Here is a 108,527-nt window from a genome sequence, read left to right on the forward strand (position 1 = left end):
CAGGGCGGGCCGTGCAAAGAGGGCTTTTCTCCAACCCAAGGGAGGACGGACAGAACCCGGGTGGTCTGTCCGTCCTTTTCCGGCGCTCGTCTGATCGAGAGCCCGGTGCCCTCAGCTCCGCCCTTCTTCCTCGTCGAAGTATTCGAAGCGGTGTGGGCCGATCTCCACCGTGTCGCCCTCGCGGGCGCCGGCACGCTTCAGGGCGTTGTACAGGCCCTGGCGCTTGAAGACGCCGCCCAGGTACTCCGAGGCGTCCTCCAGGTAGCGCGAGAAGCGCACGATGCGTTCCTCGAAGCCGCCCCCGTGGACTTCCCACACGCGCTCGTTCTGCCCGGTGGTGACGATGCCCACGCCGCGGGCCGGCGGGTCTTCGCGGAACACCACCGTCAGCGGCGCCTCCACGACGATGTTGGGCTCGATTTCCAGGGCGTTGCGCTGTGCCCAGAGTTCCCGGTCGGGCATCATCTGGAAGATGGTCTCGCGCAGTTCGTCCAGGCCGAGGCCCTCCTTGGCACTCACCTTCAGCACCGGCAGGCCCAGGGTCGCCAGTTCGTCCTCGACCATGGTCGCCAGATCCGCCTCGACCAGTTCGACCTTGTTCAGGGCGACCAGCGCGACGTTCTCCAGCAGGGTCGGGTCGTAGGCCGTGAGCTCGGCCTGCAGGGCGCGCAGTTCGCCCACCGGGTCACGGGTCACGTCCAGCACATAGACCAGCAGGCGGGTGCGGCTGATGTGGCGCAGGAACTCCAGCCCCAGCCCCTTGCCCTCGGAGGCGCCCTCGATGATGCCGGGGATGTCGGCCATCGTGAAGCGTTCGTCCTGGTTGTCCCGCGTGACCACGCCCAGGATCGGCGAGAGGGTCGTGAAGGGGTAGTCCGCGATCATCGGGTTGGCGCGCGAGGTGGCGGCCAGCAGGCTGCTCTTGCCGGCGTTCGGGTAGCCGACCAGCCCCACGTCGGCGATCAGCCTCAGCTCCAGGCGCACGCGGCGTTTCTGGCCGGGCACCCCCAGTTCCGCGAAGCGCGGGGCCTGCCGGGTGCTGCTCGTGAAGGTCGAGTTCCCTCGCCCGCCGGGGCCGCCCCGCGCGATGACCTTCTCCTGGCCGACCTTCACGAGATCGGCGATCACCTTGCCGCTGTCCTCGTCGAAGGCGGTGGTGCCCACCGGCACCTCGATGTACACGTCCAGCCCGTCGGAGCCCTGACGCAGCCGGCCCTCGCCGTAGGCGCCGTTCTCGGCCTTGAACTTGCGCCGGCCCACCAGCCGCTCCAGCGACTCCACACCCTCGATGGCGCGCAGGATGATGTCGCCACCCTTGCCGCCGTGCCCACCGTCGGGGCCACCTTTTTCCATGTACTTGGCCCGGTGGAAGCTCATGGAACCGTCGCCGCCATTGCCGGCCGCCACTTCTATGTTTAAGACATCTCGAAAAGCCATGCAGGCACCTCTTTTATGTGTCGTGCGCTCAATTCAATCTTCAAAAAAGCGCCCCACCCTTCATGCGGGCAGGGCGCATCAGAACCGCGCTCGGTTCAGTCGGCGGCGACTTCGGTCTGCTCGACTTCGATGGAGATGAAGCGGCCGGTGCGGCCACGGTTGGTGAACACGACCTTGCCGTGCTCCAGGGCGAACAGCGTGTGGTCGCGGCCCATGCCCACGTTCGGGCCGGCCTTGAACTTGGTGCCGCGCTGGCGAACCAGGATGTTGCCGGCCAGCACCTTCTCGCCGCCGAACTTCTTGACGCCCAGCATCTTGGGCTGGCTGTCACGTCCGTTCTTGGAGGAACCTACGCCTTTCTTGTGTGCCATGTCGTCAGCCTCCCCTTAACCCTGAATGCCCAGGATCTTGATGGTCGTGTAGTCCTGGCGGTGACCGGTGCGGCGGCGGTACTGCACGCCGCTCTTGTACTTACGGATGTAGATCTTGGGGCCGCGGCCGTGCTCGACCACTTCGGCACTGACCACGAAGTTGCTCACGGCGTCGCCGAAAAGAGCCTTCTCGCCGCCCACGAACAGGGGCTTGAGTTCCATCTTCTCGCCCGCTTCGCCCCTCAGGCTCTCCACGTACAGAACGTCGCCTTCCTGAACGCGGTACTGTTTCCCGCCCGTCTGAATGATTGCAAACATGCTTCCTCCCGCTCTGCCGCGCCCCGGAACGCTGCCAGGAGACGCAAGACCACGCACTGCTCGAACCGACCTCGCCCACAGGCGGATCACCAAGCAAAAACTGTACCACATCCGGGCGGGACTTGAAACGACGAGAACACGCCCGGAACCGGAGAGCAAAGGTCACCAGCAGCGGGGCAAGGCAGGCAGCACACACCCCGGACGATAGGGGTGAGGGTCGTGTTGCGTGCGTGTTCCCGTTCTGCTGGACGTGTCCTCGCGGTACACGTGGACTCGCGTGGGCGAGCCGCTGCTGCCTGAAACCTCCGGGCGCACCCCGCTGGAGGGCACGCTGCGAAACGGCAGCATAGCAGGGTGGGGCAGAGGTATCCAGAGTCCGGTCGGGTCTGACAGGGCGGGCGTGCAGGAGGGGGGGCGGCGCTGGAGGCGATCCCACGGCCATGCAGCGTTCGACACGGCCGTCCCCTTCTGTGGCCAGCCACTCCAGGCCGGCCCGCAACTCTGCCCACCCGCCCCTCGTATCCGGGCCTGTGATCACCCGTCTCCGGTTTGTCTGGCGCGACGCCCTGGCCCTGCTCTACGCCCTGACGGATCGCCGCACGCCCGACAGGGCCCGCTGGGTGGCGGTGCTGGCGCTCCTCTATGCCCTGAGTCCGGTCGATCTGCTGCCCGATATCACGCCCCTGCTGGGCTACGGCGACGACGTGGTGGTCGTGCCGACCCTTCTGGCGCTCGCGGCCCGCGGCCTGCCGCTGCCCGTGCTCAACGACGCCCGTGCCCGCAGCGCGCGGCTGCAGCGCCGACTGCCCTGGCTGCTGCCGGCACTGGGGGGAGTGCTGGTGCTGGGGGCCGTGCTGAGCGTGTGGGGCCTGATCCGGCTGGTGGGGGGCTGAGCGCCCTGGGGATGAACCGCCGGAGCCGACCGTGACGCTGCAGACCTGAATGCCCGGCGGGGCGCGCTATCCTGAAGAAGAATGATTGACGCGGCCACCACCTGGCACCAGGCTTCTGCGGCGCTCGCCGGGGGCGATTACGACACGGCCTTTGAAGTGATGGAACACGCCATGAACGAGGCCAGCAAGGGCGAGCGTGCCCGCATGGCGCTCTATCTGGCCTCCATCCACACGCTCTACGGCGACACGGCCACCGAACAGATGGCGGCCAGCCTGCAGGAGGCCCGCACCCTGAGCCCGGCGCTGCGAACCGGGGGGCTGTACCAGGCGCTCTCGGCCGAGCTGGACGCCCGCACCCGGGGCCCGGACGCGGCGGCCGTTCCGGTGGCGGCTCGCACCGACGCCGACCCCCTGGCCCGCTACCACGCCCTGTGCGCGCTGGCGCTCTCCGAACGGCACCAGGAGGCGCTGGACGTGCAGGTCGCCAGTACCGAGCTGCCCGAGCACCTGCGCTGGCGGCTGCGCTCCTGGCAGGCCGACGCCCAGGAGCAGCTGGGCCACACCGCCGACGCCGTGCTGCTGTACGCCGAGGCCGCCCACCTGGCGCAGGGGCTCGACCGGGCCACCATGCTGCAGGAACAGGCCGCGCTGCTCATCCAGCAGGGCCAGCCGGAGAACGCCAAGACCGTGCTCGATCAGGCCCGGCTGCTGTACCCCGCCCGGGGGCACGGCGAGGAGGAGGCGCTGGGGCTGGCGACCTGGCACTACCTGCGCGCCCAGGCCCTGCTCAACCTGGGGCAGCCCGACGCCGCCTACGAGATGATCCGCGAGGCCGACCGGCTGGAGAGGGCGCACGGCGACCCCAGCTACGGCGTCTCGCTGGTGCGCGGCCAGGTGCTGACCCAGCTGGGCCGCCAGGAGGAGGCGCTGGACGCCTTCGGGGACGCCCTGAAACTGGCGGGCGAGGCCGACCGCCCCTACGCCAACCACGAGCTGGGCGTGGCGCTGCTGGACCTCGACCGGCCGGTCGAGGCGCGCGAGAAGCTGGAGACCGTGCTGGCCGAGGCCGAGTACCCCTACCTGCCCGAAGTGCTGGCCGATATCGCCGAGTGCGATTACCGCCTGGGCCGCCTGCAGGAAGCGCAGCAGACCGCCGAGCAGGCGCTGGCCCAGGGCGCGGTGGTGCCCGCCAGCCTGGTGCTGGGCTCCGTGGCCATGGAATACTTCCAGCTCGACGACGCCCTGGAGCACTACGAGCGCGTGATCCGCGAGGCCGCCCCCGACAGCCGCGACTGGATCACCGGGCACCAGATGGCCGCCGACGTGATGGCCCAGCAGGGCTTCCCCGACCCCTCGGCCGCCTATGCCCACGCCCAGCAGGCGCTGGCGTCCACCCCCGAGAGCGACGACTGGCACGTGACCCTGCAGGAGCACCTCCGCAAAGCCGAGGCCATGCTGGAGCAGCGCGGCGCCCAGGGCGGCCGGATGCTGAACTGAGGGGCGCGGGCAGGCCGGATGGAGGAGACTGGACGGGCCGTGCCGGATGAACTGAACCCCTGTCCCCGCCTGGCCGGTTCCCAGGAAAGCCGGGCGGTGGACGTGATCCAGACCCCCGCGCCGCGCCTCTTCCTCCTGCCGGAGCCCGCGTGAGGCCGCCCGCCACCCGGCAGGCGCTGCTGGACATGCTGGCCCTGTCGCTGGGCGGAGCGGTCGCGCTGGGCTTCGCGCGCTTCGCCTACGCGCTGCTGCTGCCGGTCATGCGCGCCGACCTGGGCTGGTCGTTCACGCTCTCGGGGGCCATGAACGCCGCCAACGCCCTGGGCTACCTGCTGGGCGCCCTGAGCGCCACCACGCTGATCGGCCGCGCGGGGCTGCGGCGGGTCTTCCAGGCGGGAATGGGGCTCACGGCCCTGTCGCTGCTGGCCTGCGCGGCCACGCCCTCCAGCGTGCCCCTGCTCTTGCTGCGGCTGCTGGCGGGGGTGGGCGGCGCGCTGGTGTTCATCAGCGGGGGCGGGCTGGCGGCCCTGGCGGCGCGGGCACACCCCCAGCGCAGCGCCACGTTGCTGGGCGTGTTCTACGGCGGCTCGGGCATCGGCATCCTGCTCACGGCCGCGCTGCTGCCCCCGCTGCTGGAGGTGGGCTGGCGGGGCGCCTGGGTGGCGCTGGGGCTGGCGTCTGTGGCCTGTCTGCTGCTCACGCTCCGAACCCTCGGGCGCCTGCCGGAGCGCGGTCAGGCGGCGCCCGCCGGCCACACCCGCGAGTCCCTGCGGCCCCTTCGCTGGGCCTTCGCCGCCTACGCCTGCTTCGGCGTGGGGTACATCGCCTACATGACCTTCATCGTGGCCTTTCTGCGCGCCGCCGGGGCGGGCGGGCTGGTCACGGTGTTCTGGGCGCTGCTGGGCGCCTGCGTGGTGCTGAGTGCCTTCGTGTGGGGGCCGCTGGCGGCGCGGGCTCCCGGCGCGCGGGCCATGAGCGCGCAGATGCTCACGCTGGCGCTGGGCGCGGTTCTGCCGCTGCTGAGCACCCACCCCGCCGCGCTGCTGCTCTCCGGCACGCTGTTCGGCCTGAGCTTCCTGGCGGTCGTGACCTTCACGACCATCCTGACCCGGCGGGCCCTGCCCGAGCACGCCTGGGCACGCGGAATCGCGGCGTTTACCATCATCTTCGCGCTGGGGCAGGTGGGCGGCCCGCTGCTGACCGGCCTGCTGGCCGACAGCGCGGGCGGCCTGCGGCTGGGCCTGGGGGTCAGCGCCGGGGTACTCCTGCTGGGCGCCGGGCTGGCGCTGGCGCAGCGCAGTGCCGCCCCGTCTCTCAGCGCAGCACGTTGAAAATGGTCGTGCTGCCGGCCTGGCCCAGCAGCCCGGCGCCGACCATGAGCTGCTTCCCGCCCGGCGCCCAGGCCAGCAGGCTGGTGGTGGTGTTGAATCGCCCGGTCTGCGCGAGGCGGGCGCCACTGGCGGCGTCGTAGACCTGCAGGGCGTTCTCGCTGGCGTCAGTCAGCAGCGCGATCAGTTTGCCGTCGGGACTGAAGCGCACCTGACGCACCCGGCCGTCCAGCGCCACGGTCTTGAAGGGGGTGGCGCTGCCGGGCCGGATCAGCGACAGGCTGCTGACCGAATCGTCGTCCGAGGAGATGGCGGCCAGCGTGCCCCCGGCGCCGACCTGCACGGACAGCACCTCGTCGCCCGAGGGCAGCCTGAAGGCAGTGGTCTGTTTGCCGCTGCCCAGGTCGACGCGCAGGACGTGGCCCTCGTGCGGCACGACCAGCAGGCTGCGGCCGTCCGGGCTCAGCGCCGCGCCGTGGATGTCTTCCACCTTGAGGGCCTTGGAGGTCAGCTTCTTGACCACCTTGCCCGTTCTGGCACTGAGCACCGCGAGGCCGTCATAGCCGCTGGCGACCGCCAGGCTGCCGTCCGGCGAGGCGACGAGGGTGTCGTATCCGGCGTCCTCGTCCAGGGTGGCCAGGGTGCTGACCTTGCCGCCCCGGTACACGCTGACCGCCGTGCCGTTCAGTGTCCAGATGGCGCCGGCCTGGGCGTCGTAGTCGTAGAGGTCGTCCAGCGCCCCGACCTTCTGCGCCTGGCCCGTGCCCAGGTTCACGAACTCGTCCACCCCGGCGAGCGGGCGGCCGTCGCTCAGGAAGGCGCCCAGCCAGGTGTTGCCGGAGGGCAGCCCCACCCGGCCCTGTTCCGTGCGCTTCACGGGGTCGAAGCGGGCCACGCCGCGTCCCAGCGCCAGGAACGGCGCGCTGTCCCCCGGCCCGCCCTTTCCCCGCGCAACCGGCCCGAAGGTCGAGAGGGCCAGGGTGTCGCCCAGCGCCTCGCCGGTCTGCGCGTCGTAGCGCTGGCCCTCACCGAAGGAGGCGTACACGAACTCGCGCTCGCTGGGGAAGTACACGCTGCCGCTGCGGACGTCCATGTCCTCACCGCCGTCCAGCTCCACCACGTCCTCACCCGCGCGCAGCAGCAGCCCCTCGGCGCCCGTGCGGACGACCACGCTCTGGCCGTCGGGGCTGAAGGTCGCGCCCAGGCCGGAGCCGTCGCCGGACAGCTCCGCCTCTGCCAGCACCTGCTGATCCTCCAGGCGCACGAGCCGAACCAGATCGGCGTTCCCGAGCACCGCGGTCTGGCCGTCCGGGGAAGCGACAAAGTCCTCCCAGCCGGTGCCCACGTCGATGGCCCGGAAGCGGGCCGGGTCGGTGCCCAGCGCGTTGCTCAGCAGGCCCCCCCGGTACATCACCAGCAGGGTGCCGTCGGCGCCGAACCCCAGGCTGCTCGAGAACGCCTCGCCGCTGTCCAGCCTCTCGCCCGTGTCGGCGGCCCAGACCGTCCAGCGGCTGCGGGTCATGGCGGCGATCCGGGCGCCGTCCGGGCTGACCGCCAGCGCCACGACCGGGCCCTGCAGCGTGTGCCAGGCGCGTTGCACCCTGAGCCCCGCGTCCAGCACCATCACCGCGTTGTCAGCCGAGACGGCCCAGCGCCCGCCCGGCAGCGGCGCGGCGTGGGTCACGTCGGCGCCGGGGGCGGTGTAGACCTTCGCGGTCTGCAGGGTCAGGGCGGAGGCCGGAGCGGGCAGGCCAGATCCGAGGAGGCCCAGCGTGAGGCCGAAGAGCAGCGCGGCAGGTTTCATGAGACCACTCTAAGGCAACGATCCTCAGAAGGTCGCTGAGATCGAACCGCCCGGCTCAGCCCTTCAGGGCCGCTCCCAGCGCCTCGGCCACCTTCCCCGGCTCGGCCTTCCCGCCCGTGGCCCGCATCACCTGGCCAGTGAAGAAGCCCATCAGCGCGGTCTTACCGGCGCGGAAAGCCTCCACCTTGTCGGGGTTGGCCGCCAGGACGGTCTGCACGGCGGCGGCCAGCTCCTCCGCGCTCAGTCCCGCCCCCAGCCCCTCGCGCTCGATGATGCCAGCGGGCGCTTCACCCGACGCCGCGGCGCGCGCCAGGACGTCGCGGGCCACACGGGTGGTCACGCTCCCGGCGGCCAGCAGGGCGGCCAGCGGTGCCAGATCGGCCGCCGAGACCCTCACCTCCCCGCTCCGTAAACCCGGCGCCAGGTCGTTGACCGACCACGACACCACCTGAGCGAAGGTGCCGTCCGTCTGCGCCCCGGCCAGGAAGGCCAGCAGCGCCGGGTCACGCGCCACCGTGCGCGCGTCGGCCTCGGCCGCGCCCAGGCCGGTGAGCCGGCCCACCTCCGCCTCCTGCTCGGGGCTCAGGCTCTGCACTCTGGTCTCGGCCTTCTGTTCCCCACCCCCCACCCTGGGCTCCTTACCTTCCGCCTTTGGCCGTCCGCCCTCTGCCCTCTGCCCCCTGCCCTCCGCCTTCTGCGCGCCCGCCCAGGCGTCCTTCAGCGTGATGATCCGCCCGAACACCAGCGCGTCCTCGCGGCTGTCCACCGGGTCGCGCCAGAAGTAGCCCTGGCGTTCGAACTGGTAGCGCGTGTCCTGTGGGTCGCGGGCCACGCTGGGCTCCACGTACCCGCGCGTGATCCGCAGGCTGTCCGGGTTCAGGTAGCGCAGGAAGTCGGCGTCCATCCCCCTGGTCTCGTCCTCATGACCGATCCCTTCGGGGTCGAAGTCGGGTTCCAGGTCTCCTGGCCGCTCGCCCTCGGGGTTGGGCACCCGGAAGAGGCGGTCGTAGAGGCGGAATTCGGCCGCCAGGGCGCGCTCGGCACTCACCCAGTGGATCACCCCGCCGGCCCTGGCGTCCTCGCCCAGCAGCGTGGCCCGGATGCCCGTGACCACTCCGTTTTCGTCCGTCTCAAAGGAGTCGGCCCGGATGATGCCCGCCCCGCGCAGGCGCACCGTCCCCCCCGGCGTGAGGCGCTTGTAGCCCCGGGGCGGCTCGGGGTTGAAGTCCTCGCGCTCGATGTACAGCTCGCGGGTCAGGGGCACCGCGCGCACGGCCTGTTCAGGCGCAACCCGCTCGCCGTCCGGTCGCCCCACCCGCCCGTCGGGCGAGCCCGCCACGACGTCGAAGGGCCAGTAGGGGAGGCTCAGGGTCTGCCCGGCGTCCAGATTGCCCAGCGTGACCCTCAGCGGGTCGAGCACCGCCATGACGCGCGGCGAGCGGTGATTCAGGTCGTCGCGCACGGCGTTCTCGTACACGGCGATGTCCACCGTGCGGTTGGTGCGGCTCACCCCGATCTGGGCGGCGAAGTTCCGCACGGCCTCCGGGGTCACGCCCAGGCGGCGCTGGGCCCGCAGGGTGGGCATCCGGGGGTCGTCCCAGCCGTTCACCACGCCCTCGGCGATCAGGCGGCGCAGCTTGCGCTTACTGGTCATGGTGTATTCCAGCCCCCGGCGGCCGAACTCGTACTGGTGGGGGCGCGGCTCGAAGCCCAGGCGTTCCATCAGCCAGTCGTAGATGGCGCGGTTGTCCACGAACTCCAGCGAGCACATCGAGTGCGTCACGCCCTCCAGCGCGTCCTGCAGCGGGTGCTGGAAGTCGTACATGGGATAGATGCACCACTTCGTGCCCTGCCGGTAGTGGTTGCCGCGCAGGATGCGGTAGAGCACCGGGTCGCGCAGTTTCATGTTCGGGCTGGCCAGGTCGATCTTGCCGCGCAGCACGTGCGAGCCGTCCGGGAACTCGCCGGCCTTCATGCGCCGCAGCATGTCCAGGTTCTCCTCCGGCGTGCGCTCCCGGTACTCGCTGGGCGTGCCGGGCGTGCGGGGATCGCCGCGCAGGCGGGCCATCTCGTCAGCGCTCACAGAGTCCACGTAGGCGTCGCCCTGCAGCACCAGCTGTTCGGCGTACTCGTAGTAGCGGTCGAAATAGTCGCTGGCGTAGTAGAAGTGCTCCCCCCAGTCCCAGCCCAGCCAGCGCAGATCCTCGGCGATCACGTCCACGAATTCCTGGGTGGCGAGATCCGGGTTGGTGTCGTCCATCCGCAGGTGGTAGCGCCCGCCGTACTGGGCGGCGGTCTGGAAGTCCAGGAACGAGGCGAACACGTGCCCCAGGTGCGCGTAGCCGCTGGGCTCGGGCGGGAAGCGGGTCACGACCTGGGCGTACTTGCCGCTGGCCAGGTCGCGCTCGATGATCTCGGTGATGAAATTGGGCGCCACACGGGGCGCATCCGATACGGCGGAAGCCGTGGGAATGGAGGCAGGGTCGGGAGCAGTCATCCCTGTCAGGATACGCGCGCTGCCGGGGGCGCCGCAGGACGCGGGCCGCCCGGACTCCGGTGGACGGCGACCCCCCAGCGCCTCTCCGTTTGCTTTTTCTGCCCGGCCGCGCCGCGTGGCCCGCTGCTCTGGCTCGCCTCCCAGACAGACGGAAGGAGGGGCTGGAACCCGTGTCAGGAGCCGTGTCGGGTGCCCGTTATCTCAGTCCGGCCAGCGTGGCCCGCGCCCCGGCCTGGAGATCGCGATCCTGCGCGTCCTGGGGGCTCAGCGCCAGGCTGCGTTCCAGCAGGGTGCGGGCGGCCGAGGTGGCCCGGAGTTCCAGGTAGGCCGTGGCGACCTGCACCACCACGCGCACATTCTGGGGGGCCTCCCTCAGCGCCTGCGCGGCCAGTCGGCGGGCGGTGGCCGGGTCGCCGCCGCCGATCAGCCCCGCCCGCGCCCAGGCGCCCGAATGCCAGCGGGCCAGCGCGGCGCGGGCCTCGCTCAGGCCGGCGTCCAGGGCCAGACTGCGCTCGTACTCGGCGCGGCACGCCCGCGAGAGCCGGTAGGCCCCCAGCGTGAAGCCGCCCCGCCCCGCCTGCAGGCACAGCGCCGTGCCCAGTTCCAGATGCGCGCGGGCACTCTGCGGCGCCGCCTGCACGGCGGCACGGCCAGACGAGACGGCCCGTTCCAGCCAGAGACCCTGGTCGGCGCTGCCAGACGCCGAGTTTCCCGATGTCGCCCCGTAGAGCGCGGCGGCCACGGCGGCCTGGGTCGCGGTCAGCGGGTCTCCGGCCGTCGTGGCGCTCTCGAACGCCCGTGCATAGTCCCCGGCGGCGAGCAGTTCCGGGGCCGCCGCCCCCGCCGAGGGCCACAGCACCGCCGACATCAGCACCGTAAAGATCAGCGCGGTGAGGCTCGGCGGGGTCAGGCGGCGCATGGGCTTCAGTAGAGCATCCGGTTCGGGGGCAGACGTGAAGCCAGCCAGACCAGCGCACCAGGGGGATCACCGGCAAAGGAAGCCAGCGTCCTGACATGGTCTCAGGACGCCGGTTCAGGGACGCGTTCGCTCAGGCTGCGGGCTGATCCGTGGTCTCGCCCTCGGGTGCGCGGCGGGTGCGGGTCGGGCGCTCGGCCGCCGGGTCGGAGGGGGCCGCGGGGGAGGCGCTGGCCGCCGCTGGAGCCGCCGCTGAAGTTGGGGCCGCGCTGGGCGCCGCCGAGATGCGGGTCAGCGTGTCCGAGAAGGCGCGCAGGGCGTCGCTCGACTCCAGGTCGGCCACGGCGCGGGTGTTCAGGGCCGAGAGTTCCTCGCGGGTCACGGCGTACTCGGGCGCCTCGTGGCCCTTCAGGCCCTGCAGCACCCGGTAGGCGGTGCCCGCCTGGATGCTGGCGCCCTTGCTGGTGGTGACCTGGGCGTCGCTGCTCATCTCCTGGCCCACCAGCGTGATCACCTCCTGGCTGATCAGGGTCACCCGGTCGCCGCGCTCCTCCATGTGGGCCGCGAGCTGCAACAGGCTGCGAAGGTTCAGCATGTGCTGGAACAGGTCGAGGTGGGCCAGCATCGCTCCTGCTTTTTTCAGGGTATCCATAGCTGCATTATTCTGTTTAAAGCGTAATTGTCAAGTGGGCTTCTTCAATCATCTCACATCGAATGTGTGCGGTACGGCGAACGGGGCGGCGCCTGCTGGCAACCGCCCCCTCTTGTCGCTGATTCCCCGGTCGATCCCGGTGGCCGGTCTCGGCTCCCCGTCTCAGTTGCCGATCTTGGTGCTGCCGGTCAGGGTGACCGGAATCTTGAGGGTCTTGCCGTCGCGCAGCACCGTCAGGGTCACCGTGTCGCCGACCTTGAGGGCCCGCACCGCGTACTGGAACTCGCTGAAGTTGACGATGCGCTTGCCGTTCACCTCGGTCACGATGTCGCCCGCGATGCGCTCCGAATTCTCGTTGAGCTTGAGCGGGATCAGGCCGGCTTTGGCCGCGGGGCTGTCTTTGGTCACGTTGGTGAAAAAGGCGCCCGGAGTCTTGCCCAGTTTCAGGATCTCGCTGAGCGAGGCGAAATCCTCGGCCGAAAGGGTGAAGGCGCCGTTGAACACCGGGCTGAGGCCGATCCCGATCACCGGGGCGTCGCGTTTGGTGCCCGCCTTCAGGTCGGCCAGCCGGGCATCGGAGGCCGTGACCGGCACAGCGTAGGCCCGGTAGTCACGCGGGCTGCGGGCCGAGGCGCTCAGGCTGATATAGCTCACCACGCCGGTCAGCTCGCCCCTGGCGTTCACGATGGGGCCGCCGCTGTCGCCAGGAATCAGGGGGGCGTTCAGCTCCAGCGTGCCGGGCGGGAAGTCGGCGCGTCCGGCGTCCGAATCCAGGCCGGTCAGTCGCCCGGTCTTCAGCTGCAGGAACGCGCCGTTGCCGTTGCCGACCGCCAGCGCCGTGTCCCCGATACTGGGCCGCGCCCCGGCCAGGGTCAGGAAGGGCGTGCCGCTGGGAACGGCGACCCGCAACAGGGCGATGTCGTTCTGCTGGTCGAAGCCCACGACCTCGACCTTGTAGCGTTTCCTGTCCACGGTCTGGGCGCTGAGGCTTTTGGCCTTCTCGATGACGTGGTAGGCGGTCAGCGCCAGGCCGTCGGCCGAGATCAGCACGCCCGAGCCGACGCCATCGGGTTCCTTGCAGTCGTTCGGCGGGCACTGCTCGATCCGCAGGGTGGCGGGGCGCACCTTGGTGAACAGCGTCTGCAGCGTCTTGAGTTCGGCCGCGGTCAGCGGCGCGACCGTGTTGATGGCGCGCCGTTGGGCAGGGGTGGAGGGCGCTGCTGGGGTCGCCGTCTGGGCTGCGGGCGAAGGCCCGGCCAGCAGGAGGGCGGCGCCCAGCAGAACCAGCCGGGACAGGCGACGGTGGGGGGCAGGCTGCCCGGGCTGAGCTGACTCCGCGTTCATGCCTCATTCTGCTCGGTGCATAGCGCCCGGTCTGTGGGCGGTGTTTCCTTCGTGGTCAGGCCGGTGCGCCGCTCCCTTCAGGGTTGCTCGCGGTGGCCCTCATCCAGTGGGTTGCTGGGCACCGGGAGACCCAGGCGGCGCTCGACGAGCTGTCCCAGCCGGGCCAGGATGCCGGGGCCGCTCCAGCCCGTGATACACGCGGCGGCGAGCAGCAGGGCCGGCGTGGCGCCCGCCGGGGCACTCGCGCTCAGCAGGGCTACCACCGTCAGCGCGGCGATGCCGGCCGCCACGCCCAGGGCCAGCGTCGCGCGCAGGCCGGGCGGCCGGGGGCAGGCCAGTTGCCGGGCCAGCTGGGTGATGGTGCCCGCAGCGAAGGCGGCGCCCAGTGTGGGCAACCAGAGCAGCAGCGAGGAGGGGAGGGGAGCGGAGTCGGGCATGATGTCCTCCTGAGATGTGAGAGGCGTAATTTGGGATATGATTACGCCAGTAGCGTATTCACTCCTCTACCCTAATATGTCTGGAGGCATAAATCAAGTGTCGAGTATTCATTTTCTCTTCGTTCCGCCCGGTACACTGCCGGACATGCCGCCTGCCACGGATTCCCTGTCTGCCTGGCTGCGTGAGCGCCGCCGTCACCTGGAGCTGCAGCAGGGCGACGTCAGTGCCCTGACCGAGGAACTCGGTGGCCCGGCCGGGCGCGTCACTCAGCCTTACCTGAGCCGCCTGGAGAGCGGTTCCCGGTCGCTGGACGCCCTGACCCCGGCCCGCCAGGACGCCCTGCGCCGCGCCCTGCAGGTCAGCGCCAGCGAATGGATCGCCCGCACCGGCCTGCCCCTGCTGAGCCCGGTGCCCGACGACGACCTGCTGGAGACCCTGGAACTGGTGCGCGTGCCCGTCCATGCGCTCGCCACCGCCGGCCTGCCGGTCACTGAGGACGTCGCCAGCATCATCGACCACGAGTTCGTGCCGCTCAGCGACCACCGCCCCGGGATGCTGGTGCTGGAGGTGCACGGCGAGTCCATGACCACCGAGGCCGGCGGCATCCGCCCCGGCGACCGGATCTACGTCGATCCGGGAGACCTTGATCTGCGCGAGGGCCGGGTGTACGTGCTGCACGTGTCCGGGCTGGGGCTGACCGTCAAGAGGTTGCGCCGTTACGGCCCGGCCCTGTGGCTGACCAGCGACAACCCGGATCACCCGCCGGTCAAGCCCGAGGAGGTCACGGTGGTCGGCCGGGTGTATTACCACCAGCCCCGGGGCCAGCGGCTATAACGGCAGGCAGATGACCGACGCCACCCACCCGCCGCGCCTCCTCACCACCGTGTTCGTCTACGGCACCCTGATGCCCGGTGAGCGCAACGACCACGTCGCCCGCCAGGGGGGCGCCTTCACGGTGCGCCCCGCCACGCTGCGCGGGTTCCGGCTGCTCCACCTGCGCCCCGAGGCCTACCCCGGCATCGTGCCGGCCGGCCCGGAACAGGTGGTGCGGGGCCACGCCCTCACCTACGCCCCCCACGACTGGCCGCGTGCCCTGCCCTTCCTGGACGCGCTGGAGGGAACCGACGACACGCCGCCGCTGTACACCCGCGAGCAGGTCGTGTTGACCGTCGAGGATGCCCCGGAGATCCCCGCCTGGGTCTACATCTACGCCCGTGCGGATCGTCTGGCGCGTCCGGGCGTGGAACCCGTGCCCAGCGGCGACTGGCGCGACGCGGCGGAGCGGCGGCTGCCGCCAGGGGGCGACAGATAGGGTCTGTCTGACTGAAACGAACTCCGGATGCCATCCGGTCTATGTTCGGAATCAATCCGGGGCGGAGGGACTTGCAGAGCTGCGAGGCAGAGAGGGGAAAAGGACGGAGCTCGCCGGATGGAGCAAAATCCGTATGAACAATGGTGCGGACACTTTCCTAATCGGGGTGTTCCTCTGGCGATGAACACGCCGTTTTTGCCCCTCCCCCTTGATGCGGGAGGTTGGGACTCGCAGAGCTGTGCAACAGAGGGGGTGAACAGGCAGAGCGTCCCAGACGGCGAAACTCTACTTCCCAAAACATCGTGTTATGAAAGTGTTCGCACCATTGATGAATCGGGCACACCGGACTGTGGGGCGCACCGATCTGACGGCGGCGTACGGGAACAAGCTTGCCCCACTGCTGCATTCCGGCCGCCCAGGGCCCTGGACTGATACCAATTGCGGCCCAGTCGCTCGAACTTTAGCGATTGGGCCCGACCGAAGGGAGGAGCAACGCGTATGAGTGCAACCTGACCACAACTTCTGAATGAGCAGCGTCAGGGGTCTCGACTGGATCAAGACCGCCTGGCAAGTTCTGACGATCCCTGAACTTCGATTATTTGTCAGCCAGGAGCTGCGACAGGAACTCCTCATCACTCCAGGCGCCACCTTCGCCGAACCGGACGACCACGATCCGCTCCGACGGCAGGAGATAAAGCCGTTGGTTCAGCGCGCCTGCAGCCATGACCAGATCCCCGGGCGCACTTGGGGCGATCTGATTGGCCGTGAGGCCGCCCAGCGCCTGAAGAGGAAGGTCGTCGGTGGCTGGAAGGGGGCCCGCAAGGGGCCGGTTGAGCCAGAACGTGAGGCCGTAGATGTTGAGTGTGGCGCTGCCCCGCAGACATTCCCGGAGACCGGCCGCCGAGAGGACGGTCTGGCCTTTCCAGCGGCCATCCTGCAAGATCAGTTGGCCATAGCTTCCCCAGTCCTGAGCCGTCATCCGGGCGCTGGCCGCGAGATCGGGCTGACCTGCCTGGTCGCGGCCCCACCACACCCTGGCCCCAATTCGATCCAGCACCTGACGTTGGAGGAGGGCGGCCGGATCCTGTCCCGTCTTGCGCTGAACCAGCGCACCGAACGCGGCCAGGTGGGCGTTGCCATAGGAGAAGCGTTCACCCGGCGTGGCGACCAGCCCAGTGGCCAGCGCCTGAACATACAGATTCACGTTGGTGCCGGTGCGCTTACTCCCCACATCCCCTGGCAGGCCACTCGTGAAGCTCAGCAACTGGCGCACCGTAACGGCCGCTTTGGCTGGATCACTGCGCCACTCGGTGAGGGTCTGGCTCACCGGCTCGTCCAGATCCAGCCGCCCCTGATCCATCAGGGTCACGGCGAGCGCGCATGAAAAGCTTTTGCTGCCGCTCGCCAGCAGGTGAGGCGTCTGCAGGTCAAACCCATTCTGGGCCTGGGTGAACAGGAGCTGTCCGTCCCTCCAGATCATCACCGCGCTGCCGCGGTGGGCCCGGGAGTAGGCCGCCGCTGATTGCATGCTCCGCACACTGAGGGCGGAGGCGGGCGCCCAGAGCCCAGCCAGGGCGAGGGCCAACGACACCCTGACCAGGGCATTCGGGGCACGGCTCCAGTGGACAGCAGGGACACGGTTCATGCCGTTACCTTACGCAGCCAGGATGAGATTGAAATTGCGATACGTCGGTGGCAGGTCAGTCTGGGTTGGGGGCTTGCCCTTCAAAGGCGACGGTCAGCCCAGGGGTGAGTGGCGGCGTTGACGTTTGGAGAAGATTTCAATCTATTGGAATGCTTCTGTTCTCGTGTGGGCCCGATTTCTACGCGTCCTGCTCGATGCCAGCTCCGTCTTGAGCGTCCCGGACGATGTTCCGGGAGTCCAGGTTCACAACCGTCGCCAGATAGGGCCAGTCGTCCGTACACGGCAGACAGGTGATGTCCGTGACCCATTTCCAGTTCGGCGACAGGCCAGCGCCTCTTTCGGAATGTCACGCTCCTGACGGGGCACGTCCAGCGCTCGTGCGTGCGCTCTGAGGCGGGTGTTCTGAGCAGTGGGCCGCCCGCTCCTGTCTGTCCTGCGGCTCTCGGCAGCGAACGACGGCATGAGGGGAGAGTCCGAGGACACGCGCGACCCCGGCACAGCTTTCGCCCGTCGTTGCGACGAGCTGGACAGCCTCCCGCTTAAGTTCAGATGTTTCGATTGCTCCGGCCCTGGACATGATGGCTTCCAGTGAGGGTCATCTATCACTCACCCTTTACCAAACCGGAACGACTTCGCGTCGGCGGCCACGTCGTGGGACGTGGGTTCAGCGGATTCAAGGATTTCCGCGCGATTGCCCCCCGCCATGACAAGCGCGAACGGCAGGTTTTGGTCGCTGCCCACGTCGTTTCCGTCCTCGTGCAGCTCTCAACCGTTCCGTCGGACGGATGCTGGGCGGGATTCATACGGGGCCCGGTCAGCAGAAACCGCCGCCCGGTGAGGGGCGGCGGTCTGTCCGTCTGAAGGAGACTTAGCGGACGATGCGCTGGCCACGGCGGATCTTGAGCTGATCCGTCAGGGCGATGTACTCGTCGTAGTTGGTGCGCTCGAGGTACTTCAGCAGACGGCGGCGCTGGCCGTTCATCAGCTGCAGGCCGCGCTGGCCGTGCTTGTCCTTCTTGTTGGCGGCCAGGTGGGCGGCCAGGTTGGTGATGCGCTCGGTCAGCAGGGCGATCTGCACGTGCGTGCCGCCCGTGTCCTTGTCGTGCTTGGCGTGGGTCTGAACAACGGTCTGTTTGTCGATCATGCTGTACCTCTCGTGTTATGAAGTCCCGGACGCGGCAGCCGGAGCAAAATCCACCTCATCGGCGGGCCCCAACCGCTTGCGGCGGCAAACGCGAAGATACCACGCCGCACGGGTCACGGGTCAAGCCGGGCCGGAGGTCGCCGCGCGGCCGGACACCCTCCGGTAACGCGAACCGCTGCCGCGGCGGCACCGACCCTGCCGGGTGAGCAGCCTGAACGCCGGGATCGACAGCGGAGCTTGACAGTGGGAAGGGCCACCCATAGTATTGCTTTCGCCTCTTATTTCCCCCTGTGCTCGGGTGGCGAAATTGGTAGACGCGCACGCTTGAGGGGCGTGTGGGCAACCGTGTGGGTTCAAGTCCCATCCCGAGCACCAATAGCGCCGGACTCCGCAGGGGGTTCCGGCGTTTTCCATATGCCTTCCGTATGGCGTGCCTTCCGTACCGCCCCGTGTCCGGTTTCCCCCTGCGCTCTGCTGTGCTATGTTCATCCACGCATTGCTGGCGCAGCGCAGCGTGAACGCCTGAACCTGGTCAGGGCCGGAAGGCAGCAGCCATAAGGGATGATTCGCGGGTGCCGCTGCTCACCGGCAATGCTTTTTTCATGCCTGTTTTCGTGCCTGTGGACTGGTCGGCGTCTCTGAGCCTGTGTAGCCGTGCCCGGATCGTGCCTCAGCGCGTCAGCCGCTCGACCGTCGACTGTGCCGCCTGCTGCCGGGCGTCCCGCACTTCGCGCTCGGTACGGACGTGGGCCGTCGGCGTGATGAATTCCCCTGACCACCACCAGCGCACCTTGCCATAGCGCTCGGCCATGTCCGGGTACCCGCCTGGCGCCGCAGCATTTCCACTGTCCCTCGTGAGGTCGGTCATAGCCGAAGGGTACGTCCCCGCTGTCACCGGCGAGTCTGCTGCGGGTCAGGCCGGGGTCACGTCAGGCGCAGGCGGACGTCCTGTGGCTCAGCGCGTTTTGGCCTGGAGCACCAGCGCCTGCGTCTCCTTCACGACCGCCAGGGCGCGCAACTGCTCGGCGTCCAGATCACCGGCCTGGGCCAGCGCCTCGGCCTTCTTGCGGTCGACCGTGGCGACCTCCAGCGCGGCGGCGTCGCCGAAGACCTCGCGGAAGCGCTCCAGGGGGTACTCGACGCGCCTGGACACCTTGAGGCTGGCCCGGTACAGGTCGGTTTCAGCCTGTTCGCCGGCGCCCAGCGCAGCCTTGATCTGCGCGCCCAGCTCGTCCCGCTCGGTTTCCAGGCCCTGGATGGTGTCGCGCAGCATGGCGTAGCGCTCCAGCAGGTCACTCAGGGAGATGTCGCCCGTGTCCGTCATGCCCGCAGGATACCGGCCGACCGCAACCGGGCCCCCTCCGCTACCATGCTCGCTATGGAAGAACCCGCCGCACAGATCGCCGCCGACCTCGAACGGCGCATCCTGGACGCCATCCGCCGGGGCGCCAGCATGGAGGACATCGCGGACCTGAAAGACGCCGACGTGCAGACCCCCGAGGCGGCCATCCGGGCGCTCAAGGACGGCAACGCGCGCTTTTTCAGCGGCCAGTCGGTGCGGCCGGACACCGGGGCCAACGAGCGCCGGGCCCACATCATGGGTCAGACGCCGTACGCCGCCGTGCTGGCCTGCAGCGACAGCCGCGTGCCGGTGGAACTGGTCTTCGATCAGGGGCTGGGGCAGCTGTTCGTGGTGAGGGTGGCGGGCAACGTGGTCGGCGAGTCCGGTCTGGGCACGCTGGAATACGCGCTCAACCACCTCGACGTCCACCTGCTCATGGTGCTCGGCCACGAGGGCTGCGGGGCCGTGGCGGCCGCCATGCTGCCCGAGGAGAAGATCGCGCAGGAGCCCGAACACCTGCAGGGCCTCATCCGGCTCATCCAGCCCAGCGTGGCGGGCCTGCCCGTGATCCGCGACAAGAAGGCCCGGATGCGCGAGGCGGTGCTGAACAACATCCGCTATCAGGTACACGTCCTGCGCCAGCAGCCCATCATCCGCGAGGCCGAGGCCGAGGGCCGCATCCGCATCGTCGGCGGCTTCTACGAGATCGGCTCCGGCGCCGTGGACTTCCTGGTGGAGGAAGAGGATCTGAGCCTGTAGGGATGCGGAAGGCTCAACGCAGAAGGCCAAAGGCAGATGGCAGATGGCTCAAGATGTTTGGCCATCTGCCATCTGCCATCCGCCATCCGCCCTGCAGCTAGATCACGAATTCGCCCGCGCGCATCACGGCCTCGCGGGTGCCGTCCTTCGCCACGCCGTCCACGTCCATCTCACCCGAGCCGATCATCCAGTCCACGTGGGTCAGGGAGTCGTTGCCGCCGCGGGCCAGGAAGTCCTCCAGACTCATCTCCACGCCGCCCGCCACGTTGAAGCGATAGGCGCTGCCGATGGCGATGTGGGAGGCCGCGTTCTCGTCGTACAGGGTATTGAAGAAGAACAGGCCCGAACGGCTGATGGGGCTGGAGTGCGGCACCAGCGCGACCTCGCCCAGGCGGTGGCTGCCCTCGTCGGAGTCGATCATGCGGCGCAGGGCTTCCTCGCCCTGCCGCGCGCTGGACGACGTGATCCGCCCGCCCGCGAACTCGATGCGGATCCCGTCGATCAGCACGCCCTGGTACGACAGCGGCTTGGTACTCACGACCACGCCGTCCACCCGCTCTCTGTGCGGGGCCGTCCAGACCTCCTCGGTGGGAATGTTGGCCGTGAAGGTGACGCCGCCGGGCGTGTCGGCCGCGCCGCCGCCCCAGACGTGGCCGTCGGCCAGGCCCACCGTGAGGTCGGTCTCGCCGCCCCGGAAGTGCAGGGCGTGGTACGCCTTCCCGGTCAGCAGGTCGCGGCGGCGCTTGAGGTGGGCCAGGTGCTCCTTCCACAGCGCCACCGGATCCGGCTGATCGGCGCGGGTGGCGGCGAAGATGGCGTCCCACTGCTGCGCCACGGCCTGCTCGGCACTGGCGTCCGGGTACATCAGGGCGGCCCAGGCGGGAATGGGCGCGCTGATCAGGTTCCAGTTCAGGCGGTTGGTCATGACCTGCTGGGTGTAGGGCCGGCGGTAGGTCGCCAGCGCCTTCTGGTAGGCGGCCACGCGCGCCTGATCCACGCCGCCCAGCAGGTTGGGGTCGGTGGCCCGGATGGCGATGACCGCGCCGCCCGAGTTCGCCACTTCCAGTTCGGCGTCCACCCGCCACTGGCTGATGGTGTCGAAGGTGCCGTCCGGGGCCAGCTCGAAGCGCGCGAGCTGCACGTCGTCGTCGTCCCAGCGGACGTCGGCGAAACTGGCGCCGGCGGCGTAGGCCTCGCGTACGATCAGGCGGGCCAGCGGGGCCGTGTCGACCGGCGCCTGCACCAGCACGCGCTGTCCCGGCTGCACGCCCAGGCCGACCTGCACTGCCAGCCGCGCGTAGTTGCGCAGCTTCTCGTCAAAACTTAAAGTCATGCCGCCGAGGATAGCGCCGGTTTCGGGCGCACTGTCCAGCCCAGCGGAACTGGGACACTGAACCCGACACAACAAAAAAAGCCCCCACGCAGGGGGCTCTGGAGGGTGGAGACCTTAAACGGCCAGCACCTGACGGCCATCGTAATAGCCGCAGCTGGGGCAGATGTGGTGCGAGAGCTTCTTGGCGTGGCAGTGGGGGCACTCGGACAGGTTGGGGGCGACCAGGGCGTGGTGGCTGCGGCGCATATCGCGCTTGCTCTTGCTGGTCTTCTTCTTGGGAACGGGGTGCTTGGCCATGATTTCACTCCTCGGGTGGCCACTCGGCGCGTCTGGCCGGGGCAACTGCTCAACCTGTTCCCTGCTCCAGGGGGGCGAGACAACAGCGGGGAGTATAGCACACGGCCGGAAGGGTGGAAGGGGCGGGCGTGGGAAGGCCGAAGGGTTCGCTGCCATGGGCCTGGGGACGAGCCTTCCACTCCACAGCTCCCCAGGCTACTCGAAGGGCGGATCGAGGGGAAGGCTGACTGACACGCCAGTTTGCCCTTCATCAAACCCGCCGGGCTATGGGCCTGAGAGATTCCCTCCACCGTCTCCGATGCCAGCCCCTCCCTCTGATCACGCCCCCCGTCTGGCCCGCTCTATGCTGCCCCTCATGCGGGTCGTTCTGAAACTGGGCACAAGCGTTCTCACGGCAGGCACCGACCGACTTCACCGGCCCCGGATGGTCGATCTGATGCGCGGGCTGGCCGGAGTGCGGGCCGCCGGACACGAGGCCGTGCTGGTCACCAGCGGCGCCGTGGTGGCCGGCTGGGAGGCGCTGGACTTCCCGCCGCGCGACCGCACGCTGGCCGAAAAGCAGCTGCTGGCGGCGGTGGGGCAGGGCCGCCTGATGCACCTGTACGCGCAGCTGGCCGACCTGTACGGCGTGAACGTGGCCCAGGTGCTGCTGACCGCCGACGACTTCCGCGACCGCACGCGCTACCTGAACGCCCGCACCACCCTGGACGCCTGCCTGACGCGTGGGGTGATGCCGATCATCAACGAGAACGACGCCGTGGCCCTGGAGCAGATCAAGGTCGGGGACAACGACACCCTCTCGGCCTTCGTGGCGAATCTGGTGGAGGCCGACCTGCTGGTGATCCTGACCGACGCGCCGGGGCTGTACACCGCCGACCCGCGCCTGGACACGGCCGCCACCCTGATTCCGCTGGTCGAGCGGGTCACGCCCGAGGTCTGGGCGCTGGCGGGCGGTGCGGGCAGCCACCGGGGCACCGGGGGGATGCACACCAAGATCCAGGCCGCCGAGATCGCCACGCGCGCCGGCACACCAGTCGTGATCGCGCCCGGCGACGCCCCCGATGCCCTGGCCCGCATCGTGGCCGGCGAGGCGCTGGGCACCCGTTTCGTGGCGGCCGGCTCGCGGCTGGAGGCCCGCAAGCGCTGGATTCTGGCCGAGATCGCGGCCGGAAAGGTGCTGCTCGACGACGGCGCCGCCCAGGCGGTGCGCGAGCGGGGCGGGAGCCTGCTGCCCGCCGGAATCCGGCAGGTCGAGGGCAGCTTCGGGCGCGGCCACACCATCCGGCTGGTGGCGCCCGACGGCCGCGAGATCGCCCGGGGGCTCACCCGCTACTCGTCGGCCGATCTGGGCCGCATCCTGGGCCGCCACTCGCGGGAGATCGAGGACGTGCTGGGCTTCACCTATGGCCCGGAAGCCGTGCACCGCGACGATCTGGTGCGGCTGTAGACCGGCCCCAGGAAACGCAGGCGGCCGCCTGAAGGCCCCAGTGGCCGGCATGTTCCGGGGCCCCGCGTCGCGCCTATACTGGCGCGCGTGTTGTCCCTGCTCACGGCCGCCCTGCTCACCATCCCCGACCCGGCGGGCGACGCCCGGGGCGACGGCGGCTACCTCCTGCCACAGCGCCCGGCACTGACCCAGGACGCCCTCGATCTGCGTTCCTTCAGCGCCCAGCCGCAGGGCAGCGGGATGCGCTTCACCGTCAGCTTCGGGCAGCTCGGCAATCCCTGGAATGCTCCCTCGGGCTTTTCGGCCGGCGTGACCGACATCTTCATCAAGACCGGGCTGGGCGGGCAGACGCGGCTGGACGACACCGGCCTGCGGGTACGCGGCCCCGGCGGCTGGCAGTATCACCTGCGGATCACGGGCTTCGGCAGCACGCTGACCCAGGTGCGGGAATTCCAGGGCCAGACCCCATCGGCTCAGAATCAACCAGCCCAGACGCCGGCAGCTCAGACGACGTCAGCCCAGACACCGTCAGACCAGACAACACCGGCAGACGCCCCCGGCCTCCGCACCCTGGCCGAGCCGGATGTGCGGGTGGAGGGCACCCGCCTGGTCATTGACGCCGCCGTTCCTCCCGGCACCTACGCCTACTGGGTCACCAACAGCGTCTACACCCCGCTGTCGAGGGACGGCCTGCTGCGTCCGACCCAGACCGGCGGCCCCACTGCCCTGAAGGCGGGACAGGCCGACGCCCCCACGCCAGTGGATGTGCTGGCCGCGCCCGGTGACACGCGCGCCTTCACCGACCGCACCCTGGCGGCGCAGGGCCAGACCCGCGACCTCTCCACGCTGATCCTGGCGGGCACCGGCCTGCTGGGCCTGCTGGTCACCCTGGGCGCGACCCTCGCCGTGTGGCGCCGCACGGGCCACCGGTGAGTGCCGCCCGGCCCACCATCCCGGCCCCGCTGCTGATCCTGTGCGCCGCGTTCCTGTGGGGCCTGCTGGGTATCCTGGGCAAGCAGGCTCAGCAGGCCGGCGTGGCGCCGCTGGAGGTCGCCTTCTGGCGGGCGGTGCTGGCGGGCGGGCTGTACGCCCTGCACGCGGCGGTGATCCGCAGCCCCCTGCCCCGGGGGCGCGACCTGTGGATCACGGCGGCCTTCGGGGTGGCCGGGGTCGGTGTGTTCTACGGCTCGTACCAGCTGGCGGTGCGCTCAGGCGGCGCCAGCCTGGCCTCGGTGCTGCTGTACACCGCGCCGGCCTTCGTGGCCCTGATGGGCTGGCTGTTCCTGCGCGAGCGTCTGGGCGCCCGGGAACTGCTGGCCGTGGCCGGCACGCTGCTGGGCATCGGCCTGATCAGCCTGGGCGGCGGGCAGGGGGTCACCGTCACGGGCGCCGCGCTGGCCTGGGGACTGGTCGCCGGCTTCACGTACAGTCTGTATTACCTGTACGGAAAGGCATTTTTCAATCGCTACCACCCCACCGCGCTCCTGTCGGTCGCGCTGCCGGTAGGGGCCGTGTGCCTGCTGCCCTTCGTGGAGTTCTCGGCCAAGACGCCCGCCGCCTGGGGCAGCCTGGGCGCCATCGCGGTGTTCTCCACCTATCTGGCCTACCTAGCGTACAGCGCGGGGTTGCGGCACCTGAACGCCACGCGCGCCTCGGTGATCGCCAGCCTGGAGCCGGTGGTCGCCACCGTGCTCGCCGCCCTGATCTTCGCGGAGCGGCCCGCCGCGCTGGCCCTGCTGGGCGCGGCGCTGGTCATCGGCGCGGCGCTGAGCCTCAGCCTGAAGCCCAGCGAGGCGCGTCCAGCGGTGGAATGACGGTCGGTACGGCGTTGTTTCTGGCTCCCCGTTGACTGGCTGGGGTGCAAAAGATAGTTGGTGTCGCCAGCGCGTGCTCGGGGAAAGGCGCGTTGAAGGTGGGCGCCGGCGGCGGGCTACCCCACCCCCAGCCCCTACCCCAAAGGGGCAGGGGAGCGAAGCGCTGCGCTCGGCATGTGGTCGCCACTGTTCCTGGGCTGGCCCTGCCTAGTGGTCTCGGTGGCGTGGGCGCCATAGCTGCTGGTTGCAGAAACGCGTCGTTGCCCGCGCGCTGCGCGCACGACGGCTTTCGGTAGAGATGTGGGGTGGGACGGTTCAGTTTAACAACAAGGCCAGTGGCTTTGTCTTATTGCCAGCCCACCACCGAATCTGTCCTCACTCCTGCTCACTTCGGTTGCAGGTTGAAATCCCATTCGAAGGAGCGGCCCCAGGGCAGGAAGGCGCCCTTCAGGCTGTACTCGTTGCCGATCCGCAGGGGGAAGAATTCTTTGGCGAGCTGCAGGAGCTGGGCCTGGGCGTCCGGCGATCCCAGCGCCGATTCGGGCAACTGGCGGCGCAGCAGGGCGCGCACGGAGGCCGAATAGATCACGTCGTTGGCATATTCGCGGGCCAGCAGGGCGTCCTGGCGCTGGGGGCTCACGCCGTCCAGGGCCAGCTTGGCGTGGGCCAGGGCGCTGCCCAGGTTGTTGCCGGGGGTGCCCCAGGCGGCGAGCGCACTCAGGTTGGCAGTCTGGCGCAGGGTGCTCAGGTCGGCCCAGAAGCGCGGGTTGCCCAGGTTGACCTTCTCCACGTCGGCCACGGCCAGCGGCCCGGCGCGCAGCAGGGAGCTGGCCTGTACGGCGGCCCAGCGCGGATTGCCGCCGTTGAACACGTAGAGGGTCAGGTCGGCCGGGCCGCGCTGTACCACCCGGAAGCCGCTGGCCTGGGCGTGGTTGGCGGCGCTCTGTTCCAGCGAAATGCCCTCGTAGCGGATTACGGCCTTCGCCGCCTGCGGGTCGGAATACTCCACGCGCAGGGTGCGTTCTCTGGCCGAGAGGGCGCGGGCCGCCAGCATGGACAGCACCTCGTCGGCGCCGGGATAGACGCGCACGTTGGCCGGGGCATCTTTCGCCAGCGTGGCGCCCTCCTGGGGGGCGGGGCTGCCGGGCAGGGCGTCGTCCCAAGTGACGTGCAGCTCTCTGAACACGCCCTCGCGTGCCCAGCCGATCATGGCGCGCACGACCTCCAGGTTACGCTCCCGGTCGGTGGCGTCCGGTTCGCGCGGCAGGGTGATGAAGGCGTAGATCGGCTGGCCGGTGCGCTGGCCCCAGGCACGGAGGGGGGCCAGCCGGGCCAGCGCCTCCCCGGCACTCAGCGGGCTCGTGCGCGACTGCACCAGGCCGCCGTAGGCCAGCGCGTCCAGCGCGGCGATCAGTGGGCCGCTCGCCGGCTGGGCGTTCAGCCAGGCGGCCAGCGCCGCCGGATCGGCCCCCCGCTGCGCGTTGCCGAGCAGGTCGGCGGGGGGCACAGCCGGTGTCCCGCCACTCAGGCCCGCGATCAGGGCGGGCAGCACCCGTGTGGCCGGGCGGGAATCCAGGGGCAGCAGCGTCTGGGCGCCGGCCGTACCCAGCAGGGCACAGGTCAGTAGGGCACAGGGCAGCAGGAGGGAAGGGCGCGGAACCATGCGCCCCAGCCTAGGGGCGGTTCGTGAGCCCGCCCACTGAGCGGGATGTATGGGGACTGTGGCTGGGCGCTGTGTCCAGGGACTGTGGTTGAGGGTCTGTGTAAGCGGCCATGCACACGAGTCCCGGCCCCCGGGGCGTAGCTTAGAGGGCGTGAATCCGACCGACCTCTGGAAACTCGCCTGGCGCGGCCTGACCCGGCGGCGCGTCCGTACCCTGCTCACAGCCCTGGGCATCACGGTGGCCGTGGCCTCGATGGTGATCTTCCTGTCGCTGGGCGAGGGCATCCGCAAGGTGTTCGTGGAGCAGCTGGGCGGCATCGGCCCCGACATCCAGGTGTCGCTGAGCGGCTTCACGCAGGGGCTGGCTCCGGCGCCCAACCTCGACCAGAAGGCGGTCAGGGACATTCAGGGCCTGGCCTCCGAGCTGGGCATCCGCACGGTGACCCCGGTGGTCATGACCGTGCGCGGCAGCCTGGACGTCTCGCAGAGCGCCGTGCTGTACGGCCTGCCCGCCGCGCAGGGGGTGGGCGCCGTGTTTCCCAACACGCGGGTCACGCTGGGCCGCCTGCTGACCGCGGCCGACGAGGGCCAGGGCGTGGCCGTGATCGGTGCGAAGGCCGCGCAGAACCTGAACCTGAAGCTGGGCAGCCAGCTCAACCTCAACCGCCGCAACCGCGTGAAGGTGGTGGGCGTGCTGGCGCCGGAATCGGGGCTGGTGGACTCCTTCATCTTCCTGCCGATCAGCACCCTGCAACGCGCCGAGGGCGCCGAGGGCCGCGTCTCGCTGGTCGCCGTGAAGCTGGACGACCCCCGGCAGGCCAGGAGCGTCGCCACGACCATCGGCGAGCGGCTGAACCTGGAAGCCTCGACCCAGTCGGATTTCCTGAGCTTCGTGGAACGCGCGTTGCGGATCAGCGACGCCGTGCGCTTCGGTATCTCGCTGATCGCGCTGATCGTGGGCGGGCTGGCCGTGGCGAACACGGTCATGATGGGCGTCTTCGAGCGCACCCGTGAATTCGGCACCCTGCGGGCCATCGGGGCGCGGCCGGCCTTCGTGCGTACCCTGGTGCTCAGCGAGTCGCTGCTGCTGTCGCTGGCGGGCGGGGTCGGCGGGGTGATCCTGGGGCTGGCGGGCATCTGGGCCGTGAACGTGTACACCCAGCAGCTCGCCGGCATCGACGCCGCCGCCCTGACCCCCCGGCTGGTGCTGCTGGCGCTGGGGATCTCGCTGCTGCTGGGGCTGCTCTCGGGCCTGCTGCCGGCCCGCAGCGCGAGCAGACTCAATATCACCGACGCCCTGGGGAGACTCTGATGACCACGGCCGCTCCTTCTCCGGTGACCTCCGCCAGCACCGCCCAGCCCGCGCTGCACGCCCTGAACCTGTCGCGCGTGTATCCCAGCGGCGAGGGGCAGGTGCAGGCCCTGGCGCCCTTCACCCACACCTTCCCGCCGGGTCTGACCGCCGTGGTCGGCCCCTCGGGCAGTGGCAAGAGCACGCTGCTGAACCTGCTGGCGGGTTTCGACCAGCCCACGACCGGGCAGGTGCTGATCGGTGACACCAACCTGACGCTGCTGGACGAGTCCGCCCGCGCCGACTTCCGCCTGAAGCACTACGGCTTCGTGTTCCAGAACCACAACCTCGTGAGCATCCTGACCGCGCTGGAAAATGTGGAGTTTCCCCTGACGCTGGCCGGGTTACCCCCCCGCGAGCGCATGGCGCGGGCACGTGAGCTGCTGGCGCTGGTCGGCCTGGAGGCGCGCGGCCGGCACTTTCCCGCTCAACTCTCGGGCGGAGAGGCCCAGCGCGTGGCGATTGCCCGCGCCCTGGCCGGTGATCCCGGCATCCTGCTGGCCGACGAGCCCACCGGAAACCTGGACAGCAAGACGGGCGAACTGGTGCTCTCGCAGCTCCAGACCATCGCCCGGCAGGGGCGAACCGTCGTGCTGATCACCCACGACCGCGACATCGCCGCGCTGGCCGACCACCATCTGCAGGTGCGCGACGGGGTCGTGGGCGTGGTGGACTGAAGCGTTTCTTGAACCTTCCCGGTGTCCCGGCCCGGCTGCGGCACACTGCCCCCATGACTGCCCCTCTCAATCTGCAAGACGCCCTGGCTGCCCTGACCCCTGCCCTGGGGGAGCTGCACCGCGACGACGTGACCATGACGCCCAGCACCCGTGAAGGCGAGCTGCGCGTCGAGGTGCGCTCGACCGACGTGGACGCCCTGCGCGGCTTCGATGTGGTCGCCATGCCGCTGCCGACCGAGCACAAGACGCCGGACGAGCTGGCCCGGAACATCACCGAAGTCATCCACCGCGAACTGATGTACGGCCAGCTCGCGGCGAAGGATGAGGACGGCGAATTCAAGCGGATCGTGGTGTAGGACGGATCACCCGCGTCAGGGGCTGCCTCCAGCGTCCCGGACGAATTCGACGATGCGCTGCAGCGTGGGTCGATAGCCGTTTTCCGTGTTGACACGCAGGGTGGGCATACCTACCTCGACAGGCTCCTCGAAGTGGCTCCAGCGGCCGGGATCACGCCTGAATCCCGCAATAAGCTGGGCGTCGAGGTGGGCAGGATGCCGGTCGGGGGTGGCCCGGCGTTCGAAGCGGGAATGAATGGTAGGACGACTGGCGCAGGGCGTCCAGCGCCGCGTGATAGGCGCCCCAGTGCGCGCCCGGCACCTGTGCCCGAAGCTCGGGCTGCCCGGCCCAGGCGTCCCAGAGCCGTTCCTTGACATCGTCGCGCGCCAGCCGCACGAAGCCCAGCGCAGAGGCGAGCTGCGGGCTCAGTGTGGTCTTGCCGCTGCCGGGGGCACCCGAGACGAGGACGAGGATGGGCAGCCGCTGCACTTCAACCCCGCACCGCGCTCAGCAGGGCCATCCGTTTCGAGACCCGCCAGGGGCCGTCCCGGAATCTCCCTTCCAGGAGCGGGCGCAGAACCGCATGCCCCCGCTCCCGCTCCGGCGCCTCCAGCCGCTGCCACGCCATCAGCGATTCGACGTAGGTCAGGACGAGTTCGGCGGTCGGGAACACCAGCGCCGCGTCGGTGAAGCTGACCTCCACGTTCCCGAAGGCCGCCCGCACCCAGTTCGCTCCATTGACCTCCGAAAAGGCGGCGGCGAATCCGCCCCGGCTGTCGCGCAGGCCCGTCAGCGCGGGTTCGGCCTCGGCCGCCTCGGTGAGCACCTCCCACAGCTCGGCCATGTAGCCGACCGGGTTGGTCACGGCCAGAAAGCGTCCCCCCGGCCTCAGCACGCGCCGGAACTCGCTCAGGGCGGCCGGCACGTCCGGCACGTGGTAGAGCATGTGCCGCGCCGTGAGGACGTCGAAAGTCTGATCGGCGAACGGTAGAGCGTCCGCGCTGGCCTGGACGTATTCGACCCCCGGATGATTCGCCTGCGCCGTGGCCACCATGCCCGCCGACAGATCGGCGCCGACCAGCCGCCCCCGGTGCCCGGCCGCCCGCAATCGGCCCGGAAAGTCGCCGGGGCCGGTGCCCACGTCCAGCAGCGCCTCGTCGCCGTGCAGGACCAGCCGCGCGTCCACCGCGTCCTCCAGATCCGGCCCCACGGTGTAGCGCCGGTGGGTCTCGATGCGCGTGCGGAGGTGCTGCTCGGTGGCGTACTGGGCGGCCACGTCGGCGGGGCGGTGGGTGGTCATGGCCGGAGTATAGGAAGACGGAGCCGTGGTGGCCCCGTCAAATCGTCCGGTGCTCGGTGCTCAGGCCTGTGCGGTCGAGGCGGGCGGCTTCCCCGTGCGGATGCCCTCGATGGTCGCGTTCACGAGTTCCTCGAAGCCGCCCCGGTACATGGCGCTCAGCAGTTCCAGGGTCTTGGCGGCGCCGCCCTCGAAGCCGAACCCCGTGTTGTGGATGGTGCAGTCGCTCAGGCTGGTGCCGCCGGTGCCGGAGTAGATCAGCACGCAGCCGTCGAAGGTGCAGCCCACGAACTGGGTATCGTCCAGCTCGATGCGCTGGTTGCTGAAGGTCTGGTTCTCGATGGTCTGCATGGGGAAGAGTCTAAAGGTCTAAAAGTCTAAGGGTCTGAAGGGGCTGGTTGGATGCCTGGACGGGAAGGGGCGAGTGATCTGGAGGAGTTCACGCCTCCAAAACATTGAGGGCAACCACGCCCACTCTGCGGTTGCCCTGTCTGTTCGACTGTTCGACCTTTAGACCTTTAGACCCTTAGACCCATCTCACTTCCCGACGAACACCGCCGTCGTCAGGCCCGGCACCGTCACGCCGTTGCCCGCATACTTGCTGGTCTTGACGATGGGATCGGTGCTGGCGGCCAAGGCAGGGTGCAGCGTCAGGTTCAGGCCCGCGAGGCTGGCGTCCGAGACGGTCACGCCGGCGCCGCTGCCATTGAACACCACGACAATGGTTTTGTATGGATTGGTGGGACTGACCGCGCCGCTGAGCTTCATGGCGATCACTCCAGGCGTCTGATTCGGGCCGACGTTCAGGAAGGTCAGGCCCTGCTGCACCTGGGCCGCCGTGTCCAGGCGGAACAGCGTGGAGGAGTAGCGCACGCGCAGCATCTCGCGGTAGTGGTCAAAGGCGCGGGCGATGTCGGCGGGGCTGGGCTTCAGGGCCGGGTTGCCGAGCAGCGGGCGGTACAGCGCCCAGTTGCCACCGTTCTTCTCGGCAGGCGGCAGCCCCTTGCCGAAGCCGTTGGTCTGCAGCGTGAAGTCCAGCGTGTTGAACCAGTCGCCCGAGTTGTAGGAGTCGGTGTCGAAGGACTTCGAGCGCAGGATCTCGTCGCCGGCGTAGGAGAAGGGCAGGCCCTGGCCGAGCAGCACCACCGAGTTGCCCAGGTTCTGCATCCGCGTGCGCTGGGCGCCCGTGGCGCCCGCCGGGGCCTTGAGCAGCACGGCGTCGAACAGCGTCTGGTTGTCGTGGGCCGAGGCGTAGGTGATCGCCTCGCGCGGGCTGGCCGCGTAGCCGGCGGGCGCGTCGCCGTACCTCAGATCCTTGCCCGCGACCGTCTGGCCGGCGGCGTTCGTGAAGCGGTAGTCGCGCAGGTTGCCCGTCAGGCCGATGCGTACCTGATCGGCCAGAGTCAGTGCCTTCGCCTTGTCGGTGTTCTGGGGCTGGCCGTTGGGCAGCGTGACCAGGCCGGTGGCGAAGCCCTGATCCTGCAGGCCGCCGAAGGGGTTGCCGCCTCGCACCGCGTCGCGCAGGCGGTCGTTGAAGGTGCCGATGCCCTGGCCGAACAGGTTCAGCTGCGTCGCGTTCGGGCCCCGCTTGCCGCCCTGCACCTCGCCGAAGTCCCAGCCCTCGCCGTACAGGTAGATGGCCTTGCCGTCCACACCGTCCTTCTGCGGGGTCAGCGCGTCCAGGGCCCTCCGCGCCGCCTGCATGTCGGCCACGAGGTGGTGGCCCATCAGGTCGAAGCGGAAGCCGTCGATCCTGTACGCCTTCGCCATGGTGACCAGCGTGTCCACCATGAGTTTGCGCATCATGGTGTGTTCGGTGGCGGTGTTCGAGCAGCAGGTCGAGTTCTCCACGCCGCCGTTCGCGTTCAGGCGGTGATAGTAGCCCGGCACGATCCTGTCGAGCACGCTTCTTTCAGCCTGCCCGCTGGCGGCGGTGTGGTTGAACACCACGTCCTGCACCACGCGCAGCCCCGCCCCGTTCAGGGCCATGACCATCTGTCGGTATTCCTTCGTGCGCTCGGCCGGGTTCACGGCGTAGGAGCCCTCGGGCACCATGTAGTGGTAGGGGTCGTAGCCCCAGTTGTAGGGGTCGGCGTCCTTGACGGCGGTCACGGCCTTCTGCTGCTCCTCGGAGTTGCCGGGGAACTGGCTCAGGTCGGGCGTGGCCTTCCACTTGGTCTTGTCTTCCTCGATGGTGGCGATATCGAAGGTGGGCAGCAGGTGGACGGCCTTGAGGCCCGCGTCGGCCAGGGCCCTCAGGTGCTTCATGCCGGCGCTGCCCGACTGCGTGAAGGCCAGGTAGGTGCCGCGCTGCGCGGCGGGCACGCTGGCGTCGGCGGCGCTGAAGTCGCGCAGGTGCAGCTCGTAGAAGCTCAGGTCGGAGGCACTTCTCAGGGCCGGCTTCTTCAGCGCCTCCCAGCCGGCGGGTTTCTGCGCGGCGTCGTTCAGGTCGATCAGCAGGGAGTGCGTGGAGTTGCGGGTCAGCGCGACCGAGTAGGGGTCGGTCACCAGATTGGTCTCGATCTTGCCGGTGGAGGGCGCGAAGACCTTGACCTCGTAGCGGTAGGTGGCGCCTCGCCATCCCGCGGCGCCCCTGACCGACCACACGCCCTTGGCGTCGCGGGTCATGGGGACGACCGTCTCCGCCCCTGGCCCGGAGGTGCTGAAGCGCAGTTTGACCTCCTGCGCGGTGGGGGCCCACAGGCGCACCGTCGGGACGTTGCCCTGCCAGGCCACGCCCAGCGGGCCGTCGTAGGCGTACAGCTCGTCCAGCGCGCGGGCCGCCTGCACGCCGGTCGCATCGATCAGCGTGCCGTCGGGCAGCACGGACGACACCGCCAGCTGGCCCTGCAGCGCCGCGCCCAGCTTGGCCCGGTCTTCGGCGCGCACCTGCAGCAGTTTGTAGTTCGCCAGATAGGGGTCACGCGCCTTCTGCGCCGCGCTCAGGCCCGCCTCGAGCTCTTCCAGGGTCAGCGCCTCGCCGCCCGTCACGCCGGTCGGGGTCAGCTTCAGTGAGGCATCCTTGGCCGCGTGCAGGGTCAGGAAGGCGCCGGGCTGCGCCAGCTCGGGCTTCACGGCCACCTGATAGGCGCCCAGCATGATCGCCTGCTGCTGCGCCAGGTTGCCCACCAGCTTCACCGAGGTGTCGGGGCGCGTGGTGAAGATGGTCTGGTTGCCGCTGATGATCCACGCCTGGTTGCCCTGCGCCGGGGTCAGCGTGCCGTCCGGCCCCGGATCCTTCTCGTCGCCCTTGTGCACGATAAACCCCAGTTTCTTCCAGTCCGTCTTCATGGGAACGTCCCAGTACGCGCCGTACGAGTTGGTGCCGGTCTGGTTCAGCGGCGCCGTCCACTCGGTGGGTTTGGCGGCGTCCTCCCAGACGTGCAGGCCCCAACCCTCGTATTTGCCGTCGGGGCGGAAGTAGTTGATCCGCACGGTTCCTGCAGGCACCGGGGCGTCGCTCAGCGCGGCGGGGGCGCCGTACGCGAACTCGGCCTTGCCGCTGGTCACGGTGACCTCGCGGCCCTTGCTCAGGTCGGCCGACATGTCCGGCCCCGGATCCTTCTCGTCGCTCCTATGCACGATGAAATTCACCTTGGCGGCGCCGGCCTTGAGCGGCACGTCCCAGTAGGCCCCGCCCGCGTCCACGCCGGTCTGCGGCAGGGGTTTGGCCCACTCGACGACCGCCGTGGTGTCCTCCCAGACGTGCAGGCCCCAGCCCTCGTACTTGCCGTCCGGGCGCACGTAACGCACGCGCAGCACGTTGGCGGGGATGGCCTGGGCTGTTGCGGCGGCGGGTGTCGCGGCGGGGGCGGCTGGCGTGGTGGCTGGAGCCGCCTGGGCCACGGGCGCCTTCGTCGCGTCCACGTTCAGCGCGGCGCCCTTCGCGTAGGCCACGTTGGCGCTGCCCGACTTCAGGAACAGCTCCTTGCCCCTGCTCAGATCGAGGAACATGTCGGGGCCCGGGTCTTTCTCGTCGCCCTTGTGGACGATGAACGCGACCTTCTGTGCGCCGGCCTTCAGCGGAATGTCGAAGTAGGCGCCCCAGTCGTCCTTGCCGGTCTGGGCCAGGGGCCTGTCCCAGGTCACGGTGGCGCTGGTGTCCTCCCAGGCGTGCAGGCCCCAGCCCGTATAGACGCCGTCGGCGCGCTGGTAATGCACTCGGGCGGTGTTCGCGGGCAGGGCGGTCTGCGCCGCAGCCGAGGCCGCCAGCGCGAGCGTCAATAACGTCGCTAGTCGTTTCATTTGTGGACAGATTGTACCCGCTCGGGCGCGGACGTATTTGTCTCGTGGCTCCTTGCTGAAGCCCCCTTGAGGCCCGGCACACCCGCGCTTCCCGCCCGGCGCCCACCATGCACCCCATGACCGGACACCGCAGCGACGAGACCCACGACGCCCCCCAGGAGAACCACTCCGACGCCGAGAGCCTGCGCCACATCCCCGCCGGTTACATGGATCGCGGGGTCGTGCAGGACAGCCCCGGCACGCGGGACACCGGCTTCGAGAAGATCGGTGATGCCAACCGCCAGATGGACGAGTCGGATGACGACACGAACGGCGCCACCCTGGACGATGACCTGACGGCGAAGGGTTGACCCGCCCTACACTGCTCCCCATGACACAGCCCATGACGGACAAGACCATCGCCCCTGACGACCGTGCGCGGCTCGATCAGGTCTTCATGCAGGTCGTGCTGGACGTGCAGGCGCAGATCCAGCAGACGCAGCCCGCCCAGCCGGGGAATCTGGCGGCCATGTTCCACAAGGAAACGGTCACCGAGGGCCTGCAGGGCTGCGCCATGCTGATCGCCGGCTGGAACGAGGGCCGGGTGGACGAGGCGGGCGTGACCCGCGCCGCCAAATCGCTGCGGGCACTCGAACTGCCCGAGCTGGCCGAGCGGGTGGAGAAGCTGCCCGGCATCGCCGAACTCTGAGAGCCCCACCGTGAGACCGCTCCGAACGTAAAGGGGCGGTCTCCGCCCTTTCATCTAAATCCTCCCGACTTCTGCGACGCTGAGCCTCAGTCCGGGGGAGTAACCGCCTCATTCGTGGGGAGCGCGCCACCGTCAGTTCGGGAGCCATCGGCTTCCCGGTGACGCGCACAGAGGGCCAGACCCGGGTGGAACGCTGCGGAGCGGGCCACCTGTGGAGTTGTCGTTTCCCAGAGCCCGCCACGCCGCGCCCCTCCGGGAGACGACGTGATGGAAGTGCTGAGTGTTGGGCTGTCTGCTTTAGGGCTGGATGAACTGTGGCTGGGCAAACCCGCCTGGATGTGGGTGATGTTCCTCGTGATGGTCGTGGCGCTCCTGGCCTTCGACCTGGGCGTGCTGGGGCGCCGCCGTGCCCGCAGGGCGCAGGCGGCGGGCAACCCGGCCCAGGTCGAGGAGGCCCAGAGCATCGGCGTGGGCACCTCGCTGAAGCTGAGCGCGTTCTATATCGCGGTGGCGCTGGCCTTCGGCGTCTGGGTGTGGGTCACGCTGGGCGCCGAGAGCGGCCTGAGCTACTTCACCGGCTTCGCGGTCGAGAAGGCCCTGGCGCTGGACAACGTGTTCGTGATCTCGGTGATCTTCGGCGCGCTGATGATCCCGAGACACCTGCAGCACCGCGTGCTGTTCTGGGGCATCCTGGGCGTGATCGTGCTGCGCGGGATCATGATCGGTCTGGGGGCCGCGCTGGTCACGCGCTTCGACTGGATCATGTGGGTCTTCGGCGCCTTCCTGCTGCTGACCGGTCTCAAACTCCTCTTCAACCGCGCCGCGCACGACCACGCCCCGGATCTGGAGCGGCACCCGGCCCTGCGGCTGCTGCGGCGCGTCCTGCCGGTCAGCCCGAAGCTCGACGGCCAGAAGTTCCTGACCCGCCTGCCCGACGCCGCCGGCCGCCTGCGCCTGCACGCCACGCCGCTGCTGCTCGCGCTGGTGCTGGTCGAGGCGGCCGATCTGGTCTTCGCGGTCGACTCGATTCCCGCCATCTTCGCCATCACGCAGGATCCGTTTATCGTGTACACCAGCAACATCTTCGCCATCCTGGGCCTGCGCGCCCTGTACTTCGCGCTGGACGCCATGATCCACCGCTTCGCGGCGCTGAAGCCCGCGCTGGCGCTGGTGCTGGTCTTCATCGGCGGCAAGATCTTCTACAACCAGTTCTTCGGCAAGCTCGATCCGGCCATCAGCCTGAGCGTGACTGTGGCGATCCTGCTGGGCGGCGTGCTGGTCAGCCTGTGGCAGACGCGCGGCGCGGGGGGCGCCCCGACCGCCCGCTGAGGCGGGGACTCAGGGCACGGCATCTCAGGGCACGGGAGGTCAGGCCCCGGCCCCCACCACATGCTCCTCGAAAAAGCCCATGACGCGGTTCCAGGCATCCTCGCTGGCAACCGCGTCGAAATTCGGGCCCCGGTTGGCGAAGGAGTGCTTCGCGCCGGGATAGATCTTGATGTCGTTGGGGATGCCGGCGGCGCTCAGTTCACCGCGCAGCCGCTCGCCCTGCTTCTTCGTGAAGTCCTTCTCCGGGAAGCTCCCCACCACCGGACAGGCCCGCCGCACGGCCTCCAGCGGGCGCGGATTGAAGCCATAGTAGGGCGCGACCGCCTTCACGCGGTCGTCGGTGCAGGCCATCGCCACGGCGAGCGAGCCGCCCATACAGAAGCCCACCGCGCCCAGCCGGGAGGCGTCCACGCCGTCCAGGGCGCCCAGCACCTCCAGGGCCTTGCGGGTGCCCTGCACGCCCTGGTGTTCCAGCGAGTTCAGGAAGAGGCCGCCCATCATGCGGGTCATGCAGACCACGCGGTTCTGATCCCCGAACAGGTCGACCGCCAGCGCCACGTAGCCCGCGCGGGCGAAGCGCGAGGCGATGGCCCGGATGTCGTCGTTCAGGCCGAAGGCCTCGTGGATGACCAGCACGCCGGGCGCCTGTGGGGCGGGCGCGGCGGGGCGGAACACCTCGGCCTTCAGGGTGTGGCCGCCCGACTCGAAGCTGATGGTCTGATCGGGCGCCGCCGGAGTCGCTGGGGTCATGCCCCACCCTACGCCCCGGGCACGCCCCTGGCCCCCCTGTCGCCGTGCTTTCCTGTTCCCATGAGCGCCCCCAATGCAACCCTCACGGCCGTTCCCGGCTTCCGCGTGGGCCACTGGACAGACCCCGTGGGCCAGACCGGCTGCACCGTGATCCTGTGCCCGGACTCGGGCGCGGTGGCCTCGGCGTCGTTCCTCGGCCCCAGTCCGGGCACGCGCGAGGGCGTCCTGCTCTCTCCCGAGAAGAAGGTCGAGCGCGTCCATGCCCTGCTGTTCACGGGCGGCAGCGCCTTCGGGCTGGCGGCGGCGGCCGGAGTGGTGAAGGTGCTCGAAGAGCGCGGGATCGGCCACGAGACCCCCTGGGCGCGGGTGCCCATCGTGCCGGCGGCGGTGATCTACGACCTGGGGGTGGGCAGTGCGCTGGCCCGGCCCGGCGAGCGGGAGGGCGAACTCGCCGCACGGGCGGCCTCCCCAGAGCCCGTGGCGCGTGGGCGGGTGGGCGCGGGCACAGGAGCCACGGCCGGCAAGTACCTGGGCACCGGCGGCGTGCCGGGCGGCCTGGGCAGCGTGATGCTGGAACGCCACGGCGTCCGGGTGGGCGCGCTGGCGGTCGTCAATTCCATCGGGGACGTGCTGGACGAGCGCGGAGATGTGCTGGCGGGGCCGGGGGTCGGGCCGGGGGCCGTGGCCTTCACGCCCGGCGAGGTCGAGAGCACCACGCTGGTCGCGGTCGTCACCGAGCACCTGCTGACCAAGAACGACTGCCGCCGCCTCGCCGACGCCGCCCAGGCCGCCCTCGGACGGGTCATCCACCCCAGCCACACCTTCTGGGACGGCGACAGCGCCTTCGTGCTCAGCGCGGGCACGCAGCCCCCCGCCGACCCCATGCTGCTGGGCGCGCTGCTGCAGGAGGCGGTGTGCGCGGCGGTACGGGACGCCGTGCGGAGTCTTGCTCCCTAGTGTCGAATGTGTAAGATACTCCTATGAGTACACAGTCCTACATCCACGATCTGCGTCAGGCGGTCGGCCCCCGGCCCATCAATCTGGTCGGCGCGGCGGGACTGGTGCTGAGCGAGGCTGGAGACGTGCTCCTGCTGCGGCGGGTGGGTGGCCGGACGTGGGGCGTGGTGACGGGCATCAGTGAGCTGGGGGAGGCGCTGGAAGAGACCCTGCGCCGCGAACTGCACGAGGAAACGGGCCTGACGCTGACGGCCGCCATCCTGCTGGACGTGATCAGCGGACCGGAGACCTACCGCGAGATCGGCAACGGTGACCGGTTCTCCGCCTACACCGCCCTGTACCGCGCGACTGGCTGGCATGGCGTCCCGGTGCCCGACGGCATGGAAATCGAGGAACTGCGTTTCTTCCCCCCGGACGCGCTGCCGGAGCTGGCTGGCCCCGTCTCGCGGCGGGCTGTCCAGTTCCTGGCAGCACAGGTTCCCGCATGACCGCCACCGACTACGTTCATGCGCTGCGCTCGCAGATCGGCCACGCGCCCGTGAACTGGGCGGGCGTCTGCGCGCTGGTGGTGAATGCCGACTGGCAGGTGCTCCTGCAACGGCGCACGGACACCGGGGGCTGGGGCACGCTGGGCGGCATTGCGGAACTGGGCGAGGCGCTGGAGGACACCCTGCGCCGCGAACTGCAGGAGGAAGCCGGCCTCGTGCCCCACGATCCGCTGCTGCTGACCGTGGTCAGCGGCCCCGAGACCTTCGTGCGGCTGCCGAACGGCGACGAGTTCTATCAGGTGGTGGCTGTGTATGTGATCCGCGAGTGCGGGGGCGCCCCCTGCCCGGACGGCGTGGAGGGCACCGAGCTGAGCTTCTTCGCGCTGGACGCGCTGCCGGCCGGCCTGGGCCCGGTCGACCGGCTGGCGCTGGAACGGCTGCGCGTGTGCCTGGGCATGGACTGAACTCAGACCCTGGTGAAGGTCAGCCGCATCCCGCTCAGCACGAAACCGGCCCGGACGATGTTGCGTTCGCTGCCGGTGCCGGGGGTGGTGAACACCGTCGCCAGCGTGGCCCCGGAGGCGGCGGCGGCCCGCAGGCGCCCGGCGAGCAGCGCCAGCTGGACACCCCGCTGCCGGAACTCGGGCCGGGTGGACATGCCGTAGAGCGCCGCCACGTCTCCCTTAATGCCCAGGGCGCCGCTGCCGGCCGGTTCGCCCTCCAGCCGGGCCACGAACAGCCGGGCACCCGGCGCGCGGGCCACCACCCGCATGGTCTCGGCGCTGCCCTCGCCGAAGCCCTGGGCGGAGACCTCGGCCCAGGTGTCCGGGTCGCTGGATTCCTCGACGCTGAGGGGTGAAGACGGGAGTGCCCGCAGCTCACGCGTGTACAGGTGCAGCACGGAGTCCAGCCGGTAGCCGCGCCCGGTCAGCGTGGGCAGGGCGGCGGGCGCGGCGGGGGAGAGCAGGTGCAGGGTCGCGCTCTGGGCGTGCGCGGCGCAAAAAGCCTCGAAGCTCGCCAGGGCCTCGCCCGTCGGGGGGCGCGTGCCGTCGTGCCAGGCGGTGTTCAGCGGCAGGCCGGGGGCCACGAAGGTCGCCACCAGCGGCCCGAAGGTCTGACTCTCCCCGAAGCCGGCGTGTGCCACCGCCTCGGCCTGGGCCACGCGCTGCCAGATGTCCATACGGCAGCTTATGACACCGGCCCGATCCCACCATGTCGGGGTTGACTCCGGGGCGACGGCGCTCGCCGGGCTGCGACGCGCAGCAGGAACAGGGGCGGCCTGACGGGCGATGGCTGACCGTCCGCCGCTGTCCCGAGTGTCCGGGCATCAGGTGGCAGCCCTCATGAGTCCGCGCGGCGGGCACTCAGCCGGGCTTCAGGCGGCATTGGCCCGGCCTTGAGCTTGTGACGGTTCACCCGATACGGCCCAGCGCGGTGAACCACTCTGGGACATGCTCGCCTTCCATCCTCAGATGTTCGTGCGGATCGTCGAACTCGACGGGCCGCGCGCGCCCATGCCCCGGCCGCTCTCCAGCGGCTTCACCGACCGCCGCGCCTACCGGGTGCTGGGCGTCTACAACCCCTCGGAGTCCTCAGACGCCTATTTCATCCTGCCCAACGACCGCGACGAGATGTGGTTCATCTGCCAGCGCCATCTGCGCTTCGCCGGTCTGCACGACACGGCCGCGCATCACCTCGACCTCCCCGACCTGCACGCCACCGCCGCCGATTGAGGAGTGACTGAGGCGTTGGGGCGACCGGCCCCGTCGCCCCGCATTTGTCCCCCGCCCGGCCCGCTAGCCTGTGACCCATGACCCACCCCTCTCCCTCCCGCGCCTTCGTGTCCCTGATCGGGGCTGGCCCCGGCGATCCGGGCCTGCTCACCCTGCGCGGCCAGCAGGCCCTCCAGGCGGCCGACGTGGTGCTGTTCGACTACCTGGCGAATCCCGAACTGCTGCGCTTTGCTCCGGACGCCGAAACGATTTACGTGGGGAAGAAGGGCTTTTCCGAGTACATCAGCCAGGAGCAGATCAACGCGCTGATCGTGGCGAAGGCACAGGAGCAGGGCGGGCGGCGGGTAGCGCGCCTCAAGGGCGGCGACGTGTTCGTGTTCGGGCGCGGCGGCGAGGAGGCCGAGGCCTGCGCCGAGGCCGGGGTGCCCTTCGAGGTCGTGCCCGGTGTGAGCAGCGCCATCGCCGCGCCGGCCTACGCCGGGATTCCGGTCACCCACCGCGAGGCGGCCCGCAGTTTCGCGGTGCTGACCGGCAACACGAAAGAAGGCGGCGCCCACTACGAGCGGCTCTCGGGCGTGGACACCCTGGTGCTGCTGATGGGCGTGCGGAACCTGGGTCAGATCGCCGCCGAGCTGATCGCGGCGGGCCGTGACCCGCAGACCCCGGCGGCCACCGTGCAGTGGGGCACCACGCCGCAGCAGCGCACGGTCACGGGCACCCTGCAGACCATCGCCCGGGTGGTTCAGGAGGCTGGTCTGGAAGCCCCGGCCGTGACTGTGGTGGGCGAGGTCGTGCGGCTGCGCGGCAGCCTGCGCTGGTTCGACCTGCCGGGCGGGCTGCTGGGAGAGGGGCGGCAGCGGCCGCTGGCCGGCAAGACCGTGGCCGTGACCCGCACGCGCGAGGGCGCCAGCGGGCTGTCGGACGTGCTGCGCGCCCGCGGCGCCTCGGTGCTGGAACTCCCCCTGATCCGCTTCGCCCCCGGCGACCACGCGGCGGTGGCCGACGCCCTGCACGACTTCAGCGGCTGGCTGCTGCTGTCCAGCAATCAGGCGGTCGTGGCGCTGTTCGCCTTTCTGGAGCGCTCGGGCCTCGATGCCCGAGCGCTGGCGGGCGTGAGGCTGGCGGCGGTCGGCCCCAGCACGGCGCGCAGCCTGCAGGAGCGGGGATTGAAGGCCGACTTCGTGCCCTCCACGCCGGGTGCCCGTCACCTGGGACAGGAGCTGCCGGTGCGGGCCGGCGAGGCGGCGCTGCACCTGACCTCCCAGCTGGCCGAGGACGACCTGCAGCGGGCGCTGGAGGCGCGGGGGATCGGTTATCGGCGCGCCGAACTGTACCGCACCGAGCCGGCGCCGCTGGCCGAGCACACCCGCGAGCGCCTGAAGGGGGCAGACGTGGTCACGCTGGCGTCCGGGAGCGCGGCGCGGCACCTGGCGGCGCTGGCCGGCCCGGACTTCGATCCCCTGGGCATGCGCGTCGCGGCGATGGGGCCCCAGACCGCCGACGCGGCGCGCGAGGCCGGATTCACCCGCGTGACCGTGGCCGAGACCGCCAGCCTGGAGTCGCTGGCCGACGCCGCCACCGTGGCCCTGAATGGGCACTGATGCGGCCTCTGGCACCCTCCTGTCTCGGTGGGATTTGAGCCGGGGCAGGGGGACTTGCAGGGTTGCGGAGCAGAGCCGGAGACCAGCCGGACTGACGGGCGCTGGGCGACCACTCGGAGCCGCCACAGGCGTTTGGGCAGCAGGCAGCCCTCCGTCCGACACGTGTGCCGGGAGGGCGGCGCCGGCCTCTCCCGGCCATCCTCAAAAGTATAAAAATGCCGTTCTAGCCTGTGTCCTGACCGTTCGGTCGGGGACGCCTGACCCGCACGGCGGCGCTACTATACGGGCGTGAGTCTGGCGGTCTTCCTTGAATTGAGCGGTGAGCAGGCCCTGATCGTGGGCGGTGGATCGGTGGCCCTGCGCCGTGCCCGCACGCTGCTGGAGGCCGGTCTCCAGGTACGTGTGGTGGCCCCGCGCGTGCTGGATGAGCTGGCGGCCCTGCCCATGCGCCATGAAGCCCGCACCTACCGCCCGGACGACGTGCAGGGGATGCGCGTGGTCGTGGCGGCCACCGACGACGCGGCCGTGAACGACGCCGTGACCGCCGATGCCCGCGCTGCCGGGGCCCTGGTCAACCATGCCGGGGATGCGGGCCAGGGCACCCTGCGCTTCCCGGCCGTGACCGGGCGGGCCGGCGTGCAGGTCGCCATCGCCACGGGCCGCGAACTGCCCATGCTGGCCCAGGCCCTGCGTGAAGGGGTGGAGGGTCTCCTGCCCACCCAGGCCGATCTGGACGGCTGGGTGGCCCGCCGCGAGCAGGCCCTGACCATGGCGGGTTCCGAACGCGAGGCGGCGCTGGAGGCCCTGCGCCTGGACATCCGGGCGGCCATCGGCGCCGGGCTGGCAGACGGTCTCAGGCCCGGCAGCCTCAAGCGGGGGGCCGCGTGACCCTGGCCTGCCCCACGGGGCAGCGGTTCCTGGCCCAGGCCCATCTGAGCGGCAGCTTCGGCGTCGGCTCGCCGCTGGACTTCGCGGTGGTGGGCCTCAACCACCAGACCGCGCCGGTCGAGGTGCGCGAGCGCGCCGCCGTGCGGGCCGGCGAGGAAGGTGCCCTGCTCTCGCACCTGTCGCGCCACGCGGCCGAGGCCATGCTGCTCTCCACCTGCAACCGCACCGAGGTCTACCTGTCGGGGCTGGACGCAGACGGCGGCGGCGATCCGGTGGCGGCCTTCGAGGGCGCCTGGGGTCACGCGCTGGGCGAGCATCTCTATGTCCACCGGGGCGAGGACGCCGTGCGCCACCTCTACCGCGTCGCGGCGGGCCTCGACAGTCTGGTGCTGGGCGAGACCCAGATCCAGGGTCAGGTCAAGCGCGCCTGGCAGGACGCGCACGCCCGCGGGCTGAGCGGCACGCTGCTGAACAAGGTCGCGCAGGGCGCGCTGGCGGCGGGCAAGCGCGTGCGCCACGAAACGGGCATGTCCGACAAGGTGGTGTCGGTGTCCAGCGCCGCCGTGGAACTGGCGCAGGCCGCCCTGGGCGATCTGCAGCAGCGCACTGCCCTGATCATCGGCGCGGGTGAGACCGCCGAGCTGACCCTGACCCACCTGCTGGCCGCCGGCGTCAAGGACGTGATCGTGGTCAACCGCACCGCCGAGCGCGCCCGGCTGCTGGCCGAGCGGGTGGGCGGCCGCGCCTGCGCCTACGAATACCTGCATGAAGTCCTGCCCGAGGCCGACGTGGTGATCGCCTCCAGCGGCGCGCCCCATTACGTGCTGCGCGCCCAGGGCGTGCGTGAGGCGCTCGGCGGGCGGCCGGGCCGCGACATGTTCCTGATCGACATCAGCGTGCCGCGCATCCTCGATCCGGAGATCGCCGGGGTGCCCGGCGCGTACCTGCACAACCTCGACGACCTGACGGACATCGTGCAGCGCAACCTGCAGAGCCGCCACGCCGCGCTGCCCCAGGCCGAGGCGATCATCCGCGCCGCCGCCGCCGACCTGAGCCGCTGGCACCTGACCCGCGAGGCCCAGCATGCCCAGCGTGGGCTGGCCCTGGCCAGCGACTGAACCTTCCCGATTGAATTCCGGCGATCAGAGTCCCGGCAACTGACCGACAGAGGGCAGACAGGCAGAAGGACACCGGGAATCAGTCCGACCCTCTGGACGGGAAGGAGGCCAATCCCGCCTGGCCCCCAGACCCCGCGCGGCCTTTCCCGTACCCTGAACCCCATGTGGACTCGCCTTCCTTCCAGCAGCCTGCGCGTCACCGGGGCCGACCGGGTGGACTTCGTGCAGGGCCAGATGACGGGCGACCTGCGCGGCGCCCCCACGCCGGGCCTGGTCGCCTGTGCCTTCCTGAACGTGCGTGGGCAGATCGAACACTTCGCGCGGGCCTACCGGCGCGCCGACGACGTGTATCTGCATCTCGACGCCTCTCAGGCGGCGGCGCTGGCCGCGCGGCTGCGGCGCTACATCATCTTCGATCAGGTCGAGCTGCAGGACACCAGCGAGACCCTGGGCACCGTACACGTCTGGGACGCGGCGAACGTGCCGGGCTGGCGCCTGGACGGCCCGGACGCGCAGAGCTTCGAGCTGGCCGGCGCCACCGTCCTCGCGGGCCGTGTGAACCGCACGGGCACCCCCGGCGTGGATCTGCACGTCCTGGCCCGGCACCTGGAGTCGGTGCTGGACACGCTGGGCAGCGAACAGCTTCTGGCCGACCTGGACGCCGCCCGCATCGGGGCCGGCATCCCCGACATCGTGCGCGACGGCTTCACGGGCACGCTGCTGCAGGAGGTCGGGCTGGACGTGGGCGGCCCGCTGCCGGCCATCAGCTACCGCAAGGGCTGTTACGTGGGCCAGGAGATCATGGCCCGCCTGGAAGCGCGCGGCAACGCCCGTTATCACCTCGCCCGCCTGAGTGGGGACAGCCTGCCGGCTCACGCCGAGATTGTTCAGGGGGGCAAGGTGGTGGGGCAGAGCGGCCTGCACGCGGCGGGCCACAGCCTCGCCCGGCTTCGCAGGGAGCTGCCGGGCGGCGTCGAGGTTCAGGTCGGCGGCGTCCCGGCGACGGTGCAGCTGCTGACCCCAGCCCATGTGTAGAGGTGCTCATGCTTGAGGCCATCGCACGCGACTTCCAGGCGGGCACCCGCGAGGGGCTGATCTGCGCCGCGCGGCGGGCCTACGGGCTGGCGCTGCTGGCGCTGGCCGTGCCGGGGGTGGTGCTGGGCGGCCTGCTGTGGCTGAGCGGCCCGGCGAGCACGCCCTGGCCGGCGGTGGCGGGGCTGCTGGGTCTGGGACTGGTGCTCGCCGCAGGCGCCCTCTACCTGGCCCATCAGGTGGCCCGGCGCCCCGACCTGCCGGCCCGTCAGGCGGCGCTGACCGGCTCCATCCAGGCGGCCACGGCGCCCGGGGTGCTGTTCCTGCTGGGCTGTACCCTGCTGGCCCAGCCGCTGGCCCTGGCCGCCTTCTGGGCGCTGGCCCTGGGCCTCCACGCGCTGGTCTGGTCACGCCTGCCGGGCTGGATCAGAACACCGGAACCAAGGGAAGAGGGCCTGCCGCCGGGTTGACGGGCAGGCCCTCCTCGTGGGGCGTGTCTAGCGCGTCTTGGGATCGAGCGCGTCGCGCAGGCCGTCTCCGAAGAGGTTGAAGGCCAGGCTGAAGAGGATGATGAACACGGCCGGGTAGACCAGCACGTACCAGTATGCGGGCTTGAGCCACGCGCGGGCAAAGTCCACGAGCTGACCCCACTCGCTGAAGCCCGGCTCGAAGCCCAGGCCCAGGAACGACAGGGCCGCGATGCCCAGCGGGATGGTTGCCAGATCCAGCACGGCAAGCGTGAACACGGCGGCCACCGAATTGGGCACGACGTGTTTCATGATCAGGCGCATGTCGCGGGCCCCCAGGGCGCGGGCGGCGTCCACGTATTCCAGCTGCCGGGTTCGCAGCACCTCGCCCCGGATGATGCGGGCGTAGCCGGCCCAGCCCGCCACGCAGCTCGCCACAATGATCGGAATGGTGGGGTCGTAGTCCGAGCCCGAGGCGGTGAAGCGAGCCCGCATGATGGTCAGCACCACGACCACCAGGATCAGGGGGGGCAGGGCGAAGATCACGTCGATGAAGCGCTGGATCAGGTTGTCGACCCAGCCGCCGTAGTACCCGCTGATGGCACCGACGATCACCCCGATCAGCAGGGTGATGCCCACGATGATGAAGGCCATCTTGAGCGCCGTTCGGGTGCCCCAGACCAGCCCATAGAAGATGTTGTAGCCATTGACCGTGCCGAAGATGGCCTGCGAGTCGGGCGGCGTGGGCTGCTGCTGGAAGCTCACGCGCTGAATCCGGTAGCAGCTGTCGGGCGGCACGAATACGGCCCGCAGAGCCACAGCCGGGTTGTAGACCTCGTTGGGGGAGGTGATGTTCAGGTCACGCAGGCAGTTGTCGGCCGGCTTGGCGATCAGCGGGGCGAAGAGGGCCACCAGCCCGAACAGCAGCGTGATGATCAGCCCGGCGATCGCCAGGGGGTTGCGCCTCATCTTCCGCATGGCGGGGCCGGTCCAGAAGAGCTGCCACTGGCTGCGCTTGTTGGTCGGGATAGGGGCGGACACACTCGTCATGCTGGGCCTCCGGACAGGAAGTGATGGAACGTGGCGGGCATCAGTCGAACCTCACACGCGGGTCGATCACGCCGTACAGGATGTCGACCACCGTGCTGACCACGACCACGATCACGGCCGAGAGCAGCGCGAAGCCCAGCACCGCCGCCAGATCGGTCTGCAGGGCCGCCTGCACGACCCACTGGCCCACGCCGGGGTAGGCGAAGATGGTCTCCGTGATGAGCGAGCCACCCAGCAGGCCAATCACCAGGAAGCCGCCCAGGGTCACGATACTGAGCAGGGCGTTGCGGCGCGCGTGTTTGTTGTTCACCGTGCGCGATGACAGTCCCTTTGCCCGCGCGGTCCGCACGTAATCGCTGGTCAGCGCTTCGAGCATGTTGTTCCGCATGACCTTCACGATGTTCGCAGACAGTACGGTGACCAGCGTCAGCGACGGCAGGATCATGTGCTGGATCACGTCCCAGGCGATGTCCCAGCGCCCGTTGAGGGCGGCGTCCACCGACAGCATTCCGGTGTAGCGTCTCAGGTCGCCGAGCGCGAACTGGTTGAGTACGCTCACCTGTCCGGCGCCGGGCAGCCAGCCCAGATAGGCGTAGAACACCGCCAGCAGCAGAATCCCCAGCACGAAGGTGGGCAGGCTGTAGCCGAAGACCACCAGCACCCGGATGATCTGGTCGATCAGCTTGTCCTTGTGCAACGCGCTCAGGGTGCCCAGCCAGATGCCCAGCAGCAGGATGGGAATCGCCGTGAGGATCGTCAGTTCGATCGTCGCGGGCAGTCTGATCCGGATGGTCTCGACCACGTCCTGGCTGCTGGCCCTGGAATAGCCCAGGTCCCCCTTCAGGGTGCTGCCCAGCCAGCGGCTGTACTGCACGGCGAAGGGATCACGCAGGCCGCGTTCGTCGATGATCTGCTCCAGGCGGGCCGCCTGCTGTTCGCTGCGGATATAGGGTGCGACACGCTGCTCGGGCGTCAGCAACTGGGTCAGTCCGACGATCATGAGGGACAGGACGAGCATCACCAGGGGAATCTGGATGAGTCGCCGCACGATGAAATTGAGCATGGAGGGCCTCGTGGGAATTCAGGAGTGCCGGGCAGGGTGGACAGCGCCGGCGGGAGGGCGGACAGGTCGTGCCGGGAGGCCGGGCAGACGGGGCGGGTCGAGGTGCAAGACAGAGGCGCGAGCAGTCGTCACGCGCAACGCCCTGACCGCTCAGCTTAAATCAACAGGGGGCAGCGCGCAAAGGTGTCCAGGTGGATCCAGGTGGGGTTGCCTCTGTCCTGCTCCGCCCGGCCCCCGGTCAACGGGAGAAGCGGGCGGCGGCCCTCAGAGCCTGTCCGCCCGCTTCTGCGGGAAGTGCGCCGCTACGGGCTTACTTCTTGCTCAGTTCCTTCCAGAAGGTGCCGGTCTGGAAGCTGATCATGGGGTTGTACGTGGCCTTCGAGGCGCCCACGACGCTGTCGCGGATGGCGAGGTAGTTCACGCCGGCGGGCATCAGGATGTACGGAGCCTGCTCGTAGGCGCGGTTGGCGACCAGCGAGTAGAGCCGGTTACGCTCGGCGGTGTTGACCGTGGAACGGGCCTGATCCAGCCACTTGTCGACCTGGGCGTCCTTCCAGTTGCTGCGCGGGAAGTAGTAACCGTTGCTGGAGTAGAAGGTGTACATGAAGTTGTCGGCGTCGGCGTAGTCGGGCGCCCAGCCGATGATGATCATGGCTTCCTTGCCGTCGCGCGAGTCGTTCAGCATCTCGCTCCAGGGCTTGGCCTGGATGTTGATCTTGAACTTGGGGTTCAGCGACTCGATGTTCTTCTTCAGGATTTCCATCGCGGTCTGCGAGGGAACAGCGCCAGCACGGTAGTTGGCCGTGATGGTGAAGCCGTTCTTCCAGACCTGACCGCCCCAGGCGCGCTTCAGGTAGGACTCGGCCTGCTTGGCGTCGAACTTGTACTGCTTGACCTTGGCGTCATAGCCGGGGAAGGTGTCGGGGAGCAGCATGGTGCGCTGCTTGCCTTTGCCCTTCTGCACGTCGGTGATGTACTGCCCGTAGTTGAAGGCGTAACTGAAGGCGCGGCGGACGTTCACGTCCTTGAAGAAGTTGGCGGGAATGCCCTTGCCGTCCAGCTTGCCCGAGCCCAGCAGGCCGTTGTTCTTGATGTTCTGGTTCATGAAGAAGCCGGTCGCGACCGTGTTGGGCAGATCGTCGATCCAGACCACGCCGGGCTTGCCCTTGATCTGCTCTTCGTCCACCGCACGCCCGCCGCCTTCCACCAGGTCGGCGTCGCCGCGCAGGAAGGCCTGCTGGCGGGCGGCCAGTTCGGCCACCTTCTGGATGATCACGTTCTTGATCGCCGGCTTCTTACCCCAGTAGTCGTCGAAGGCGGTCGCCAGCAGGGCGTTGGCGTCCTTGCGGACGAACTTGTACGCGCCGGTGCCGCTGGGCTGCTGGCTGAGCTTGGAGTTCTGCAGATCCTTGCCCACGTTGGCCTGCCAGTCGGCTTCCTTGCCGCTCCATTCGCCCAGCGAGATGGCGTGCTTGGAGTCGAGGATGCTCTGGCCGGTGTAGGCGAGCTTCGCCAGGAAGGCGGGGTCGACTTTGGGCAGATTGAAGACCAGCTGACCGGCGTTGTTGCACTCGACGGCCTTGTCGATGCGTGCCCAGGTGATGGTCTTGTCGTCCTTGGCGTTGCTGCCGGTGCCCAGCAGGGACTCGCTGATGAACCAGTTGCCGGAGTCGGCCGAGTTGGTCACGAGGTTGCGCTCGAAGGAGTATTCGGCGTCGGCGCAGGTCATGGGGTTGCCGGTGTGGAACTTGACGTTCTTGCGCAGGTCGAAGGTGTAGGTCTTGCCGCCGTTGGAGATCGTCCACTTGGTCGCCAGCAGGGGCTCGAGCTTGGTCAGGCTGGCGCCCGAGTAGGTCACCAGGGTCTCGTAGATATTCTCGGTGATCGCACCCGAGGCGGTGTCGTAGGTCACGCCGGGGTCGAGCGTGGGAATATCGGCAGCTTCCTGAATGACCAGGGTGTCCTTGGGAGCCGCGGCGAGGGCCGCGCTGACGATAAGCAGAGAGCTGAGCATTGCAAATTTCTTCATATGCCTCCTGAGCTATTGACGGTGAGGACGGTGTCTAAGCGTTGTGCCAAGCTCGTCTGTCACCTGTCTAGTATGTGAACGCCAAGCATCATAGCGTAGGTCAATCGGCGTAGATGTGAAATCCATCAGAATGAGGACTGGGGCACTTTGTCTTCACCCGCGCCGCCTCAACCGGGGCTGATGAGTTGGATGTGCAACAGGTGTGCCCTGTGGCAGGGGCGTGAAGGAGGCGTGACATACTGCCCCGCGTGAAGAAACGGATTCTGCTGCTGGCCGGGGGTCAGTCCGGGGAACACGAGGTCAGCCTGATGAGCGCGCGCAGCGTCCTGGCCGCGCTGCCCGTCGATCAGTTCGATGTCACCCCGGTCGTCATCTCCAAGGAAGGCCGCTGGCTGCCCCCCACCCAGACCCTCCACGCGCTGGAGACCGGTGAGGCCGCCACCGGGGGAGACCTCGTGCTGCACCGCGCCGCCAGCGCCGAGGGCTACGACGCCGTGTTCCCGATCCTGCACGGGCCGATGGGCGAGGACGGCACGGTACAGGGCCTGCTGACCCTGGCGGGCATTCCGTTCGTCGGCAGCGGCGTGCTGGGCTCGGCGGTCAGCATGGACAAGGTGATGACCAAGCAGGTGCTGGCCTCAGCCGGCATTCCGCAGGTGCGGTGGGCGCTGGCCATCCGCCGCGGCTGGCAGCAGACGCCGGACGCGGTGCGCGAGCAGGCGGCCGCCCTGGGGTACCCGCTGTTCGTCAAGCCGGCCAATCTGGGTTCCAGTGTGGGGATCAGCAAGGTCAGTGGCCCGGGGGAACTCGACCAGGCGCTGGAGCTGGCCTTCAGCCTGGATCGCCGCGTGATCCTGGAGGCGATGACCAGCCACAGGCCCCGCGAACTGGAGGTCGGCGTGCTGGGCAACGACGCGCCGGTCGCCAGCCCGGTCGGCGAGCTGAGCTTCGACGCCGAGTTCTACGACTACGAGACCAAATACACCGAGGGCCGCGCCACCATGCACATTCCCGCGCTGGTGCCCGCCGAGGTGGCCGCGCGCGCCCGCGACCTGGCCCTGCAGGCCTTCCGGGCGCTGGACTGCGCCGGGCTGGCGCGGGTGGACTTCTTCTATGTCGAAGCGACCGGGGAACTGCTGCTCAACGAGGTCAACACCATGCCGGGCTTCACCACCACCTCCATGTATCCCAAACTCCTCGAGGCGGCGGGCCTGAGTTACAGCGATCTGGTCACCCGGCTGGTGGAACTGGCCCTGGAGCAGCGCTGAGCCGCGGGCATTCCCGCTTCGGGACAAAAGTACCTTATTAATCCGAGTGGTTTACTTAGGATTACGGGCATGAAGCCTTTCCTGCTCATCGGCACCGCCCTCCTGCTCGCCAGCACCACGTCGGCCCAGACCGCCCCCAAGAGCCTGACCGTGTATTCGGGCCGGGCCAAGACCTTCGTCGATCCCATCGTGCAGCAGTTCGAGAAGCAGACCGGCATCAAGGTCAACGTGCGCTACGGCACGGACGCCCAACTGGTCGCCGCCATCCGCGAGGAGGGGGCGCGCAGCCCCGCCGACGTGTACTGGGGCAACTCGGTGGGCGCGCTGGGCGAGCTGGCCCAGGAGGGCAGGTTCACGAAATTGGGCACGGCCCTGACCCGCAACATCAGCGACGACTACCTGCCGGAGTCGCGCACCTGGCTGCCCACCACCGTGCGCTTCCGCACCCTGGCCTACAACACCGGCAAGATCAAGCCCGAGCAGCTACCCCAGAGCGTGCTCGACCTGCCCAAGATGACGGCCCTGAAAGGCCGCATCGGCTGGACGGTCTCGTACCCCTCCTTCCAGGATTTCCTGGCCGGCATGATCGCCAAGCACGGCGAGGCCACCACCAAAGCCTGGATCGAGGGCATGAAGGCCCTGGAACCCAAGGACTACAAGACCAGCAACGTGGGGATGCTGGAGGCCATGCGTGCCGGTGAGATCGACGTGGCCCTGACCAACCACTACTACATCCAGCGCGTGAACCGACTGAGCTACCCCATCGACACCTACTTCTTCAAGGCGGGCGATATCGGCAACCTGGGCAACGCGACCGGGGCGGGCATCCTGAAGACCAGCCGGAACACCTCCAGCGCCTCGCGCTTCCTGAACGCGCTGGTCGCGAAGGACGCCCAGACCTTCTTCCTGAGCGTGAATTTCGAGTATCCGGTGATCGGCAACATCCTGCAGCCCACGACCATGCTGCCCTACGCCGACGTGGTGAAGCGCAGCCCGAAGGTCGATCCCACCGACCTGACCAGGAACATCGAGAAGGCGCAGAAGCTGCTGCGCGACGCCGGCCTGCTGTAAGCACACCCCTCGTGATCCTCGCCCCCACGCCGACAAGGCGTGGGGGCTGATCTCTTGTCCAGTCTCCTGTCCAGGGCAAGCCCTTCCGTGTTCTACTGCCGCCATGACCCTGATCGGCTGGGCACTGGGACTGCTCCTCGGGCTCACGCTGGGACGCGTGCAGGTGCAGCTGCAGGGGCGCTGGGCCGGGGTCGCCGCCGGGCTGGGTGGGCTGGCCCTGGCCGCCATGCTCGGCGCCGTGCTGCTGGCCGACTCCTTCAGTCGGGGCTTCGTGCTCGTCTACCTGGCCCTCGGCGCCGTCCTGAGTCTGCTCGCCGCCGTGCCCCGGCTGCTCGGGGGTCGGCGGCCCGCCAGACCTGAAGCCCTCTGGGTCAGCCTGGGGCTGGGCGCGGCGCTCACGGCCAGTGTGCTGCTGAGCGGCCTGGGGGCCGACGCGCTGCTCGGGGCGCTGGTGCCACCAACCGCCAAGGCGCAGGTCTCCTCCGGGCTGATTCCCGGACTGCTCCTGGGCACGGTGCTCGGCCTGGGGTGGGGGTGGGTTCGGGTTCGCCGGTCGTCGGCCGCCCCGCCCTGACCCCCGCCTTTCCCTCCACCGCGTTCAGGACGCCTGCCCCGGAATCCTGACCAAGATGCTCTGATATCGTGGCGCAGTCTGGCCTTCTGGCCTCTCCCTGCCCATGACCAACCGCCGCCTTCCCCTGCTGCTGTCACTGCCTGCCCTGCTCACGGTGGCGGGGGTGCTGCTGCCGCTGTCGTATCTGGTGCTGCGGGCCTTCGGGGCCGAGTGGACGGAGCTGCGCGAGATCGTCTTCCGGGTGCGGAACCTGGAGCTGCTGGGCAACACCCTGGGACTCACGGTGTCGGTGCTGCTCACCACCACCCTGGTGGCCCTGCCGCTGGCCTTCCTGGCGGCCCGCTCCGACTTCCGGCCCCGGCGGGCACTGATGCTGCTGGGCGTGCTGCCGCTGGCGATTCCCGGCTATGTCGGCGCCTACGCGCTGATCGCGGCCAGCGGCGCGGGCGGCACCATCGAGGCGCTGACCGGCGTCCGCTGGCCCGGCCCGAGCGGCTACTGGGGGGCGCTGGGCGTGCTGACGCTGTTCACCTTTCCCTACCTGTTCCTGAACCTGCACGCGGCGCTGCGTTCTCTCGACCCCGCCCTGGAGGACGCGGCGCGGCTGCTGGGCCGCACCCCCATGCAGACCTTCCGGGCCGTGACCCTGCCGCATCTGCGCCCCGCCTGGCTGTCGGGCGCCCTCCTGATCGCCCTGCACGTGCTGGGCGACTTCGCGGTGGTCAGCCTGATGCGCTATCCCACCTTCAGCGCCGCCATCTACCAGCAGTACACCGCCGCCTACGACCGCGTGTACTCGGCGTGGCTGGCGCTGGGGCTGCTCCTCATTACCGGGGCGGTGCTGTGGCTGGAATCGCGGCTGATGCGCGGCGTGTTCCTGGCGCGGGTCTCGCCGGCCACGGCGCGGCAGCTCCCGACCCTGCGGGTGGGCGCGTGGGCGCCGCTGGCCTGGGCCTTCGTGGCCGTGCTGGCGGGTGCGGCGCTGGTCGTGCCGCTGGGCACGATCCTGTACTGGCTGCGGCTGGAACAGAGCCCCTTTGCCTGGGCCGCGCTGCTGGCCGCGCTGAAATCGGCCCTGGGCGCCGCCGCCCTCGCGGCCGTGACCACCACGGCGCTGGCCTTTCCGCTGGCGTACATCGGCAACCGCTTCGCCTCGCGCGCGGCCCGGCTGACCGAGCGGGCGGCGTTCCTGGGCTACGCCACGCCGCCGCTGGCCTTCGCACTCTCTCTGGTGTTCTTCAGCCTTCGGGTCACGCCCTCCCTCTACCAGACCTTCACCCTGCTGATCATCGCCTACACCCTGCACTTCGTGGCGGAGGCCATCGGCCCGATCCGCACCGGCCTGAGCCTCGCCACGCCGCGCCTGGAGGAAGCCGCCCGGGTGCTGGGCCAGACGCCGTGGCAGGCCCTGACCCGCGTGACCCTGCCGCTGATCCGCCCGGGGCTGCTGGTCAGCGCCGCCTTCGTGTTCCTGAGCGTGCTCAAGGAACTGCCGCTGACCCTGCTGCTCTCGCCCATCGGCTTCGAGACGCTGGCCCGCAACGTCTGGACTTACACGGAAGAAGCGCAGTACGCCAGCGCCGCGCCCTACGCCCTGGCGCTGGCGCTGAGCGGGGCGGTGCTCACGCTGCTGATCCTGCGGCGGGAGGGCCGGGGGCAGAGGGCGGAGGGCAGACGGCCCAGGGCCCAGGGCCGGGCCAGGGCACCCACTCCCGCCGCCGTTCGAAAGGAACCGACATGACCCCCACGCTGGAACTGAGCCACCTTGTCAAACGTTTCGCGCCGGGGCTGCCGCCGGTGGTCGACGACCTGAGCCTGAGCGCGCAGGCGGGCGAACTGCTGACGCTGCTGGGGCCCTCGGGCTGCGGCAAGACCACCACGCTGCGTCTGATCGCCGGGCTGGAGCGCCCGGACGGCGGTTCCATCCGCATCGCCGGGCGCGAGCTGACCGAGCCCTTCGTGCCGCCCGAGCGCCGGGGGGTCGGGCTGGTGTTTCAGGACTACGCGCTGTTCCCGCACCTGAACGTGCTGGGCAACGTGCTGTTCGGGCTGCGGCACCTGCCCCGCGCCGAGCGGCTGCCCCGCGCCCGCGAGACCCTGGCGCTGGTGGGCCTGACCATCTTCGAGACCCGGATGCCGCACCAGCTCTCGGGCGGGCAGCAGCAGCGCGTCGCCCTGGCCCGCGCGCTCGCCCCGCGCCCCGCCCTGCTGCTGCTCGACGAGCCCTTTTCCAACCTCGATGCCCAGTTGCGCTACTCGACCCGCCAGGAGGTGCGCTCGATCCTGCGGCGCAGCGGCACCACCGCCATTCTGGTCACGCACGACCAGGAGGAGGCGCTGGCCTTCAGCGACCGCCTGGTGCTCATGCGCGGCGGCCGGGCCGAACAGAGCGGCACCCCGCAGGAGGTCTACGCCTGGCCCCGCACCGCCTTCGTGGCGAACTTCCTGGGCCGCAGCAACCTGCTGGGGGGCACCGCCGACCGCTTCATGGCCCGCACCATCCTGGGCATCCTGCCGCTGGCAGAGGCGGCCAGCGGCCCGGTGCTCGTCTCGGTGCGCCCGGAACATCTGGCCTTCACCGACGACCCGGCCGGCACGCCCGTGACCATCGTCGCGCGGGAGTTCCGCGGCCACGACGCGACCTACACGGTGCATCTGTCGGGCGCGGTGGGCGGGCAGGAACTGGTGATCCACGACAGCGGCTCCCCGGTGCGCGCCGAGGGCGATCAGGTGCGGGTGCAGGTCACGCAGCCCGCGCGGGTCGTGCGCTGAGACGGATTTCGTCCAGTTCCGGCGCATCCGGGAGAGCACCGGATGCACGTCCATCTCCCGGAACCCCACCCCTTCTTCTGGGCTCCGCCACCCTCCGAGTTCCTTTGGTCGGACTTCCCCTCTCTTTCAGCGGGCTGGGGTCGGAGTCCGTATGATACGGGATTAAGATGAGTTGCAAGCATGGACACGCTGCCACTGCACCCGTACCGAACCGTCACGGAACTTGAAGCGTCGTATCGATCGGCCCACCGTCCGGTCGAACGCTCCCGCTGGCACATCCTGTGGCTTAAAGCCAAAGGGTATCCCCCGCGCCAGATCGCTGATGCCACGGGGTACAACCGCAACACCATCAGCACCCTGGTGCGCCGATACAACCAGCACGGCCCTGAGGCGGTGCGCGACAAACGTCAGGACAACCACTCCGACCCCGCCCTGACCCCCGATCAGCAGCGGCAGCTCTCGGAGGCGCTGATGGAGACCCCGCCCAGGGGCGGGGTGTGGACGAGCGGCACCGCCCAGGCGTACATCTACGAGCACTTTGCGGTGGCGATCACCGAGGTGTGTGCGTGGGGGTATCTCAAACGCCTGGGGTTCAGTGTGCAGCTGCCACGTCCCCGTCACCATCTGGCGGCCGATCCAGACGTGCAGGCGGCGTTCAAAAAAAAGTAGCCCAAACATTGCGCACGGCGCAGGCAGCGTACCCGCACCAGCGGGTACGCCTGTTTGTTCAGGACGAAGGCCGCGCTGGGCTCAAACCTGTGCTCATGCGGGTGTGGGCCAAGGTCGGCCAGCGACCCATCGCGGTGCAGCATCGGGGGTTCCAGTGGCTCTACGTCTATGTCTTCGTGGAACCGGTCACCGGCACGAGTGACTTCTTGATCCTGCCGACAGTGAGCACGGCGGTCATGCAGGTGGCCCTGGCGGCCTTCAACGATGCGGTGAATCCGACTGGGCGGGACATCATCGTGCTGTTGCTGGATGGTGCGGGCTGGCACACCAGCCCGCAGCTGACCGTGCCCCCCACGATGCTGCTGGTCACGTTTCCCCCCTACACCCCGGAGCTGTCCCCAGCAGAACCGCTGGTCGGTCGAGTCAAGCGTCCCCTGGCGAACCGAACCTTCACGACCCTGGATGACGTGCAAGACGTCTTGAGCCACGAGTGCCAGCGCTTGATGGCGTCACCGTCCGAAGTGCAGTCGCTGACCGCTTTCCCCTGGATACGCCATGCCCTGAATTCATGTTAGTCCGGTATGAGTCCCCTCCAGCCACAGTTTTAAGGTTGGGTCAGGCCGGGTCGGGGGCCTCCGACCTACAATGCCCTCACGCCACGCCCGGAACAGCTCAGGAGCCGGGGCGGCCTTTCCCCTTTCCACCCACACGCTCCGCACCCACCGGGGCGGCCACACCAAGGAGCACACACCTGTTATGGACTGGAACAATCTTCCCGGAAGTGGCGGCGGCGTCGAGGATCGCCGTGGAGCGGGCGGCCTGCCCGGCGGCGGCATCGCGGTCGGGGGCATCGGCGGCCTGATCATCGCCCTCATCGCCATGTTCTTCGGCATCGACCCCTCGGTGATCCTGGGCGGTGGCGGCGGCGCGGTTCCGGGACAGTCGGCTCCCTCCCAGTCGTCGGTTCCGCAGTCCGACCGGCCTCCCGCCAGCGACGAGTCCTACCAGTTTGTCGACAAGATCCTGGGCAGCACCAATCAGGTCTGGGGCAGCGTGTTCCAGCAGGCGGGCCGCACCTACACGCCCGCGACCCTGGTGCTGTACAGCCAGGGCACCCAGAGCGGCTGCGGCGCCGCCAGCAGCGCGGTCGGGCCGTTCTACTGCCCGCTGGACAACAAGGTCTACATCGACACCAGCTTCTTCGCCACCATGCAGCAGCGCCTCGGCGGCGGCGGCGATTTCGCGTACTCCTACGTGATCGCGCACGAGGTCGGCCACCACGTCCAGAACGAACTGGGCATCGCCGACCAGGTCGAGCGCAAGCAGCGCGCCGCCCGCTCCGAGGCCGAAGCCAACTCCTACGGCGTGCGGATGGAACTTCAGGCCGACTGCTTCGCGGGCGTGTGGGGTAACTCGGTGCAGACCCAGGCCAGCCTCACCCAGGCAGACGTGCAGGAGGCGGTGAACACGGCGCAGGCCATAGGAGACGACAACCTGCAGCGCCAGTCGCGCGGCCGGGTGGTACCGGACTCGTTCACGCACGGCTCCAGCGAGCAGCGGGTGAACTGGTTCATGCGCGGTTTCAAGTCCGGCAACCCGAACCAGTGCGACACCTTCGGGGTGCCCTACGCCCAGCTCTGAACCTGAGCTGATCTGAACCTGGGCAGGGGAGGCGGGACGTGGAGGGAAGTTCCACGTCCCGCCTCCTTCAGCTGTCCGCGTGACCTGAAGGACGCCCCCGCCGGGCAATTCCCGTCAATCGTGAACCGCATCCCCCCGGTCGGGGGCCGGATGCGCTTTGCTTTCAGGGATGACCAGTCCGTGGGCGATAGAGGGGGTACCCGTTCAGCTCAGGCGGAGTGCGAAGCGCCGCACCGTGGCCCTGCAGGTGCGGCCTGGAGAGATCACGCTGTATGCGCCCGCCCGTGTGCCCCTGGCCAGCCTGCGTCAGATCGTGGACGCCCGGCAGGAATGGATCGCCCACCATCTGGCGCAGTACGCCGCGCGGCCGACCTCGGAGCTGTCGTTCGGGCACGGCTCCAGCCTGCCCTTCCTGGGCCAGGGGCTGAGGCTCGACTTCACGCCTGGGGTCAGGGGCGTCCAGCGCGACGGGGGTACCCTGCGCCTCGCGCCCGGTGAGAGAGAGGACGTTCAGCAGAGGATCGAGGCGTGGACGCGCCGCGCCTGTCTGGAACCGTACCGGGCGCTGGTCGAGGACTACGCCGGTCGTCTGGACGCACTGGTCAGGCTGGGCCAGGTGAGGGTCAGCGGGGCCCAGTACCGCTGGGGCAGCTGCACCGCGAAGGGCGACATCCGCCTGCACTGGAAGCTCAGCCGCGCGCCCCTGGAGGTGCTGCATTACGTCGCGCTGCACGAGGTGGCCCACCTGCATGAACTCAACCACTCGGCCCGCTACTGGAGCCACGTGGCCCGCATCATGCCGGATTACAGCCAGCACCGCGACTGGCTCCGGGAGTGGGGCAGCACCCTTTAGGGCATTTGTCCGAATTGCAGCATCAGACAAAGGGCGTCTGATGCTTCCATTCTCTGCTTCGCAGCTTTGCAAGCCCCAAATACTCCGTCAAATTCACTCACTTCGTTCGGTCAAAAGTGAACAGCTCTTTTGACAAATGCTGTAGGGCAGCGGAAAGCCGGAGTTCACATCGCCGGCATGGGCGTGGGGCTCGGCAGACCGGGCGTATCCGGGTTGGGGGTCGGGCCGGGCTCGGGCATCCCCGGCAGGTCGGGATTCATCGGGGGGTCGCTCAACGGGCCGGTGTCGCCCGCTCCGGGCATCCGCTCGGGCATGGGCGCGGGCAGGTCGGTGGGTTCGGTGGCGGGGGCCGGCGGGCGGTCGTAGGAATCGGTCATGGTGGAACCTCCAGGGTCAGGGCCAGAACGAGGGAATGGCGCCACTCTGCCGGCGGGAGCCGTGCCCCCGGGGCAAAAACCCATGAAGGCGCCTTCACGCCGCAGGGTCGGACGTCACACTCGGCCCCCGGCCGGACACGGCACACTGGGTCATGACTTCCGTAACAGCTCGTCAGACGGTGGCGTTCCTCCTGACCTGCGCGCTGGGCGCCGGGCTGGGCACGGCGTCCGGGCAGCAGGTTCGTTTCACCCCCGTCCTGAGCGGGCTGGAGCAGGCCACGGCCATCACCCACGCGGGCGACGGCTCGGGGCGGCTGTACATCGCCCAGCAAAGCGGCCTGATCCGCGTGGCCGAGGGGGGCAAGCTGCGGGCCGCGCCGTTCCTCGACCTGAGCGGGCTGACCCGCGCGGGCGGCGAGCGGGGCCTGCTGGGTCTGGCCTTCGATCCGGCCTACAAGACCAACCGCCGCCTGTACGTGCATTACACCGACCAGAACGGCGACACCGTACTCGCCCGCTACGCCGCGGCCGCCGACTTCAGCCGCGCCGATCCCGGCAGCGCCAGGATCCTGTTCACCGCCAAACAGCCCTACGCCAACCACAACGGCGGCCAGCTCGCCTTCGGCCCCGACGGCTTCCTGTACCTGGGCCTGGGCGACGGCGGCTCGGGCGGCGATCCCCAGAACAACGCGCAGAATCTGGCCTCGCCGCTGGGCAAACTGCTGCGCTTCGACGTGAAGGGCGAAGGTGCCAAGCCGGCCGCCGGCAATCCCTTCGCGGGCCGGCAGGGCGCCAACGCGAACGTCTGGGCTTACGGCCTGCGCAACCCCTGGCGCTTCTCCTTCGACCGCGAGAGCGGCAACCTCGTGATCGCGGACGTGGGGCAGAACGCCTTCGAGGAGGTGGACTTCCAGCCCCGTGCCAGCAAGGGCGGCGAGAATTACGGCTGGCGCGTGCGCGAGGGCCGGCAGTGCTACGAGCAGAACTGCAAGGCCGGCGGCTTCCGGGAGCCGGTGCTCGTCTACGGCCGCCAGGAAGGCCAGAGCATCACCGGTGGCTACGTGTACCGGGGCCGCGCCCTGCCCGCCCTGAAGGGCCAGTACGTCTTCGGGGACTTCGCCTCCGGCACCGTCTGGGCCGCGCCCGCCACTGGCACGACCTGGACGAAGCGCACGCTGGGCAAGGTGGAGAGCCCCAGCACCTTCGGTGAGGACGAGGCCGGCGAGGTGTATGTGGCGGAATACGGTTCCGGCCGCATCCTGAAGCTCACGGGCGGCAACTGAGCCTCAGCGGTACTCGACCAGCAGGGGCCGGTGGTCGCTCTCGCGAGCGTCCAGTACCCGGGCGCGCGTGGCCGTCAGCCCCCGGCTCAGCTGGTGGTCGATGCGGGTTTTCAGGCTGGGGAACGTCCAGCCGGGGCCGCGTCCAGCCTGCTCGAAGGCGTCCGGCCCGGCAGCCCGTCGCAGGGCCCGGTAGGTCAGGCCACGCGGCGGGGTGTTCAGGTCGCCGCCCAGCAGGAGCAGGCCGGATTCACCCCCGATCACGTCCAGTACGGTCTCGATCTGCCCGGCCCGCTGCGTCAGGCTGGGCCGCAGCAGCGTGAAGTCGCCGGCCAGGGCGTTCCCGAACTTGAGCCGGCCCGGGTGGGCGTTCACCACGCTCAGCGGCTGTCCCCGCCACCGCACCCGCGTGACCAGCACCTCCCGCCAGTCGGACGGGTAGTTCACCTTGCGCGATGAGATCACCGGCAGCCGGGTCAGCGTGGTCGTCTCGTAGGCGCGCAGCACCCGGTATCCGGGCAGGGCGCGGGCCAGGGCCTCGTCGTAGCCGCCTTCGGCGAAATTGGCCTCCTGCAGCAGGATGATGTCAGCGCGGCTGCCGGCCAGCAGGGCGCCGAGCCTCTGGGGGGTCGTCTGGTACCCGCGCGCCACGTTGAAGGTCAGCACCCGCAGCTCGCCCTGGGTCTGGGGACGCCAGTGCAGCAGGCCGGCGCTCCAGGCCGCCAGCAGTGTTCCGGCCAGGGCCACGGCCAGCCCGCGCCGCCGCGCCAGTGTCCAGAGCACCACCAGCGGGGCGGGCAGCAGCCAGACCAGCGCGGGGGTATAGGCCAGCAGCAGGGTGGGCAGGGTGCGCTCGCCGATCAGATCCGCCGCCGCCCAGATCAGCGCCACACCGATCAGATAGAGCCAAGCCAGTCTGGAACGGAACAGTCGGGAGCGGAACATCGGACGCCAGCCTTTCACAGTGGCGGGCGGAGCGTCACGGCCCTGGGGGCGGCTGTCCAGTCGTCTCTGGGCCATCACCGGGACTCCAGACGCCGGTAGTCCACGACCAGGGGCCGGTGGTCGCTGAGCGTCCAGGGCAAGGTCCGGGTACGGGTCGGCGTCAGGTCGCGGGTCAGCAGATGGTCGATCCGGACGGCCAGCGAGGGGAACGTCCAGCCCGGCCCGCGTCCGGCCAGGTCATGCGCGTCGGGGCCGAAGGCCCTGCGGAGCTGGCGATAGACCGGCCCACGCGGCGGGGTGTTCAGGTCGCCGCCCAGCAGGAGCGGCCCGTGGGGAGAAGTGGCGATGTCCTCCAGCGCCCGAACCTGCGCCGTCCGGGCATCGCGGGTGCGGCGCAGGTAGGCGAAGTCGCCGGCCAGCGCGTCGACGACCTGCACCGTCCCCAGGTGCGCGTTGACCACGGTCAGCGGCTGGCCCTCCCAGCGCAGCGTCGTGACCAGCACGTCGCGGTGGTGGCGCGGCAGGGCCACGCGGCGGCTGTCCAGCAGCGGCAGGCGGGTCAGCGTGGTCACCTCGGTGGCGAGGACGGCCCGGTATCCCGGCAGGCCGTCTTGCAGCGCCTCGCCGAAGTCGGCCCGCGTAAAGTTCGACTCCTGAAGCAGGATCACGTCGGCGTTCAGGCTGGCGAGCTGTCGGGCGAGGTGCTCTGGCGTGGCGCGCCGGCCCTGCAGGACGTTGTAGGTCACGACCCGCAGTGCGCCCTCGGCCTGGGGTCGCCCATGGAGCAGTCCTGCCCCCCACGCGGCCAGCAGCGCTCCCGCCAGCGCCACCCGGCGTCCCTGCCGGCGCCAGAGCGCCCAGCCCACCACCAGCGGCGCCGGCAGCAGCCACAGCAGGGGCGGGGCGTAGGCGAGCAGCAGGGTCGGCAGTGTCCGCTCGCCCACGACCTCTCCCAGCCCCCAGGTCAGGGCGACCAGCAGCAGATAGATCCAGGCGGGGGTCACCGGCGTAGGCTGCCACACGGGCCGGCGGCGGACGTCCATCCAAAGAGAGAGCCAGAGAGAGGGGCGGAGGCTGCGGCCTCCGCCCCATCATCCACAGAATCCTAGCGGTACTGCGCGGCCAGTTCCTTCGCTTCCTCGCGCTGGGCCAGTTCTGTGCGCTGCACCAGGGCCACCGCGTCCGTCAGGGCCTCCTTCAGCTCCGCAATCCCCATGTTCTTCAGGGCACTGACCGGGATGCCGCCCTCGGTGCGCTCGATCTCGCGTTCCAGCACGTCGGGGTCGGCGGCGTCGGCCTTGTTCAGCGCGATCACGGTGGGCAGGCCCACGAAGCCCAGCTCCTCCAGGATGCGGTTGACCGCGTCCAGGCGGGTGTCGGCGCCGGGGCTGGCGGCATCGACCACGTGCAGCAGCACGTCGGCGTCGCCGATTTCCTCCAGCGTGCTCCGGAAGGCCCGCGTCAGGTCTTTGGGCAGGTCGCGGATAAAGCCCACGGTGTCGGTGAGCACGACCGGCCCGACCCCCTCCAGATAGCCCTGGCGGGAGGTGGGGCGCAGCGTGGCGAACAGCTTGTTCTCGGCCAGCACCCGGCGCGGTTCCTCGGCCGCGTGGGTGAAGGCGTTCAGCAGCGTGCTCTTGCCGGCGTTGGTGTACCCGACGATCGAGATGACCGGCACGGCGTTGCGCTCGCGGGTCTTGCGGCGTTCCTCGCGCCGCTGCGCGACCCCTTCGAGCTGCTTTTCCAGAAAGCTGAGGCGGTCGTTGATGCGCCGCCGATCCAGCTCCAGCTTCGTTTCCCCCGGCCCGCGCGTGCCGATGGCGCCGCCCGCCGCGCTGCCCCCGCCGCCCCCGATGCGCGAGAGGGCCGCCCCCGCCCCCAGCAGGCGGGGCTTCATGTAGCGCAGCTGCGCCAGCTCGACCTGCAGCCGAGATTCCACGCCCTGCGCGTGCAGCGCGAAGATGTCCAGAATAAGTTGCGTGCGGTCGATGATCTTCAGGCCCGTGGCGGCCTCGATCTCGCGCGCCTGGGCCGGGCCCAGTTCCTGCCCGAAGATCAGCAGGTCGGCGTCCAGGTGGTAGGCCCGGCTGGTCAGTTCCTCCAGCTTGCCGGCCCCGACCAGCGTGCCGGCCTTCAGGTGGCGGCGGAACACCAGTTCCCTGTGCACGACCTCGGCGCCGGCCGTGCGCGCCAGTTCGGCCAGCTCCGAGAGGCGCTCCTCGGCGTCGAATTCGCCCTGGTCGATCTGCACCAGGATGGCGCGCTCATGGTCTTTTTTCGAGACACGTGTGCGCGCGGCGCGGGCGATTTCCTCCTCCAGCGCCGTGACCTGCGCGCCCAGGTCGAACTCGTCGATCTGGAAGGCGGGCACGGGCGGCAGGATGCGCCAGTCCTCTTCCTCGCCCACCGTGCCGGGCGGCGTGAGGTGGGCGGTGTGCACCAGCCCCGGCTGGCCCTCGCCCCGCACCTCGATGGCGCTCACTGCGTCCAGGCGCCTGAGGAACAGCGTGGAGAGGTCGCCCTTGCTCAGCGCTCCGCCGCGTGGGTGGGTGTGCAGCAGGTGAAAGCCCGCGAGGCGGTTCTCGCCCATGCGGAGGTCGGGCAGTTCGGCGCCCTTGGCGTCGGCCACCGAGACGCTGAGCACGCGGCCGCGCCGGTCGATCAGCACGCTCACCTCGCGGCGGATGTCGTCCGAGAGTTCGGCGAGGTTGCGCGCCAGTTCCGGCGAGCCCACGCGGCCCGGCTCGATGCGGCGGCGGTAGAGGTTGCTCAGGGACTTGATCTGGGCGGGCCTGAGGCCCGAGGTATTGCCAAGCACTTTATCTATGGTGGGTCACTTCCTTGTGGGCAAGAGAAGAGTGTTTGTCGGGTAAAACGCATTCCAGGCCACCCGGACATCGTCCGCGCAGCAGGGTGGGCCTACGTTCTGGCATTGGCCTCATTTTAAGGGAACGGGCCGGCGCCTAACGTGTGCAATCACTTGAAGGTGTTTATGAAGCTCGGCTTGATCATCGTGGGTTCAGGGTAGGGGAGAGGCGGCGCGCGGCGCATCGGCATGGTGGCGTAGGGGAGAGGTCGTGCGGCGCCGGGCGGCTCTCTTCTGCCTGCCGCTGTGGCGCAGTGGACTGTGGAGGGAACGTCCGAACAGTCCATCGTCCCGGCCCTGCGAACCACCCCGGCCGCGGCTCGGCCACCCTTCAGCCGGCGTCTTCCTCCCAGCACCCGGTCTCGCTCGATCCACCGAACGATCCGGTGCCCGGGCGTGAGCTTGATGCCGTGCACCGTCACGGCGGGTTGGGCACACCCTCCACCCTCACCCGGCCTGAAGCCCGCTACACTCCCGAATATGTCCAGCCCCGAGCTGCTTCGTGAGGCCCTGCGTGAGCTGCTGTACGGCCCCGAGGGGCTGCGCGGCCTGTACAGCGAGGCGGGCGCCGGGCTGCTGGCCACGGTTCACGCCTACACCTATGCCCAGGCGGCGCAGCCCCCGGCGCCCGGCCGGCCCACCCCCGCGCAGCTCACGCTGCAGCTCCAGCAGGCGCTGGAACTGGGCGCCGCGCGGCTGGCCGATCCCCACGCCCTGCTGAGCGACCCCCGCGATCCCGAGCAGTGGCGCCCCGAGCACGAGGGGGACTGGCGTGCGGAGCTGGTGGCGCTGGCCCGCGCCGGGGAAGCCTTCTACGGCGCCCTGTACCTGCCGCTGGACGCGGGCGGCTGGCGGGAGGCCCAGGGCACGCTGCTGCAGGCGGTGACGCTCGCGGGCGCCCTGCGCTTTCACCTGCTGAACCTGCGGGCCGGCTGAGGCCGCCCGGCCCAGGCCGTCAGTCCACCCGGCCACATCTACAGGGCAACGCAGTGGGCCTCGCTGGGCCCCGATCAGCGCACACAGTTGCGGCCGTCGTGCTTGGCCCGGTAGAGGGCCTGATCGGCGGCGATGACCAGATCGCTGGCGCTGAATTCCGGCACGCGGGGCAGTGAACTGGAAACCGCGCCGAACGCCGGGCCGGCCACCGTGCCCGGCCTGGAACCGGACGCCGAGCTGGAGACCCCGAAGCTGGCCGTGACCTCGATCTCCGCCATGCGCTGCTCGCCCAGGATGTGGCAGACCTGCTCGGCCAGCGCGCGGGCCTGCTCGGCGGAGCGGGCCGGCAGCACCACCATGAACTCCTCGCCGCCCCAGCGCCCGACCACGCCGCCCAGCGGTTCGGCGCAGCGTCGCAGGGTCAGCGCGAAGGCCCGCAGCACCTCGTCGCCGTGCTGGTGGCCGAAGCGGTCGTTGATCGACTTGAAATGGTCGATGTCGCCCATGATCACGCTCAGGGGCTCGCCATTGACCCGCGTGACCTGCAACTGCTCCTCCATGAGCTGTTCGATGTGGGCGCGGCCATAGATCCCGGTCACCGCGTCGATCCGCGCCGATCTCAGCTCCGCGATGGTGCGCTCGTTGATCAGCATGTTGCTCTCGATCAGCGAGATCAGCATGTAGCTCGTGGCCCCCGAGAGGGTCATGACGAGCAGGGTGGTGATCCAGTCGATGAGCAGGTAGTCGTGCAGAGGCGCGACGCTCAGCAACGCCAGGGCGATGGCGCCCAGGATCGCGCCGCACAGGGCCAGTCCCCGCCGCGCGCCGTACACCAGAAACACGATCGCCATGTTCACGCTCAGCCACAGCGCCAGGTGAAAGGGCATGATGGCCGTCTGCACCGTGTTCCGCACCTCGATCACACTGACCACCAGCAGCGCCAGCAGGTAGGGCCCGTAGATCAGGGTCACGGCGCGCGGCCAGCGCAGGGTCGCCAGCAGGCCCAGCCCGCTGATCAGGAAGCCCAGGTAGCGGTTGGTGTGATCGCCGTTCAGGATGGTGCGCAGGGTCAGCGGCTCGGGGTCGAGTACGGTCGCGCTGACGGTGTACAGCAGGAAGGCCGCGTTGGTCAGCACGACGATCCAGAACCGGATCTCGTGGAGCTGACGCTCCAGCGGTGACGGCCCCGAGCTGTCCGGCAAGGATGTGGCTGCGGTCTTGATGTGAATACAGTAAAGGCAGGGCGTACCCTGGGGCAATCCCTCCGGTGTGGAGGGGGTCGACGTCGCCGGGTCGCCTTAAGGAAACCGGGGGCTGGCCGCCGACCAGAGGATGTTCAGGACGACCGGCCGCCAGGGTCGACCAGGCCATGACCTCTAGAAAGAGCGCCGCCCCCGAAGGAAGCGGCGCCGGCTGGCGAAGAGGGTGGGATTCGAACCCACGGTACAGTTGCCCATACTTCAGTTTTCGAGACTGACCCATTCAACCACTCTGGCACCTCTCCGCACTCGGTAGAGCAATGGGCGAAAGGGAGTGTAGCACAGCTCCCCGCAATGACAACAGGCCCGGCGGCTTGCGCCCTCATGCCGGGCGCGGTATCATCACAAGGTTGAAAACGGCCCGGATTCATGGGTTGCGTCACGGCGTTTTTCGGCACTTGACCGCCCCGGAGCTGATGCTGACAGCTTCACAGGGGGTGTGTGACCACCTCCCGCCCGCTTGAGCCAACCCAGTGCTGCCCCGTACGCGTGGGCAGACGCACACCCTCTCGACACCACCCAGCTAGGAGTGATTTCCCCTGCCTACCACCCAGCAACTGCTCCGTAAAGGTCGCCTGACCCTCCAGAAGAAGAGCAAGGTTCCTGCCCTCAAGGGCAGCCCCTTCCGCCGTGGCGTCTGCACGGTCGTGAAGACCACCACCCCGAAGAAGCCCAACTCGGCGCTGCGCAAGATCGCCCGTGTGCGCCTCTCCAGCGGCTTCGAGGTCACCGCCTACATCCCCGGCGAGGGCCACAACCTGCAGGAACACTCCGTCGTGCTGATCCGCGGCGGCCGTGTGAAGGATCTTCCCGGCGTGCGCTACCACATCGTGCGCGGCTCGCTCGACACCCAGGGCGTGAAAGACCGGAACAAGAGCCGCTCCAAGTACGGCACGAAGAAGCCCAAGGCCGGCGCGGCCGCTGCGGGCGCCAAGAAGAAGTAAGCCTGCCGCGTCGAGCGCGGGGGCTGCGGCTCCGTGCGCTCCGAGCGGGTGAATGGTCAGCGTCCCGCACAGGGGTGATGCCAATGAAGCAAGTCGCGTCCGCCTGAAGTCAGGCGTCGACCTGGAGCGCAGAGCGCCCGGGTCAAGAGTCAAGGGAGAGAACATGGCACGTCGTCGCCAAGCAGAAGTGCGCCCCATCCAGCCCGATCTGGTGTATCAGGATGTGCTGGTCAGCGCGATCATCAACCGCATCATGCAGGATGGCAAGAAGAACCTCGCCAGCCGCATCTTCTACGGCGCCATGAAGCTGGTGCAGGAGCGCACCGGCCAGGAGTCGCTGAAGATCTTCAAGCAGGCCTTCGACAACGTCAAGCCGCGCGTGGAGGTTCGCAGCCGCCGCGTGGGAGGCTCGACCTATCAGGTGCCCGTGGAAGTCGGCCCGCGCCGTCAGCAGAGCCTGACCCTGCGCTGGATGATCAGTGCCGTGGACAGCCGCCCCGAGCGCACCGCCATCGAGCGTCTGGCCGGCGAGATCATGGACGCCGCCCAGGGCCGTGGCGGCGCCATCAAGAAGAAGGACGACATCGAGCGCATGGCGGAAGCCAACCGCGCCTACGCCCACTACCGCTGGTAATCCCTGGTCGAGGGGCTTGTCCCCGAAACCCGAGCGGAGCGAGAAGGGAAGGGCGTTCATCTCACGGAATGGAGCAGCAAGCGGCGCGGTTCCGATTGGTGCGAAATACAGTGGGATGAACGCTGAGATGACGGACAGTCTGCTGTCCCTCTCCTCGCCAAAGCCAGTCTCCGTGACGGTGCCTAGCACCGGAGCGGCTCACCATCAGGGAGTCTCATGACCACCAAAGCCCAGAGCTATCTCACCCACTTCCGCAATATCGGGATCGCCGCGCACATCGACGCTGGCAAGACCACCACCACCGAGCGCATCCTGTACTACACCGGCCGCACCCACAACATCGGCGAGGTGCACGACGGCGCCGCCACCATGGACTGGATGGAGCAGGAGCGCGAGCGCGGCATCACCATCACTGCCGCCGCCACCACCGCCAAGTGGAAGCACTCCGCGACCGGCGAGGAATACACCGTCAACATCATCGACACGCCCGGTCACGTGGACTTCACCATCGAAGTCGAGCGTTCCATGCGCGTGCTGGACGGCGCCGTCGCCGTGTTCGACTCCAGCCAGGGCGTCGAGCCCCAGTCTGAAACCGTCTGGCGCCAGGCCGACCGCTACGGCGTGCCGCGCATCGCGTTCAGTAACAAGATGGACAAGACCGGCGCCAGCTTCGAACTGGTGCTGCGCGACATCAAGGAGCGCCTCGGCGCCATCGCTGCGCCCATCCAGTACCCCATGGGCGAGGAGAGCGAGTTCAAGGGCATCATCGATCTGGTGCGCATGAAGGCCCACACCTACAACAACGATCTGGGCGACGACATCACCATTTCGGAGATTCCCGAGCAGTACATGGGCAAGGTCTCCGAGATGCGGGCCCAGATGATCGAGGCCGCCGCCGAGGTCGACGAAGACGTCATGATGAAGTTCCTGGAAGGCGAGGAGCCGACCGTCGAGGAACTGGTCAAGGCGATCCGCAAGGGCACCATCGAGAAGCGCATCTTCCCGGTGCTGTGTGGCTCGGCCCTCAAGAACAAGGGTGTGCAGCTGCTGCTGGACGCCGTGGTGGATTATCTGCCCAGCCCGCTGGAAGTGCCCGCGATCAAGGGCAAGGTCGAGGACTCCGAGGACACCGTGGAGTTCCCCGCCGACCCCGAGGGCAAGATGGCCGCGCTGGCCTTCAAGATCATGGCCGACCCCTACGTGGGCCGCCTGACCTTCGTGCGGATCTACTCGGGTACCCTGCAGTCGGGCTCCTACGTGTACAACGCCACCAAGGAAAAGCGTGAGCGCGTGGGCCGTCTGCTCAAGATGCACGCCAACTCCCGCGAGGAAGTGACCGAACTGCGCGCCGGGGAACTGGGCGCCGTGATCGGCCTCAAGGACTCGGGCACCGGCAACACCCTGATCGGCGACGGCGACGACCGCGTGCTGCTCGAGAGCATCGACGTGCCCGAGCCCGTGATCAAGCTGGCCATCGAGCCCAAGACCAAGGCCGACCAGGAAAAGATGGGCATCGGTCTGCAGAAGCTGGCCGAGGAAGATCCCACCTTCCGCGTGGAGTCCGACCAGGAAAGCGGCCAGACCACCATCTCGGGCATGGGCGAGCTGCACCTGGAGATCCTGGTGGATCGCCTGAAGCGCGAGTACAAGGTCGATGCCAACGTGGGCGCCCCGCAGGTGGCCTACCGCGAGACCATCACCCGCGCGGTCGACGTGGAAGGCAAGTTCGTGCGCCAGTCCGGCGGACGCGGCCAGTTCGGTCACGTCAAGATCAAGGCCGAGCCCCTGGAACCCGGCAGCGGCTTCGTCTTCGAGAACGCCATCGTCGGCGGCACCGTGCCCCGTGAATACGTCGGCCCGGCCCAGAAGGGCATCGAAGAGGCCATGCAGTCCGGCCCCATGCTGGGCTTCCCGGTGGTGGACATGAAGGTCACCATCTACGACGGCAGCTACCACGAAGTGGACTCCTCGGAAATGGCCTTCAAGATCGCCGGCTCGATGGCCCTCAAGGAAGCCGTGCAGAAGGGCGCCCCCGCCCTGCTCGAGCCCATCATGCGCGTCGAGGTGACCGTGCCCGACGACTTCATGGGCGACATCATCGGCGACCTGAACTCGCGCCGTGGTCAGATCCAGGGCATGGAAGCGCGCGGCAATGCCCAGATCGTGCGTTCCTTCGTGCCCCTGAGCGAGATGTTCGGGTACGCCACCGACATGCGCTCGATGACCCAGGGCCGCGCCTCGTACTCGATGTTCTTCGACCACTACAGCCAGGTGCCCAACAACCTGGCCCAGCAGTTGATGAAGAAGTAAGGACGCCGCCTGGCACAGGGAGGCCCGCCGCAAGGCGGGTTTTTCCTTTGGGATGGATGCGGCGCCCCGGCGCGGAGCCGCGCTACTCTGAAGCCCTATGAGCTGGCCTGAAGACAAGACCACCCCGCAGGCGCCCCAGTCCCTGCCGCCCAGACCGCCCCGTCTGGCCTTCCTGACCGTTCCGTTGCTGGTCGGACTGCTCTACAACGCCATCTCGCTGCTGACCCTGCCCTTCCAGGGCGGGGCGCTGAACGATCTGCTGGCGCAGCTCAACACGGCCTCGGGGCTGCCGCCCGTGCAGCTGACCCCCGCACAGATCCAGCTGACCCTGTGGGTCTCCTTCGTCCTCACCGCCGCGCTAATCCTCTGGCTGTATTTCACGCGGCGGGCCGTGCTGGAGGGGCGTTCCTGGGGCCGGGTCTCCAGCATCGTGATCGGAGTGCTCAGCCTCCTGCTCTTTCCCGTGGGCACGGTGCTGGGCATCTTCATGCTGATCGGGGCCTTCGACCGTCAGGTGGTGGCCTACACGAGTCGTCCGTAGCTACCCAGTGATGAGGGTCGCCCCACCGTGAGCACCCTGATCCTGCTCTGCGGCCTGCCCGGCAGCGGCAAGACCACCTGTGCCCGGCGCCTGGAAGCCCAGGGCGCCGTTCGCCTGGCGTCCGACGACTGGATGGTGCCGCTGTTTGGACAGCACATGGAGCGGGCGGTCTTCGATGCCCGGTTGGCGGTGGTGCGCGAACTGCAGTGGGCGGTGGCCGCCCAGATCCTGCGGGCTGGTTTGGACGTGGTGCTGGACGAGGGCTTCTGGCGCCGCGCCGAGCGGGATGGGGTTCGCGCTCAGGCCTCGGCGCTTGGGGTCGAAGTCCGGCTGCTCTATTTCGATGTGCCCCTGCCCGAGCTTCGCCAGCGGCTCCAGCGCCGCAATGCCGCTCTGGCTCCAGGCACCTTCGAGATCGACGACGCGGCGCTGGATCTGTTCCTGACCCGTTTCGAGCCGCCCGGCGCCGATGAAGGGGCTGTCACGGTGGCGGGGACGGCCGTGCCTGTACCTGAAAACTGAGACTCCCACTTGCTCCAATAGGCAAAATCTTGTACCCTTATTCTTCGGTGCGCCGTGAGTTCACGGCCCTAGGCCTGGTAGTTCCGGCGCAGCGTGCCAGTTGGCGGGACACCGTCCTGGCGAGAACCAACCCAATGTGGGATGCCACCAGAACCCTGCGGTATGCGCGGGGGAAACCCGATCAAAGGGCCGTTTTGGTGTGTGAACCCACCGCTTGGAGGGAGTAGAGAACATGGCGAAAGGAACGTTCGAGCGCACCAAGCCCCACGTGAACGTGGGCACCATCGGCCACGTCGACCACGGCAAGACCACCCTGACGGCCGCCATCACCTTCACGGCCGCCGCGGCCGACCCGACCATCGAGACGATGGACTACAGCCAGATCGACAAGGCCCCGGAAGAAAAGGCCCGCGGCATCACCATCAACACCGCCCACGTCGAGTACCAGACCTCGGGCCGGCACTACTCGCACGTCGACTGCCCCGGCCACGCCGACTACGTCAAGAACATGATCACGGGCGCCGCGCAGATGGACGGCGCGATCCTGGTGGTCTCCTCGGCCGACGGCCCCATGCCCCAGACCCGCGAGCACATCCTGCTGGCCCGTCAGGTGGGCGTGCCCTACATCGTGGTGTTCATGAACAAGGTCGACATGGTCGACGACGAGGAACTGCTGGAGCTCGTCGAGATGGAAGTGCGCGAGCTCTTGAGCAAGTACGAGTTCCCCGGCGATGACCTCCCCGTGGTCAAGGGCTCGGCCCTGCAGGCGCTGGAAGTGCTGCAGAAGAACCCCAAGACCCAGCGCGGCTCGGACAAGTGGGTCGACTACATCTGGGAACTGCTGGACGCCGTGGACTCCTACATCCCCACCCCCGAGCGCGACACGGACAAGCAGTTCCTGATGCCGGTCGAAGACGTCTTCACCATCACCGGGCGCGGCACCGTGGCGACCGGTCGCGTGGAGCGTGGCGTGGTGAAGGTGCAGGACGAAGTGGAGATCGTGGGGCTGCGCGACACGCGCAAGACCACCGTGACCGGCATCGAGATGCACCGCAAGCTGCTGGACTCGGGCATGGCGGGCGACAACGTGGGCGTGCTGCTGCGCGGCGTGGCGCGCGATGACGTGGAGCGCGGGCAGGTGCTGGCCAAGCCGGGCAGCATCAAGCCGCACACCAAGTTCGAGGCGAGCGTGTACGTGCTCTCGAAGGACGAGGGTGGACGGCACTCGGCGTTCTTCGGGGGGTACCGGCCGCAGTTCTACTTCCGCACGACGGACGTGACGGGCGTGGTGGAACTGCCCGAGGGCGTGGAGATGGTCATGCCCGGGGACAACATCACCTTCATCGTCGAACTGATCAAGCCCATCGCCATGGAAGAAGGCCTGCGCTTCGCCATCCGTGAAGGCGGCCGCACCGTCGGCGCCGGCGTCGTCGCCAAGGTTCTGGAGTAAACACAATGGTTGCCCCCAAGATCCGTATCAAACTGCGTGGCTTTGACCACAAGGCGCTGGATCAGTCCGCGAGCAAGATCGTGGACACCGTCCGGCGCACCGGCGCGGACGTGAGCGGCCCCGTGCCCCTCCCGACCCGCATCCGCCGCTTCTGCGTGCTGCGTTCGCCCTTCGTGAACAAGGACAGCCGCGAGCACTTCGAGATCCGCACCCACAACCGTCTGGTGGACATCATGAACCCCACCAAGAAGACCATCGACTCCCTCATGACCCTCGACCTGCCCACCGGTGTGGACATCGAGATCAAGACCGTGGGGGGCCGCGCATGAAAGGCATCCTCGGCACCAAGATCGGCATGACGCAGATCTGGAAGGGCGACCGCGCCGTTCCGGTGACCGTCGTGCTGGCCGGCCCGTGCCCCGTCGTACAGCGCAAGACCGCGCAGACGGATGGCTACGAGGCTGTGCAGATCGGCTACGCGTTCAAGACCGAGCGCAGCGTCAACAAGCCCACCGCCGGGCACTTCAAGAAGGCCGGCGTGACCCCCGTGCGCTTCCTGCGCGAGTTCCGCGATTTCACCCCCGACGGTGACACCGTGAATGTGGACATCTTCGCCGAGGGCGAGAAGATCGACGCGACCGGCACCTCCAAGGGCAAGGGCTTCCAGGGCGTCATGAAGCGCTGGAACTTCAAGGGCGGCCCGGCCAGCCACGGTTCCAAGAAGTGGCACCGCCGTCCCGGCTCCATCGGCCAGCGCAAGACGCCCGGCCGCGTGTACAAGGGCAAGCGCATGGCCGGTCACATGGGGATGGACCGCATCACCGTGCAGAACCTGGAGATCGTGGAGATCCGCGCGGGCGAGAACCTGATTCTCGTCAAGGGCGCGATCCCTGGCGCCAACGGCGGACTCGTCGTGCTGCGCGGCGCGTCCAAGGGAGGCAAGTAATGGCGCAGATTGACGTCATCGGCGTGAACGGCGGTCGCAAGATCGACGTGGAACTGCCGGAAGTAAACAAGAACATCCTGCACGACGTCGTGACCTGGCAGCTGGCCAGCCGCCGCCGGGGCACCGCGAGCACCAAGACCCGCGCGCAGGTCAGCCGGGGCGGCAAGAAGATGTACTCCCAGAAGGGCACCGGCAACGCGCGTCACGGCGACCGCTCCGTCCCGACCTTCGTGGGCGGCGGCGTGGCCTTCGGGCCCAAGCCCCGCTCCTACGGCTACACCCTGCCCCGGCAGGTGCGTCAGCTGGGTCTGGCGATGGCCCTCGCGGCCCGTCAGGACGAAGGCAAGCTGGTCGCGGTCGACGGCTTCGACCTCGACGGCAAGACCAAGAACTTTATCGCCTGGGCCGGCCAGAACGGCATGGACGGCACGGAAAAGGTGCTGCTGGTGACCGATGACCTGGCCGCCCGCCGCGCCGCGCGCAACATCCCCTGGATCAGCGTGATGGCCGTCGCCGGCGTCAACGTCTACGACATCCTGCGCCACGACCGTCTGGTGATCGACGCCGCCGCGCTGGAAATGAGCGACGAGGACACCCAGGCCAGCAGCGAGGAGGCCGGAGCATGAGCCACTACGACATTCTTCAGGCCCCGGTGGTCAGCGAGAAGGCCTACGCCGGCATGGAACGCGGCGTGTACTCCTTCTGGGTCAGCCCCAAGGCGACCAAGACGGACATCAAGGACGCCATCCAGAAAGCCTTCGGTGTGAAGGTCATCGGGATCAGCACCATGAACGTGCCGGGCAAGCGCAAGCGCGTGGGCAAGTTCATCGGTCAGCGCAACGACCGCAAGAAGGCCATCGTGCGCCTCGCCGAAGGTCAGAGCATCGCGGCCCTTGAAGGCCAGGCCTAAGGAGATTTGGAACATGGCCGTCAAGAAATACCGTCCCTATACGCCGTCACGTCGCCAGATGACGACGGCGGACTTCAGCGGACTGACCAAGAAGCGACCTGAGAAGGCGCTCACCGAAGCCCTGCCCAAGACCGGCGGACGCAACAACCGCGGCCGCATCACCAGCCGCTTCATCGGCGGCGGGCACAAGCGGCTGTACCGCGTCATCGACTTCAAGCGCCGCGACAAGGCGGGCGTGCCGGCCAAGGTCGCCGCGATCGAGTACGATCCCAACCGCTCCGCGCGCATCGCCCTGCTGCACTACGCCGACGGCGAGAAGCGCTACATCCTGGCTCCTGAAGGGCTCGTGGTGGGCGCGACCGTGAACGCCGGCCCGGAGGCCGAGCCCAAGCTGGGCAACGCCCTGCCGCTGCGCTTCGTGCCGGTGGGCGCCGTGGTGCACGCGGTCGAACTGATCCCCATGAAGGGCGCTCAGCTGGCCCGCTCGGCCGGCACCTCGATCCAGGTGCAGGGCAAGGAAAGCGATTACGTGATCCTGCGCCTGCCCAGCGGCGAGCTGCGCCGCATCCACTCGGAGTGCTACGCCACCCTGGGCACCGTGGGCAACGCCGAGCACAAGAACATCGTGCTGGGTAAGGCCGGCCGCTCGCGCTGGCTGGGCAAGAAGCCGCATCAGCGTGGCTCGGCCATGAACCCGGTGGATCACCCGCACGGCGGTGGTGAAGGCCGCACCGGCGCTGGCCGCGTGCCCGTCTCGCCCTGGGGTCAGCCCAGTAAGGGTCTCAAGACCCGCAAGAAGCGCAAGGTCTCCGACCGGTTCATCATCACCCGCCGCGGCGGGAAGTAAGGAGGGTAGCGTATGCCCCGTAGCCTGAAGAAAGGGCCGTTCGTGGACGACCACCTCCTGAAGAAGGTGGACGTTCAGAACGACTCGAAGACCAAGAAGGTCATCAAGACCTGGAGCCGCCGCTCCACCATCGTGCCCGAGATGATCGGCCACACCATCGCCGTGCACAACGGCAAGCAGCACATCCCGGTGTTCGTGAACGAGCAGATGATCGGCCACAAGCTCGGTGAGTTCTCGCCCACCCGCTCCTACCGGGGGCACGGTTCCGAGAAGTCCGCCAAGGGGAGCAAGAAGAAATGACCGCTCCAGCCCCTGAACAGACCTTCCGCAACAAGAAGCAGCGCAAGCAGCAGGTCAAGCTGCGCCGTCCCGGCTACGCCGTGGCGAAGTACGTGCGTATCAGCCCCCGCAAGGTGCGCCTGGTGGTCGACGTGATCCGTGGCAAGTCCGTGCGCGACGCCGAAGACCTGCTGCGCTTCATCCCGCGCGCGGCCTCCGAGCCGGTCATGAAGGTGCTCAACAGCGCCAAGCACAACGCGCTGCACAACGACGAGATGCTCGAAGACCGCCTCGTGATCACGGCGGCCTACGTGGACGCCGGTCCGACCCTCAAGCGGCTGATCCCCCGCGCACGTGGCACCGCGAACATCCTCAAGAAGCGCACCAGCCACATCACCATCATCGTGGGCGAGCGCGAAGCTGCCCGCCGGGGGAAATAAGCTATGGGCAACAAAATCAACCCGAACGGCTTCCGCCTGGGCATCACCCGGGGCTGGAACAGCCGCTGGTACGCTGGCAAGAAGCAGTACGCCGGCCTGCTGCGCGAGGACGAGAAGATCCGTAACCTCGTGAACAAGGAACTGGCTGCCGCCGGCATCGCGCGTATCGAGATCGAGCGCGCGGGCCAGCAGGTCAACGTGATCATCTCCGCCGCGAAGCCCGGCATCGTGATCGGCAAGGGCGGCGACTCCATCAAGAAGCTGCGCGGCGACATCGAGAAGCTGGTGTCCGCCGGCACGGTGGCCGTGAACGTCGCCGAGATCCCCAACCCGAACATCTCCGCGCCGCTGGTGGCGCTGCGGATCGCCGAGCAGATCGAGCGCCGCTTCGCCTTCCGCCGCGCCATGAAGCAGGCCGCCCAGCGCGTCATGGAGTCCGGCGCGCGCGGCGTCAAGGTCGTGCTCTCGGGCCGCCTGGGCGGGGCCGAGCAGGCCCGCCGCGAGACCGTGCGCGAGGGCCGCGTGCCGCTGCACACCCTGCGCGCCGACATCGACTACGGCACCGCGCTGGCCCGCACCACCTACGGCATCCTGGGCATCAAGGTCATGGTGTTCAACGGTGAGGTCATCGGCGGCAAGACCGAGTCCTTCGCCCGCCCCCAGCGCAAGCAGGACGAGCGCCGCCCCGAAGGTGGCGACCGCCCCAACCGTCGCCGGCCCACTGCCCGCCGGCGCACCGGAGGTGAATGATGCTTCTCCCGAAGCGCACCAAGTTCCGTAAACAGCACCGTGGCCGGATGACCGGCGACGCCAAGGGCGGCGATTACGTGGCCTTCGGCGACTACGGTCTGATCGCCGTGGAGCCCGCCTGGATCAAGAGCAACCAGATCGAGGCCTGCCGCATCGTCATGAGCCGTCACTTCCGCCGTGGGGGCAAGATCTACATCCGCATCTTCCCCGACAAGCCCGTGACGAAGAAGCCCGCCGAAACCCGAATGGGGAAAGGGAAGGGCGCCGTGGAGTTCTGGGTCAGCGTGGTCAAGCCCGGCCGCGTGATGTTCGAAGTCTCTGGCGTGACCGAGGAGCAGGCCAAGGAAGCCTTCCGCCTGGCCGGTCACAAGCTGCCCATCCAGACCAAGATGGTCAAGCGCGAGGTCTACGATGAAGCCCAGTGAAATGCGTGAACTGAAGGCGGAGGATTTCGCCAAGGAAATCGACGCCCGCAAGAAGGAACTGATGGAGCTGCGCTTCCAGGCGGCCGTGGGCACCCTGGCCCAGCCGCACCGCGTGACCATTCTGCGCCGCGAAGTCGCTCAGCTCCACACCATCCGGACGGAGCTGGCCAAGGGAGAGCAGGCATGAAGAAGACCTTTACCGGCGTCGTCGTCAGCGACAAGGCCGATAAGACCGTGAGCGTCAAGGTGGAGCGCCGCTTCGCCCACCCGCTGTACGGCAAGATCGTGACCCGCAGCCACAAGTACGCGGCCCACGACGAGAAGAATGAATACAAGATCGGTGACCGCGTCGAGATCATCGCCGTGCGCCCGATCTCCAAGACCAAGACCTGGAAGGTCACCAAGCTGATCGAGCGCCCCCGCGGCATCGAGACCACCGCCGTCGAGACGGAAGGGGGCCAGGCATGATCATGCCCCAGTCCCGCCTGGACGTGGCGGACAACTCCGGCGCCCGCGAGATCATGTGCATTCGCGTGCTGAACTCCGGCATCGGCGGCAAGGGCCTGACCACCGGGGGCGGCGGCAACAAGCGCTACGCCCACGTGGGTGACATCATCGTCGCCTCGGTCAAGGACGCCGCCCCGCGCGGCACCGTGAAGGCCGGCGACGTCGTCAAGGCCGTGGTCGTGCGCACCAGCCACGCCATCAAGCGCGCCGACGGCAGCACCATCCGTTTCGACAAGAACGCCGCCGTCATCATCAACAATCAGGGCGAGCCGCGTGGCACGCGCGTCTTCGGGCCAGTGGCCCGTGAGCTGCGCGACCGCCGCTTCATGAAGATCATCTCCCTGGCCCCGGAGGTGCTGTAATGCCCCGTCCTAGCGCCGGAAGCCACCACAACGACAAGCTGCACGTGAAAAAGGGCGACACCGTGATCGTCCGCAGCGGCAAGCACAAGGGCCAGACCGGCAAGGTGCTGCTCGCGCTGCCCCGCGACCAGAAGGTCGTCGTGGAAGGCGTGAACATGGTCACCAAGAACGTCAAGCCCTCGGCCGGCAACCCCCAGGGCGGCCAGGAACAGCGCGAGCTTGCCCTGCACGCCTCCAAGGTCAGCATTGTCGATCCCGAGACCGGCAAGGCCACCCGTATCCGTAAAACAGTCGTGGACGGCAAGAAAGTCCGTGTCGCGGTCGCCAGCGGCAAGAACATCGACTGACCACTCCGGGCCGCTCCCCGCCGAGACCGGCGGACACGGAGCGGCCTGAGCGGCGCTCGCTGAAAAACTGCGAGACCGCTCGAAGGAACCCATATGCAACAGCTCAAGCAGAAATACAACGAACAGGTTCGCGCCGCGATGATGCAGCAGTTCGGCTACTCCTCCGTGATGGCCGTGCCCCGCATCGAGAAGATCGTGGTGAACGAGGGCCTGGGCTCTTCCAAGGAGGACTCCAAGGCCATCGACAAGGCGGCCAAGGAACTGGGCCTGATCACGCTGCAAAAGCCCATCATCACCAAGGCGAAGAAGAGCATCTCGAACTTCAAGCTGCGCCAGGGGATGCCCGTGGGTATCAAGGTCACGCTGCGCGGTGAGCGCATGTACGTGTTCCTGGAGAAGCTGATCAACATCGGCCTGCCGCGGATCCGCGACTTCCGTGGGATCAACCCCAACGCCTTCGACGGCCGCGGGAACTACAACCTGGGCATCAAGGAACAGCTGATCTTCCCGGAGATCACCTACGACATGGTGGACAAGACGCGCGGAATGGACATCACCATCGTCACCTCCGCCAAGACCGATGAGGAAGCCCGCGCGCTGCTCCAGGCGATGGGCCTTCCCTTCCGCAAATAAGGACGGATGACCAATGGCGAATACCTCGAAAGTTGTGAAGGCTGCGCGCGGACATAAGTTCGCCGTGCAGAACTACAGCCGCTGCTCGCGCTGCGGCCGGGCCCGCGGCTTCTACCGCTTCTTCGGCATGTGCCGCATCTGCATCCGCGAGATGGCCCACAAGGGTGAGCTGCCAGGCGTGAAGAAAGCCAGCTGGTAAGCGGAGAGTTGAGAAGATGCCCCCGGAAACGGGGGTTTTTTCATGGGGCGCCGGACTCCGCCCGCACTTGGGACAGCGGTGAGCGTGTTCTCTGCCTATCCTCTGGCCATGACGACCTTCACCGGCCCGCCCACCGAGGTGCTGATCGTGGGCAGCCTGCATCTGGGTGCCGATGTGCCGGACGCCGCCCTGGCCCGCACCTCCGCTCGGCTCCAGGCCTGGAGGCCTGATCTGGTCGGGGTCGAGGTGCTGCCCGGAGAGCTGGTGGAGCTGTACGACCGGCAGGGCGGGTGGCTGGACGAGCTGAACTATGGCGGCTATCCGCAGGCGCGGGCGCTGGGACGAGAGGCGCAGGAGGCGACCGGCTGGACGAGGGCCGAGGCCGCCCGGCAGGCCGACGATCCGGCGCTGGAGACAGGGCAGCGCGTCATGGCTCATCTGGCGGCCTTCGAACCCTGGAACGTGCTGCTGCACTGGACACCGGATCTGCCCCTGACGCCGCCTCTCGCCCAGGGATTGAGCGACCTGTTGCGGAGCCCGGCGGAGAGCGTGCGCCTGGGCGTGGCGGTGGCCCGCGCCCTGGGCCATTCCCGCCTGTGCCTGTTCGACGATTTCCCTGTGGCCGAGATGACGCCTGAGCAGGAGCGGGCATTCGGGGCGGGCGTGAGGGCCCCTGAGTTCCAGGAGTGGCTGAATGCTCATCCGTTTGTCCGCGCGCAGGCCCAGCAGCGCGGGGAGTCGTCAGAGTACTGGGAAACGCTGCTGCTCCTGAACCGGCCAGACACCCTGGTCAGCAACGACAGCCTGGAGCGGGAGGCGAATCTGCGCCTGGGCCTGCCGGGCCGCGCCAAGCTGGCCGATTGGGAGGCCCGTAACCTGTTCATGGCCGCCCGGCTGAGGATGGGCACCATGACCTGCCCTGGCGGCCGCGTGCTGGCCATCGTCGGCCATTCGCACACCGGCCCGATGAAGGCGGCGGTGCGGGCGCTGGGGGCCGACGTGCGGCTGGTGGAGCTGAGCGAGCTGGTGGGAGTGGAGTTGGAAGGCTGATTGCCCTTCCCCCGCCTGGTCTGCTACACTTCTTTCTTGCCGCACCCGCGGCAGCGAACGTGCTGTGCCCCCTGGATACGAACCGGTCAGCTTTGAAAGGTGATCGTCCAGTGGTGGATTTCCGACCCAAGAGAAGAACCGGCGGGACTGTTTCCGTCAAGCATTCCAATGGGGAGACCCGTGGCCGGACTCAGACCGAGACCGGACACACCTGCCGGGGCAGTGGCTCACGCCGCGCCCCTGGAGGAGACACATGCTGAGTGATCCCATCGCCGACATGCTCACGCGCATCCGCAACGCGACGCGCACCCACAAGGAGACCGTGGACATCCCGGCCTCCAAGTTCAAGGAAGAACTGGCCAAGCTGCTGGTCAAAGAGGGCTACGTGGCCTCTGTCGAACGCCTGGTGCCCGAAGGCCAGAAGTTCGATGTCCTGCGAGTGACGCTGAAATACGGCGCCAAGCGCGAACAGGTCATCAAGCACATCGAGCGCATCTCCCGCCCTGGACGCCGATCTTACGTGAGCGCCGACAGCCTGCCCCGCATCCAGCGTGGCCTGGGCGTGGCCGTGGTCTCGACCAGCAAGGGCCTGCTGCCCGACCGCGAAGCCCGCAAGCAGGGCGTCGGCGGCGAAGTCATCTGCGTTCTCTGGTAACGGTTGCCCGAAGGGCCGAGCAGAGCGAGTAACCGCAATGGCGAGGGGCCGTCCCCGAGCCACCTACCCTGACCTCAGCACGCCGGATCGGCGCCGACTGACTTAAGGACTGAAGGGAGGACTTCCATGTCCCGAATTGGTAAACAACCCATCGCCGTGCCCAGCGGCGTGACCCTGAGCGCCGAGAACGGCATCTTCAAGGTCAAGGGGCCCAAGGGGGAACTCACGGTTCCCTACAACAACGAATTGACCGTCCGCCAGGACGGCGACACCCTGCTGGTCGAGCGCCCCAGCGACGCGCAGCGCCACCGCGCCCTGCACGGCCTGACCCGCTCGCTGGTCGCCAACGCGGTCAAGGGCGTGAGCGACGGCTACACCATCAACCTGGAACTCAGGGGCGTGGGGTTCCGCGCCAAGCTGGCCGGCAGGAACCTCGAAATGGCCATCGGCTACAGCCACCCGGTCATCATCGAGCCGCCGGCGGGCGTGAGCTTCACCGTGCCCGAGCCCACCAAGATTGACGTGAGCGGCATCGACAAGCAGCTCGTCGGTCAGGTGGCCGCCAACGTCCGCAAGGTGCGCAAGCCCGACGCCTATCACGGCAAGGGTGTGCGCTTCCTCGGTGAGAAGATCGCCCTCAAGGCCGGTAAGGCCGGTGCCACCGGCGGGAAAGGGAAGAAATAATGGCTGCTCAGACGACCATCCGGCGCAAACTGCGCGCCCGCCGCAAAGTCCGTACCGCTGCCGGCGAGAGACTGCGCCTCAGCGTGTACCGCTCCAGCAAGCACATCTACGCCCAGATCATCGACGACTCCAAGGGGGTCACGCTGGCCGCAGCCAGCTCCGCTGCCCTCAAGACGGGCACCAAGACCGACACCGCCGCCGCCGTGGGCAAGGCCCTGGCCGAAGCGGCCCTCTCCAAGGGTGTCAAGCAGGTGGTTTTTGACCGTGGTCAGTACAAGTACCACGGACGCGTGAAGGCGCTCGCAGACGCGGCGCGGGAGGGTGGCCTTGACTTTTAATCGACGCAACGACCGCAATGCGGAGCGCGAAAGCAGCGAATTCGAAGAGAAGATGCTCTTCGTCAACCGCACCTCCAAGACCTACCAGGGTGGGCGCCGCTTCCGCTTCGCCGCGCTGGTGATCCTGGGCGACCGCAACGGCCGCGTGGGCATGGGGATCGGCAAGGCCAAGGAAGTGCCCGTGGCCATCGAGAAGGCCAAGAGCATCGCGCGCAAGAACATGATCATGGTGCCCGTGGAAAACGGCACGATTCCCCACGACATCGTGGGCGAGAACTCGACCAGCCGCGTGCTCCTGAAGCCCGCCGGCCCCGGTACGGGCGTGATCGCGGGCACCGTGCCCCGCTCGATCGCCGAACTGGCCGGCATCACCAACCTGCTGTCCAAGGAACTGGGCAGCCGCAACAAGGTCAACGTGGCCTACGCCGTGTTCGACGGCCTGAAGAACCTCCGCACCGCGAAGCAGGTTCGCGCGCTGCGAGGCGAGACCGGAGGCGTTCAGTAATGGCAAGCCTGAAGATTACCCTGAAGCGCAGCGTGATCGGCCGGCCCGGCTACCAGGTCGAGACGGTCAAGTCGCTGGGCCTGCACAAGATCGGTGACACCCGCGAGATCAACGACACGCCCGCCCTGCGCGGCATGGTCAACACCGTCAAGCACCTGCTGGAGGTGCACGAATGAAACTCCACGAACTTCAGCCCTCACCGGGCAGCCGCAAGAACCGCAAGCGCGTGGGCCGTGGCCCTGGCGGCACCGACAAGACCGCCGGCCGTGGTCACAAGGGCCAGAAGTCGCGCAGCGGCGCCGGCAAGGGCAGCTTCTTCGAGGGTGGCCGCAGCCGCCTGATCGCCCGTCTGCCCAAGCGCGGCTTCAACAACGTCGGGATCACCTTCGAGATCGTCAAGCTCTCGCAGCTGGAGGCCATCGAGGGCGAGACCTTCGGCCGCAGCGAGCTGGAAGCCTACGGTCTGGTGCGCCGCAAGAACCGCCCCGTGAAGCTGCTCGCCACTGGTGAGATCAGCCGCGCGGTGACCGTTCACGTGGACGCCGCCAGCGCCGCCGCCGTGAAGGCCATCGAGGCCGCCGGGGGCAAGGTCATCCTGCCCGAAGGCACGACTCCTGACACGATGGGCACCGAGAAGGCGGAGTAATGCTCCGCGCCTTCCGCGACGCCTTCCGGATTCCGGATCTTCAGCGGAAGATTCTCTTCACCCTGCTGCTTCTTGCCGTCTACCGCCTGGGGAGCGCCATTCCCACCCCAGGCGTGAACAGCGCCGCCCTGAGTCAAGCGAACCAGGGCGGCCTCTTCGGTTTGATCAGCATGATCTCGGGGGGCAATCTTTCGCAGTTCTCGATCTTCGCGCTGGGGGTGCTGCCGTACATCACGGCCAGCATCGTCATCCAGCTGCTGACCACCACCATCCCGGCTCTGGAGAAACTGAGCAAGGAAGGCGAGGAAGGCCGCAAGAAGATCAACCAGTACACCCGTTTCGCCGCCGTGGCGCTGGGGGCCGTGCAGGCCACCTTCTTCGCGGCCTACATCAACTCCGATCCCAACTACATCGCCATCGGCTGGGCGCCCGGCACCTTCACGATCCTGGTCATGGTGCTGACCCAGGTCGCCGGCATCGCCTTCACCATGTGGATCGGCGAGCGGATCACCGAGGTCGGGGTGGGCAACGGGATCTCGCTGATCATCACGGCCGGGATCATCGCCCGCTATCCTTTTGAATTCCAGAGCACGGCCGCCCTGGTGCGCTCGACTCCGGACGACAACTGGCTGCTGCGGCTGCTGGCCTTCGGGCTGGTCATTCTCATCACCATCGCCGGGATCGTGTACGTGTACCAGGCCGAGCGCCGGGTGCCCGTGACCTATGCCCGCGCGCGGGGCGGCGTGGCCGGACAGGCCCGTGGGGCGACCCAGGCCACCTGGCTGCCCATCAAGGTCAACCAGGCGGGCGTGATCCCGGTGATCTTCGCCAGCGCCATGCTGATCATTCCCAACCTGATCGGCAGCGCCACGGCCACCCGCGCTCCGTCGGTCAACGCTTTCATCCAGACCTACCTGACCTTCGGGCAGCCGCTGTACATCGCGCTGGAAGCCGCCCTGATCTTCGGCTTCACGTACCTGTACAACTCGGTGCAGTTCGACCCCAAACGCATCGCGGAGCAGCTGCGCGAGGCCGGCGGCTTCATTCCGGGCGTGCGGCCCGGCACGCCGACCGCCGAGTTCCTGGGCACCATCAGTGGCCGCCTGAGCCTCTGGGGCGCGCTGTTCCTGGTCGTGCTGACCGTGCTGCCGCAGCTCGTGCAGCGGGCGACCGGGATCACCACCTTCCAGTTCTCCGGCACCGGCCTGCTGATCATCGTGGGCGTGGCGCTGGAGACCCTGAAGCAGCTCGAGGCCCAGCTGACCGTGCGCCGCTACGACGGCTTCATCAGCAAGGGCCGGATCCGTGGCCGCCTGAACAACTGAGGCCCGGATACCTGAAGCCTGTTCCGTTCGTCACCGCTCCCGGTCTGGGGGCGGTTTTTCCGTGCCGGGCGCGACGTCACCTGGGCGGGGACAGGGCTGGGCAGGCGCGCTGCATCTGGGCCCGAAGCCTCTATGCTGGAGCCGAGAACGGAGGGAAGAAGTGACTCAAGCGAAGAACAAGGTCGTGATTTTCCTCGGGCCGCCCGGCGCCGGGAAGGGCACGCAGGCCCAGCGACTGGCCGATGAACAGGGCCTGCTCAAGATCAGCACCGGCGACATCCTGCGCGACCACGTGAGCCGGGGCACCGAACTGGGCCAGCAGGTGAAGCCCATTCTGGACGAGGGCAAACTGGTGCCCGACGACATCCTGATGGCCCTGATCCGCGACAAGCTGGCCAGCATGGACGACGTGCGCGTGATCTTCGACGGATTTCCGCGCACCGGCGCCCAGGCGCAGGAACTCGACATGCTGCTGGAGGAGCTGGGCGCCCCGGTGAACCACGTGCCGCTGCTGGAGGTGCCGCCCGAGATGCTGATCGAGCGCATCGTGGAGCGGGGTCGGCAGGCCGCCGCCCGTGGTGAGACCATCCGCAGCGACGACACCGAGGCGGTCGCCCGTCACCGCCAGGAGGTCTACCGCGTGCAGACCCAGCCGCTGATCGACTACTACAGCGCGCGCGGCCACCTGTACCGTGTGGACGGCGTGGGCAGCATGGACGAGGTCTATGGCCGGATCCTGGAGGGCATGAAGTAGGGCGGCAGAAAGCTCGAGGCAGAGGGCGGAAGGCGAACGATGTGGAGCCTTCTGCCCTCTGCCTTCTGCGTCCCTTCCGGTCGGGTAGCCTGGGCTTGCCCATCGAGTGTGAATGGGTTACTATTACGTCATTAGCATAATTCGTGCGAAGGATTTATTGATGATCCCGACTCCCCCAGTGCTCACGCCCGACGCCATCCTCGCCCTCGCCACCGATGCTGGAAGTGCGGCCAACGCCCGCAAGCTCGCCACGCCCGGCCGGTGGCCGGTGCTGAATGCAGTCGCGGGGGCCCTGTGGGGGCAGTGTCAGGGCAGCGGCCAGGAGCCGTACCTGACCGGCGTGGATCTGAGCGGGCCGGTGGGGAAGTGCTCCTGCCCCAGCCGCAAGTTTCCCTGCAAGCATGTGCTGGCGCTGCTCCTGCTCCGGGCCACGCAGCCGGGGGCGTTCGGGGCCGAGGCGCTGCCCGGCAGCCTGGAGACGTGGCGGGCGGGCCGGGCCCAGCGGTCGGGGGCGAAGGCCGCAGGGCAGGCAGGGCAGAGGGAGGAGGGCGCAGGGGTGGAGGCACCCGGCGAAGGGGCGTCGCCACTCCCGGCCGCCGACCCCGCGGCCCAGGCGAAGCGCCGCGCCGCGCGGGAACGCAAGGTCAGTGACGGCCTGGAGGCGCTGCAGACCTTTCTCGTGGATCTGATCCGCGACGGGCTGGCCCACGCCCCGGCCCGGCCCTACTCCGACTGGGACACCCAGGCCGCCCGGCTGGTCGATGCCCAGGCGCCCGGCGCGGCCCGACTGGTGCGCCAGATTCCCGGGCATCTGGGCGACCCGGCGGCGCTGCTCGCCCACCTCAGCCGCCTGTATCTGCTGACCGAGGCGTGGCCGCGCCGGGACGCCCTGAGTGGGCCCGAGCAGGCCGATCTGCGCTCGGCGCTGGGGTTTCCGCTCGACCGGGCGGCGGTGCTGGAGCGGCCGGGTGTCCCGGCCCGCTGGCTGGTCGCGGGGCAGGCGACCGTGCAGGAGGAGACGCTGAGCACCCGCCGGACGTGGCTATGCGCTGAGCCGCACACCGCCCTGCTCCTCGATTTTGCTCCTCCGGGACGCCCCCTGCTGCCACCCCTGCCGACCGGCCAGCGGGTGCAGGCGGAGGTCTGCTTCGCCCCTGGCGCCTTCCCGCAGCGGGGCGTGCTGCATGGAGAAGCCCCCACCCCGGCCCCTGCCCCCGACCTCCCGCCCGGCGTGACCCTGGACATCCTGCTCGACCGGCACGGCGCGGCCCTGGCCCTGAACCCCTGGCTGGAACGCTCGGCCCACGTCGTTGGCCCGGTGTGGCTGATTCCGGGCGAGCCCTGGCGCGTGCAGGACGCGGGCGGCAGCCTGCCCCTGGGGGGAGGCGAGCGCGCCCGACTGACCTTGCTGGCAGTCGGTGGGGGGCAGCCGGTCACGCTGTTCGGCGAATGGGACGGCGCCGCCCTGCTCCCCCTGAGCCTGCTGAGTGGGGACGTCCTGCTGCCCCTGCCCGCTGTGGAGGAGGCGTGAGCGACCTGGGTGACCTCCTGGCCCTGGCCCTGGTCGGCACTGCACGCGGCGCCCTGCCCAGCTCAGCCCTGCCCAGCCCAGCACAGCCCAGCCCCGGCCCGCAGGCGCTGGCCCAGGCCAGTGCGGGACTCACCCGCCCCGATCCGGAGGGCACCCTGCTGGCCCGCGCCGCGCTGCTCACCCTGGCCCACCGCGCCGGACGCCTGCCCGATCAGGCCGCCGACCTGCCCCCCCCCGCGCCCGCCGAGACCCGCCCGGAAGCACCGCCCAGCGCCGCCCAGTATCTGCCGCTGGTGATGGGCACGCCCCAGCTGCCCGAATGGCTGGGCCTCTGTGCCCGGGCCGGCTGGCGCGTGCCCGCCGCCCAGCTTCCCGCGCTGCTCGATCTGGCCCGCCACGACACCGGGCTGCGTGAACGGCTGCGCCCCGTGCTGGGCGAGCGGGGCACCTGGCTCGCGGGCTTCAGTCCGGAGTGGCGCTTCGTTCCGGCCACCCTGGATGACGGGGCCTGGACGGACGCCACCGAGGCGGGCCGCGAGGCGCTGTTCCGCAGCCTGCGCGGGCGTGACCCGCACTCTGGCCGTGACCTCCTGGCCGCCCGGCTGCCCAGCGAACGCGCCTCCAGCCGCAAACGTCTGCTGGGCGCGCTGCTGGAAACCCTCACCCCCGACGACGCCGACCTCGAACCCCTGCTGGACAGCCTGCTCGACGACCGCAGCGAGGACGTCCGCACGCTGGCCCGCCGCGCCCTCCAGCGGCTGCCGTCCAGCGCGTACAACGCCCGCATGGCCGGCCGGCTGGCCGCGCTCGTGCAGGTCGGCCGGCCCGGAGTGCTAGGTCGCCTGACCGGGCAGACGCCCTTCACGCTGACCCTTCCCTCCGGGCCCGACCCGGACGGCCGGCGCGACGGCCTCGACCCCGGTCTGGGAGCCTCCGGCCTGCTGGGACAGCTGCTCGGGGCGACCCATCCGCAGGCGTTGCTGACGGCCCTGAACCTGCCGCCCGCGCACGCCGTGGCGCTGGCCCGTCAGCACGAGGCCGGAGAGGAGCTGGCCGCCAGCACGATTGCCACCGGGCACCGTGCGCTGGCCGCCGCCCTGCTGCCGCTCTTTCCCAACGACCCTGGCCTGCTGCTCCTGGGGCCACCCGAGGGACTTCGCGTCGCCGTCGGGCAGGCCCTGCGCGCTGCCGATGCCGAACGCCTGTGGCCGCTGCTGGAGGCCCTTCCGGCCCCCTGGCCCGCCGACCTGACCCCGCCCCTCTGGGAGGCGCTGCGCCGCTCGCTGCGGGGCGTGCCGTACCTGTCCGCCTGGCCATACCGCTGGCGCGAGATCTACAGCCTGACGATGGAACGGGCCGACCCTCACACCGTGCTGACTGCCTCCTCACCGGACGACCTCACCCCGTTCGCCCAGCAACTCCTGAGCGAGCTGCGCGGCACCTTCGACCTCAGAGTAGCGATGCAGCGGGAGTTCAAGGAGACCCACCCATGACCCAGCCCACCACCGAAGTTCTCCGCCTCCACGCCGAGCAGGCCTACGCGCACGAACTCGCCGCGCTGGCCGCACACGACGACCGGCCCCGGCCGCCCCGCTGGAACCTCAGCCCGCACGCCGTCCTGACCTACCTGATGGGCGGCACGCTGACAGACGGCACGGAGATCAGCGCGAAGTACGTGGGCGAGCGCCGCCTGATGGAGATCGCGGTGGCCACCCTGGCGACCGACCGCGCCCTGCTGCTGATCGGCGTGCCGGGCACGGCCAAGAGCTGGGTCAGCGAGCATCTGGCCGCCGCGATCTCGGGCACCAGTACGCTGCTCGTGCAGGGCACCGCCGGCACCAGCGAGGACAGCGTCCGCTACGGCTGGAACTACGCCCGCCTGCTGGCCGAGGGGCCGTCCGAGGCCGCGCTGGTCGAGAGCCCCATCGTGCGGGCCATGCGAACGGGCAAGATCGCCCGCCTGGAGGAGCTGACCCGCGTGCAGAGCGACGTGCAGGACAGCCTCATCACCGTGCTGAGCGAGAAGACGCTGCCGGTGCCCGAGCTGAACACCGAGGTGCAGGCGGTACAGGGCTTCAACCTGATCGCCACGGCCAACACCCGCGACAAGGGCGTGAACGACCTGTCCAGCGCCCTCAAGCGCCGCTTCAATTCCGTGATCCTGCCCGTGCCCGACAGCCTGGACGAGGAGGTCAGGATCGTGACCAGCCGCGTGGCGCAGCTCGCCGGCAGCCTGCAGATTCCCGCCCCGCCGCCCGCGCTGGAGGAGGTGCGGCGGATCGTGACCGTGTTCCGCGAGCTGCGCGCCGGCGTGACCGAGGACGGCCGGACGCGGGTGAAGAGCCCCAGCGGCAGCATGAGCACCGCCGAGGCGATCAGCGTGGTCAACCAGGGCCTGAGCCTCGCCGCGCATTTCGGCAGCGGGCAGCTCAGCGCCCACGACGTGGCCGCCAGTCTGGTGGGCGCCGTGGTGAAAGACCCCGTGCAGGACGCCGTGATCTGGCGCGAGTATCTGGAAACCGTGGCGAAGAAACGCGACGACTGGAAGGAGCTGTACCGGGCATGTAGGGCGGTGAGCTGAGGTGAGACAGGATCAGCCTGAGCCGTCAGAGGATCATCGTATGTACTGAATAGTCGTCGGTGACGCGGCAGGCTGGGATTGAGGTGACCTCGCCTGAATAGACACTGAGTTTCCGGGAATTCATTCGAACAGTGGAGGAGCGCCTCATGATTGAAGCGGGCAAGGGATTCTGGGCCGCAGCCCTGGAGCAGTATCAGGAAAAGTATTCTGGTGGAACGCTCACTCCTGAAAAAGTGAGGGAGGTGGAGGCGGAGCTGGGATACAGACTCCCCGCCGGATACATCGCGATTTCGGAGATTCAGAATGGTGGTTTTCCAGTCAATATCTGCTATCCAACCGATCAGCAGAATAATTGGGCCGACGATCATGTCGCCATCGTCGGAATTTTCGGGATCGGGCGTGAAAACCAGTGGACGTTGTGTGGGGAACTGGGGAGCCAGTTCTGGGTTGACGAATGGGACTATCCGGAGATCGGTGTGTATTTTGCGGATTGCCCGACGGCGGGTCATCAGATGGTGGCGCTCGATTACCGTGAGTGCGGCCCCCAGGGTGAGCCGAAAGTCGTCTATGTGGATCAGGAAGACGATTACTCGATCATTGAACTGGCGCCAGATTTCATGACGTTCATCACGGGTCTGCTCCCGGAGGAGCATTTCGAAGCAGACGACGGTTGATATGAGTCCACCTCCCATGTCCATCTTCCCCATCCGTCATCACGGCCCCGGTTCGGCCCGCTCGCTGCAGCACGCCCTGACCCAGCTGCAGCCGGACATCGTGCTCGTCGAAGGCCCGGCCGATGCCGACGTGGTGCTGCCCTTCCTGGCGCGCAAAGAGATGAAGCCGCCCGTCGCGCTGCTGGGTTATGTCAACGACGATCCGGCCCGCGCGTCGTTCTGGCCCTTCGCGGCCTTCAGTCCGGAGTTCGTGGCCTTCCGCTGGGCGGCCAGGGCCGGGGCGCAGGCGCGGTTCATGGATCTGCCAGCGGGGGTCACGCTGGCGGGAGAACGAGAGGATGACCCAGACGATAACGACGACTCCGACGACCTCCACAGCGATCCCCTGCGGCTGCTGGCGGAGGCGGCGGGCTACGCAGACTTCGAGCGCTGGTGGGAGACGCTGGTCGAGGCGCGCGGAGATGATTTCGAGGTGTTTGCGGCGATCAATGAGGCCATGCAGGCGGTGCGGGCCGATGCCCCGGCGGCCTCGGGTCGGGAGGCGCAGCGCGAGGCCCACATGCGGCAGACCATCCGTGCGGCGCTCAAGGACGGCTTCCAACGCATCGCGGTGGTGTGCGGCGCCTGGCACGCGCCCGCGCTGGATGTGGCGGCCTTCAGGGCGAAGGACGACGCGGCGCTCCTGAAGGGAATGCCAAAAGCGAAGGTCACGCTGACCTGGGTGCCCTGGACGCATGGCCGGCTCTCGGTGGGTTCGGGCTACGGCGCGGGGGTGCGCTCGCCGGGCTACTACCACCACCTCTTTACCACGCCGTCGGACGTGACCGAGCGCTGGTTCGCCCGCGCCGCGCGGCTGCTGCGGGAGGAGGGGCTGGAGGCGAGCAGCGCGTCGGTGATCGAGGCGACCCGGCTGGCGAACACGCTGGCGGCCCTGCGTGGGCGGGCCTTACCGGGCCTGGACGAACTGAACGAGGCCGCCCTGAGCGTGTTCGGCTGGGACGGCGACCTGCCGCTGCGGCTCATCGAGCGGAAACTGGTGGTGGGTGAGGCCCTGGGCCGCGTGCCGGACGACACCCCGACCGTGCCGCTGGCCCAGGATCTGGCCCGCCTCCAGAAGCGCCTGCGCCTGAAGGTGCAGCCGGAACAGACTGAACTGACGCTGGATCTGCGCCAGGACACCGATCTGGCCCGCAGTACGCTCTTCCACCGCCTGAAGGTGCTGGGCGTGCCCTGGGCGCAGGAGCGCTTCAGCAGCGGGCGCGGCACCTTCAAGGAGGCGTGGGCGCTGGCCTGGAAGCCGGACTTCAGCGTGCGGCTCGTCGAGGCCAGCCGCTGGGGGCAGACCGTGGAGGACGCGGCGACCGCCACGGCGCTGGACAGGGCGCGGTCGGCGGGCACCCTGGCCGACCTGACGGCCCTGCTGGAGGCCGTGCGCTCGGCCGACCTGGGCGGCGCCCTGCCGACCCTGCTGGCCGCTCTGGACGTGCGCGCCGCCGCCACGGCCGATGTCAGCGACCTGCTGGCGGCCCTGCCCCCGCTGGCCCGCCTCGCACGCTACGGGGACGTGCGGGGGCGCAGCGGTGCCGGGGACGGGCACGCTGGAGCGATCTTCGGCACGCTGCTCACGCGGGCGGGCGTGGGCCTGCCGCTGGCCGGCGTGGGGCTGGATCAGGCGGCGGCGGAGACCCTGCGCGGTCATGTCCAGGCCGCCGACAGCGCCGTTCGCCTGCTGGGCGACCCCGACCCGCTGGCCGGCTGGCTGGGCGCCCTGGGCCGCCTGACGGATCAGGGGGGCGCCCATCCGCTGCTGGCCGGAGACGCCCTGCGCCGCCTGCGGGACGCCGGGCAGCTGGACAGGGAAGAGGTCGCGCGCCGCCTGGGGCTGGCCCTGGGCGTGGCCGAGCCCCTGGAGATCACCGCCTGGCTGGACGGCTTCCTGGGCCACAGCGGCGCCCTGCTGATCCACGACACGGTGCTGCTGTCCCTGCTGGACGACTGGCTGAGCGGCCTGAGCCCCGAGCGCTTCCAGGAGGCGCTGCCCCTGCTGCGGCGGGTGTTCGCCCGCTTCGATAAGGCCGAGCGCCGGAACATCGGGGAGACGCTGCGGGGGGCGCGTACCCGCACCCGGCAGCGCGCCACGCCGCTCGACGAGGAGCGGGCGCTGAGGGCCGTGCCCACCCTGCTGCGGCTCCTGGGCGCGTTTCCCTGAGCCGGCACGTCGCCGGGTGACCTCAGGCCCCGAGGCCGCATCGCTGCACCCTGGCCATCTCCCGTGCAGGGCTCGCTCTCTTCATGGTCAGGGGGCAAGGGGAGGCTGATCCTCCCCCGTGAAAGCCATCTTCAGGTAACCTTTACCCAATGAAGCTCCGGCCATGAACCAGACTGCCCTCCAGCCAGCCATCAGCGATCCGCCCGTCCCTGCCGCACAGGCCGAGGGGCGACGCGGCTCGGCGGCGGTCTGGGTCATCCTGGCGGCGGGCACCTTCGGGCATCTGGTGTCGCTCGCGCAGGGGAGGGTCATCCCAGGGTACTTCCAGACGGTGGACTGGCTGCTGGGCGGCGTGCTGCTGCTGTGGATGCTGGGGCTGGGGGTCGCCAACTTCCTGGGCTGGGCCGGGCGGCGCCAGCTGGTCTCGCTGATCCTGCTGTCCAACATCGCCTTCCTGCTCTCCCGGCTGGGCATCTCGCTGTTCGTGGTCGGCAGCAGCGAGCGCATCCTGACGGAACTGGCGACCCTGCTGATCTGGCTCCTGACCATGCCCATGATCGAGGCGAGTATGCGGACTTCCCCGCTGACCCAGCGGGTGAGTGCGGCGCTGCCCTACGTCCTGATGGCCATGTCGCTGGTCTTCGCCTTCACGCCGGGGGGCGCCGGGGCGCGGCCGGAGGTCTGGTTCGGCCTCTTTCAGCTGTCGCTGGTCTGCCTGAGCGTGATGCTGGGGGCGCGCTTCATCAACTCGCTGCGGGCGGCGCTGAGAAGCTCCCGGGCCGACAACCAGGCCCTGAGCCGCATGGCTTTCCTCGATCCCCTGACCGACCTGAAGAACCGCTCCTACCTGGATGAACACCTCCGTGAACAGGTGCTGGGCGGCCAGCCGTTCACCGTGCTGTTTCTCGATCTGGACGGCTTCAAGGCGATCAACGACACGCTGGGGCACGCCACCGGCGACGAGGTGCTGCGTCTGGTGGCCGCGCGGCTGCGGCAGCTGGCCCCGGCGGGCAGCTGTCTGGCGCGGGTCAGCGGCGACGAGTTCGTGCTGGGCCTCGGGTTCACGGACCCCCTGGAGGTCTCCGGCGTGGCCCAGCAGGTCGTGGACGACCTCGGGGCGCCGTTCGCGGTGGGCCACCACCTGCTGCGCGTGAGTGCCAGCGTGGGCATCAGCCGCTTTCCCCTGGACGCGCAGAGTGCCCACGACGTGATGCTGCGTGCCGACCGGGCCATGTACGCCGTGAAACGCAGCGGCAAGAACGGCTTCCGGCTGTACAGCGAGCATCTGCTGGATCAGGACGAGCGGCGCCAGCTGCTGGAGCGCGAACTGCGGCACGCCCAGGCGCGCGGCGAGCTGTTTCTGGAGTTCCAGCCGATCTGCACGCTGCCAGGGGGCCGCCCGGTGTGTCTGGAGGCCCTGAGCCGCTGGCAGCACGCGGAGTTCGGGCTGGTCGGCCCGGAGGTCTTCATTCCTATCGCCGAGGAGTGCGGCCTGATCACCTCGCTGGGCGAGTGGGCCCTGCAGGAAGCGCTGGGGGTGGCCGCGCGCTGGCGGGCAGCCGGCTTCCGGGAACTGCGACTGGCGGTCAACGTGTCGCCGCTGCAGCTCATGCAGCCGCATTTCGTGGAGATGGTGGCCGCCGAGCTGGAGCGCGCCGGTGTGCCGGCGTCGGCCCTGGAGCTGGAGGTCACGGAGGGGATCGACCTGCGGGGCCGGCTGCAGATCAGCCAGAGCGTCGAGGGGCTGCGCGCCCTGGGGGTGGGCCTCTCGCTGGACGATTTCGGCACGGGCTTCGCCTCGTTGTCGCGCCTGAACGACCTGCCCCTGCAGGTGGTCAAGATCGACCGGGTGTTCGTGGCCGACCTGACCGGCACCGAAGATCCGGCCCGCTCGCGCTATGTCCGCACCCTGATCGCCGCGATGGTCGCCGTCGCCGCGACCCTGAGGCTCAAACTGGTGGCCGAGGGCGTCGAGACGCCCGAGCAGGGCCGGGAGCTGCTGGCGCTCGGCTGCACCCAGGCCCAGGGCTTCCTCTTCGCCCCGAGCGTGCCCGAGGAGGAACTGCTCGCCGTGCTGTCCGCCCTGAACCAGAACAGCCTGATCCGGAATAGTGAGCTATGATTCTGTATATGACAGAGTACAGCGGAGGCCGGCTCTGGACGGGTCTGGGCGACGGTCTGGGCCGTGCGGGAGTCAGACGGTGACGGCCCCTGATGGGGAACGCCTGCGGCGCTGGCGCCTGGTGCTGGGCGGGGGAGAGGCCGATGGCCTGGGCTCCGGCGAGGGCGACCCGGTGCTGGCCCCCCGGCTGGCCTGGTCGCTTCAGGACAGGCGCATGGACGCCGCCCTGGGTGGCCTCTACGAAGCCGAGACCGGCTCCCGCCGGGGCGGCCTGGGCGCCAGTGCCCCGACGGTGGCCCGCTGGCTGGCCGATCTGCGCGAATTCTTTCCTGCCGGCGTGGTGCGGGTCATGCAGCAGGACGCCATCGAGCGGCTGGATCTGGCCCGCCTGCTGTTCGAGCCCGAAATGCTGGACGGAGTGGAGCCCGACGTGAATCTGGTCGCCACCCTGCTGACCCTCAAGGGCGTGATGCCGGCGAGGGCCAAGGACGCCGCCCGCGCCGTGGTGCGCCGCGTGGTGGACGACCTGACGCGCCGCCTGGAGGAACCCACCCGCGCCGCCGTGGGCGGCAGCCTGAACCGCGCCCAGCGCAAGTTCCGCCCCCGCCCCGCCGAGATCGACTGGGATCGCACCATCCGCGCGAACCTGGGGACGTACCAGCCCGATCGCCGCACCCTGATTCCCGAGCGGCTGATCGGCGTGGGCCGCAAGCGCCGCTCCCTGCGCGACCTCGTGCTGTGTCTCGACCAGTCGGGCTCGATGGCCTCCAGCGTGGTGTACGCCGGCGTCTTCGGGGCGGTGCTGGCCTCCCTGCCCGCCGTGAGCACCCGCGTGATCGCCTTCGATACCGAGGTCGCCGATCTCAGTGAGCACCTCGACGACCCCGTGGACGTGCTGTACGGCATCCAGCTGGGCGGCGGCACCGACATAGGCCGGGCGCTGGCCTACGCTCAAAGCGTCATCCAGCGTCCCGAACAGACCATCCTGGTGCTGATCAGCGATCTGTACGAAGGGGGCAACGAGCGCGAGATGCTGGCCCGCGCCCGCAGCCTGAGGGACAGCGGGGTGGCCGTGATCGCCCTGCTGGCCCTCTCGGACGACGGTGCGCCGGGCTACGACCACGGGGTCGCGCGGGCCTTCGCGGAGCTGGGTATCCCGGCCTTTGCCTGCACCCCGGAGCACTTTCCGGGCCTGATGGCGGCCGCTATCCGGGGCGACGACGTGGGAGCCTGGGCGGGCGAGCAGGGGCTGGTGGTGCGGGGCAGTGGGGTGGGGTAAGGGCAGTGGGGTAGGAGTGGTTTGCCAGATGGCGACAATTCTTTAGCGCGCGTGCTTCCAATCATGTGATGGTGGATGAGGAAGGACTGACCGTGACGTTTATTGACGGACGGCAGGAAACAGTAGGGTGGCCTGCTCTGCAGGCGATCTGGTTTGAATGCCCCTACTGCATCTGGCACTTCGTAACGGTGACCGGCGCCCTCAGCGTGTGAAGTCACTGAAGACGAGGAGAACGCTCTCCACTGCATCCCCAATTTCGATCATGTACGGTGGGAACAGTGTTTTCTCAGCCTTCACCCGGTCAGTGTGGCGTGTTTGGAGCGCCTGGCGGCTCAAGCCCAGTCCGGCTCCGGAGTAGTCCTTTGAAGTGACCGCGCCTGAGAACAGATCAGGCTCACGCTCAGAGTCAGCAGGCCCGCGCCAGGGGAGGAGAGCGCTCAGGCCAGCTGCCCTTCCCAGCTCAACACGTCGCCTTCGGTCACGTCCGGCACGCCCAGCCGTTTCAGCATATGGATCAGCTGGGCGCGGTGGTGCATCGAGTGAGTCATTAGGTGGGCAATTCCGCCACCGTATGTTTTCTGGCGGGGCGGATCGTCCAGCGTGTCCGTCCAGAGATCGTCCCAGCGCCCCTCAGCCTGAATCCTGCGGGCCAGTTGGGCCAGCTCACGGCTCACGCTGTCCAGGCGTACGCGCAACCCATCCAGTGTGGCCGGGCTGGACGGCGCAGGGATCGGCGCAGCCGTCATCAGGGCCGTCCAGTCCTCCATGTTGCCGATCAGGTGGACGAACGTCCGGCGCACCGTGCGGTGGCCCAGGTCGAAATCCTGATCGAGCTGCATATCACTTAGCCCCCGGCTCTGCTCCAGCAGGCGAGCGGTCGTCCAGGCGTCGTGTGCCAGCAGCCGGTCGAGGAGATCCATGCCCTCCAGTGTGTCAGACGCCGGCCTCAGCGCCCGCCAGCCGCCCCCGTGCCCCCTCGCGCCGACCCGTGGCGGGCAGCAGGGTGCCGGCGCGTCCCAGGCCGAAGGGAGGCATGTTCACATACACGGTCTCGTAGCTGCCGGGCTGCACCACGTAGGTCTCGTGCCAGATGCCCACCGCGCTGCCGGCCGAGCGTGCGTTGCGGTTGAAGGCCCGCCAGGCCGGTAGATGGGCGTGCTCCCGGGCCTGGGCGTAGGCGTGCAGATGCTCCACGCTGCGCCAGTACTGGATCTGGGTGGTGCCGCTGCCCTGCGCGGCCAGCAGGCCGAGTTCGGGCCGGGCCTGCAGTTCGCGCAGCATCCGGGGCATGGCGCGCACCACCGGCAGCCAGGCCCGCACCTTCCAGGGCTGGTTGATGCGGGCACCGATCAGGAAGACGACGAATGTTCCGGGCAGCTCGGCGGTCACACGGGCGGGAACGATGGTCATGGTGGCCTCCACCATCCAGATTGAATGGTCTACTCTGGACGGTCTAGAGTGACTGTACACTGGAGGGGTGACCGACGCAAGCCTGGGCCCCTCGGCGTACATCGTGCTGGGCTTCATCGCCCGCTGCGGGCCGTCCACGTCCTACGACCTCAAGCGCTGGGCCGACGGTTCGGTCGGCTATTTCTGGACGTTTCCGCGTTCGCAGCTGTATGCGGAGCCCCAGCGCCTGAGCGACCTGGGCCTGCTCAGCGAATCGCAGGAGGAGGGCGGGCGGCGCCGGCGGCTCTACACCGTGACCGGCGCCGGGCAGCGCGCGTTGGAGGACTGGCTGCGTTCCCCCGCCGGCTTCCCGGAACTGCGCGATCCGGGGCTGCTGCGGATGTTCTTCATGGAGGCCGGCGACCCCGCCCCGCTGCGGGCACTGGCGCAGGAGCAGCTGGCCCTGCACCGCGCCCGCCTCGCCGAGTACGAGACCCAGGCCGCGCAGCATGGGCCCGGCCCCCAGCCCCTGTCGCGCCGCACCCTGCGGATGGGCTTCCTGTACGAGCACGCGAACATCACCTTCTGGGAGGAGGTGCTGGCCGAGTGTCCGGAATAACTGAACGCATCCAGCCCGCAGCGAAGATAGAAGGAGCAGTCTCCATCCCCGCTTGCCCATCGGCCCCAGGGCGTGGTACCTTTACGTTTGGCTTGTATCAAGCCTGGAGGTTGCGTGGCGAGACGAAAAATGCCGGAACAGCGGGAAAAACGCGTTAAGAAGGAAGATGACACCGTACGGGCGGAGGGGGTCGTGGAAGAGGCGTTGCCCAACACGACGTTCCGCGTGAAGCTCGACACGGGCCACGACCTGCTGGCGTACATCAGCGGCAAGATGCGCATCCACTACATCCGCATCCTGCCCGGTGACCGTGTGGTTCTGGAGATCAGCCCCTACGACACCACTCGTGGGCGCATCGTCTACCGCAAGTAACGTCCTGGGCCGAAGTACCCACAGATTCCCCACCTGCTCAGGTGGGCGGGGGGTCGAGCGCTGCCAGACAGCACCACGATTGGTGCGGCGGCGCGAGGAGGAAGGAATGAAAGTTCGCAGCAGTGTCAAGAAAATGTGCGACAACTGCAAGGTGATCCGCCGCCACGGGCGCGTGCTGGTCATCTGCACCAACGTCAAGCACAAGCAGAGGCAGGGCTAATGGCGCGCGTAGCTGGCGTTGACCTCCCCCGCGAGAAGCGCATCGAGATTGCGCTGACCTACATCTACGGCATCGGCCTGACCCGCAGCAAGGAAGTGCTGGCGCGAACCGGGATCAATCCCGACACCCGCACCAAGAACCTGACCGAAGCGGAGCAGAGCACCCTGCGTGACGCCATCGAGAAGACCTACAAGGTCGAAGGTGACCTGCGCAGCGAAGTCGGCCAGAACATCAAGCGATTGATGGACATCGGCGCCTACCGTGGCCTGCGTCACCGCCGTGGCCTGCCCGTGCGCGGCCAGCGCACCAAGACGAATGCCCGTACCCGCAAGGGGCCGCGCAAGACCGTCGCCGGTAAGAAGAAAGCGACGAGGAAGTAAGCCATGGCGAAGACCACCAAGGGCAAGACCCCCCGCCGCGCCCGGCGCAACATCAGTGCCGGCCGCGCCTACGTGCACGCGAGCTACAACAACACCATCGTGACCATCACCGACCTGGACGGCAATTCTGTCGCCTGGAGCAGCGGCGGCACGATCGGCTACAAGGGCAGCAAGAAGGGCACGCCCTACGCCGCCCAGCTGGCCGCTGCCGACGCCGTGAAGAAGGCCCAGCAGACCTTCGGCATGGGCGCCGTGGACGTCATCGTGCGTGGCTCGGGCTCTGGCCGCGAGCAGGCCATCCGCGCCATCCAGGCGTCGGGTATCGAAGTGAAGTCCATCATGGACGACACCCCCGTGCCGCACAACGGCTGCCGCCCGAAGAAGAAGTTCCGCGCCTAAGTGAGCACTCACTAGGCCAGCGCGCGCGCCCACCTGCCCCGTCTCCGTTGCCCCTCCCGCGGGCATGAGCCCCACCACAGGCGAAGGGAGACGGGCACCAGAGGGCCGCAGACCCGGCGGGCCCGGGCTGCCCACGGGCAGCCCCCGGCCTGACCGCACCAAGGAGAATTTACATGGGTCGTTTCCGTGGTTCCATCACCAAACAAAGCCGACGCGAGGGCATCAACCTCGCCGAAACCGAGAAAGTCCAGAAGTACCTGGACAAGCGCCCCTATGCGCCCGGCCAGCACGGCCAGCGCCGCGGGCGGGGCCGTCCCAGCGACTACTCCGTCCGTCTGCGCGAGAAGCAGAAGCTCTCCCGCCTGTACGGCATGGGCGAGAAGCAGTTCCGCAACCTCTTCGAGGAAGCGGCCAACGTTCCCGGCGTGACCGGCACCGTGTTCCTGCAGCTGCTGGAGCGCCGCCTGGACAACGTCGTCTTCCGGATGGGCTTCGCCAGCACCCGCCGGCAGGCCCGGCAGTTCGTGGGCCACGGTCACATTTTCGTGAACGGCCAGAAAGTCGACATCCCCAGCTACCGCGTCAAGGTCGGCGACGAGATTACCGTCGCCGAGGGCAGCCGTTCCATGGGCTTTATCCAGGAGAACATGGAGGCGCAGAAGCGTCGCCGCGTGGCGCCCTGGGTGGAACTGAATCCCGAAACCTTCACCGGCACCTTCTCCCGCCTCCCCGCGCGTGAAGACCTGGCCCTGCCGATCAACGAGAACTTCATCATCGAGTATTACTCGCGCTAATTCAGGAGGCCCCAGTGGATCAAAAGCGCCCTCAACTTAAAGCCCGCGTGGACGGCGATTACGGCGAATTCGTCCTGGAACCGCTGACCCGCGGCTACGGCGTCACCATCGGGAACCCCATCCGGCGCATCCTGATGTCCTCGATTCCCGGCACGGCTGTGACCAGCGTGTACATCGAGGATGTCCTGCACGAGTTCTCCACTATCCCTGGCGTGAAGGAAGATGTGATCCAGCTCATCCTGAACCTCAAGGAAATGGTCGTGAAGTTCCACGCGCCCGGCCCCAAGACCCTGACCCTGCGCGCGCAGGGCGAAGGCGTCGTGAAGGCCAGCGCCTTCGAGGTGCCCTCGGACGCCGAGATCATCAACCCCGATCTGGTGATCGCCACCCTGGCCGAGGACGGCAAGCTGGTCATGGAAGTGCGCGTGGAGGAAGGCGAGGGCTACGTGCCCGCCGACAAGCACGCCACCAAAGACCGCATCAACTCCATTCCCGTGGACGCCGTGTTCTCGCCGGTGCGCCGCGTGGCCTACCACGTGGAGAACACCCGCGTGGGCCAGCAGACCGACCTGGATCGCCTGATCCTGCGCGTCTGGACCGACGGCAGCAACGGCCCCCAGGAAGCGCTGGACAAGGCCGTGGACATCCTGCGCGAGGAACTCACCGTGTTCGGCAACGTGGAGAACCTCCCCGCGCTGACCCCCGAGTTCCAGCAGCAGCCGGTCTACACCCCGGCGCCGGCCCCGCAGGCCAACGTCTACGACCTGCCCCCCACCCCCGCCACGCTGAACCTCAATCCCGGCGACTACCCCGCCGAGATGGACTCGCCCCGCGTGACCCTGGAAGGGCTGGGGCTCACCACCCGCGTGCTGCACTCGCTGAAGGAAGAAGGTATCGACTCGGTGGACGCCCTGTGCGCCCTGAGCGACCGCGACCTGAAGAAAGTGCCCGGCATCGGTGAGCGCAGCCTCGACGAAATCAAACAGCAACTCGCCCAGTTCGGCCTCGCCCTGCGAGACTAAGCCGAGACTGATCTTAAAGGAGACCCACCATGCGCCACGGTAAAGCCGGACGCAAGCTCAACCGCAACAGCAGCTCCCGCACCGCCCTGGCCCGTGCCCAGGCGACGGCGCTGCTGCGCGAGGGCCGCATCCAGACGACCCTCACGAAGGCCAAGGAGCTGCGCCCTTTCGTCGAGAAACTGATCACCACCGCCAAGGGCGGCGACCTGCACGCCCGCCGTCTGGTCTCCCAGGACATCCACGACAACGCCGTGCTGCGCAAAGTCATGGATGAAGTGGCCCCCAAGTACGCCGAGCGTCCCGGTGGCTATACCCGCATCCTGCGGATCGGCACCCGCCGCGGCGACGGGGTCACGATGGCCCTGATCGAACTCGTCTAAGACCTCCCGACTCTCCCGGCCCCCGCTTCTGCGGGGGTTCTTCGTTGGCAGGGCAGAGTCTGGAGCCCCCGCCCTGCGCCGCGCTTGCCTCCACCGCCTTAACGTGGCCGGATTCCCCAACTGTGACCGCCGAGTCAGATCCGGTGTGCTCTGCTGCCCCCAGGATGGACGGCGGATTCTGGCAGGCAGGCGGGCTCAGCGCGGAGGACAGTCGGGAGCGGCTGACCTATTACCGCGCGGTCTTTCCGGGGGCCCTGCTGGCCCTGCTGATCCCCCTGTTGATCCAGCGGGCCGCGCCCTACATGACCCCTTACGACAGCTTCGCGGTGCCGGTCATGCTCGCCGTGTTCGGGGTGTTGAGTGCGCTGGTGTGGCTGCGGCTGTCGCTGCATCTGGTCGAGCCGCTGCTGCTCGCCAGCGTGAACCTGTTTCTGGTGCTGCGACTGGCTTTCACGCTGGCGGCGCCGCAGGTGACCTCTCCGTCGGCGGAGCTGGGAGTCACGCTGCCCTGGATGATGCTGGCGCTGTTCGCCAACGCCTGGATCTGGCTAGGCCGTCCGGGACTGCTGCTGAACGTGGGCACGGTGTTCGCCATGTCGCTGTGCGTGCTGGCGTGGTGGCCTGCGGCGCTGCCCTCGCCCGAGCGCCAGCACCTGAGCCTCACGCTGGTTCAGCTGCTGCTGGCGTCGGCGACAGTCGTGACCGGGCAACTGGTCATCGCACGCCGGCACGCCTCGCTGACGCTGGAGACCCGCCGGGCCCGGCGCGACGCGGATCTGGACAGCCTGACCACGCTGCCCAACCGCCGCGCCCTGACCGAACAGCTGAACCTGCGCTCCGCCCGTCCGGGGGGGCTGCTGGCGGTGGCGCTGATCGACGTGGATCACTTCAAGGCCGTCAACGACCAGTACGGCCACGCCCGCGGCGACGACGTCCTGAAATCCGTCGGCCTGAGCCTGCGCGGCCAGCTGGGCAACCGTGGGGTGGTGGGGCGCTACGGCGGTGAGGAATTCCTGTGCCTGCTGGACGTGCGCGACGAGCAGGAGGCGCGGCGGCTGTGCGAGGGCCTGCGCCTGCGGGTGAGCGCGCAGCCCCTGCATGGCGTGCCCGTGACCATCAGCGTGGGGCTGGCCCTGTGCGAGTCTCCCGTGCACCCCCTCCCGGTGCTGGAGGCGGCCGACGCGGCGATGTACCGGGCCAAGGCGCAGGGCCGCAACTGCGTGCAGCTCACCGTGATGCTCCGGCCCTCCCCGGACGGTACGCCGGCCCAGCCGGAGGGCCGCTGGCGTCCGGAGGGCGCCGGCTCCCCGCTCAACTGACCGCCGCCCCAGGAACCGGCGCGCCTGCGGGCTTTGGCTGGCCTTCATCTGCGGCCGCGCGCTCGCGTGCCAGGGCGCTGTGACGGTGTGGTCAGGACAGCCGTGATTGCATGGGCGGCGAGCATGGAGCGACGTCAGAATGAACGCTTACTGGCGCTGGCCCGCCCGATGGATCTGGAAAGCCGCCTGTCGTACTACCGGATGATCCTGCCGGGCGCGGCGGCGGCGGTGGCCCTGCCCCTGGGACTCGACCGGATCGAGCCCTACCTGATCGCCTTCGACCGGACGCTGCTGCCGCTGATGGTCGCCATCTTCCTGAGCCTGCTGCTGCTGACCTGGACGCGCCTGAAGGTCGAGTGGCTGGAATGGCTGATCCTGGGCGCCATGGCGGGCTTCGTGCTGGGCCGGCTGCTCTACCTGCTTGCCGCGCCCGGCGTGGCCTCGCCGGCGGCCGCGCTCGGAGCCACGCTGCCCTGGGTGATCATCACCATGCTGCTGAACGCCGGGCTGCTCTCGCCGCGCCGCGGCGTGCAGGCCAACGTGGCGCTGCTGGGGGTACTGGCCACGGGACTGACATTGTGGTGGCCCGGCGACCGGCCTTCGCCCGAGCGCCAGCACCTGATCAGCGCCCTGAGCCAGCTGCTGCTGGCCGCCGGGTCGGTGCTGATGGCGCAGGTGGTGATCTCGCAGCGCAGCGCCGCCTTCAGCCGCCGGGCCCGCCGGGCACTGCGGGAGGCGAACCTGGACGCGCTGACCGGCCTGCCCAACCGCCGCGCCCTGGATGGGCAGCTCGAGCGCCTCTCCAGGGAGGCGGGCGGCCTGCTGGCAGTGGCCCTGATCGACGTGGATCACTTCAAGGCGATCAACGACCGCTACGGTCACGCCCGTGGCGACGAGGTGCTGCGGGCCGTGGGGGCCGGGCTACGCGGCTGCATGGCCCCCGGACAGATCCTGGGCCGCTACGGGGGTGAGGAATTCCTGTGCATGTCGGAGGTGCCGGACGTCGAGGCGGCCCGCCGGTGGTTCGAGCTGGTGCGGCGCCGCGTGCCCCAGATCACGGTGGATGGCCTGGACGGTCTGAAGGTGACGGTCAGTGTCGGGCTGGTCGTGAGTCCCCTGCCGCGCCTGCCGGCCGAGGTGCTGGAGGCCGCCGACGCCGCCCTCTACCGCGCCAAGGCCGCCGGGCGTGACAACGTGCAACTCGACCTGCTGGGCCTGGACGATACCCCGCCCGCGGCGGCCCCGGAGTGGCGTCTGCCCACGCCTGTCCAGAGCTGAGCCGGCCGTTCCCGGCGCTCCACCCGGCCCGTGGCCCCCGGCACGCTACCCTGCGTCCCATGACCGCGACCCCCATGACCGCAACCCTCGTGATCGTCCCCGGCCTGGGTGACAGCGGCCCGGATCACTGGCAGTCCCTGTGGGAGCGTAAATTCGGCGCAGCGCGGGTGCGGCAGGACGACCCCAATGCCCCCACCCCGCAGGCCTGGGCAGAGCGGCTGCAGGAGGTCATCGAGGCCACGCCCGGCGAGCTGCTGCTGATCGGCCACTCGACCGGCGTGCTGACCATCGTCCACTGGGCGGCCCGCAGCGGGGGGCACGGGCGGGTGAAGGGCGCGCTGCTGGTCGGCCCCACGGACGCCGAGGACGCGGGCGTGCAGTCGGCGCACCCGGCCCTCGCGGCGATGGCCCCGTTGCCCACGGCGCCCCTGCCCTTCCCGGCCCTGGTGGTCGCCAGCGAGAGCGACCCCTACGTGAGCTTCGGGCGGGCGCAGGCGTTTGCGGAGTCCTGGGAGGCCGAATTCGTGTCAGCGGGTGACCTGGGCCACATCAATGTCGCCAGCGGGCACGGCGACTGGCCCGACGGCGAGGTGCTGCTCAGCGAGGCCATGTACGCCTGGGCGCCTCCGGAGATCGACCGCTTCTGATACGGAACGCGGTTGAATCGCTCGGATTCAACCCGACCGAAAGGAGAAGCGAAAAGGACGCGTTGTGCGATTTGGAGGAACCTCCGGCGCTCTCCCGGATGTTTCGGAAATAAGCGCAACGCGTATGCCCCCGCTCTGACCCCAGCCCGCCAAGAAGTAGGGCCACCTCCGGATGGGGTGGCCCTGCGCGACTGGGGTTTAGACAGCTTCAGTTGGCGCTGATTCAGTTCGCGCTGACACTCTCCGTGCCCGCAGACACGGGCGTGGCCCCGGCGTACTTGTCCAGCAGCGCCTCGAAGGCCCGCTTGGGCTGCGCGCCCACCACGCCCTCGACCGGCTGACCGTCCTTGAAGAGGATCAGGGTGGGGATGCTCATCACGCGGAACTGGCCCTGCGTGACGGGGTTGTCGTCGACATTCAGCTTGCCGATCTTGACCCGGCCCTCGTACTGGCCGGCGAGTTCCTCGATCACGGGCGCGATGATCCGGCAGGGCCCGCACCAGGGGGCCCAGAAGTCGACCAGGGTCAGACCTTCAGAGGTTTCCTGTCCAAAATTGCTGTCGGTGAGTTCCACAGGCTTCATGTCCAGAACTATACGCCGCCTATGCCCCCTGGGGATATGCCCGGGATGGGCAGGGCCTAAGAGGCCGTTCATCCCGCCTGGACAGGTGGGGGCATACGGCCCTGGGGTATCCTCGGGCATGACGACCGCGCTGATGCTGGACGCCGCCTGGCAGGAGGGGGTGGCCCACTTCAACGCCGGGCGCTGGTGGGAAGCCCACGAGTCCTGGGAGGACCCGTGGATGCGGGCGCGGGGCGAGGCCCGGGGGGACGAGCGCGCCTTCCTGCAGGCCCTGATCCTGCTGGCGGCCGCGCTGCACAAACGCTGGCACCACGGCAGCCTGAGCCACCGCAACCTGTTCAAGGCCGACGCGTATCTTGCCCGGTTGCCGGGGGTATACGGGGGCCTCGACCTCGGAGGGCTGCGCGCTCAGGTCTGGGCGGCCCTGAACGAGCCCGGGCTGAGCCCGCAGATCGTGGTGGCCGTGCCCGGAGAGCACGCGCCCGCTGAGTCCACGCTTGCAGAGTGACGGTCTGCGCTGCAGGGGCCGGCTGACCGGGCACGTCGCCCCGCTCCACACCGGTCGGGGGGCGACTTCCGAATGGTCGTCCCGGCCGTCCGCTATCCTTCAGACCAGAGTTCAACCCTTTGAAAAAGGATTGCCTGATGGAGGACCTGGTGGAACGGATTGCCCTGTTTATTGATGGAGCGAATGTATACGCGGCGGCCAAACGGCTGGGGTGGAATTTCGACCACCGCAAGATTCTGGAGTATTTCTCGGCGGGCGGCGCCCTGTACAACGCCTTCTACTACACGGCGGTGCCCATTCCCATCGACGACAAGCAGAAGCGCTTCACGGACGCCCTGACCTACATGGGCTACACGGTCCGCACGCGGCCGCTGCGCGAGACCACCGACGACGCCGGCGAGACCTCGCGCCGGGCCAACCTGGACATCGAGATCGTGACCGATCTGCTGACCACCACGGAGCGCTACGACACGGCCGTCCTGCTCACCGGCGACGGCGATTTCGAGCGGCCCGTGGAGGTGCTGCGTGCCCGGGGCAAGCGGGTCGTGGTGGCGAGCATCGCCGAGATGACCAGCTACGAACTGCGCAACGCCGCCGACGTGTACATCGACTTCAAGGACATCCGCGAGCAGGTGGAGCGCCCCGGCTACCGCCTGCCCAGCGAGCAGCGCGGCCCGGAGGCCCGCAGCGGCGAGTCGCGCGGCACCGAGAGCCGCCCGTACTACGTGTCGGCCGCCCTCACGGACACCGATGAGCGCTGAGCCCGATCCGACGAGTCCGGCCCTGACCGACGCCGCTTCGGGGCACCCGGCGTCGGTCGCTGGAGGTACGGTGGTCTCCAGAGGCGGCGTCCTGCCCGTGGCCCTGGACGCTGCCGGCGGGGATCACGGAGCGCCGCCGAACGTGGAGGGCGCCGTGCTGGCGGCGCGCGCGGGCGTGTCGGTGCTGCTGGTGGGCGACCGGGTCAAGCTGCACGCCGAGCTGGGCCGGCACGCGGGCAGCGCCAGCCTGCCGCTGGAGGTGGTGGACGCCCCCGACGTGATCGGCATGGACGAGCACGCCACCGACGTGCGCCGCCGCCCCGGAGCCAGCATCAACGTCTGCACGCGGCTGGTCAAGGAAGGCCGCGCCGCCGCCGCCGTCAGCATGGGCCACAGCGGCGCCACGATGGCCTCGGCGCTGCTGACCCTGGGCCGCATCCGCGGGGTCGAGCGGCCGGCGATCCTGACCCACCTGCCGGCCCGGGGGGGATTTACGACCATGCTGGACGTGGGCGCGAACGCCGATGTGCGCGCCGTATATCTGGCCCAGTGGGCGCAGCTCGCCAGCGTGTACCTGCGGGTGCTGGAGGGCCGCGAGTCGCCCAGCGTGGGCCTGCTGAGCATCGGTGAGGAGGAGCACAAGGGCAGCGCGCTGGTGCTGGAGACCCACGCCCTGCTGCGCGAGCTGCACGGCCACGGCATCAATTTTCACGGCAACGTGGAGGGCCGCGACATCTTCCTGGGCACCACCGACATCGTGGTCACCGACGGCTTCACCGGCAACGTGTGCCTGAAGCTGGCCGAGGGCGAGGCCAAGGTGCTCTTCGGCTGGGTGCGCGACGCCCTGCAGAGCAGCCTGAAGAGCAGGCTGGGCGGCCTGATGGTGCGCGGCGCCCTGCGGGGCCTGGCCGAGCGCATGGATCCGAGCACCTACGGCGCCAGCATCCTGATCGGGGTGCGCGGTCTGGCGTTCATCGGGCACGGCAGCGCCGACGCGCGGGCCGTGAAGAACGCCCTGCTGCGCGCGGCCCGCGCCCACGAGGCGGGGCTGATCGGCCGCCTGGAAACGGCCTTTCAGGAGGCCAGCGCGGCGGCGGCCGGCAACTGAGGCGGGCAGCTCGCCTCTGAAGCGGACGCCTGTGGAGGTCGCCGGAGCCTCGGGGCGACCGGCGCTGCCCGGGCGCGTGCGGGGAGCCGACAGAAGCGGGCCACGGCGGGAGCCCAGTGCGTGAGGCCGTCATCCGGCTGGCCGCCGTTCTACCGCCCCTCCACATCGGCCCCGTGGCGCACCGATACGGGGCTGGAGGTTCCAGTTCCCGGTTCGCCGACTGGAATGCTGCCCCCTGATCTTCCCAGACCCGGGGGCGGTGTGGGATGCTCGGGGGATGTGGCCTGAACTCCTGATCCAGCTCCAGAAACCGCAGGTCTGGCTGGGCCTTGCCCTGACCCTGCTGATCGCCTACGCCCTGTACCGCTTCGGGCGGGCGCTGCTCGGCACCCTCGAACGCGCGGTCGGGGGCCGGCCGATGAGCGCCCTGAAATGGCTGTGGCTGCTGATCGTGGCGGGCGGCTGGCTGGCGGTGGCCACCCACGTGGCGTACCTGCCGGGGGTGCCGGTGCTGTTCGAGCTGGGTCAGGACATCATGAGCGGCTTCCGCAACCGGGCGGGGCAGTTCCTGGTGATCATCGCGCTGGCCCTGATCGCCTGGAACCTGATCGGCTCGGCCACCGGGCGGATCGTGGCCGACGAGGAGTTCAACCGCCGCAGCGTGCGCGTCCAGACCCTCAAGGGCGTGGTGGAGAGCACCCTCAAGGTGCTGATCGTGGTCATCAGCCTGATCACGGGGCTGCAGGTGCTGGGGGTGAACGCGGCCGGGCTGCTGGCCGGCGTCTCGGTGATCGGCCTGGCGGTGGGTTTCGGCGCGCAGAGCCTGATCAAGGACGTGTTCACCGGCTTTTTCATCCTGCTCGAAGACCAGTACGGGGTGGGCGACGTGATCACCGTGAACACCGGGCAGCTTTCGGGCGGCGTGGAGCGGCTCAACCTGCGCGTGACCGCGCTGCGGGCGCTGGACGGCACCGTGCACATCATTCCCAACGGGCAGATCAACACGGTCAGCGTGAGCAGCAAGGACTGGTCGCGCGTGGTGGCCGAGGTGGACGTGACCTACACGGCCAACATCAACGACGCCCTGCGCGTGCTGGAGAAGGTCAGCGAGGAGATCTACGCCGATCCCGAATGGCGGCACTTCTTCCTGGAGGCGCCCGAGATGCAGGGCGTGACCCAGCTCGCCCCGGACGGCGTGACGCTGCGCGCCCTGTTCAAGGTGCAGCCCAAGAGCCAGTACGCCATCGGGCGGGAGTTCAACCGCCGCATCAAGATCGCCATGGATCAGTCGGGGATCGAGATTCCCTTTCCGCAGCGCAGCCTGAACTTTGGCACGGCGCCCATCGAGATCAAGCTCACGCGCGAAGACCTGCGCGGCGATCCCCGGGACTCGCAGGATCGCCTGCATTCACCCCAGAAGCCCAGCATGACCCGCGAGCCGGAAGAGGGCGAACTGAGCTGACCCCCGAACGGATCTGCGCCCCGCTC

General features: G+C 69.1%; 120 protein-coding genes, 2 tRNA genes and 1 other RNA gene. 89 read left to right on the forward strand and 34 right to left on the reverse strand.

The window, feature by feature from the left end; translation table 11 throughout:
• Positions 1–111: 111 nt before the first annotated feature.
• The 3 genes from obgE to rplU all read right to left on the reverse strand — a co-directional run bounded on the left by obgE (position 112) and on the right by rplU (position 2,126).
• Positions 112–1,437 carry a GTPase ObgE gene (gene obgE / locus CVO96_RS12195; protein WP_103312467.1) on the reverse strand — a complete coding sequence of 442 codons (1,326 nt, stop codon included), beginning with the start codon at positions 1,435–1,437 and terminating at the stop codon, positions 112–114.
• A 95-nt stretch (positions 1,438–1,532) separates the two neighbouring features.
• Positions 1,533–1,808 carry a 50S ribosomal protein L27 gene (gene rpmA, locus CVO96_RS12200; RefSeq protein WP_103312468.1) on the reverse strand — a complete coding sequence of 92 codons (276 nt, stop codon included), beginning with the start codon at positions 1,806–1,808 and terminating at the stop codon, positions 1,533–1,535.
• A 15-nt stretch (positions 1,809–1,823) separates the two neighbouring features.
• On the reverse strand, positions 1,824–2,126 hold the full coding sequence (rplU, locus tag CVO96_RS12205; protein WP_103312469.1) for a 50S ribosomal protein L21: 303 nt from the start codon (positions 2,124–2,126) through the stop codon (positions 1,824–1,826).
• Between the two features lie 530 nt (positions 2,127–2,656).
• On the opposite strand from rplU, the gene CVO96_RS12210 reads away from it, so the two are divergent.
• From CVO96_RS12210 to CVO96_RS12220, 3 genes are all read left to right on the forward strand, one after another.
• The gene (locus CVO96_RS12210; RefSeq protein WP_103312470.1) at positions 2,657–3,019 is read left to right on the forward strand and encodes a YkvA family protein; all 363 of its coding nucleotides are present in this window, start codon (positions 2,657–2,659) and stop codon (positions 3,017–3,019) included.
• A gap of 81 nt (positions 3,020–3,100) precedes the next feature.
• A complete protein-coding gene (locus CVO96_RS12215; RefSeq protein ID WP_103312471.1) occupies positions 3,101–4,516 on the forward strand; it encodes a tetratricopeptide repeat protein in 1,416 nt (471 codons plus the stop codon).
• A 149-nt stretch (positions 4,517–4,665) separates the two neighbouring features.
• Positions 4,666–5,847 (forward strand): YbfB/YjiJ family MFS transporter, encoded by a 1,182-nt coding sequence (locus tag CVO96_RS12220; RefSeq protein WP_243398334.1) that lies wholly within the window; start codon positions 4,666–4,668, stop codon positions 5,845–5,847.
• Here the strand turns inward: CVO96_RS12220 and CVO96_RS12225 are convergent.
• The 6 genes from CVO96_RS12225 to CVO96_RS12250 all read right to left on the reverse strand — a co-directional run bounded on the left by CVO96_RS12225 (position 5,831) and on the right by CVO96_RS12250 (position 13,494).
• Positions 5,831–7,648 (reverse strand): WD40 repeat domain-containing protein, encoded by a 1,818-nt coding sequence (locus CVO96_RS12225; RefSeq protein ID WP_103312472.1) that lies wholly within the window; start codon positions 7,646–7,648, stop codon positions 5,831–5,833. The genes CVO96_RS12220 and CVO96_RS12225 overlap by 17 nt on opposite strands.
• 55 nt (positions 7,649–7,703) lie before the next feature.
• Positions 7,704–10,145 carry a glutamine--tRNA ligase/YqeY domain fusion protein gene (locus CVO96_RS12230; protein WP_103312473.1) on the reverse strand — a complete coding sequence of 814 codons (2,442 nt, stop codon included), beginning with the start codon at positions 10,143–10,145 and terminating at the stop codon, positions 7,704–7,706.
• A 196-nt stretch (positions 10,146–10,341) separates the two neighbouring features.
• On the reverse strand, positions 10,342–11,064 hold the full coding sequence (locus tag CVO96_RS12235; protein WP_103312474.1) for a tetratricopeptide repeat protein: 723 nt from the start codon (positions 11,062–11,064) through the stop codon (positions 10,342–10,344).
• Positions 11,065–11,194: 130 nt separating this feature from the next.
• On the reverse strand, positions 11,195–11,713 hold the full coding sequence (locus tag CVO96_RS12240) for a multidrug DMT transporter (RefSeq protein ID WP_103312475.1): 519 nt from the start codon (positions 11,711–11,713) through the stop codon (positions 11,195–11,197).
• 162 nt (positions 11,714–11,875) lie between these two features.
• Entirely contained in the window at positions 11,876–13,057 is a 1,182-nt protein-coding gene (locus CVO96_RS12245) for a S1C family serine protease (protein WP_103312476.1), read from the reverse strand.
• A gap of 77 nt (positions 13,058–13,134) precedes the next feature.
• The gene (locus CVO96_RS12250) at positions 13,135–13,494 is read right to left on the reverse strand and encodes a hypothetical protein (RefSeq protein ID WP_103312477.1); all 360 of its coding nucleotides are present in this window, start codon (positions 13,492–13,494) and stop codon (positions 13,135–13,137) included.
• Positions 13,495–13,639: 145 nt separating this feature from the next.
• Between CVO96_RS12250 and CVO96_RS12255 the strand changes: the two genes are divergently transcribed.
• Positions 13,640–14,329, forward strand: a complete 690-nt coding sequence (locus CVO96_RS12255) for an XRE family transcriptional regulator (RefSeq protein ID WP_103312478.1) — start codon at positions 13,640–13,642, stop codon at positions 14,327–14,329.
• A 10-nt stretch (positions 14,330–14,339) separates the two neighbouring features.
• Positions 14,340–14,807, forward strand: coding sequence for a gamma-glutamylcyclotransferase family protein (locus CVO96_RS12260; protein ID WP_103312479.1), 468 nt, complete (start codon positions 14,340–14,342; stop codon positions 14,805–14,807).
• A 595-nt stretch (positions 14,808–15,402) separates the two neighbouring features.
• Here the strand turns inward: CVO96_RS12260 and CVO96_RS12265 are convergent.
• Both CVO96_RS12265 and rpsO read right to left on the reverse strand, forming a co-directional pair.
• Positions 15,403–16,335, reverse strand: coding sequence for a serine hydrolase domain-containing protein (locus tag CVO96_RS12265; RefSeq protein ID WP_165795286.1), 933 nt, complete (start codon positions 16,333–16,335; stop codon positions 15,403–15,405).
• A gap of 985 nt (positions 16,336–17,320) precedes the next feature.
• Positions 17,321–17,596, reverse strand: coding sequence for a 30S ribosomal protein S15 (rpsO, locus tag CVO96_RS12270; RefSeq protein WP_103312481.1), 276 nt, complete (start codon positions 17,594–17,596; stop codon positions 17,321–17,323).
• 292 nt (positions 17,597–17,888) lie between these two features.
• On the opposite strand from rpsO, the gene CVO96_RS12275 reads away from it, so the two are divergent.
• Both CVO96_RS12275 and ffs read left to right on the forward strand, forming a co-directional pair.
• Positions 17,889–17,971, forward strand: a tRNA-Leu gene (locus tag CVO96_RS12275).
• A gap of 121 nt (positions 17,972–18,092) precedes the next feature.
• Positions 18,093–18,191: signal recognition particle sRNA small type (gene ffs / locus CVO96_RS12280), an RNA gene on the forward strand.
• A gap of 75 nt (positions 18,192–18,266) precedes the next feature.
• Here ffs and CVO96_RS12285 read toward each other — a convergent pair.
• Both CVO96_RS12285 and CVO96_RS12290 read right to left on the reverse strand, forming a co-directional pair.
• Positions 18,267–18,464 carry a hypothetical protein gene (locus CVO96_RS12285; RefSeq protein WP_103312482.1) on the reverse strand — a complete coding sequence of 66 codons (198 nt, stop codon included), beginning with the start codon at positions 18,462–18,464 and terminating at the stop codon, positions 18,267–18,269.
• A gap of 87 nt (positions 18,465–18,551) precedes the next feature.
• Positions 18,552–18,920, reverse strand: coding sequence for a hypothetical protein (locus CVO96_RS12290; protein WP_165795287.1), 369 nt, complete (start codon positions 18,918–18,920; stop codon positions 18,552–18,554).
• Between the two features lie 54 nt (positions 18,921–18,974).
• On the opposite strand from CVO96_RS12290, the gene CVO96_RS12295 reads away from it, so the two are divergent.
• Positions 18,975–19,697, forward strand: a complete 723-nt coding sequence (locus CVO96_RS12295; protein WP_165795288.1) for a carbonic anhydrase — start codon at positions 18,975–18,977, stop codon at positions 19,695–19,697.
• A gap of 97 nt (positions 19,698–19,794) precedes the next feature.
• Here the strand turns inward: CVO96_RS12295 and CVO96_RS12300 are convergent, their stop codons facing one another.
• A complete protein-coding gene (locus CVO96_RS12300; RefSeq protein ID WP_207795310.1) occupies positions 19,795–21,030 on the reverse strand; it encodes an aminopeptidase in 1,236 nt (411 codons plus the stop codon).
• Positions 21,031–21,144: 114 nt separating this feature from the next.
• On the reverse strand, positions 21,145–21,327 hold the full coding sequence (gene rpmF, locus CVO96_RS12305; protein ID WP_056301503.1) for a 50S ribosomal protein L32: 183 nt from the start codon (positions 21,325–21,327) through the stop codon (positions 21,145–21,147).
• 355 nt (positions 21,328–21,682) lie between these two features.
• On the opposite strand from rpmF, the gene proB reads away from it, so the two are divergent.
• The 3 genes from proB to CVO96_RS12320 all read left to right on the forward strand — a co-directional run bounded on the left by proB (position 21,683) and on the right by CVO96_RS12320 (position 24,588).
• Positions 21,683–22,774, forward strand: coding sequence for a glutamate 5-kinase (gene proB / locus CVO96_RS12310; protein WP_103313462.1), 1,092 nt, complete (start codon positions 21,683–21,685; stop codon positions 22,772–22,774).
• 87 nt (positions 22,775–22,861) lie between these two features.
• Entirely contained in the window at positions 22,862–23,707 is an 846-nt protein-coding gene (locus tag CVO96_RS12315; protein WP_243398335.1) for a glucodextranase DOMON-like domain-containing protein, read from the forward strand.
• Positions 23,683–24,588 carry a DMT family transporter gene (locus tag CVO96_RS12320; protein ID WP_243398336.1) on the forward strand — a complete coding sequence of 302 codons (906 nt, stop codon included), beginning with the start codon at positions 23,683–23,685 and terminating at the stop codon, positions 24,586–24,588. The genes CVO96_RS12315 and CVO96_RS12320 overlap by 25 nt, the downstream gene beginning before the upstream one ends.
• A 385-nt stretch (positions 24,589–24,973) precedes the next feature.
• On the opposite strand, the gene CVO96_RS12325 is transcribed toward CVO96_RS12320, so the two are convergent.
• Complete coding sequence (locus CVO96_RS12325; protein WP_103312485.1) at positions 24,974–26,251, reverse strand: DUF4127 family protein; 1,278 nt, start codon at positions 26,249–26,251, stop codon at positions 24,974–24,976.
• 151 nt (positions 26,252–26,402) lie between these two features.
• On the opposite strand from CVO96_RS12325, the gene CVO96_RS12330 reads away from it, so the two are divergent.
• From CVO96_RS12330 to CVO96_RS12340, 3 genes are read left to right on the forward strand one after another with little or no spacing between them, the layout of a single operon-like run.
• Entirely contained in the window at positions 26,403–27,563 is a 1,161-nt protein-coding gene (locus tag CVO96_RS12330; RefSeq protein WP_103312486.1) for an ABC transporter permease, read from the forward strand.
• Entirely contained in the window at positions 27,563–28,279 is a 717-nt protein-coding gene (locus CVO96_RS12335; protein ID WP_103312487.1) for an ABC transporter ATP-binding protein, read from the forward strand. The genes CVO96_RS12330 and CVO96_RS12335 overlap by 1 nt, the downstream gene beginning before the upstream one ends.
• 53 nt (positions 28,280–28,332) lie before the next feature.
• Positions 28,333–28,635 (forward strand): hypothetical protein, encoded by a 303-nt coding sequence (locus CVO96_RS12340; protein ID WP_103312488.1) that lies wholly within the window; start codon positions 28,333–28,335, stop codon positions 28,633–28,635.
• A gap of 151 nt (positions 28,636–28,786) precedes the next feature.
• Here the strand turns inward: CVO96_RS12340 and CVO96_RS12345 are convergent, their stop codons facing one another.
• From CVO96_RS12345 to pulA, 4 genes are all read right to left on the reverse strand, one after another.
• Positions 28,787–29,104, reverse strand: a complete 318-nt coding sequence (locus CVO96_RS12345) for a P-loop nucleotide/nucleoside kinase family protein (protein WP_103312489.1) — start codon at positions 29,102–29,104, stop codon at positions 28,787–28,789.
• A 1-nt stretch (position 29,105) separates the two neighbouring features.
• A complete protein-coding gene (locus tag CVO96_RS12350) occupies positions 29,106–29,915 on the reverse strand; it encodes a class I SAM-dependent methyltransferase (protein WP_103312490.1) in 810 nt (269 codons plus the stop codon).
• Between the two features lie 60 nt (positions 29,916–29,975).
• Positions 29,976–30,263 (reverse strand): hypothetical protein, encoded by a 288-nt coding sequence (locus CVO96_RS12355; protein ID WP_103312491.1) that lies wholly within the window; start codon positions 30,261–30,263, stop codon positions 29,976–29,978.
• Positions 30,264–30,449: 186 nt separating this feature from the next.
• On the reverse strand, positions 30,450–34,157 hold the full coding sequence (gene pulA, locus CVO96_RS12360) for a pullulanase-type alpha-1,6-glucosidase (protein ID WP_103312492.1): 3,708 nt from the start codon (positions 34,155–34,157) through the stop codon (positions 30,450–30,452).
• A 116-nt stretch (positions 34,158–34,273) separates the two neighbouring features.
• Here pulA and CVO96_RS12365 point away from each other — a divergent pair, with 116 nt between their 5' ends.
• The 3 genes from CVO96_RS12365 to CVO96_RS12375 all read left to right on the forward strand — a co-directional run bounded on the left by CVO96_RS12365 (position 34,274) and on the right by CVO96_RS12375 (position 36,174).
• Positions 34,274–34,507 carry a hypothetical protein gene (locus tag CVO96_RS12365; RefSeq protein ID WP_243398337.1) on the forward strand — a complete coding sequence of 78 codons (234 nt, stop codon included), beginning with the start codon at positions 34,274–34,276 and terminating at the stop codon, positions 34,505–34,507.
• A gap of 20 nt (positions 34,508–34,527) precedes the next feature.
• A complete protein-coding gene (locus CVO96_RS12370) occupies positions 34,528–34,845 on the forward strand; it encodes a hypothetical protein (RefSeq protein WP_103312494.1) in 318 nt (105 codons plus the stop codon).
• 267 nt (positions 34,846–35,112) lie between these two features.
• The gene (locus CVO96_RS12375; RefSeq protein ID WP_103312495.1) at positions 35,113–36,174 is read left to right on the forward strand and encodes a TerC/Alx family metal homeostasis membrane protein; all 1,062 of its coding nucleotides are present in this window, start codon (positions 35,113–35,115) and stop codon (positions 36,172–36,174) included.
• Positions 36,175–36,213: 39 nt separating this feature from the next.
• On the opposite strand, the gene CVO96_RS12380 is transcribed toward CVO96_RS12375, so the two are convergent.
• Positions 36,214–36,924 (reverse strand): dienelactone hydrolase family protein, encoded by a 711-nt coding sequence (locus CVO96_RS12380; protein ID WP_103312496.1) that lies wholly within the window; start codon positions 36,922–36,924, stop codon positions 36,214–36,216.
• A gap of 60 nt (positions 36,925–36,984) precedes the next feature.
• On the opposite strand from CVO96_RS12380, the gene CVO96_RS12385 reads away from it, so the two are divergent.
• From CVO96_RS12385 to CVO96_RS12395, 3 genes are read left to right on the forward strand one after another with little or no spacing between them, the layout of a single operon-like run.
• On the forward strand, positions 36,985–37,881 hold the full coding sequence (locus tag CVO96_RS12385; protein ID WP_103312497.1) for a P1 family peptidase: 897 nt from the start codon (positions 36,985–36,987) through the stop codon (positions 37,879–37,881).
• A gap of 23 nt (positions 37,882–37,904) precedes the next feature.
• Positions 37,905–38,369: an NUDIX hydrolase gene (locus CVO96_RS12390; protein ID WP_103312498.1), complete on the forward strand. Its 465-nt coding sequence runs from the start codon at positions 37,905–37,907 to the stop codon at positions 38,367–38,369.
• A complete protein-coding gene (locus tag CVO96_RS12395) occupies positions 38,366–38,833 on the forward strand; it encodes an NUDIX hydrolase (protein WP_103312499.1) in 468 nt (155 codons plus the stop codon). Before CVO96_RS12390 ends, CVO96_RS12395 begins: the two co-directional genes overlap by 4 nt.
• A gap of 2 nt (positions 38,834–38,835) precedes the next feature.
• On the opposite strand, the gene CVO96_RS12400 is transcribed toward CVO96_RS12395, so the two are convergent.
• Positions 38,836–39,549 (reverse strand): GNAT family N-acetyltransferase, encoded by a 714-nt coding sequence (locus CVO96_RS12400; protein WP_103312500.1) that lies wholly within the window; start codon positions 39,547–39,549, stop codon positions 38,836–38,838.
• A 271-nt stretch (positions 39,550–39,820) separates the two neighbouring features.
• Here CVO96_RS12400 and CVO96_RS12405 point away from each other — a divergent pair, with 271 nt between their 5' ends.
• The 6 genes from CVO96_RS12405 to CVO96_RS12430 all read left to right on the forward strand — a co-directional run bounded on the left by CVO96_RS12405 (position 39,821) and on the right by CVO96_RS12430 (position 45,211).
• Positions 39,821–40,102, forward strand: coding sequence for a hypothetical protein (locus tag CVO96_RS12405; RefSeq protein WP_103312501.1), 282 nt, complete (start codon positions 39,821–39,823; stop codon positions 40,100–40,102).
• 77 nt (positions 40,103–40,179) lie between these two features.
• Positions 40,180–41,703 carry a uroporphyrinogen-III C-methyltransferase gene (cobA, locus tag CVO96_RS12410; protein WP_103312502.1) on the forward strand — a complete coding sequence of 508 codons (1,524 nt, stop codon included), beginning with the start codon at positions 40,180–40,182 and terminating at the stop codon, positions 41,701–41,703.
• Between the two features lie 288 nt (positions 41,704–41,991).
• Positions 41,992–42,591, forward strand: coding sequence for a precorrin-2 dehydrogenase/sirohydrochlorin ferrochelatase family protein (locus tag CVO96_RS12415; protein ID WP_243398338.1), 600 nt, complete (start codon positions 41,992–41,994; stop codon positions 42,589–42,591).
• A complete protein-coding gene (gene hemA / locus CVO96_RS12420; protein ID WP_165795289.1) occupies positions 42,588–43,709 on the forward strand; it encodes a glutamyl-tRNA reductase in 1,122 nt (373 codons plus the stop codon). The genes CVO96_RS12415 and hemA overlap by 4 nt, the downstream gene beginning before the upstream one ends.
• A gap of 162 nt (positions 43,710–43,871) precedes the next feature.
• Complete coding sequence (ygfZ, locus tag CVO96_RS12425) at positions 43,872–44,744, forward strand: CAF17-like 4Fe-4S cluster assembly/insertion protein YgfZ (protein WP_103312503.1); 873 nt, start codon at positions 43,872–43,874, stop codon at positions 44,742–44,744.
• Between the two features lie 8 nt (positions 44,745–44,752).
• Positions 44,753–45,211, forward strand: a complete 459-nt coding sequence (locus CVO96_RS12430; RefSeq protein WP_103313466.1) for a hypothetical protein — start codon at positions 44,753–44,755, stop codon at positions 45,209–45,211.
• A gap of 27 nt (positions 45,212–45,238) precedes the next feature.
• Here the strand turns inward: CVO96_RS12430 and CVO96_RS12435 are convergent, their stop codons facing one another.
• From CVO96_RS12435 to CVO96_RS12445, 3 genes are all read right to left on the reverse strand, one after another.
• Positions 45,239–46,258 carry an ABC transporter permease gene (locus tag CVO96_RS12435; RefSeq protein ID WP_103312504.1) on the reverse strand — a complete coding sequence of 340 codons (1,020 nt, stop codon included), beginning with the start codon at positions 46,256–46,258 and terminating at the stop codon, positions 45,239–45,241.
• A gap of 40 nt (positions 46,259–46,298) precedes the next feature.
• A complete protein-coding gene (locus CVO96_RS12440) occupies positions 46,299–47,321 on the reverse strand; it encodes an ABC transporter permease (RefSeq protein ID WP_103312505.1) in 1,023 nt (340 codons plus the stop codon).
• Between the two features lie 310 nt (positions 47,322–47,631).
• Positions 47,632–49,350, reverse strand: coding sequence for an ABC transporter substrate-binding protein (locus CVO96_RS12445; protein ID WP_103312506.1), 1,719 nt, complete (start codon positions 49,348–49,350; stop codon positions 47,632–47,634).
• Positions 49,351–49,598: 248 nt separating this feature from the next.
• Here CVO96_RS12445 and CVO96_RS12450 point away from each other — a divergent pair, with 248 nt between their 5' ends.
• From CVO96_RS12450 to CVO96_RS12490, 9 genes are all read left to right on the forward strand, one after another.
• Complete coding sequence (locus CVO96_RS12450; RefSeq protein WP_103312507.1) at positions 49,599–50,618, forward strand: D-alanine--D-alanine ligase family protein; 1,020 nt, start codon at positions 49,599–49,601, stop codon at positions 50,616–50,618.
• Between the two features lie 69 nt (positions 50,619–50,687).
• Entirely contained in the window at positions 50,688–51,689 is a 1,002-nt protein-coding gene (locus CVO96_RS12455) for an extracellular solute-binding protein (protein WP_103312508.1), read from the forward strand.
• Positions 51,690–51,792: 103 nt separating this feature from the next.
• A complete protein-coding gene (locus CVO96_RS12460) occupies positions 51,793–52,263 on the forward strand; it encodes a hypothetical protein (RefSeq protein ID WP_103312509.1) in 471 nt (156 codons plus the stop codon).
• 103 nt (positions 52,264–52,366) lie between these two features.
• Positions 52,367–54,004, forward strand: a complete 1,638-nt coding sequence (locus CVO96_RS12465; RefSeq protein WP_103312510.1) for an ABC transporter permease — start codon at positions 52,367–52,369, stop codon at positions 54,002–54,004.
• Positions 54,001–55,035 carry an ABC transporter ATP-binding protein gene (locus CVO96_RS12470; RefSeq protein WP_103312511.1) on the forward strand — a complete coding sequence of 345 codons (1,035 nt, stop codon included), beginning with the start codon at positions 54,001–54,003 and terminating at the stop codon, positions 55,033–55,035. The genes CVO96_RS12465 and CVO96_RS12470 overlap by 4 nt, the downstream gene beginning before the upstream one ends.
• 180 nt (positions 55,036–55,215) lie before the next feature.
• Positions 55,216–55,704: a winged helix-turn-helix domain-containing protein gene (locus CVO96_RS12475; RefSeq protein WP_103310445.1), complete on the forward strand. Its 489-nt coding sequence runs from the start codon at positions 55,216–55,218 to the stop codon at positions 55,702–55,704.
• On the forward strand, positions 55,602–56,279 hold the full coding sequence (locus CVO96_RS12480; RefSeq protein WP_279326991.1) for a transposase: 678 nt from the start codon (positions 55,602–55,604) through the stop codon (positions 56,277–56,279). Before CVO96_RS12475 ends, CVO96_RS12480 begins: the two co-directional genes overlap by 103 nt.
• Before the next feature lie 181 nt (positions 56,280–56,460).
• Positions 56,461–57,345 carry a KPN_02809 family neutral zinc metallopeptidase gene (gene ypfJ, locus CVO96_RS12485; protein WP_103312512.1) on the forward strand — a complete coding sequence of 295 codons (885 nt, stop codon included), beginning with the start codon at positions 56,461–56,463 and terminating at the stop codon, positions 57,343–57,345.
• Positions 57,346–57,514: 169 nt separating this feature from the next.
• A complete protein-coding gene (locus CVO96_RS12490; protein WP_103312513.1) occupies positions 57,515–58,198 on the forward strand; it encodes a M48 family metallopeptidase in 684 nt (227 codons plus the stop codon).
• 164 nt (positions 58,199–58,362) lie between these two features.
• Here the strand turns inward: CVO96_RS12490 and CVO96_RS12495 are convergent, their stop codons facing one another.
• Complete coding sequence (locus tag CVO96_RS12495; protein ID WP_103312514.1) at positions 58,363–58,575, reverse strand: hypothetical protein; 213 nt, start codon at positions 58,573–58,575, stop codon at positions 58,363–58,365.
• 152 nt (positions 58,576–58,727) lie between these two features.
• On the opposite strand from CVO96_RS12495, the gene CVO96_RS12500 reads away from it, so the two are divergent.
• Complete coding sequence (locus CVO96_RS12500; RefSeq protein ID WP_103312515.1) at positions 58,728–59,858, forward strand: PQQ-dependent sugar dehydrogenase; 1,131 nt, start codon at positions 58,728–58,730, stop codon at positions 59,856–59,858.
• Positions 59,859–59,861: 3 nt separating this feature from the next.
• On the opposite strand, the gene CVO96_RS12505 is transcribed toward CVO96_RS12500, so the two are convergent.
• From CVO96_RS12505 to hflX, 3 genes are all read right to left on the reverse strand, one after another.
• Entirely contained in the window at positions 59,862–60,800 is a 939-nt protein-coding gene (locus CVO96_RS12505; RefSeq protein WP_243398339.1) for an endonuclease/exonuclease/phosphatase family protein, read from the reverse strand.
• A 74-nt stretch (positions 60,801–60,874) separates the two neighbouring features.
• Positions 60,875–61,804 carry an endonuclease/exonuclease/phosphatase family protein gene (locus CVO96_RS12510; protein ID WP_243398340.1) on the reverse strand — a complete coding sequence of 310 codons (930 nt, stop codon included), beginning with the start codon at positions 61,802–61,804 and terminating at the stop codon, positions 60,875–60,877.
• 101 nt (positions 61,805–61,905) lie between these two features.
• On the reverse strand, positions 61,906–63,618 hold the full coding sequence (hflX, locus tag CVO96_RS12515; RefSeq protein WP_207795311.1) for a GTPase HflX: 1,713 nt from the start codon (positions 63,616–63,618) through the stop codon (positions 61,906–61,908).
• Positions 63,619–64,146: 528 nt separating this feature from the next.
• Between hflX and CVO96_RS12520 the strand changes: the two genes are divergently transcribed.
• On the forward strand, positions 64,147–64,602 hold the full coding sequence (locus tag CVO96_RS12520) for a hypothetical protein (RefSeq protein WP_103312517.1): 456 nt from the start codon (positions 64,147–64,149) through the stop codon (positions 64,600–64,602).
• A gap of 74 nt (positions 64,603–64,676) precedes the next feature.
• Here the strand turns inward: CVO96_RS12520 and CVO96_RS12525 are convergent, their stop codons facing one another.
• Entirely contained in the window at positions 64,677–65,804 is a 1,128-nt protein-coding gene (locus tag CVO96_RS12525) for a GGDEF domain-containing protein (protein ID WP_133161794.1), read from the reverse strand.
• 212 nt (positions 65,805–66,016) lie between these two features.
• A tRNA-Ser gene (locus CVO96_RS12530) sits at positions 66,017–66,106 on the reverse strand.
• Positions 66,107–66,400: 294 nt separating this feature from the next.
• Here CVO96_RS12530 and rpsL point away from each other — a divergent pair.
• The 37 genes from rpsL to CVO96_RS12715 all read left to right on the forward strand — a co-directional run bounded on the left by rpsL (position 66,401) and on the right by CVO96_RS12715 (position 95,260).
• Positions 66,401–66,805: a 30S ribosomal protein S12 gene (rpsL, locus tag CVO96_RS12535; RefSeq protein ID WP_103312519.1), complete on the forward strand. Its 405-nt coding sequence runs from the start codon at positions 66,401–66,403 to the stop codon at positions 66,803–66,805.
• A gap of 163 nt (positions 66,806–66,968) precedes the next feature.
• Positions 66,969–67,439: a 30S ribosomal protein S7 gene (rpsG, locus tag CVO96_RS12540; protein WP_103312520.1), complete on the forward strand. Its 471-nt coding sequence runs from the start codon at positions 66,969–66,971 to the stop codon at positions 67,437–67,439.
• A 216-nt stretch (positions 67,440–67,655) separates the two neighbouring features.
• Positions 67,656–69,749: an elongation factor G gene (gene fusA, locus CVO96_RS12545; protein ID WP_103312521.1), complete on the forward strand. Its 2,094-nt coding sequence runs from the start codon at positions 67,656–67,658 to the stop codon at positions 69,747–69,749.
• A 97-nt stretch (positions 69,750–69,846) separates the two neighbouring features.
• Positions 69,847–70,290: a hypothetical protein gene (locus CVO96_RS12550; protein ID WP_103312522.1), complete on the forward strand. Its 444-nt coding sequence runs from the start codon at positions 69,847–69,849 to the stop codon at positions 70,288–70,290.
• Positions 70,291–70,317: 27 nt separating this feature from the next.
• Positions 70,318–70,812 carry a P-loop nucleotide/nucleoside kinase family protein gene (locus CVO96_RS12555; protein WP_103312523.1) on the forward strand — a complete coding sequence of 165 codons (495 nt, stop codon included), beginning with the start codon at positions 70,318–70,320 and terminating at the stop codon, positions 70,810–70,812.
• A 232-nt stretch (positions 70,813–71,044) separates the two neighbouring features.
• Positions 71,045–72,262: an elongation factor Tu gene (gene tuf, locus CVO96_RS12560; protein WP_103312524.1), complete on the forward strand. Its 1,218-nt coding sequence runs from the start codon at positions 71,045–71,047 to the stop codon at positions 72,260–72,262.
• Positions 72,263–72,267: 5 nt separating this feature from the next.
• The gene (gene rpsJ, locus CVO96_RS12565; protein WP_014685998.1) at positions 72,268–72,591 is read left to right on the forward strand and encodes a 30S ribosomal protein S10; all 324 of its coding nucleotides are present in this window, start codon (positions 72,268–72,270) and stop codon (positions 72,589–72,591) included.
• Positions 72,588–73,208, forward strand: coding sequence for a 50S ribosomal protein L3 (rplC, locus tag CVO96_RS12570; RefSeq protein ID WP_103312525.1), 621 nt, complete (start codon positions 72,588–72,590; stop codon positions 73,206–73,208). The genes rpsJ and rplC overlap by 4 nt, the downstream gene beginning before the upstream one ends.
• Positions 73,208–73,834, forward strand: a complete 627-nt coding sequence (gene rplD / locus CVO96_RS12575) for a 50S ribosomal protein L4 (protein WP_103312526.1) — start codon at positions 73,208–73,210, stop codon at positions 73,832–73,834. The genes rplC and rplD overlap by 1 nt, the downstream gene beginning before the upstream one ends.
• Entirely contained in the window at positions 73,831–74,118 is a 288-nt protein-coding gene (locus tag CVO96_RS12580) for a 50S ribosomal protein L23 (protein WP_103312527.1), read from the forward strand. The genes rplD and CVO96_RS12580 overlap by 4 nt, the downstream gene beginning before the upstream one ends.
• A 13-nt stretch (positions 74,119–74,131) precedes the next feature.
• A complete protein-coding gene (gene rplB / locus CVO96_RS12585) occupies positions 74,132–74,965 on the forward strand; it encodes a 50S ribosomal protein L2 (RefSeq protein WP_103312528.1) in 834 nt (277 codons plus the stop codon).
• Between the two features lie 12 nt (positions 74,966–74,977).
• Entirely contained in the window at positions 74,978–75,265 is a 288-nt protein-coding gene (gene rpsS, locus CVO96_RS12590) for a 30S ribosomal protein S19 (protein ID WP_103312529.1), read from the forward strand.
• Positions 75,262–75,684 carry a 50S ribosomal protein L22 gene (rplV, locus tag CVO96_RS12595; protein WP_103312530.1) on the forward strand — a complete coding sequence of 141 codons (423 nt, stop codon included), beginning with the start codon at positions 75,262–75,264 and terminating at the stop codon, positions 75,682–75,684. Before rpsS ends, rplV begins: the two co-directional genes overlap by 4 nt.
• Positions 75,685–75,687: 3 nt before the next feature.
• Positions 75,688–76,434 (forward strand): 30S ribosomal protein S3, encoded by a 747-nt coding sequence (rpsC, locus tag CVO96_RS12600; protein ID WP_103312531.1) that lies wholly within the window; start codon positions 75,688–75,690, stop codon positions 76,432–76,434.
• A complete protein-coding gene (rplP, locus tag CVO96_RS12605; RefSeq protein WP_165795290.1) occupies positions 76,434–76,859 on the forward strand; it encodes a 50S ribosomal protein L16 in 426 nt (141 codons plus the stop codon). The genes rpsC and rplP overlap by 1 nt, the downstream gene beginning before the upstream one ends.
• Positions 76,846–77,046, forward strand: coding sequence for a 50S ribosomal protein L29 (gene rpmC / locus CVO96_RS12610; protein ID WP_103312533.1), 201 nt, complete (start codon positions 76,846–76,848; stop codon positions 77,044–77,046). Before rplP ends, rpmC begins: the two co-directional genes overlap by 14 nt.
• The gene (gene rpsQ / locus CVO96_RS12615) at positions 77,043–77,327 is read left to right on the forward strand and encodes a 30S ribosomal protein S17 (protein WP_103312534.1); all 285 of its coding nucleotides are present in this window, start codon (positions 77,043–77,045) and stop codon (positions 77,325–77,327) included. The genes rpmC and rpsQ overlap by 4 nt, the downstream gene beginning before the upstream one ends.
• Positions 77,324–77,728 carry a 50S ribosomal protein L14 gene (gene rplN, locus CVO96_RS12620; RefSeq protein ID WP_103312535.1) on the forward strand — a complete coding sequence of 135 codons (405 nt, stop codon included), beginning with the start codon at positions 77,324–77,326 and terminating at the stop codon, positions 77,726–77,728. The genes rpsQ and rplN overlap by 4 nt, the downstream gene beginning before the upstream one ends.
• The gene (gene rplX / locus CVO96_RS12625; protein WP_103312536.1) at positions 77,728–78,075 is read left to right on the forward strand and encodes a 50S ribosomal protein L24; all 348 of its coding nucleotides are present in this window, start codon (positions 77,728–77,730) and stop codon (positions 78,073–78,075) included. The genes rplN and rplX overlap by 1 nt, the downstream gene beginning before the upstream one ends.
• Positions 78,076–78,168: 93 nt before the next feature.
• A complete protein-coding gene (gene rplE, locus CVO96_RS12630; protein WP_103312537.1) occupies positions 78,169–78,708 on the forward strand; it encodes a 50S ribosomal protein L5 in 540 nt (179 codons plus the stop codon).
• Between the two features lie 13 nt (positions 78,709–78,721).
• Entirely contained in the window at positions 78,722–78,907 is a 186-nt protein-coding gene (locus CVO96_RS12635) for a type Z 30S ribosomal protein S14 (RefSeq protein ID WP_103312538.1), read from the forward strand.
• Between the two features lie 108 nt (positions 78,908–79,015).
• Positions 79,016–79,957, forward strand: a complete 942-nt coding sequence (locus CVO96_RS21125) for a DUF5694 domain-containing protein (protein WP_165795291.1) — start codon at positions 79,016–79,018, stop codon at positions 79,955–79,957.
• A 253-nt stretch (positions 79,958–80,210) separates the two neighbouring features.
• Positions 80,211–80,612 carry a 30S ribosomal protein S8 gene (gene rpsH, locus CVO96_RS12645; protein ID WP_103312539.1) on the forward strand — a complete coding sequence of 134 codons (402 nt, stop codon included), beginning with the start codon at positions 80,211–80,213 and terminating at the stop codon, positions 80,610–80,612.
• 126 nt (positions 80,613–80,738) lie between these two features.
• Positions 80,739–81,296 carry a 50S ribosomal protein L6 gene (rplF, locus tag CVO96_RS12650; RefSeq protein WP_103312540.1) on the forward strand — a complete coding sequence of 186 codons (558 nt, stop codon included), beginning with the start codon at positions 80,739–80,741 and terminating at the stop codon, positions 81,294–81,296.
• Entirely contained in the window at positions 81,296–81,634 is a 339-nt protein-coding gene (gene rplR / locus CVO96_RS12655; RefSeq protein WP_103312541.1) for a 50S ribosomal protein L18, read from the forward strand. Before rplF ends, rplR begins: the two co-directional genes overlap by 1 nt.
• Positions 81,624–82,139: a 30S ribosomal protein S5 gene (rpsE, locus tag CVO96_RS12660; RefSeq protein WP_165795292.1), complete on the forward strand. Its 516-nt coding sequence runs from the start codon at positions 81,624–81,626 to the stop codon at positions 82,137–82,139. The genes rplR and rpsE overlap by 11 nt, the downstream gene beginning before the upstream one ends.
• A gap of 8 nt (positions 82,140–82,147) precedes the next feature.
• Positions 82,148–82,315 carry a 50S ribosomal protein L30 gene (gene rpmD / locus CVO96_RS12665; protein WP_423739379.1) on the forward strand — a complete coding sequence of 56 codons (168 nt, stop codon included), beginning with the start codon at positions 82,148–82,150 and terminating at the stop codon, positions 82,313–82,315.
• On the forward strand, positions 82,312–82,785 hold the full coding sequence (gene rplO / locus CVO96_RS12670; RefSeq protein ID WP_103312544.1) for a 50S ribosomal protein L15: 474 nt from the start codon (positions 82,312–82,314) through the stop codon (positions 82,783–82,785). Before rpmD ends, rplO begins: the two co-directional genes overlap by 4 nt.
• Positions 82,785–84,110 carry a preprotein translocase subunit SecY gene (gene secY / locus CVO96_RS12675; RefSeq protein WP_103312545.1) on the forward strand — a complete coding sequence of 442 codons (1,326 nt, stop codon included), beginning with the start codon at positions 82,785–82,787 and terminating at the stop codon, positions 84,108–84,110. Before rplO ends, secY begins: the two co-directional genes overlap by 1 nt.
• Before the next feature lie 160 nt (positions 84,111–84,270).
• Positions 84,271–84,864: an adenylate kinase gene (locus CVO96_RS12680; protein WP_103312546.1), complete on the forward strand. Its 594-nt coding sequence runs from the start codon at positions 84,271–84,273 to the stop codon at positions 84,862–84,864.
• Between the two features lie 160 nt (positions 84,865–85,024).
• The gene (locus CVO96_RS21610; RefSeq protein WP_103312547.1) at positions 85,025–86,395 is read left to right on the forward strand and encodes an SWIM zinc finger family protein; all 1,371 of its coding nucleotides are present in this window, start codon (positions 85,025–85,027) and stop codon (positions 86,393–86,395) included.
• On the forward strand, positions 86,392–87,888 hold the full coding sequence (locus CVO96_RS12690) for a DUF5691 domain-containing protein (RefSeq protein ID WP_103312548.1): 1,497 nt from the start codon (positions 86,392–86,394) through the stop codon (positions 87,886–87,888). The genes CVO96_RS21610 and CVO96_RS12690 overlap by 4 nt, the downstream gene beginning before the upstream one ends.
• Positions 87,885–88,976, forward strand: coding sequence for an ATP-binding protein (locus CVO96_RS12695; RefSeq protein WP_103312549.1), 1,092 nt, complete (start codon positions 87,885–87,887; stop codon positions 88,974–88,976). The genes CVO96_RS12690 and CVO96_RS12695 overlap by 4 nt, the downstream gene beginning before the upstream one ends.
• A 146-nt stretch (positions 88,977–89,122) precedes the next feature.
• Positions 89,123–89,650, forward strand: a complete 528-nt coding sequence (locus CVO96_RS12700) for an SMI1/KNR4 family protein (RefSeq protein WP_103313469.1) — start codon at positions 89,123–89,125, stop codon at positions 89,648–89,650.
• Positions 89,651–89,666: 16 nt separating this feature from the next.
• The gene (locus CVO96_RS12705; RefSeq protein ID WP_103312550.1) at positions 89,667–91,859 is read left to right on the forward strand and encodes a DUF5682 family protein; all 2,193 of its coding nucleotides are present in this window, start codon (positions 89,667–89,669) and stop codon (positions 91,857–91,859) included.
• Between the two features lie 163 nt (positions 91,860–92,022).
• Positions 92,023–93,981, forward strand: a complete 1,959-nt coding sequence (locus tag CVO96_RS12710) for a putative bifunctional diguanylate cyclase/phosphodiesterase (RefSeq protein ID WP_103312551.1) — start codon at positions 92,023–92,025, stop codon at positions 93,979–93,981.
• A gap of 79 nt (positions 93,982–94,060) precedes the next feature.
• A complete protein-coding gene (locus CVO96_RS12715; RefSeq protein WP_103312552.1) occupies positions 94,061–95,260 on the forward strand; it encodes a VWA domain-containing protein in 1,200 nt (399 codons plus the stop codon).
• Positions 95,261–95,697: 437 nt separating this feature from the next.
• On the opposite strand, the gene CVO96_RS12720 is transcribed toward CVO96_RS12715, so the two are convergent.
• Positions 95,698–96,180, reverse strand: coding sequence for a DinB family protein (locus CVO96_RS12720; RefSeq protein WP_103312553.1), 483 nt, complete (start codon positions 96,178–96,180; stop codon positions 95,698–95,700).
• Between the two features lie 13 nt (positions 96,181–96,193).
• On the reverse strand, positions 96,194–96,670 hold the full coding sequence (locus CVO96_RS12725) for a DUF4188 domain-containing protein (RefSeq protein WP_103313470.1): 477 nt from the start codon (positions 96,668–96,670) through the stop codon (positions 96,194–96,196).
• Positions 96,671–96,737: 67 nt separating this feature from the next.
• Here CVO96_RS12725 and CVO96_RS12730 point away from each other — a divergent pair, with 67 nt between their 5' ends.
• The 11 genes from CVO96_RS12730 (at position 96,738) to CVO96_RS12780 (ending at position 104,079) form a co-directional block, all read left to right on the forward strand.
• On the forward strand, positions 96,738–97,268 hold the full coding sequence (locus CVO96_RS12730; RefSeq protein ID WP_103312554.1) for a PadR family transcriptional regulator: 531 nt from the start codon (positions 96,738–96,740) through the stop codon (positions 97,266–97,268).
• 129 nt (positions 97,269–97,397) lie between these two features.
• Positions 97,398–97,640: a translation initiation factor IF-1 gene (gene infA, locus CVO96_RS12735; RefSeq protein WP_103312555.1), complete on the forward strand. Its 243-nt coding sequence runs from the start codon at positions 97,398–97,400 to the stop codon at positions 97,638–97,640.
• Between the two features lie 106 nt (positions 97,641–97,746).
• Positions 97,747–97,860, forward strand: coding sequence for a 50S ribosomal protein L36 (gene rpmJ / locus CVO96_RS12740; protein WP_019012075.1), 114 nt, complete (start codon positions 97,747–97,749; stop codon positions 97,858–97,860).
• Positions 97,860–98,240: a 30S ribosomal protein S13 gene (rpsM, locus tag CVO96_RS12745; protein ID WP_103312556.1), complete on the forward strand. Its 381-nt coding sequence runs from the start codon at positions 97,860–97,862 to the stop codon at positions 98,238–98,240. Before rpmJ ends, rpsM begins: the two co-directional genes overlap by 1 nt.
• 3 nt (positions 98,241–98,243) lie before the next feature.
• Complete coding sequence (gene rpsK, locus CVO96_RS12750; RefSeq protein ID WP_103312557.1) at positions 98,244–98,639, forward strand: 30S ribosomal protein S11; 396 nt, start codon at positions 98,244–98,246, stop codon at positions 98,637–98,639.
• Positions 98,640–98,812: 173 nt separating this feature from the next.
• Positions 98,813–99,433, forward strand: a complete 621-nt coding sequence (rpsD, locus tag CVO96_RS12755; RefSeq protein WP_103312558.1) for a 30S ribosomal protein S4 — start codon at positions 98,813–98,815, stop codon at positions 99,431–99,433.
• A 14-nt stretch (positions 99,434–99,447) separates the two neighbouring features.
• Positions 99,448–100,455, forward strand: a complete 1,008-nt coding sequence (locus CVO96_RS12760) for a DNA-directed RNA polymerase subunit alpha (protein WP_103312559.1) — start codon at positions 99,448–99,450, stop codon at positions 100,453–100,455.
• A 29-nt stretch (positions 100,456–100,484) separates the two neighbouring features.
• Positions 100,485–100,835 carry a 50S ribosomal protein L17 gene (gene rplQ / locus CVO96_RS12765; RefSeq protein ID WP_103312560.1) on the forward strand — a complete coding sequence of 117 codons (351 nt, stop codon included), beginning with the start codon at positions 100,485–100,487 and terminating at the stop codon, positions 100,833–100,835.
• A gap of 164 nt (positions 100,836–100,999) precedes the next feature.
• Positions 101,000–102,154, forward strand: a complete 1,155-nt coding sequence (locus tag CVO96_RS12770; protein WP_103312561.1) for a GGDEF domain-containing protein — start codon at positions 101,000–101,002, stop codon at positions 102,152–102,154.
• Between the two features lie 123 nt (positions 102,155–102,277).
• Positions 102,278–103,432: a GGDEF domain-containing protein gene (locus tag CVO96_RS12775; protein WP_103312562.1), complete on the forward strand. Its 1,155-nt coding sequence runs from the start codon at positions 102,278–102,280 to the stop codon at positions 103,430–103,432.
• Positions 103,433–103,506: 74 nt separating this feature from the next.
• Positions 103,507–104,079 (forward strand): RBBP9/YdeN family alpha/beta hydrolase, encoded by a 573-nt coding sequence (locus tag CVO96_RS12780; protein ID WP_103312563.1) that lies wholly within the window; start codon positions 103,507–103,509, stop codon positions 104,077–104,079.
• 223 nt (positions 104,080–104,302) lie between these two features.
• Here the strand turns inward: CVO96_RS12780 and trxA are convergent, their stop codons facing one another.
• Positions 104,303–104,662 (reverse strand): thioredoxin, encoded by a 360-nt coding sequence (gene trxA, locus CVO96_RS12785; RefSeq protein WP_103312564.1) that lies wholly within the window; start codon positions 104,660–104,662, stop codon positions 104,303–104,305.
• A gap of 118 nt (positions 104,663–104,780) precedes the next feature.
• Between trxA and CVO96_RS12790 the strand changes: the two genes are divergently transcribed.
• The 4 genes from CVO96_RS12790 (at position 104,781) to CVO96_RS12805 (ending at position 108,501) form a co-directional block, all read left to right on the forward strand.
• A complete protein-coding gene (locus CVO96_RS12790) occupies positions 104,781–105,170 on the forward strand; it encodes a DUF309 domain-containing protein (RefSeq protein ID WP_243398341.1) in 390 nt (129 codons plus the stop codon).
• A 149-nt stretch (positions 105,171–105,319) separates the two neighbouring features.
• Complete coding sequence (locus CVO96_RS12795) at positions 105,320–105,931, forward strand: LabA-like NYN domain-containing protein (protein ID WP_103313472.1); 612 nt, start codon at positions 105,320–105,322, stop codon at positions 105,929–105,931.
• Entirely contained in the window at positions 105,921–107,039 is a 1,119-nt protein-coding gene (gene plsX / locus CVO96_RS12800; protein WP_103312565.1) for a phosphate acyltransferase PlsX, read from the forward strand. The genes CVO96_RS12795 and plsX overlap by 11 nt, the downstream gene beginning before the upstream one ends.
• A 277-nt stretch (positions 107,040–107,316) precedes the next feature.
• On the forward strand, positions 107,317–108,501 hold the full coding sequence (locus CVO96_RS12805) for a mechanosensitive ion channel family protein (protein WP_103312566.1): 1,185 nt from the start codon (positions 107,317–107,319) through the stop codon (positions 108,499–108,501).
• Positions 108,502–108,527: the final 26 nt, after the last annotated feature.

This window comes from Deinococcus koreensis (assembly GCF_002901445.1).
GTDB classification, from domain to species: Bacteria; Deinococcota; Deinococci; order Deinococcales; family Deinococcaceae; genus Deinococcus; species Deinococcus koreensis.

Coding starts and splice junctions, on each gene's coding strand:
- obgE (WP_103312467.1), bottom strand. CDS start 1,437: ATGGCTTTTCGAGATGTCTTAAACATAGAAGTGGCGGCCGGCAATGGC.
- rpmA (WP_103312468.1), bottom strand. CDS start 1,808: ATGGCACACAAGAAAGGCGTAGGTTCCTCCAAGAACGGACGTGACAGC.
- rplU (WP_103312469.1), bottom strand. CDS start 2,126: ATGTTTGCAATCATTCAGACGGGCGGGAAACAGTACCGCGTTCAGGAA.
- CVO96_RS12215 (WP_103312471.1), top strand. CDS start 3,101: ATGATTGACGCGGCCACCACCTGGCACCAGGCTTCTGCGGCGCTCGCC.
- CVO96_RS12225 (WP_103312472.1), bottom strand. CDS start 7,648: ATGAAACCTGCCGCGCTGCTCTTCGGCCTCACGCTGGGCCTCCTCGGA.
- CVO96_RS12230 (WP_103312473.1), bottom strand. CDS start 10,145: ATGACTGCTCCCGACCCTGCCTCCATTCCCACGGCTTCCGCCGTATCG.
- CVO96_RS12235 (WP_103312474.1), bottom strand. CDS start 11,064: ATGCGCCGCCTGACCCCGCCGAGCCTCACCGCGCTGATCTTTACGGTG.
- CVO96_RS12240 (WP_103312475.1), bottom strand. CDS start 11,713: ATGGATACCCTGAAAAAAGCAGGAGCGATGCTGGCCCACCTCGACCTG.
- CVO96_RS12245 (WP_103312476.1), bottom strand. CDS start 13,057: ATGAACGCGGAGTCAGCTCAGCCCGGGCAGCCTGCCCCCCACCGTCGC.
- CVO96_RS12250 (WP_103312477.1), bottom strand. CDS start 13,494: ATGCCCGACTCCGCTCCCCTCCCCTCCTCGCTGCTGCTCTGGTTGCCC.
- CVO96_RS12255 (WP_103312478.1), top strand. CDS start 13,640: ATGCCGCCTGCCACGGATTCCCTGTCTGCCTGGCTGCGTGAGCGCCGC.
- CVO96_RS12260 (WP_103312479.1), top strand. CDS start 14,340: ATGACCGACGCCACCCACCCGCCGCGCCTCCTCACCACCGTGTTCGTC.
- CVO96_RS12265 (WP_165795286.1), bottom strand. CDS start 16,335: ATGCAATCAGCGGCGGCCTACTCCCGGGCCCACCGCGGCAGCGCGGTG.
- rpsO (WP_103312481.1), bottom strand. CDS start 17,596: ATGATCGACAAACAGACCGTTGTTCAGACCCACGCCAAGCACGACAAG.
- CVO96_RS12285 (WP_103312482.1), bottom strand. CDS start 18,464: ATGACCGACCTCACGAGGGACAGTGGAAATGCTGCGGCGCCAGGCGGG.
- CVO96_RS12290 (WP_165795287.1), bottom strand. CDS start 18,920: ATGACGGACACGGGCGACATCTCCCTGAGTGACCTGCTGGAGCGCTAC.
- CVO96_RS12295 (WP_165795288.1), top strand. CDS start 18,975: ATGGAAGAACCCGCCGCACAGATCGCCGCCGACCTCGAACGGCGCATC.
- CVO96_RS12300 (WP_207795310.1), bottom strand. CDS start 21,030: ATGACTTTAAGTTTTGACGAGAAGCTGCGCAACTACGCGCGGCTGGCA.
- rpmF (WP_056301503.1), bottom strand. CDS start 21,327: ATGGCCAAGCACCCCGTTCCCAAGAAGAAGACCAGCAAGAGCAAGCGC.
- proB (WP_103313462.1), top strand. CDS start 21,683: ATGCGGGTCGTTCTGAAACTGGGCACAAGCGTTCTCACGGCAGGCACC.
- CVO96_RS12325 (WP_103312485.1), bottom strand. CDS start 26,251: ATGGTTCCGCGCCCTTCCCTCCTGCTGCCCTGTGCCCTACTGACCTGT.
- CVO96_RS12335 (WP_103312487.1), top strand. CDS start 27,563: ATGACCACGGCCGCTCCTTCTCCGGTGACCTCCGCCAGCACCGCCCAG.
- CVO96_RS12340 (WP_103312488.1), top strand. CDS start 28,333: ATGACTGCCCCTCTCAATCTGCAAGACGCCCTGGCTGCCCTGACCCCT.
- CVO96_RS12350 (WP_103312490.1), bottom strand. CDS start 29,915: ATGACCACCCACCGCCCCGCCGACGTGGCCGCCCAGTACGCCACCGAG.
- CVO96_RS12355 (WP_103312491.1), bottom strand. CDS start 30,263: ATGCAGACCATCGAGAACCAGACCTTCAGCAACCAGCGCATCGAGCTG.
- pulA (WP_103312492.1), bottom strand. CDS start 34,157: ATGAAACGACTAGCGACGTTATTGACGCTCGCGCTGGCGGCCTCGGCT.
- CVO96_RS12365 (WP_243398337.1), top strand. CDS start 34,274: ATGACCGGACACCGCAGCGACGAGACCCACGACGCCCCCCAGGAGAAC.
- CVO96_RS12370 (WP_103312494.1), top strand. CDS start 34,528: ATGACACAGCCCATGACGGACAAGACCATCGCCCCTGACGACCGTGCG.
- CVO96_RS12375 (WP_103312495.1), top strand. CDS start 35,113: ATGGAAGTGCTGAGTGTTGGGCTGTCTGCTTTAGGGCTGGATGAACTG.
- CVO96_RS12380 (WP_103312496.1), bottom strand. CDS start 36,924: ATGACCCCAGCGACTCCGGCGGCGCCCGATCAGACCATCAGCTTCGAG.
- CVO96_RS12385 (WP_103312497.1), top strand. CDS start 36,985: ATGAGCGCCCCCAATGCAACCCTCACGGCCGTTCCCGGCTTCCGCGTG.
- CVO96_RS12390 (WP_103312498.1), top strand. CDS start 37,905: ATGAGTACACAGTCCTACATCCACGATCTGCGTCAGGCGGTCGGCCCC.
- CVO96_RS12395 (WP_103312499.1), top strand. CDS start 38,366: ATGACCGCCACCGACTACGTTCATGCGCTGCGCTCGCAGATCGGCCAC.
- CVO96_RS12400 (WP_103312500.1), bottom strand. CDS start 39,549: ATGGACATCTGGCAGCGCGTGGCCCAGGCCGAGGCGGTGGCACACGCC.
- CVO96_RS12405 (WP_103312501.1), top strand. CDS start 39,821: ATGCTCGCCTTCCATCCTCAGATGTTCGTGCGGATCGTCGAACTCGAC.
- cobA (WP_103312502.1), top strand. CDS start 40,180: ATGACCCACCCCTCTCCCTCCCGCGCCTTCGTGTCCCTGATCGGGGCT.
- ygfZ (WP_103312503.1), top strand. CDS start 43,872: ATGTGGACTCGCCTTCCTTCCAGCAGCCTGCGCGTCACCGGGGCCGAC.
- CVO96_RS12430 (WP_103313466.1), top strand. CDS start 44,753: ATGCTTGAGGCCATCGCACGCGACTTCCAGGCGGGCACCCGCGAGGGG.
- CVO96_RS12435 (WP_103312504.1), bottom strand. CDS start 46,258: ATGACGAGTGTGTCCGCCCCTATCCCGACCAACAAGCGCAGCCAGTGG.
- CVO96_RS12440 (WP_103312505.1), bottom strand. CDS start 47,321: ATGCTCAATTTCATCGTGCGGCGACTCATCCAGATTCCCCTGGTGATG.
- CVO96_RS12445 (WP_103312506.1), bottom strand. CDS start 49,350: ATGAAGAAATTTGCAATGCTCAGCTCTCTGCTTATCGTCAGCGCGGCC.
- CVO96_RS12455 (WP_103312508.1), top strand. CDS start 50,688: ATGAAGCCTTTCCTGCTCATCGGCACCGCCCTCCTGCTCGCCAGCACC.
- CVO96_RS12460 (WP_103312509.1), top strand. CDS start 51,793: ATGACCCTGATCGGCTGGGCACTGGGACTGCTCCTCGGGCTCACGCTG.
- CVO96_RS12465 (WP_103312510.1), top strand. CDS start 52,367: ATGACCAACCGCCGCCTTCCCCTGCTGCTGTCACTGCCTGCCCTGCTC.
- CVO96_RS12470 (WP_103312511.1), top strand. CDS start 54,001: ATGACCCCCACGCTGGAACTGAGCCACCTTGTCAAACGTTTCGCGCCG.
- CVO96_RS12475 (WP_103310445.1), top strand. CDS start 55,216: ATGGACACGCTGCCACTGCACCCGTACCGAACCGTCACGGAACTTGAA.
- ypfJ (WP_103312512.1), top strand. CDS start 56,461: ATGGACTGGAACAATCTTCCCGGAAGTGGCGGCGGCGTCGAGGATCGC.
- CVO96_RS12490 (WP_103312513.1), top strand. CDS start 57,515: ATGACCAGTCCGTGGGCGATAGAGGGGGTACCCGTTCAGCTCAGGCGG.
- CVO96_RS12495 (WP_103312514.1), bottom strand. CDS start 58,575: ATGACCGATTCCTACGACCGCCCGCCGGCCCCCGCCACCGAACCCACC.
- CVO96_RS12500 (WP_103312515.1), top strand. CDS start 58,728: ATGACTTCCGTAACAGCTCGTCAGACGGTGGCGTTCCTCCTGACCTGC.
- CVO96_RS12505 (WP_243398339.1), bottom strand. CDS start 60,800: ATGTTCCGCTCCCGACTGTTCCGTTCCAGACTGGCTTGGCTCTATCTG.
- CVO96_RS12520 (WP_103312517.1), top strand. CDS start 64,147: ATGTCCAGCCCCGAGCTGCTTCGTGAGGCCCTGCGTGAGCTGCTGTAC.
- rpsG (WP_103312520.1), top strand. CDS start 66,969: ATGGCACGTCGTCGCCAAGCAGAAGTGCGCCCCATCCAGCCCGATCTG.
- fusA (WP_103312521.1), top strand. CDS start 67,656: ATGACCACCAAAGCCCAGAGCTATCTCACCCACTTCCGCAATATCGGG.
- CVO96_RS12550 (WP_103312522.1), top strand. CDS start 69,847: ATGAGCTGGCCTGAAGACAAGACCACCCCGCAGGCGCCCCAGTCCCTG.
- tuf (WP_103312524.1), top strand. CDS start 71,045: ATGGCGAAAGGAACGTTCGAGCGCACCAAGCCCCACGTGAACGTGGGC.
- rpsJ (WP_014685998.1), top strand. CDS start 72,268: ATGGTTGCCCCCAAGATCCGTATCAAACTGCGTGGCTTTGACCACAAG.
- rplC (WP_103312525.1), top strand. CDS start 72,588: ATGAAAGGCATCCTCGGCACCAAGATCGGCATGACGCAGATCTGGAAG.
- rplD (WP_103312526.1), top strand. CDS start 73,208: ATGGCGCAGATTGACGTCATCGGCGTGAACGGCGGTCGCAAGATCGAC.
- CVO96_RS12580 (WP_103312527.1), top strand. CDS start 73,831: ATGAGCCACTACGACATTCTTCAGGCCCCGGTGGTCAGCGAGAAGGCC.
- rplB (WP_103312528.1), top strand. CDS start 74,132: ATGGCCGTCAAGAAATACCGTCCCTATACGCCGTCACGTCGCCAGATG.
- rpsS (WP_103312529.1), top strand. CDS start 74,978: ATGCCCCGTAGCCTGAAGAAAGGGCCGTTCGTGGACGACCACCTCCTG.
- rplV (WP_103312530.1), top strand. CDS start 75,262: ATGACCGCTCCAGCCCCTGAACAGACCTTCCGCAACAAGAAGCAGCGC.
- rpsC (WP_103312531.1), top strand. CDS start 75,688: ATGGGCAACAAAATCAACCCGAACGGCTTCCGCCTGGGCATCACCCGG.
- rplP (WP_165795290.1), top strand. CDS start 76,434: ATGCTTCTCCCGAAGCGCACCAAGTTCCGTAAACAGCACCGTGGCCGG.
- rpmC (WP_103312533.1), top strand. CDS start 76,846: ATGAAGCCCAGTGAAATGCGTGAACTGAAGGCGGAGGATTTCGCCAAG.
- rpsQ (WP_103312534.1), top strand. CDS start 77,043: ATGAAGAAGACCTTTACCGGCGTCGTCGTCAGCGACAAGGCCGATAAG.
- rplN (WP_103312535.1), top strand. CDS start 77,324: ATGATCATGCCCCAGTCCCGCCTGGACGTGGCGGACAACTCCGGCGCC.
- rplX (WP_103312536.1), top strand. CDS start 77,728: ATGCCCCGTCCTAGCGCCGGAAGCCACCACAACGACAAGCTGCACGTG.
- rplE (WP_103312537.1), top strand. CDS start 78,169: ATGCAACAGCTCAAGCAGAAATACAACGAACAGGTTCGCGCCGCGATG.
- CVO96_RS12635 (WP_103312538.1), top strand. CDS start 78,722: ATGGCGAATACCTCGAAAGTTGTGAAGGCTGCGCGCGGACATAAGTTC.
- CVO96_RS21125 (WP_165795291.1), top strand. CDS start 79,016: ATGACGACCTTCACCGGCCCGCCCACCGAGGTGCTGATCGTGGGCAGC.
- rpsH (WP_103312539.1), top strand. CDS start 80,211: ATGCTGAGTGATCCCATCGCCGACATGCTCACGCGCATCCGCAACGCG.
- rplF (WP_103312540.1), top strand. CDS start 80,739: ATGTCCCGAATTGGTAAACAACCCATCGCCGTGCCCAGCGGCGTGACC.
- rplR (WP_103312541.1), top strand. CDS start 81,296: ATGGCTGCTCAGACGACCATCCGGCGCAAACTGCGCGCCCGCCGCAAA.
- rplO (WP_103312544.1), top strand. CDS start 82,312: ATGAAACTCCACGAACTTCAGCCCTCACCGGGCAGCCGCAAGAACCGC.
- secY (WP_103312545.1), top strand. CDS start 82,785: ATGCTCCGCGCCTTCCGCGACGCCTTCCGGATTCCGGATCTTCAGCGG.
- CVO96_RS21610 (WP_103312547.1), top strand. CDS start 85,025: ATGATCCCGACTCCCCCAGTGCTCACGCCCGACGCCATCCTCGCCCTC.
- CVO96_RS12695 (WP_103312549.1), top strand. CDS start 87,885: ATGACCCAGCCCACCACCGAAGTTCTCCGCCTCCACGCCGAGCAGGCC.
- CVO96_RS12700 (WP_103313469.1), top strand. CDS start 89,123: ATGATTGAAGCGGGCAAGGGATTCTGGGCCGCAGCCCTGGAGCAGTAT.
- CVO96_RS12705 (WP_103312550.1), top strand. CDS start 89,667: ATGTCCATCTTCCCCATCCGTCATCACGGCCCCGGTTCGGCCCGCTCG.
- CVO96_RS12710 (WP_103312551.1), top strand. CDS start 92,023: ATGAACCAGACTGCCCTCCAGCCAGCCATCAGCGATCCGCCCGTCCCT.
- CVO96_RS12720 (WP_103312553.1), bottom strand. CDS start 96,180: ATGGATCTCCTCGACCGGCTGCTGGCACACGACGCCTGGACGACCGCT.
- CVO96_RS12725 (WP_103313470.1), bottom strand. CDS start 96,670: ATGACCATCGTTCCCGCCCGTGTGACCGCCGAGCTGCCCGGAACATTC.
- infA (WP_103312555.1), top strand. CDS start 97,398: ATGCCGGAACAGCGGGAAAAACGCGTTAAGAAGGAAGATGACACCGTA.
- rpmJ (WP_019012075.1), top strand. CDS start 97,747: ATGAAAGTTCGCAGCAGTGTCAAGAAAATGTGCGACAACTGCAAGGTG.
- rpsM (WP_103312556.1), top strand. CDS start 97,860: ATGGCGCGCGTAGCTGGCGTTGACCTCCCCCGCGAGAAGCGCATCGAG.
- rpsK (WP_103312557.1), top strand. CDS start 98,244: ATGGCGAAGACCACCAAGGGCAAGACCCCCCGCCGCGCCCGGCGCAAC.
- rpsD (WP_103312558.1), top strand. CDS start 98,813: ATGGGTCGTTTCCGTGGTTCCATCACCAAACAAAGCCGACGCGAGGGC.
- rplQ (WP_103312560.1), top strand. CDS start 100,485: ATGCGCCACGGTAAAGCCGGACGCAAGCTCAACCGCAACAGCAGCTCC.
- CVO96_RS12770 (WP_103312561.1), top strand. CDS start 101,000: ATGGACGGCGGATTCTGGCAGGCAGGCGGGCTCAGCGCGGAGGACAGT.
- CVO96_RS12775 (WP_103312562.1), top strand. CDS start 102,278: ATGGAGCGACGTCAGAATGAACGCTTACTGGCGCTGGCCCGCCCGATG.
- CVO96_RS12780 (WP_103312563.1), top strand. CDS start 103,507: ATGACCGCAACCCTCGTGATCGTCCCCGGCCTGGGTGACAGCGGCCCG.
- trxA (WP_103312564.1), bottom strand. CDS start 104,662: ATGAAGCCTGTGGAACTCACCGACAGCAATTTTGGACAGGAAACCTCT.
- CVO96_RS12790 (WP_243398341.1), top strand. CDS start 104,781: ATGACGACCGCGCTGATGCTGGACGCCGCCTGGCAGGAGGGGGTGGCC.
- plsX (WP_103312565.1), top strand. CDS start 105,921: ATGAGCGCTGAGCCCGATCCGACGAGTCCGGCCCTGACCGACGCCGCT.
- CVO96_RS12805 (WP_103312566.1), top strand. CDS start 107,317: ATGTGGCCTGAACTCCTGATCCAGCTCCAGAAACCGCAGGTCTGGCTG.